The sequence below is a fragment of the Amphritea atlantica genome (assembly GCA_024397875.1).
In the GTDB taxonomy this organism is placed as follows: domain Bacteria; phylum Pseudomonadota; class Gammaproteobacteria; order Pseudomonadales; family Balneatricaceae; genus Amphritea; species Amphritea atlantica_B.
The window spans coordinates 3,308,165-3,423,507 of sequence record CP073344.1 but is presented as its reverse complement, the minus strand read 5'-3'; the positions used below and the strand labels follow the sequence as shown (position 1 = coordinate 3,423,507).

At 49.9% G+C, this 115,343-nt stretch carries 110 protein-coding genes, 1 tRNA gene and 2 pseudogenes (2 of these 113 running past the window's edge); 89 read left to right on the top strand and 24 right to left on the bottom strand.

Annotated elements, in window-relative coordinates:
* The 3 genes from KDX31_15840 to KDX31_15830 form a co-directional block, all read left to right on the top strand.
* Positions 1–98: the 3' portion of a YjiH family protein gene (locus KDX31_15840; protein UTW02800.1), read on the top strand. The gene continues 1,231 nt to the left of window position 1, outside the view; only the last 98 of its 1,329 coding nucleotides appear in the window; its start codon lies beyond the left edge, outside the window; its stop codon occupies positions 96–98.
* 119 nt (positions 99–217) lie between these two features.
* A complete protein-coding gene (locus KDX31_15835) occupies positions 218–655 on the top strand; it encodes a universal stress protein (protein ID UTW02799.1) in 438 nt (145 codons plus the stop codon).
* A gap of 130 nt (positions 656–785) precedes the next feature.
* Positions 786–1,751, top strand: a complete 966-nt coding sequence (locus KDX31_15830) for an IS5 family transposase (protein ID UTW02798.1) — start codon at positions 786–788, stop codon at positions 1,749–1,751.
* A 338-nt stretch (positions 1,752–2,089) separates the two neighbouring features.
* On the opposite strand, the gene KDX31_15825 is transcribed toward KDX31_15830, so the two are convergent.
* From KDX31_15825 to KDX31_15815, 3 genes are read right to left on the bottom strand one after another with little or no spacing between them, the layout of a single operon-like run.
* Positions 2,090–3,616 (bottom strand): IS66 family transposase, encoded by a 1,527-nt coding sequence (locus tag KDX31_15825; GenBank protein ID UTW02797.1) that lies wholly within the window; start codon positions 3,614–3,616, stop codon positions 2,090–2,092.
* Positions 3,617–3,640: 24 nt separating this feature from the next.
* Positions 3,641–3,991, bottom strand: a complete 351-nt coding sequence (tnpB, locus tag KDX31_15820) for an IS66 family insertion sequence element accessory protein TnpB (protein ID UTW02796.1) — start codon at positions 3,989–3,991, stop codon at positions 3,641–3,643.
* Positions 3,991–4,284 (bottom strand): hypothetical protein, encoded by a 294-nt coding sequence (locus KDX31_15815; GenBank protein ID UTW02795.1) that lies wholly within the window; start codon positions 4,282–4,284, stop codon positions 3,991–3,993. The genes tnpB and KDX31_15815 overlap by 1 nt, the downstream gene beginning before the upstream one ends.
* A gap of 88 nt (positions 4,285–4,372) precedes the next feature.
* On the opposite strand from KDX31_15815, the pseudogene KDX31_15810 reads away from it, so the two are divergent.
* Together KDX31_15810 and KDX31_15805 are read left to right on the top strand one after the other, a co-directional pair.
* Positions 4,373–5,098: pseudogene (locus KDX31_15810) on the top strand (IS3 family transposase).
* A gap of 40 nt (positions 5,099–5,138) precedes the next feature.
* Positions 5,139–5,429, top strand: a pseudogene (locus KDX31_15805) (IS3 family transposase).
* A gap of 38 nt (positions 5,430–5,467) precedes the next feature.
* On the opposite strand, the gene KDX31_15800 reads toward KDX31_15805, so the two are convergent.
* From KDX31_15800 to flgA, 4 genes are all read right to left on the bottom strand, one after another.
* A complete protein-coding gene (locus KDX31_15800; GenBank protein ID UTW02794.1) occupies positions 5,468–7,036 on the bottom strand; it encodes a site-specific integrase in 1,569 nt (522 codons plus the stop codon).
* 323 nt (positions 7,037–7,359) lie between these two features.
* The gene (locus KDX31_15795) at positions 7,360–7,845 is read right to left on the bottom strand and encodes a flagellar protein FlgN (GenBank protein UTW02793.1); all 486 of its coding nucleotides are present in this window, start codon (positions 7,843–7,845) and stop codon (positions 7,360–7,362) included.
* Positions 7,845–8,162, bottom strand: coding sequence for a flagellar biosynthesis anti-sigma factor FlgM (gene flgM, locus KDX31_15790; GenBank protein ID UTW02792.1), 318 nt, complete (start codon positions 8,160–8,162; stop codon positions 7,845–7,847). The genes KDX31_15795 and flgM overlap by 1 nt, the downstream gene beginning before the upstream one ends.
* A gap of 118 nt (positions 8,163–8,280) precedes the next feature.
* Positions 8,281–8,982 carry a flagellar basal body P-ring formation protein FlgA gene (gene flgA / locus KDX31_15785; protein UTW02791.1) on the bottom strand — a complete coding sequence of 234 codons (702 nt, stop codon included), beginning with the start codon at positions 8,980–8,982 and terminating at the stop codon, positions 8,281–8,283.
* 69 nt (positions 8,983–9,051) lie between these two features.
* Here flgA and KDX31_15780 point away from each other — a divergent pair, with 69 nt between their 5' ends.
* The 13 genes from KDX31_15780 (at position 9,052) to flgL (ending at position 22,913) form a co-directional block, all read left to right on the top strand.
* Positions 9,052–9,987 carry a chemotaxis protein CheV gene (locus tag KDX31_15780; GenBank protein UTW02790.1) on the top strand — a complete coding sequence of 312 codons (936 nt, stop codon included), beginning with the start codon at positions 9,052–9,054 and terminating at the stop codon, positions 9,985–9,987.
* 43 nt (positions 9,988–10,030) lie between these two features.
* A complete protein-coding gene (locus tag KDX31_15775; protein UTW05417.1) occupies positions 10,031–10,858 on the top strand; it encodes a protein-glutamate O-methyltransferase CheR in 828 nt (275 codons plus the stop codon).
* Between the two features lie 492 nt (positions 10,859–11,350).
* Positions 11,351–11,752 carry a flagellar basal body rod protein FlgB gene (flgB, locus tag KDX31_15770; GenBank protein UTW02789.1) on the top strand — a complete coding sequence of 134 codons (402 nt, stop codon included), beginning with the start codon at positions 11,351–11,353 and terminating at the stop codon, positions 11,750–11,752.
* 2 nt (positions 11,753–11,754) lie between these two features.
* Complete coding sequence (gene flgC / locus KDX31_15765; protein UTW02788.1) at positions 11,755–12,189, top strand: flagellar basal body rod protein FlgC; 435 nt, start codon at positions 11,755–11,757, stop codon at positions 12,187–12,189.
* A 55-nt stretch (positions 12,190–12,244) separates the two neighbouring features.
* Positions 12,245–12,919, top strand: coding sequence for a flagellar biosynthesis protein FlgD (locus KDX31_15760; GenBank protein UTW02787.1), 675 nt, complete (start codon positions 12,245–12,247; stop codon positions 12,917–12,919).
* A 14-nt stretch (positions 12,920–12,933) separates the two neighbouring features.
* Entirely contained in the window at positions 12,934–14,892 is a 1,959-nt protein-coding gene (locus KDX31_15755) for a flagellar hook-basal body complex protein (protein UTW02786.1), read from the top strand.
* 164 nt (positions 14,893–15,056) lie between these two features.
* Positions 15,057–15,800, top strand: coding sequence for a flagellar basal-body rod protein FlgF (gene flgF, locus KDX31_15750; protein UTW02785.1), 744 nt, complete (start codon positions 15,057–15,059; stop codon positions 15,798–15,800).
* Between the two features lie 36 nt (positions 15,801–15,836).
* Positions 15,837–16,622 (top strand): flagellar basal-body rod protein FlgG, encoded by a 786-nt coding sequence (gene flgG, locus KDX31_15745; GenBank protein ID UTW02784.1) that lies wholly within the window; start codon positions 15,837–15,839, stop codon positions 16,620–16,622.
* A gap of 22 nt (positions 16,623–16,644) precedes the next feature.
* Positions 16,645–17,319 carry a flagellar basal body L-ring protein FlgH gene (flgH, locus tag KDX31_15740; GenBank protein UTW02783.1) on the top strand — a complete coding sequence of 225 codons (675 nt, stop codon included), beginning with the start codon at positions 16,645–16,647 and terminating at the stop codon, positions 17,317–17,319.
* Positions 17,320–17,340: 21 nt separating this feature from the next.
* Complete coding sequence (locus KDX31_15735; GenBank protein ID UTW05416.1) at positions 17,341–18,432, top strand: flagellar basal body P-ring protein FlgI; 1,092 nt, start codon at positions 17,341–17,343, stop codon at positions 18,430–18,432.
* An 8-nt stretch (positions 18,433–18,440) separates the two neighbouring features.
* Positions 18,441–19,550, top strand: a complete 1,110-nt coding sequence (gene flgJ / locus KDX31_15730; GenBank protein UTW02782.1) for a flagellar assembly peptidoglycan hydrolase FlgJ — start codon at positions 18,441–18,443, stop codon at positions 19,548–19,550.
* Positions 19,551–19,634: 84 nt separating this feature from the next.
* Entirely contained in the window at positions 19,635–21,662 is a 2,028-nt protein-coding gene (gene flgK, locus KDX31_15725) for a flagellar hook-associated protein FlgK (GenBank protein ID UTW02781.1), read from the top strand.
* 21 nt (positions 21,663–21,683) lie between these two features.
* On the top strand, positions 21,684–22,913 hold the full coding sequence (flgL, locus tag KDX31_15720; GenBank protein UTW02780.1) for a flagellar hook-associated protein FlgL: 1,230 nt from the start codon (positions 21,684–21,686) through the stop codon (positions 22,911–22,913).
* Between the two features lie 109 nt (positions 22,914–23,022).
* Here flgL and KDX31_15715 read toward each other — a convergent pair whose 3' ends face one another.
* The 5 genes from KDX31_15715 to KDX31_15695 form a co-directional block, all read right to left on the bottom strand.
* Positions 23,023–23,379 (bottom strand): hypothetical protein, encoded by a 357-nt coding sequence (locus tag KDX31_15715; protein ID UTW02779.1) that lies wholly within the window; start codon positions 23,377–23,379, stop codon positions 23,023–23,025.
* A gap of 2 nt (positions 23,380–23,381) precedes the next feature.
* The gene (gene fliS, locus KDX31_15710) at positions 23,382–23,795 is read right to left on the bottom strand and encodes a flagellar export chaperone FliS (GenBank protein UTW02778.1); all 414 of its coding nucleotides are present in this window, start codon (positions 23,793–23,795) and stop codon (positions 23,382–23,384) included.
* Positions 23,796–23,850: 55 nt separating this feature from the next.
* Positions 23,851–25,254, bottom strand: coding sequence for a flagellar filament capping protein FliD (gene fliD, locus KDX31_15705; GenBank protein ID UTW02777.1), 1,404 nt, complete (start codon positions 25,252–25,254; stop codon positions 23,851–23,853).
* A gap of 47 nt (positions 25,255–25,301) precedes the next feature.
* Positions 25,302–25,673 carry a flagellar protein FlaG gene (locus tag KDX31_15700; protein UTW02776.1) on the bottom strand — a complete coding sequence of 124 codons (372 nt, stop codon included), beginning with the start codon at positions 25,671–25,673 and terminating at the stop codon, positions 25,302–25,304.
* 90 nt (positions 25,674–25,763) lie between these two features.
* Positions 25,764–26,930, bottom strand: coding sequence for a flagellin (locus KDX31_15695; protein ID UTW02775.1), 1,167 nt, complete (start codon positions 26,928–26,930; stop codon positions 25,764–25,766).
* 433 nt (positions 26,931–27,363) lie between these two features.
* On the opposite strand from KDX31_15695, the gene KDX31_15690 reads away from it, so the two are divergent.
* The 5 genes from KDX31_15690 (at position 27,364) to KDX31_15670 (ending at position 34,445) form a co-directional block, all read left to right on the top strand.
* A complete protein-coding gene (locus tag KDX31_15690; protein ID UTW02774.1) occupies positions 27,364–28,809 on the top strand; it encodes a sigma-54-dependent Fis family transcriptional regulator in 1,446 nt (481 codons plus the stop codon).
* A 3-nt stretch (positions 28,810–28,812) separates the two neighbouring features.
* Positions 28,813–29,952 (top strand): PAS domain-containing protein, encoded by a 1,140-nt coding sequence (locus KDX31_15685; GenBank protein ID UTW05415.1) that lies wholly within the window; start codon positions 28,813–28,815, stop codon positions 29,950–29,952.
* Positions 29,953–29,955: 3 nt separating this feature from the next.
* On the top strand, positions 29,956–31,329 hold the full coding sequence (locus tag KDX31_15680) for a sigma-54-dependent Fis family transcriptional regulator (protein ID UTW02773.1): 1,374 nt from the start codon (positions 29,956–29,958) through the stop codon (positions 31,327–31,329).
* A 312-nt stretch (positions 31,330–31,641) separates the two neighbouring features.
* Positions 31,642–33,591, top strand: coding sequence for an acetate--CoA ligase (acs, locus tag KDX31_15675; GenBank protein UTW02772.1), 1,950 nt, complete (start codon positions 31,642–31,644; stop codon positions 33,589–33,591).
* A 188-nt stretch (positions 33,592–33,779) separates the two neighbouring features.
* The gene (locus KDX31_15670) at positions 33,780–34,445 is read left to right on the top strand and encodes a response regulator transcription factor (protein ID UTW02771.1); all 666 of its coding nucleotides are present in this window, start codon (positions 33,780–33,782) and stop codon (positions 34,443–34,445) included.
* A gap of 153 nt (positions 34,446–34,598) precedes the next feature.
* On the opposite strand, the gene KDX31_15665 is transcribed toward KDX31_15670, so the two are convergent.
* Together KDX31_15665 and KDX31_15660 are read right to left on the bottom strand one after the other, a co-directional pair.
* The gene (locus KDX31_15665) at positions 34,599–35,393 is read right to left on the bottom strand and encodes a trypsin-like serine protease (protein UTW02770.1); all 795 of its coding nucleotides are present in this window, start codon (positions 35,391–35,393) and stop codon (positions 34,599–34,601) included.
* A gap of 13 nt (positions 35,394–35,406) precedes the next feature.
* Positions 35,407–39,348, bottom strand: a complete 3,942-nt coding sequence (locus tag KDX31_15660) for a PAS-domain containing protein (protein ID UTW02769.1) — start codon at positions 39,346–39,348, stop codon at positions 35,407–35,409.
* 281 nt (positions 39,349–39,629) lie between these two features.
* On the opposite strand from KDX31_15660, the gene KDX31_15655 reads away from it, so the two are divergent.
* From KDX31_15655 to KDX31_15500, 32 genes are all read left to right on the top strand, one after another.
* Positions 39,630–39,893, top strand: a complete 264-nt coding sequence (locus tag KDX31_15655; GenBank protein ID UTW02768.1) for a DUF4212 domain-containing protein — start codon at positions 39,630–39,632, stop codon at positions 39,891–39,893.
* Positions 39,894–39,924: 31 nt separating this feature from the next.
* The gene (locus KDX31_15650; GenBank protein ID UTW02767.1) at positions 39,925–41,733 is read left to right on the top strand and encodes a cation acetate symporter; all 1,809 of its coding nucleotides are present in this window, start codon (positions 39,925–39,927) and stop codon (positions 41,731–41,733) included.
* A gap of 154 nt (positions 41,734–41,887) precedes the next feature.
* Complete coding sequence (locus tag KDX31_15645) at positions 41,888–43,714, top strand: cyclic nucleotide-binding/CBS domain-containing protein (GenBank protein ID UTW02766.1); 1,827 nt, start codon at positions 41,888–41,890, stop codon at positions 43,712–43,714.
* Between the two features lie 7 nt (positions 43,715–43,721).
* On the top strand, positions 43,722–44,348 hold the full coding sequence (locus KDX31_15640; protein ID UTW02765.1) for a 3'-5' exonuclease: 627 nt from the start codon (positions 43,722–43,724) through the stop codon (positions 44,346–44,348).
* A 177-nt stretch (positions 44,349–44,525) separates the two neighbouring features.
* The gene (gene fliE / locus KDX31_15635; GenBank protein UTW02764.1) at positions 44,526–44,879 is read left to right on the top strand and encodes a flagellar hook-basal body complex protein FliE; all 354 of its coding nucleotides are present in this window, start codon (positions 44,526–44,528) and stop codon (positions 44,877–44,879) included.
* 53 nt (positions 44,880–44,932) lie between these two features.
* Complete coding sequence (fliF, locus tag KDX31_15630; protein UTW02763.1) at positions 44,933–46,633, top strand: flagellar M-ring protein FliF; 1,701 nt, start codon at positions 44,933–44,935, stop codon at positions 46,631–46,633.
* On the top strand, positions 46,626–47,642 hold the full coding sequence (fliG, locus tag KDX31_15625) for a flagellar motor switch protein FliG (GenBank protein ID UTW02762.1): 1,017 nt from the start codon (positions 46,626–46,628) through the stop codon (positions 47,640–47,642). The genes fliF and fliG overlap by 8 nt, the downstream gene beginning before the upstream one ends.
* Positions 47,642–48,421: a hypothetical protein gene (locus KDX31_15620; GenBank protein UTW02761.1), complete on the top strand. Its 780-nt coding sequence runs from the start codon at positions 47,642–47,644 to the stop codon at positions 48,419–48,421. The genes fliG and KDX31_15620 overlap by 1 nt, the downstream gene beginning before the upstream one ends.
* Complete coding sequence (fliI, locus tag KDX31_15615; protein ID UTW02760.1) at positions 48,414–49,808, top strand: flagellar protein export ATPase FliI; 1,395 nt, start codon at positions 48,414–48,416, stop codon at positions 49,806–49,808. Before KDX31_15620 ends, fliI begins: the two co-directional genes overlap by 8 nt.
* Positions 49,808–50,248 (top strand): flagellar export protein FliJ, encoded by a 441-nt coding sequence (gene fliJ / locus KDX31_15610; GenBank protein UTW02759.1) that lies wholly within the window; start codon positions 49,808–49,810, stop codon positions 50,246–50,248. The genes fliI and fliJ overlap by 1 nt, the downstream gene beginning before the upstream one ends.
* Positions 50,249–50,307: 59 nt before the next feature.
* Entirely contained in the window at positions 50,308–52,209 is a 1,902-nt protein-coding gene (locus KDX31_15605) for a flagellar hook-length control protein FliK (GenBank protein ID UTW02758.1), read from the top strand.
* Between the two features lie 125 nt (positions 52,210–52,334).
* The gene (locus KDX31_15600) at positions 52,335–52,859 is read left to right on the top strand and encodes a flagellar basal body-associated FliL family protein (GenBank protein ID UTW02757.1); all 525 of its coding nucleotides are present in this window, start codon (positions 52,335–52,337) and stop codon (positions 52,857–52,859) included.
* 13 nt (positions 52,860–52,872) lie between these two features.
* Positions 52,873–53,847 (top strand): flagellar motor switch protein FliM, encoded by a 975-nt coding sequence (gene fliM, locus KDX31_15595; protein ID UTW02756.1) that lies wholly within the window; start codon positions 52,873–52,875, stop codon positions 53,845–53,847.
* 24 nt (positions 53,848–53,871) lie between these two features.
* Positions 53,872–54,279: a flagellar motor switch protein FliN gene (gene fliN / locus KDX31_15590; protein UTW02755.1), complete on the top strand. Its 408-nt coding sequence runs from the start codon at positions 53,872–53,874 to the stop codon at positions 54,277–54,279.
* Positions 54,280–54,284: 5 nt separating this feature from the next.
* Positions 54,285–54,755, top strand: coding sequence for a flagellar biosynthetic protein FliO (fliO, locus tag KDX31_15585; protein ID UTW02754.1), 471 nt, complete (start codon positions 54,285–54,287; stop codon positions 54,753–54,755).
* A 32-nt stretch (positions 54,756–54,787) separates the two neighbouring features.
* Positions 54,788–55,495, top strand: a complete 708-nt coding sequence (gene fliP, locus KDX31_15580; GenBank protein ID UTW05414.1) for a flagellar type III secretion system pore protein FliP — start codon at positions 54,788–54,790, stop codon at positions 55,493–55,495.
* A 70-nt stretch (positions 55,496–55,565) separates the two neighbouring features.
* Entirely contained in the window at positions 55,566–55,835 is a 270-nt protein-coding gene (fliQ, locus tag KDX31_15575) for a flagellar biosynthesis protein FliQ (protein ID UTW02753.1), read from the top strand.
* Positions 55,836–55,838: 3 nt separating this feature from the next.
* Complete coding sequence (gene fliR / locus KDX31_15570; GenBank protein UTW02752.1) at positions 55,839–56,624, top strand: flagellar biosynthetic protein FliR; 786 nt, start codon at positions 55,839–55,841, stop codon at positions 56,622–56,624.
* A gap of 2 nt (positions 56,625–56,626) precedes the next feature.
* The gene (gene flhB, locus KDX31_15565; GenBank protein UTW02751.1) at positions 56,627–57,763 is read left to right on the top strand and encodes a flagellar type III secretion system protein FlhB; all 1,137 of its coding nucleotides are present in this window, start codon (positions 56,627–56,629) and stop codon (positions 57,761–57,763) included.
* A gap of 173 nt (positions 57,764–57,936) precedes the next feature.
* Positions 57,937–60,051, top strand: a complete 2,115-nt coding sequence (gene flhA / locus KDX31_15560) for a flagellar biosynthesis protein FlhA (GenBank protein UTW02750.1) — start codon at positions 57,937–57,939, stop codon at positions 60,049–60,051.
* A gap of 23 nt (positions 60,052–60,074) precedes the next feature.
* Positions 60,075–61,589 carry a flagellar biosynthesis protein FlhF gene (flhF, locus tag KDX31_15555; protein UTW02749.1) on the top strand — a complete coding sequence of 505 codons (1,515 nt, stop codon included), beginning with the start codon at positions 60,075–60,077 and terminating at the stop codon, positions 61,587–61,589.
* A 26-nt stretch (positions 61,590–61,615) separates the two neighbouring features.
* Entirely contained in the window at positions 61,616–62,431 is an 816-nt protein-coding gene (locus tag KDX31_15550) for a MinD/ParA family protein (protein ID UTW02748.1), read from the top strand.
* Between the two features lie 29 nt (positions 62,432–62,460).
* Positions 62,461–63,171, top strand: coding sequence for an RNA polymerase sigma factor FliA (locus KDX31_15545; GenBank protein UTW02747.1), 711 nt, complete (start codon positions 62,461–62,463; stop codon positions 63,169–63,171).
* Positions 63,172–63,225: 54 nt separating this feature from the next.
* Positions 63,226–63,612: a chemotaxis response regulator CheY gene (cheY, locus tag KDX31_15540; GenBank protein ID UTW02746.1), complete on the top strand. Its 387-nt coding sequence runs from the start codon at positions 63,226–63,228 to the stop codon at positions 63,610–63,612.
* A 9-nt stretch (positions 63,613–63,621) separates the two neighbouring features.
* On the top strand, positions 63,622–64,440 hold the full coding sequence (locus KDX31_15535; protein UTW02745.1) for a protein phosphatase CheZ: 819 nt from the start codon (positions 63,622–63,624) through the stop codon (positions 64,438–64,440).
* A 12-nt stretch (positions 64,441–64,452) separates the two neighbouring features.
* Positions 64,453–66,591, top strand: coding sequence for a chemotaxis protein CheA (locus KDX31_15530; protein ID UTW02744.1), 2,139 nt, complete (start codon positions 64,453–64,455; stop codon positions 66,589–66,591).
* Positions 66,592–66,630: 39 nt separating this feature from the next.
* Positions 66,631–67,773, top strand: coding sequence for a chemotaxis response regulator protein-glutamate methylesterase (locus KDX31_15525; protein ID UTW02743.1), 1,143 nt, complete (start codon positions 66,631–66,633; stop codon positions 67,771–67,773).
* Positions 67,773–68,522: a flagellar motor protein gene (locus KDX31_15520; protein ID UTW02742.1), complete on the top strand. Its 750-nt coding sequence runs from the start codon at positions 67,773–67,775 to the stop codon at positions 68,520–68,522. Before KDX31_15525 ends, KDX31_15520 begins: the two co-directional genes overlap by 1 nt.
* A 1-nt stretch (position 68,523) precedes the next feature.
* Positions 68,524–69,504 (top strand): flagellar motor protein MotD, encoded by a 981-nt coding sequence (gene motD, locus KDX31_15515; GenBank protein UTW02741.1) that lies wholly within the window; start codon positions 68,524–68,526, stop codon positions 69,502–69,504.
* Entirely contained in the window at positions 69,504–70,280 is a 777-nt protein-coding gene (locus KDX31_15510) for a ParA family protein (GenBank protein ID UTW02740.1), read from the top strand. The genes motD and KDX31_15510 overlap by 1 nt, the downstream gene beginning before the upstream one ends.
* Positions 70,277–71,449: a chemotaxis protein CheW gene (locus KDX31_15505; protein UTW02739.1), complete on the top strand. Its 1,173-nt coding sequence runs from the start codon at positions 70,277–70,279 to the stop codon at positions 71,447–71,449. Before KDX31_15510 ends, KDX31_15505 begins: the two co-directional genes overlap by 4 nt.
* A gap of 12 nt (positions 71,450–71,461) precedes the next feature.
* A complete protein-coding gene (locus KDX31_15500) occupies positions 71,462–71,854 on the top strand; it encodes a DUF2802 domain-containing protein (protein UTW02738.1) in 393 nt (130 codons plus the stop codon).
* A gap of 55 nt (positions 71,855–71,909) precedes the next feature.
* Here the strand turns inward: KDX31_15500 and KDX31_15495 are convergent, their stop codons facing one another.
* Both KDX31_15495 and KDX31_15490 read right to left on the bottom strand, forming a co-directional pair.
* Positions 71,910–72,173: an EscU/YscU/HrcU family type III secretion system export apparatus switch protein gene (locus tag KDX31_15495; GenBank protein ID UTW02737.1), complete on the bottom strand. Its 264-nt coding sequence runs from the start codon at positions 72,171–72,173 to the stop codon at positions 71,910–71,912.
* Positions 72,174–72,185: 12 nt separating this feature from the next.
* Entirely contained in the window at positions 72,186–73,745 is a 1,560-nt protein-coding gene (locus KDX31_15490) for a flagellar hook-length control protein FliK (GenBank protein ID UTW02736.1), read from the bottom strand.
* A gap of 153 nt (positions 73,746–73,898) precedes the next feature.
* Between KDX31_15490 and ccmA the strand changes: the two genes are divergently transcribed.
* The 14 genes from ccmA (at position 73,899) to KDX31_15420 (ending at position 86,439) form a co-directional block, all read left to right on the top strand.
* Positions 73,899–74,537, top strand: coding sequence for a cytochrome c biogenesis heme-transporting ATPase CcmA (gene ccmA, locus KDX31_15485; GenBank protein ID UTW02735.1), 639 nt, complete (start codon positions 73,899–73,901; stop codon positions 74,535–74,537).
* A gap of 35 nt (positions 74,538–74,572) precedes the next feature.
* Entirely contained in the window at positions 74,573–75,262 is a 690-nt protein-coding gene (gene ccmB / locus KDX31_15480) for a heme exporter protein CcmB (protein ID UTW05413.1), read from the top strand.
* A 20-nt stretch (positions 75,263–75,282) separates the two neighbouring features.
* A complete protein-coding gene (locus KDX31_15475) occupies positions 75,283–76,035 on the top strand; it encodes a heme ABC transporter permease (GenBank protein ID UTW02734.1) in 753 nt (250 codons plus the stop codon).
* A 10-nt stretch (positions 76,036–76,045) separates the two neighbouring features.
* Positions 76,046–76,222 (top strand): heme exporter protein CcmD, encoded by a 177-nt coding sequence (ccmD, locus tag KDX31_15470; GenBank protein UTW02733.1) that lies wholly within the window; start codon positions 76,046–76,048, stop codon positions 76,220–76,222.
* Positions 76,222–76,683 (top strand): cytochrome c maturation protein CcmE, encoded by a 462-nt coding sequence (gene ccmE / locus KDX31_15465; GenBank protein ID UTW02732.1) that lies wholly within the window; start codon positions 76,222–76,224, stop codon positions 76,681–76,683. Before ccmD ends, ccmE begins: the two co-directional genes overlap by 1 nt.
* 2 nt (positions 76,684–76,685) lie before the next feature.
* On the top strand, positions 76,686–78,647 hold the full coding sequence (locus tag KDX31_15460; protein ID UTW02731.1) for a heme lyase CcmF/NrfE family subunit: 1,962 nt from the start codon (positions 76,686–76,688) through the stop codon (positions 78,645–78,647).
* Positions 78,648–78,671: 24 nt separating this feature from the next.
* Positions 78,672–79,202 (top strand): DsbE family thiol:disulfide interchange protein, encoded by a 531-nt coding sequence (locus KDX31_15455; protein UTW02730.1) that lies wholly within the window; start codon positions 78,672–78,674, stop codon positions 79,200–79,202.
* Positions 79,202–79,675: a cytochrome c-type biogenesis protein CcmH gene (locus tag KDX31_15450; GenBank protein ID UTW02729.1), complete on the top strand. Its 474-nt coding sequence runs from the start codon at positions 79,202–79,204 to the stop codon at positions 79,673–79,675. The genes KDX31_15455 and KDX31_15450 overlap by 1 nt, the downstream gene beginning before the upstream one ends.
* Positions 79,672–80,925, top strand: coding sequence for a c-type cytochrome biogenesis protein CcmI (ccmI, locus tag KDX31_15445; protein UTW02728.1), 1,254 nt, complete (start codon positions 79,672–79,674; stop codon positions 80,923–80,925). The genes KDX31_15450 and ccmI overlap by 4 nt, the downstream gene beginning before the upstream one ends.
* Before the next feature lie 68 nt (positions 80,926–80,993).
* The gene (gene zipA / locus KDX31_15440; protein UTW02727.1) at positions 80,994–82,880 is read left to right on the top strand and encodes a cell division protein ZipA; all 1,887 of its coding nucleotides are present in this window, start codon (positions 80,994–80,996) and stop codon (positions 82,878–82,880) included.
* Positions 82,881–82,899: 19 nt separating this feature from the next.
* Positions 82,900–84,930: an NAD-dependent DNA ligase LigA gene (gene ligA, locus KDX31_15435; GenBank protein UTW02726.1), complete on the top strand. Its 2,031-nt coding sequence runs from the start codon at positions 82,900–82,902 to the stop codon at positions 84,928–84,930.
* 13 nt (positions 84,931–84,943) lie between these two features.
* A complete protein-coding gene (locus KDX31_15430; GenBank protein UTW02725.1) occupies positions 84,944–85,531 on the top strand; it encodes a hypothetical protein in 588 nt (195 codons plus the stop codon).
* Between the two features lie 3 nt (positions 85,532–85,534).
* On the top strand, positions 85,535–85,747 hold the full coding sequence (locus KDX31_15425; protein ID UTW02724.1) for a YheU family protein: 213 nt from the start codon (positions 85,535–85,537) through the stop codon (positions 85,745–85,747).
* Between the two features lie 17 nt (positions 85,748–85,764).
* Positions 85,765–86,439 carry a DUF4126 domain-containing protein gene (locus tag KDX31_15420; protein ID UTW02723.1) on the top strand — a complete coding sequence of 225 codons (675 nt, stop codon included), beginning with the start codon at positions 85,765–85,767 and terminating at the stop codon, positions 86,437–86,439.
* A gap of 7 nt (positions 86,440–86,446) precedes the next feature.
* Here the strand turns inward: KDX31_15420 and KDX31_15415 are convergent, their stop codons facing one another.
* Together KDX31_15415 and mnmC are read right to left on the bottom strand one after the other, a co-directional pair.
* Positions 86,447–87,112 carry a CBS domain-containing protein gene (locus tag KDX31_15415; GenBank protein ID UTW02722.1) on the bottom strand — a complete coding sequence of 222 codons (666 nt, stop codon included), beginning with the start codon at positions 87,110–87,112 and terminating at the stop codon, positions 86,447–86,449.
* 34 nt (positions 87,113–87,146) lie between these two features.
* Positions 87,147–89,183, bottom strand: a complete 2,037-nt coding sequence (gene mnmC / locus KDX31_15410) for a bifunctional tRNA (5-methylaminomethyl-2-thiouridine)(34)-methyltransferase MnmD/FAD-dependent 5-carboxymethylaminomethyl-2-thiouridine(34) oxidoreductase MnmC (GenBank protein ID UTW02721.1) — start codon at positions 89,181–89,183, stop codon at positions 87,147–87,149.
* Positions 89,184–89,322: 139 nt separating this feature from the next.
* Between mnmC and rfbB the strand changes: the two genes are divergently transcribed.
* From rfbB to KDX31_15340, 14 genes are all read left to right on the top strand, one after another.
* Positions 89,323–90,414 carry a dTDP-glucose 4,6-dehydratase gene (gene rfbB / locus KDX31_15405; GenBank protein UTW02720.1) on the top strand — a complete coding sequence of 364 codons (1,092 nt, stop codon included), beginning with the start codon at positions 89,323–89,325 and terminating at the stop codon, positions 90,412–90,414.
* Complete coding sequence (rfbA, locus tag KDX31_15400; GenBank protein ID UTW02719.1) at positions 90,411–91,283, top strand: glucose-1-phosphate thymidylyltransferase RfbA; 873 nt, start codon at positions 90,411–90,413, stop codon at positions 91,281–91,283. The genes rfbB and rfbA overlap by 4 nt, the downstream gene beginning before the upstream one ends.
* On the top strand, positions 91,280–92,380 hold the full coding sequence (locus tag KDX31_15395) for a DegT/DnrJ/EryC1/StrS family aminotransferase (GenBank protein ID UTW02718.1): 1,101 nt from the start codon (positions 91,280–91,282) through the stop codon (positions 92,378–92,380). The genes rfbA and KDX31_15395 overlap by 4 nt, the downstream gene beginning before the upstream one ends.
* Entirely contained in the window at positions 92,377–93,066 is a 690-nt protein-coding gene (locus KDX31_15390; GenBank protein ID UTW02717.1) for a WbqC family protein, read from the top strand. The genes KDX31_15395 and KDX31_15390 overlap by 4 nt, the downstream gene beginning before the upstream one ends.
* A 42-nt stretch (positions 93,067–93,108) precedes the next feature.
* Positions 93,109–94,089, top strand: a complete 981-nt coding sequence (locus tag KDX31_15385) for a hypothetical protein (protein UTW02716.1) — start codon at positions 93,109–93,111, stop codon at positions 94,087–94,089.
* A 13-nt stretch (positions 94,090–94,102) separates the two neighbouring features.
* Positions 94,103–95,116, top strand: coding sequence for a sulfotransferase (locus KDX31_15380; protein UTW02715.1), 1,014 nt, complete (start codon positions 94,103–94,105; stop codon positions 95,114–95,116).
* A gap of 333 nt (positions 95,117–95,449) precedes the next feature.
* Positions 95,450–96,898, top strand: a complete 1,449-nt coding sequence (locus KDX31_15375) for a lipopolysaccharide biosynthesis protein (GenBank protein ID UTW02714.1) — start codon at positions 95,450–95,452, stop codon at positions 96,896–96,898.
* A gap of 141 nt (positions 96,899–97,039) precedes the next feature.
* Positions 97,040–97,936 (top strand): hypothetical protein, encoded by an 897-nt coding sequence (locus KDX31_15370; protein ID UTW02713.1) that lies wholly within the window; start codon positions 97,040–97,042, stop codon positions 97,934–97,936.
* On the top strand, positions 97,933–98,901 hold the full coding sequence (locus tag KDX31_15365) for a sulfotransferase (protein UTW02712.1): 969 nt from the start codon (positions 97,933–97,935) through the stop codon (positions 98,899–98,901). The genes KDX31_15370 and KDX31_15365 overlap by 4 nt, the downstream gene beginning before the upstream one ends.
* 1,212 nt (positions 98,902–100,113) lie before the next feature.
* The gene (locus tag KDX31_15360; protein ID UTW02711.1) at positions 100,114–101,064 is read left to right on the top strand and encodes a glycosyltransferase; all 951 of its coding nucleotides are present in this window, start codon (positions 100,114–100,116) and stop codon (positions 101,062–101,064) included.
* An 18-nt stretch (positions 101,065–101,082) separates the two neighbouring features.
* Positions 101,083–101,838 carry a glycosyltransferase gene (locus tag KDX31_15355; protein ID UTW02710.1) on the top strand — a complete coding sequence of 252 codons (756 nt, stop codon included), beginning with the start codon at positions 101,083–101,085 and terminating at the stop codon, positions 101,836–101,838.
* A gap of 37 nt (positions 101,839–101,875) precedes the next feature.
* Complete coding sequence (locus KDX31_15350; protein UTW02709.1) at positions 101,876–102,814, top strand: SDR family oxidoreductase; 939 nt, start codon at positions 101,876–101,878, stop codon at positions 102,812–102,814.
* Positions 102,811–103,362 carry a sugar transferase gene (locus tag KDX31_15345; protein UTW02708.1) on the top strand — a complete coding sequence of 184 codons (552 nt, stop codon included), beginning with the start codon at positions 102,811–102,813 and terminating at the stop codon, positions 103,360–103,362. The genes KDX31_15350 and KDX31_15345 overlap by 4 nt, the downstream gene beginning before the upstream one ends.
* Before the next feature lie 29 nt (positions 103,363–103,391).
* On the top strand, positions 103,392–105,311 hold the full coding sequence (locus KDX31_15340) for a polysaccharide biosynthesis protein (protein ID UTW02707.1): 1,920 nt from the start codon (positions 103,392–103,394) through the stop codon (positions 105,309–105,311).
* 307 nt (positions 105,312–105,618) lie between these two features.
* Here the strand turns inward: KDX31_15340 and KDX31_15335 are convergent.
* The 5 genes from KDX31_15335 to rpsU all read right to left on the bottom strand — a co-directional run bounded on the left by KDX31_15335 (position 105,619) and on the right by rpsU (position 110,513).
* Positions 105,619–105,695, bottom strand: a tRNA-Ile gene (locus KDX31_15335).
* Between the two features lie 112 nt (positions 105,696–105,807).
* Positions 105,808–107,616 carry an RNA polymerase sigma factor RpoD gene (gene rpoD, locus KDX31_15330; GenBank protein ID UTW02706.1) on the bottom strand — a complete coding sequence of 603 codons (1,809 nt, stop codon included), beginning with the start codon at positions 107,614–107,616 and terminating at the stop codon, positions 105,808–105,810.
* A gap of 216 nt (positions 107,617–107,832) precedes the next feature.
* Entirely contained in the window at positions 107,833–109,755 is a 1,923-nt protein-coding gene (gene dnaG / locus KDX31_15325; protein ID UTW02705.1) for a DNA primase, read from the bottom strand.
* A 45-nt stretch (positions 109,756–109,800) separates the two neighbouring features.
* The gene (locus KDX31_15320; GenBank protein ID UTW02704.1) at positions 109,801–110,250 is read right to left on the bottom strand and encodes a GatB/YqeY domain-containing protein; all 450 of its coding nucleotides are present in this window, start codon (positions 110,248–110,250) and stop codon (positions 109,801–109,803) included.
* A 47-nt stretch (positions 110,251–110,297) separates the two neighbouring features.
* Positions 110,298–110,513, bottom strand: coding sequence for a 30S ribosomal protein S21 (gene rpsU, locus KDX31_15315; GenBank protein UTW02703.1), 216 nt, complete (start codon positions 110,511–110,513; stop codon positions 110,298–110,300).
* Between the two features lie 220 nt (positions 110,514–110,733).
* On the opposite strand from rpsU, the gene tsaD reads away from it, so the two are divergent.
* Positions 110,734–111,765, top strand: coding sequence for a tRNA (adenosine(37)-N6)-threonylcarbamoyltransferase complex transferase subunit TsaD (gene tsaD / locus KDX31_15310; GenBank protein UTW02702.1), 1,032 nt, complete (start codon positions 110,734–110,736; stop codon positions 111,763–111,765).
* A 72-nt stretch (positions 111,766–111,837) separates the two neighbouring features.
* On the opposite strand, the gene plsY is transcribed toward tsaD, so the two are convergent.
* A complete protein-coding gene (plsY, locus tag KDX31_15305) occupies positions 111,838–112,428 on the bottom strand; it encodes a glycerol-3-phosphate 1-O-acyltransferase PlsY (GenBank protein ID UTW02701.1) in 591 nt (196 codons plus the stop codon).
* 98 nt (positions 112,429–112,526) lie between these two features.
* Between plsY and KDX31_15300 the strand changes: the two genes are divergently transcribed.
* The 5 genes in view from KDX31_15300 to KDX31_15280 are tightly spaced (at most 50 nt apart) and all read left to right on the top strand, a layout consistent with a single transcriptional unit that may run on beyond the window.
* Entirely contained in the window at positions 112,527–112,841 is a 315-nt protein-coding gene (locus tag KDX31_15300; protein UTW02700.1) for a hypothetical protein, read from the top strand.
* Positions 112,842–112,891: 50 nt separating this feature from the next.
* Positions 112,892–113,248 (top strand): dihydroneopterin aldolase, encoded by a 357-nt coding sequence (folB, locus tag KDX31_15295; GenBank protein UTW02699.1) that lies wholly within the window; start codon positions 112,892–112,894, stop codon positions 113,246–113,248.
* Positions 113,248–113,757: a 2-amino-4-hydroxy-6-hydroxymethyldihydropteridine diphosphokinase gene (gene folK / locus KDX31_15290; GenBank protein ID UTW02698.1), complete on the top strand. Its 510-nt coding sequence runs from the start codon at positions 113,248–113,250 to the stop codon at positions 113,755–113,757. Before folB ends, folK begins: the two co-directional genes overlap by 1 nt.
* 38 nt (positions 113,758–113,795) lie before the next feature.
* On the top strand, positions 113,796–114,392 hold the full coding sequence (locus KDX31_15285; protein ID UTW02697.1) for a LemA family protein: 597 nt from the start codon (positions 113,796–113,798) through the stop codon (positions 114,390–114,392).
* Between the two features lie 37 nt (positions 114,393–114,429).
* A protein-coding gene (locus KDX31_15280; protein ID UTW02696.1) for a M48 family metalloprotease crosses the window boundary here: on the top strand, positions 114,430–115,343 show its start. Its footprint extends 991 nt past the window's final position; 914 of the gene's 1,905 nt are visible here — the first part of the coding sequence; it begins with the start codon at positions 114,430–114,432; its stop codon lies off the right edge, out of view.

Here is a 115,343-nt window from a genome sequence, read left to right as displayed (position 1 = left end):
GACAGATGTTGATGGTCTGGTATCAGCGTGTAGCTCTGACGATCCTTCTGTCTGCCCCTGTCGCCTTTTATGCGGAGAGCCTGCTAAGCAAGGTATGACTGACTCGTTGATAGCGCACTCAAAAAACTGGAATTGCGTGCGCAAATGCTGCTGTAAAGAAGCAGTTAACTCCCGGAATAAATGAACAGGCAGTCTCACAGCCTCAAGAGGATAACTTATGATCACGCGTATTCTGATACCCATGGACATGCGAGAAACGAACTTTGCCGCAAAAGCCCTTGCCATTGCCATCAATGAGGCAGAAAACAAACAAGCTGAGTTGCATGTAATGACGATCGTGGCTGGGTTTCACAACCCTATTGTTTCATCCTATTTCCCGGCTCTTGCGCTTCAAGAAGCTGCCGATGAAATGACGAAGCATCTGAACGAGTACGTCAAAGAAAAAATTCCGCAAGGTATATCGGTCTCGACTTCTGTTCATGAAGGAAAGCCAGCGGAATGCATCGTTTCCCAAGCTAAAACGTTGGGTGCAGACATGATTGTCATGCCTGCCCATAGCCGTAATAAAATAGATCGGGTCCTACTAGGATCGACTACCGCAAAAGTAGTTGAGCGTGCACCTTGTTCTGTTCTGGTCATACGTGAGAGCAGCTGAAGATCCTCTGACTAAGTCAAACGCTTCGCGCAACCCATGGATGGGTTGCCATTATCAACTACTAGGGAACATGCGAATAAGTCCCTCCGTATGAGACAATACCCGCCATAGTGTCAGCCAGGATCAGCACATGGAAAATCAGCTCAGCTTTGCCGATTGCGAGTATCGACAGAAGCGCTACCAAACCCGGAAGGAAAAGTTCCTGGCACGGATGGAAACGCTGGTTCCTTGGCAACGGATCGAAGCCGTCATTGAACCCTATTATCCCAAACCGGGTAACGGTCGACGGCCTTACCCACTGATGACGATGCTGCGCATTCACTGTCTACAACAGTGGTACAGCCTGAGTGATCCGGCAATGGAAGATGCTCTTTATGAAATCGCATCGATGCGGCTATTTACGAGTCTCTCGCTCGATAAACCAATCCCTGATCACACGACGATTATGAACTTCAGGCACCTACTGGAACGCAATGGACTTGGCCGGCAGATCTTCGAGGAAGTAAACAACTGGCTGACTGAGGCTGGTGTGCTGGTCAAGGAAGGCACTCTAATGGACGCCACCATTATTGAGGCTCCCAGCTCAACGAAGAACAAGGCGGGTGAGCGTGATCCGGAGATGCACCAGACGAAGAAGGGTAATCTCTGGCATTTCGGCATGAAAGCTCACATTGGCGTCGATGCCAGAACAGGTCTGACGCACAGCCTTGAAACCACTGCTGCCAATGAACATGATTTGAACCAAGCAGACCGATTACTGCATGGTGATGAGCAGTTCGTATTCGCTGATGCGGGCTACCGAGGCATCGATAAGCGGGACAACCTAAAAGACAAAGCCGTTGACTGGCATATTGCGGAGCGGCCAGGAAAAGTCAGGGCTCTTAAGAAACACCCGAGAATCAACAAAGTTCCGATAAACATCGAATATATGAAGGCCAGTATTAGAGCCAAGGTCGAGCATCCATTCAGAATCATAAAATGTCAGTTCGGGTTTACCAAGGCGCGATACCGTGGGCTGATGAAAAACGACAGCAAGCTGGCGACGCTTTTTGCTCTAGCCAATATCGTCAGAGTGGGTCAGATGCTACGTGCGTAGGACAAATCTGCCTGAATACCGTGAAATGGGTATTCAGGCAGAAGTAAATGGTCAGAAACCATGGTTTTTCTGGCTGATATAGCCAGATGGGACTGCCTGACTGGAAAGAAGCGACTTGATCGTACCTTCCCTAGCTTTCGCCTGAACTTTCGATTTAGCTTTAATGGCTGTGTTATGAGTAGGTTCTTCAAAGCTATTATGATGATAAAACTGTTGTAGCTCTTGTGCTGTTTTCTTATCTAATGCTTCTACTGTAAACCCTTTTTCTAATGCAAGACCGTAGCCTTGCTGCTCTGGTTGATTGGTTTGTGGTTTTAATAAAGTAATTAAGTAAGCGGTCAGTTAACAGCGTCTTGCAAAGTCACATTCCAGGGTAGCAGTACCTCGATTTGATCGATGCGCTTCGCTTTAGGCAGCTGCTCAAAGATATAGCGGAGGTATTGGTAAGGCTCCAGCTGATTGGCTTTCGCCGTTTCGATCAGACTGTAGAGGTTGGCGCTGGATTTAGCCCCCGGCACCGTGGCGCTGAAGAGCCAGTTTTTACGGCCAACCACGAAGGGGCGGATCGCATTTTCCGCCGGATTATTATCAATGGCCAGACGGCCGTCTTCCGTGTAAACGGTGAGCTTATCCCAGTTTTTATCCAGATATGACAGCGCTTTGCCGAGTAACCCCTTGGGTAACGTGCTGTGCAAGGTATTATCCAGCCAGGTCCGGATCTTCTGAAGCTGCGGCACAGCCTCCTGTTGGCGGACTTGATACCGGACCTCCGTACTTTCGGCTTTGATCTTTTTCTCGATGGCGTACAGTTTGCCAATCAAGCTGACGGCCATATCGGCCTTGCCCGCTTTTTTATTTTTGCCGGCAGTCGCTTTCTGCGCTTCGATAAACTTACGACGGGCGTGCGCCCAGCACCCTAATTGCGTGATGACTCCGTTCGCGCCCACGGCATTGTAGCCGGCGTAGTCGTCGGTTTGCAGGTAGCCTTCATACCCCGCCAGTAATTGACTGGCGACCTCACCCCTACGGCTGTCCGCATAATGAAAGAGCCGTACCGGTTGCGTGGGTGGCCCGCCGACCCGCACCCACATATAGGATTTGCTGGCGGCGTCTTTATCGGGCTCCTTCAGGACCTGCACGCTGGTTTCATCGCAATGCAGTACCGGATAAGCCAGCATGCTGTCTTCCAACAAGTTAAGTAGCGGCTGGGTCAGTTCACCCGCCTTGATCATCCAGCTGGCCAGAGTGTTGCGGGGTATCTCGATACCGGAACGGTTCAGTATCGCCTCTTGGCGATACAGCGGCAGTGCATCCTGGTATTTGGCGGTCACAATGTGAGCTAATAATCCAGGGCTGGCGTTGCTTTTGGGAATGGGTTGCGGCGGCAGTAGCGCCGTTTGGACGCCGTCTTCACAGGTAGGACAGGCGTACTTTTTACGTACGTTGACCAGCACCCGGATCTGCGCCGGGATAATGTCCAGTTGCTCGCTTGTGGTTTCTCCGATCTCGGTGCGCTCATGACCGCAGGGGCACTGTTTTTCAAGCTCGGATAGATCATGTTCGATGCGTACGCGTGGTAGGCCTGCTGGCAGCGGTTTGCGGCCAGGTTTAGCCTTCGGTGTTTTGAGTTCAGTTTGTGCTTGCTCCGCCTCACTTTCGGTAAGGTATTCCTCAACCACCATAGACAGTTCAGCTTCATTGAACATCTCCTGCTGGTCGGGAGACTTTTCGCTGCTGGCACCAAACTTCTTGAGTTTTTGCAGGCGCAGGGATTCTTCAAGCGCGGCGATACGATTCGCCTGCTGCTCAATGATCCGTTTGAGGGCCTCCGGGTCGTTTGGAAGCTGTTTGTTTGCCGCGCTCATAGCGCGGATTTTAACACTGAACGGTCAGCTGACCGAGTCAAAATACAGGGATTGATGGGGACGATTGTTAAAAATATCGAAGCCATCCAATAACCAGTTCAGCTCCTGACCGGTAAGGCTGAGCGTGTCATCAGACTTGGGCCAGCGGAAACGCTGTTTCTCCAGTCGCTTGTACCAGACAATAAAGCCGTTGCGCTCCCAGCACAGCAGCTTGATTTTATCGCGACCGCGATTGCAGAACACAAACAGGGCTTCCATGCTGGGAGACAGCGTCATTTCCTGCTCAACCAGTACGGATAAGCCATCGATGGATTTACGCATATCCACGGGCTCAGCGTACAGGTAGACCTGTATGCTGTCAGAGGGGCGAAGCATCAGAGGTCCTCCCGTGCTACTCGATTCAGCAACGGCAGCACATCAGCCAGGGCATGAATAGGTACTTCCAGGCGGACGCCGTTGGGCAATGACACCCTGGCCTGGACGTTTGGCCCCAGATCGACCGGGATGAATTTATTGCTCCGCTTGGGTTTGCTCAGGCGGGTGCGCCAGTAGCCGAAATTGGCGAGTTTCAGATCATGTTGTTTGCAGTACTCTGGCTGAGAAAGTCCGCTCTGCTGCCAGCCATCGATGTGCTTTTGCCAAAAGGTGCGTTTTTGTTCAGTCGTCATGGAATTGCCCTCTATTATTGTGAGAGTGCAGGTTAGCGGGCAAATCGCAAAGTTTTTAGATGGGGTTTATCGACCGCTTACGTTGGGCATCAGCGAAACCTGTTATCGATATCAGCCCAAGTTAGCCTCTGAGAATAGTGAAATCGCAGACTGGCTCGTTCAGTTGACTGAGAAAGATACTGACTGGGGGTTTGGGATGTGCTTTGACTACCTTCGCAACGTTAAAGGCTTTCGTTGGAACCACAAGCGGATTTACCGCATCTACTGTGAGCTGGCGTTGAATCTGAGGATACGGCCTCGCAGACGGCTTAAAAGACACAAACCTGAGTCGTTAAAGCAACCACTGCGAGCCAATCAAGTATGGTCAATCGACTTTATGCACGACCAGTTGTCTGACGGTAGGAAATACCGTTTATTTAATGTGATAGATGATTTCAGGCGTGAAGGCTTAGCTATTGACGCAGGTTTTTCACTACCTTCGATACGGGTAATACGATCGCTTAATCAGTTAATCGAATGGAGGGGTAAGCCCTTGGTCATTCGCTGCGATAATGGCCCAGAGTTTATCAGTCATGAATTTACCAATTGGGCACTGAAGAACGGAATATGAGTTGAGTACATTCAACCAGGCAACCCTCAACAGAATGCTTATATTGAACGTCACAACTGCACAATAAGGTACAGCTGGGTGAGCAAACACCTCTTTGAAACATTGGATGAAGTACAGGACTATGCAACAAGCTGGTTATGGTTTTACAATCATGAGCGACCACATAAAGCCAATGGTGGCAAACCACCGTTGATGGTCGCTTAACTTCTACTTTTAGCACCTACTAAAAAGGGGAGGATTACCCGATCAGGGGACCCAGTTTACGGGCTATGAGTGGCAGGACTTCCTGAAAGTTCACCGCTTAAAGCCCAGTATGAGTCGACGCGGGAACTGCCATGATAATGCCGTAGCCGAAAGCTTTTTCCAGCTCCTTAAACGAGAACGGATAAAAAGCCGAATCTATTTAACACGAGCAGAAGCGCGACAAGATGTTTTCGATTACATCGAAATGTTTTATAACTCAGTTAGGAAACATGGCTATACGAATAACCTGTCTCCAATCGAATTTGAAAAACAGCAGATCAACAAGCAGTAAAGCGTCTACGATAGGCTGGTCGATTCATCCGGTTGTTGTCATGTTACGGCATCAAGCCAGTCTTCCGTGTCTTCGCCCATCCTGCCGCGCTCGACCCGCTTTTTAACTTTGCTGATGAATGACATCCAGTCGTCTTTATACAGCTGATTATCACCAGGCAGCTCCTTTCCACTGCGGAACATTTCGAAAAACTCAGCAACTTCCTCAGGAAGCTTTCCGATGCTGATTACTGATCGTGTAGTCGCAGTAGATGTTGGCGCGTTATTAGTCTGTTTACGTTTTTTTGTGTGAATAGCTTCAACGACCCTTTCTGCATCTTCTTCTTTGTTCTTGTAATAATATTTATACGTAGTTGCAATCGAATTGCCTATGAGTCCAGCTGTAACCTCCACATTGGATTCGCGGGCGGATTCTGTTGCGAATGTGTGTCTACTGTCGTATAGAACTCCGTGTGTGATCTTATATGCATGCTTTATTTGCTGCCAAATTTGTTTATACATATTCTCTGTTGAGTGGCCGGTGTTCGACTTATTGCTCGGAAACATAAAATCATTTGGGTTCTCTTGCCAGTTATTACGCTTGTATTTCTTTAGCTCTATCCAGTAGCGTTCGACTCTGATTGCTATTCGTCGCTGTCCGCTGTTTTTGCTTATTGCTCCGGGTATGAAAACATTGCGCTTTTTTTCGTTGAAGTTTGAAGCTTTATTTCGGTAGACTTCAGCCGGTCGGGCACCTGTGAGAATGATTGTTGAGATCATTAACTTACCAGCTTGGCTTCCAGAGCATTCATCGAAAATAAAGTCTATGATCTCTTCGTAGCCGAAATCGTCTTCATAAGTTCTAATTTCTTGCTTTTCGTTGCGCTTGAAAAGGTATGTTTTGTTGTCGATCGGATTGTGTCGCAGATACCCCATTTTTACGCAAATGTGAAACATTGCATTTATCATCGAGTAATATTTGCGCTGTGTCTCAGAAGATATACCAGTTTTTCGTTCTTGGGTTCGTGGAACAACACATTCTTTAGAGTTCCAGTAATTTGCAAACTGCTCTGGCCAGTCATTGTGAGCATCAATCAATCTTTTGTTGATCCATAATGGGAATCCCTGTTTGATTTCTCTGATTGTGCTTTCTGTTACATGGTGTATGTTTCCGTCTTTTGTGGGTTTGACGAGGCGGTCTTGGATGTATTGATTGTCTAGATACTGTTCAATGGTCCATTTCTGCTTTTCTGCGGCTTCAGCGGTTAATGCTTTCAGCTCTTCAATGCGTTTATAAAACTCTTTTCTCGCTTGTGCGAGACTTACGAATCCACGAGGATAATGGTTGCTATTAGGTTTGGGTATCCATACACCGATCTTGCCCTTCATTCCAGACCGATTTCTGATATGAAAGGTCTTTCGCGTCTTCTGTAAGCGAAGTACCAGCTTCCACTCTCCGCGTTCCAAGCTGGAGTCATATAGATCGATAGTCCTGTCATCTGCCATTAATGGTAGCTTGGCTATTTCCGCTTCTTTAAATGCAAAAGACGTCATGCGCGTGATCTTGTGATCCGCTATGTAGTTGCTGAGCTTGAAATCAGCTTTTTTTACACGTTTCGTTGTTGCCACCCAAAATCCTCTTTCAAGCCGTTCGTAGTGTATTTGGTAGTATTATAGCGTGAAAAATAGTATTGCAAAGGAATGTTGATGACGTGTCTGAGTTGTATGGGAATTGGGCTTATATATGTCGAATAAAATAAAAGCTATTGATTCTAAAGGTAAAATATTTGTTTTTTCATATAACTAAAGGTGCTTTATTAGTGCTTTTATATAATTATATGTAAAGATGAGGGGTTAGGAGGGCCCTATTCTATCCGGTTGAACTACGGGGAGGCAGTGGCAGGAATTCTACTTGTTATGAGGGCTGAGGTCACGGGTAAATCTGAAAAAAATCAGGCTTTACCCAGACTGTTTTGTGCTGAGTAATTCCCTTTGCCGCCGCTCTGATTGTAGAGGGTGTTTTTCTGGTTCTGTCCTCTGATGATGCTCATCAGCTGTTCGAGATTACGGCTGTTGCGGGTAATGATAATTTCATTGCGCTTGTTTTTTTCATTTACCTGCCGCAGAACCTGTTCCAGTTCACTCCAGAGTGAGGTGAACGACGCTGCTTCTGTTTCATTCAACCGGGCTTTATAGTCTTGCAAACCAGGCTTATCCGGCGTTATACCGGCGGAGATAAAGAGTTGGTTGCGTGCCTGATTATTTTCTTCCAGTTGCTGCAGAGTATCTGTCTTTTGCCCGACCAGTTCCTGTAGGTGTTCGATGCTGCGCTGCTGTAGCGCCTTATATTCGGCATCAAGCAACTCACTCAGTGTCGTCAGAAAAGTAATGCCCTGAGTCGTCAGGGCATTAATTTGATCGAGAGGGGGGGGCGTCATCAGTCAAACATACTTTCGAGCTGAAACAGAGCGCGAGCGGTGCCTTCGTAGTTAATCTGATAGCTGCCATCGTCGATCGCAGCTTTCAGCTCAGCGATCTTCTGCTCATTAACTGAGATACCTTCTTCAACGGCCTGACCGGCACTTCTCTGTACTGCCTGAGCTGCATCGCTGAGGCTGACGCCAGTCGAAACCGCAGACCCTGTGTCTGCAGATTTTTGCTGCGTTTTACTCTCGGTCGCAGGCTGTTCACTTACCTTGGCACGAGAGTTAGCCGCCTGTGAAGAAGACGTTAAACCCGTGATATCAATAACCATTTTCTGGTCCTCATGCTGTTCTGAATACAGCTATCGGCGCGGCGTTGGAAAACTTTAACGCTATTTACAATTTTATGGCTGCAGTATAGCAGCTCAAATATCGGCCTGCGAGGGGGTGCTAATGGCCATTTACCGTGATGACTCCCTGGCTTTTTACATATCCGTGAACCTGTTTGCCTGAGCGACTGTTGATCACGCTGATCTGTTCTCCCAGCGAACCATCCTGCTGGGCCGTTCCGGTCATCCGCACGGTCATAGCGCCTTTATTGGCTTGTATATAAACAAGGTCACCTTTACGGATCAGTAGCTTTTTTTCAACCAGTGTTGGAGAGATTATCTGATTTGAGGTTACGGCCCGTTTTATCTCGCGGCCGATCAGTTCTCCGGGGTTGGTAAAGTAGGGTGACGTCAGGCTTTTGATATCAAACTCTTTCAGATAGATATCAGAGTCCCCCAAAATGGTACCTTTGCTCAGCGCCCTGCTGGTGACCGCAATCGGCTGCCATTGCTCAATGGTGGCGGATATGAAAATAGTCCAGGCCGGCTGGTTGCAGACGGCCTTGGTGGTTGTGCGGGTTGCCCTGCCGGGTGCATGAATAAAGGCTATGGGGCTATTGCATCGGCGGATATCAAGCTCAGTTGCAAGGGGGGACACCCTGACGACAGTGCGCGCCATAGGATTGATTTTCTGGTACTGTTCCACCAGATAGTGGTGTGCTTTTTGGGTGAGTGAGTGTGTCTCGGCAGCCTGTGTGCCCTTTACTGGCACTGCTAACATAGTTATAAGTGTGATTATTGTAGAGAATATATTTGTTTTCACGCTTAATCCGGAAGTTCGCATTGCAATTGAATTGGCAATGGTCAGGTAACGCTTAGTACAGAGAGCATCATGTCAGGTATAAACAGTACTGTAAACCAACGCACCAATATGGCGGGACAGAACCGTCTGGAACTGCTTTTGTTTGGACTTAATGACGACCAGGAATATGGTATCAATGTCTTTAAAGTCCGGGAAGTCCTGACCTGTCCTGAGCTGACTGGTATTCCAAAGCAGACAACAGCCCTGAAGGGTTTGGCCCATATTCGCGGCGAAACGATTCCGGTCATTGATCTTTCTCAGGCCATTGGTGGTGAGCCTGTTGCCGCTGCAGATCGGTTGAATTGTTTTCTGATCGTATCGGAGTATAACCGCCGGGTTCTGGCGTTTCTGGTGCGGAATGTGGACCGAATACTACCGGCAAAATGGGATCAGGTCAGTCCACCCCCGATAGAAACCAATGAGAAAAATTACCTCACTGCGGTTGTTCAGCATGATGGAGGACTGATTGAGATTCTTGATGTTGAGCAGGTGTTGGCTGATCTCATTCCTGTCAGTACTGAAGTCAAATCCACCGTCGTAACCGATAACTTTAAAAAGAATGCCGCTCAATATCATATACTGGTTGTGGATGATTCAAGCGTTGCCCGGACTCAGGTTAAGAAAGCACTGGAAAATCTGAATATCAAGGTGACAACGGCCAATGATGGTAAAGCTGCACTGGATATGCTGACTCAGATGGCGGAAAAAGATCAAAAAATGACTGATATGTTTCTGATGGTCATCTCTGATATCGAAATGCCACAGATGGATGGCTATACTCTGGTTAAGAAAATTCGTGAAGACATTCGACTGAAGCCTTTATATGTCATGTTGCACAGTTCGCTGAGTGGTCGTTTCAATCTGGCTATGGTTAAGCGCGTCGGTGCCGACTCCTTTATCGGCAAGTTTAATCCAGATGAGTTAGCTGAGGCGGTGATTCAGCGAATTGAGTCAGTAGAGGGGTGATTAATCCTATACGTAAGAGGATAGTGCTCTGAACCGCCATAAAATCACGATTACTCAGCAGGAGTTTGATCAATTTTGTCAGTTTCTTGAGCGGGCGTGTGGCATCTTGCTGGCAAAACACAAACAGTACCTGGTGGAGAGTCGCTTAAGCAAAATTCTTATAGAAGGGCGGTATGATTCATTAGGGCAGCTGGTGGTTACACTGGAACGCCCTGGCAACAGCCATCTTAAAGAACAGGTCATTAATGCAATGACCACCAATGAAACCCTCTGGTTTCGTGATATTCATCCCTATGAAATATTAAAAGACAGGTTGCTGCCAGAGCTGGCTGAGAAACAGGCGTCGCAGCGACTGAAAGTGTGGTCAGCCGCGTGTTCAACCGGTCAGGAACCTTACTCTATCAGTATGATTATTGATGAGTTCAAGGAACAAAATCCAGCAGCATTCAGGCTGGGCGAAGAGATTATTGCGACCGATATCAGTACCCGGGTTCTGGAGCAGGCGCGTCTGGCTGAGTATGAGATGCTGGCGCTTGGCCGGGGATTGTCTCAGGACAGACTGAAAAAGTTTTTCGAGCCTGGAAAGCATGAGGCCTGGTGTCTGCTGCCGAAAATTAAGAAGCGGGTGGCTTTCAGAGAGCTGAATCTACTGGGGGCCTATGCCGGTATTGGTTCGTGCGATATCGTTTTTTGCCGTAATGTGCTGATCTATTTTTCTTCTGAACGTAAACGGGAGATTCTGATGAAGATCCACAAGACACTGAAACCCGGCGGTTATCTTTTGCTAGGGGCTTCTGAGTCGATTGGTGAGCTGAACAACCTGTTTGAGATGGTTCATTGTCGTCCCGGAATTATTTATAGAGCAAAATAACAAGCGCGCTTCAGGCGCGCTTTTTTATGGGTAGCGGGTCGGGGTGCCGGTGCGTCGTTCATCGCTGCAGGATGCAGCTCCACACAAGCGGTTTAAAACCGCAGTGAGTGCTCTTGCTTATTCTAACGACTAGCAAGCGACGCAGGAGCGTCTAACAAGTCGCGAAGCGATGTCTAGCTACGGCTCTTTAATCGCTGCAGGATGCAGCTCCAACAATTAACTCACTCCCAGTATTACAATGTCACAGTGGATCGGGCACGAGCCGATCATCCCGAGCAATGAATTCAGATTAATTTCCCTTTTTTTCCTTCAATTGCCACCGATCTATTCAGTTGCCGCCCTTCATTATTCATTGCCGCTTTGCCGCTGTTAACCGGATAACGGTTGCCGCTTTAAAATTTATTTATTATTAACTGTTTGTTTTTTAAAGATTATATTGTATTGGTATTGCTCTTGCATTAAGCGGGTAAGATGAAATTTTGAGGCAGACCGATGGCAATCAGTTTTGACAGTGCACTGGGAATTCATGAAAAGGCTGTGGGCCTTAGAATCCAGCGTGCTGAAATTCTGGCAAACAATATTGCTAACAGTGATACGCCGAATTACAAAGCCAGGGATATTGATTTCAAAGCGGTATTGCAGGATGCCGAGGTGGGTCAGCAATCATTGCAGATGACCCGGACCAGCGAAGGGCATAGCAGCGGTTTGGTCAGTGCTGATTTTGCGGCAGAGATGATGTACCGGATTCCAAATCAACCGAGTATTGATGGCAATACTGTCGATGTTCAGGAAGAGATGGCGCGATACACCGAAAATGCGGTCGATTATCAGGCTTCATTTCAGTTTCTGAATAAAAAATTTAAAGGTCTTAGCAACGCGATTAGGGGTGAATAAGCATGTCTCTGGGTAATGTTTTTGATATTGCGGGTTCTGCGATGAGCGCACAAACGGTGCGGCTGAATACCACTGCCAGCAATATGGCAAATTCCGAGAGCGTCAGCAGTAGTGCCGGTGAAACCTATCGCGCCCGTAAACCGGTGTTCGAATTGAAGCAGGCAGATACCCTGCAGCCCGGTGGTTTACCGCTGGGGGTGCAGGCGGGACAGGGGGTTGCGATTTCAGGGATCGTCGAAAGTGATGCCCCACTGCGCCAGGAATATAACCCGGATCACCCGATGGCGGATGAGAATGGTTATGTCTACTACCCTAATGTCAATGTTGTAGAAGAGATGGCGGATATGATCTCGGCGTCACGCTCTTTTCAGATAAATGCTGAGATCATGAATACGGCAAAACAGATGATGCAGAAGGCGCTGACTCTGGGCCAGTAAGCCCCGAGGTTTAGATTGTGAGGTCTGATGTGAGGCCTGATGTGAGGTATATGTTATGAGTGTTAACGACGTTTCGGGAACGCAATCGATCTACGATAAGATCAATGCGCAGAATCAGAGTAGTTCTACTTCTACACAAAGTAGCGGCAACGCTGACAGTGAGATGTTTATGAAACTGATGATTGCGCAGCTACAAAACCAGGACCCGACCAGTCCCGCTGAAACCAGCGAGTTTATGCAGCAGATCGCCAGTATGAGTACGGTGGAAAATATCGCCAAGCTGAATACGACCATGGAAAGCATGTCGGCTTCTTTGCTTTCCAGTCAGGCGGCTCTGCAGGCTTCATCGATGATTGGCCAGGATGTGTATGCCAAGACTGATATGGCTCAGGTCGGCGAATCCGGTGAGATCAGAGGCGTGGTAGAACTGCCGGTGAGTACAGAAAATCTGCGTGTTTCGATCTATGACAGCGCCAATAACCTTATTGATGAAGTTGAGATGGGTAGCCAGGGAACCGGAGATCACTATTTTGTGTGGAGTGCCGGGGATCGTCCCCCTGGGGCCTATCGGGTTGTCGCTGAAGCGCAGGTTGATGGGAATTATAAAACGGCTAGCAGCTTTATTGCTTATAACGTCAATAGTGTCACGCTGGGACAAAACGGTATCGGTATGAAGGTGAACACCGATGCAGGCTCGGTCGACTTCAGTGATGTCAAACGAATTGGGTAAATCGGAGAAGAATCATGGCGGGTTTTAATACTGCGATAACAGGTCTTAAAGCGGCATCTACCAATCTGGATGTGACCGGTAATAACATCGCTAACTCGAGTACAATTGGTTTCAAAGCCTCACGTACCGAGTTCGGTGATATTTACGCCACTGCGGTGGTGGGCGCAGGCTCAAGTAATGTCGCAGGCTCCGGTGTTACCGTAACGGATATTGCGCAGAACTTTCAGGCAGGGACCACAGAGTTTACCAATAATAACCTGGATCTGGCGATCAACGGTTCCGGTTTCTTTCAGCTGGACGATGGTCAGGGCGGGGTGACGTATACCCGTGCCGGCGCGTTTGAACTGAATAAAGATGGTTTCGTGGTGTCCAAGTCGGGTAAGTATCTGCAGGGGTACGGTTTAGACTCTCAGGGTAATCGCCTGCCCATCGGTAATCTTGCGGTCGATCAGAAAGAGAGCCCGCCACAGGCGACGGGTAATATCGGTCTGTCATTTAATATCAATGATGCTGCAGACGCTACGCTGTTAAGTACGCCTTATGATAAGGATGTACCAGCGTCCTTTACCTACAGTACCACGGTGCGAACATTTGATAGTCTGGGTAATGAGCACACCATTAAATATAATATGGTTGAGCAGCGCCCTGTTCGTGATGTGTACACCGTCGACGCCTCATTCCCGGATACCATAACCATCAGTGGTGTCGATGTTGCTTTTGATGCGGCAGGTACGCCCAATGCGGCCGATCTGGAGCTATTGAAAGATACCGATAAGCGTATCGACACATCCACTTTGTTATTTACTCAGGATCCTGCGGCTGCAGCAGGCGTGGGTAGCATCAGTTTCGAAACGTATGCGAAGTACAGCGACTATGGCGATATGCTGATTAATGATGCAGCGGGTATCGATATTACGCCGGAACCGACAGAGCGTGATGCCAACGAGAACTACGCATATACTCTGGCTGTTCCTACAGCTGATACAGAGCTCAATATTGGCGGAGTGCCGGTTGAAATCTCGGTCAGCCCAACGATTCCTACATTAAGAGAGGTTGCTGATCTTATTCTCGCAAGAGAGACGGAGATTAAAGATCGTAATCCTAATGTGGAGTCAGTATCCGTAGTTGAAGAAGCGGGTGAGTTCAGGCTTGATATTCGTTTTAAAGCTGATTATGGCAATATTGGATCAGAGTTCATCGTGACTGAGACTGACGTGGCAACAGGTCTTCCCAGTACTGAGGTGTTAACTGTCAATGACGCGCGGACCTATGAGGGTGATAGCAGTTTTCGTGGTCAGTATCAGATGTTCGCTTATCTGAATGGAACAGAGTTGCTTGATGTTGGTAAAAGTGTCGATCCTGGTGAGACCGGGTTTTCCGTAAAAGCCACTGATACCCTGAGTGAAGTGGGATCTGTGATGCTCGGTTTTGATCCCACCAGCGGCTTTCTGAATAGTGTCAATGGAACAAGCTTTTCTGAAGGCTCGATTGCACCAGCATTAACGATCGCAGGTGCAGATCCGGCGAATACAGAGACCGAAATAACCCTTGATCTGACCGGCAGTACTCAGTTTGCCTCGGCTTCGATTGTTAAAGCGTCATCTCAGGATGGTTATACCAAAGGAGATCTTATCGGGGTGAGTTTCGCTGAAACCGGTGAGATGGTGGCTGCATTCTCTAATGGTCAGAAACAGAATTTGGGTGTGGTTGCCTTTGCAACCTTTGAAAACCAGTCGGGCCTGCAGCCATCCGGTGATACGGAATGGACGGCAACACTGACCTCGGGTAACGCGGTGTTAAACCCGCCGGGGACTGGTCTGAACGGAAGTCTGCGTTCTGCTGCGCTGGAGCAATCCAATGTGGATCTGTCAACTGAGCTGGTGAGGCTGATCGAAGCGCAGCGAAACTTCCAGGCGAACTCTAAAACACTGGAAACGCTTAATACAGTGACGCAGGCAATCCTGCAGATCTGATTCTGTATGCAACAGTGTTTAATGATAAGGCGACTTCGGTCGCCTTTTTTTGTGCCTTTTGGAAAGGTTGGCACAGCCATTGCATTTTACTGGTTAGTGAATTTTTACCTCCAAAGCGGCAATGTCTGACCGTTTCAGAGGAGAAACGGCAAACGGGGACTTCAATGGATAAAGTGCTGTATCTGGCTATGAGCGGAGCGCGGGAAAATATGCGTTCTCAGCAGGCCCATGCGAACAACCTTGCGAATGCGACCACCACCGGTTTTAAAGCTGATTTTGCTCAGGCCAGGGCGATGCAGGTAGAAGGCGATGGCCTGGCCTCCCGGGTGTATGCCATGGCTGAAAGTCCGGGGACCAATATGTCCAGCGGTACTCTGATGCAGACCGGGCGCTCTATGGATGTGGCGATTGACGGCGATGGCTGGATGGCGGTCATCGATGCCGATGGCAATGAGGCCTATACCCGTCAGGGTGAGTTGCAGGTTAATCAGTTTAATCAGTTGGTTACCCGTGCAGGTGACCGTGTCATGGGTAATGGGGGGATCCCGATTACCCTGCCGCCGTTTGAGAAAATGGATATTGGTGGTGATGGCACCATCACCATAAAACCTGCGGGTGAAGCCGCGACAGAGCTGGCAATTCTGGATCGGATCAAGCTGGTCAATCCTGAGCCGGGTCAGTTGTTTAAAGGGCTCGATGGCATGATGCACAGCGGCAATAATCAGCCGCTGTTGCCGGCCAATGAGGTGAAAATTCGTGCCGGTTTCCTTGAGTCGAGCAACGTTAACTCTATATCCGAGCTGACATCGGTGATCGATCTGGCGCGTCAGTTTGAAATGCATGTGAAGATGATGAAGACCGCCGAAGAGAACTCCTCTGCGGCAACACGAATATTGTCACTTCAGTAACAGAATAATGATCAATAACACAGGTGGAGAATAAATATGCATGGCGCCCTATTTGTCGCTAAAACGGGTCTGAGCGCGCAGGACACCTCCCTGAAGGTTATTTCTAACAACCTGGCAAACGTCAGTACGGTTGGATTTAAGAAGGATCGTGCCGTTTTTGAAGATCTGATGTATCAGATTCAGCGTCAGCCTGGTGCGCAGACCGCTGAAGAGTCGCAACTGCCTTCAGGCTTGCAGCTTGGCTCGGGTGTGCGGGTTGCCGGCACTCAGAAACTGTTTCAGGAAGGCGAGCTGCAGACCACCGGTGAGTCTTTTGATATCTCTATTCAGGGGCGGGGCTTTTGGCAGGTTACCTTGCCGAACGGTGATACCGGTTATACCCGTCACGGTCAGTTTCAGCTGAACGCAGATAGTGAAATTGTTAATTCAGAAGGTTATCTGTTGGACCCGGGACTGACGTTGCCCACCGGGGTACAGTCCATGACGGTGAGCAATGATGGCATTGTCAGCGTGGTTGTTCAGGGCGATGTAAACCCGCAACAAATTGGTCAGTTGCAGTTGGCAGATTTCGCTAATCCGCAGGGGCTGCAATCCTATGGCCAGAATCTCTATCTTGAAACCGCTGCCAGCGGTAATGCGGTACTGTCTAATCCGGGGGAGGGCGGCACCGGTCAGTTAAGGCAGGGGATGCTGGAAGGGTCAAATGTGAATGCAGTGGAAGAGCTGGTGAATATGATTACCACCCAGCGCGCCTATGAAATGAATTCGAAAGTGATCTCAACCGCAGATCAGATGTTGTCCTACGTGACACAGAATCTGTAACTCTGAGTTGAGGAGGTAAGCGATGAAACAGCTGCTAGTGGTCTTTGCTGCAACCCTGATGTTGGGAGGATGTGTCAGCACGTCACCGAAACCGGACAGTCCCCATTTTGCGCCGGTGCGCCCGCAAGCGATGCAGGCGCCCCGGGAGGTTACCGGTTCAATATTCAATGCCGCCACCAGTAACAGTCTTTATGGCGATGGGCGGGCGCACCGGGTCGGCGATATTATTACCGTTGTGCTGCAGGAAAGTACCTCCTCTTCAAAAAGCAATAAGACGTCTGTGGATAAATCGAATTCACAGACGCTGGCTTCACCCACGATTTTTGGTATCCAGCCGAGGGTGTTTGGTAAGCCGCTGAGTTTCAGTACCGGTGACTCCGAGACCGAGTTTGATGGCGAGGGTAAATCCGACATGAGTAACAGCCTGGATGGCAATATTACCGTCACCGTGCATGAGGTCATGCCGAATGGACTGATGATAGTCAAGGGTGAGAAATGGCTGACCCTGAATCAGGGGGATGAATATATCCGTGTCAGCGGTATGATCCGGCCACAGGATATCTCTACCAGCAATACCGTTTACTCAACTCAACTGGCGGATGCACGGATCACCTATAGTGGCTCCGGTGCACTGAATGACTCCAACTCCATGGGCTGGTTGTCAAAGTTCTTTATCGGTCCATTGTGGCCCTTCTGAGCAGGTGAAGCGGAGAATATGATGAAACGTTTCTGGCTGATCGCTTTTACAGCAGTGCTGTTCAGTAGCGCTGTGAATGCCGAAAGAATAAAAGACCTGACGTCGGTTGCCGGTGTGCGCAGTAACCAACTGGTGGGGTATGGTCTGGTGGTGGGACTGGACGGAACCGGTGATAAAACCTCTTTCACCTCAGCCACCTTCCGCAACATGTTGAATAACTTTGGTGTGGCGATTCCGCCCAATATCGATCCTAAGTCGAAGAATATTGCTGCGGTTGCAGTGCATGCCGATCTGCCGCCCTTTGCCAAGCCGGGACAGGTGATCGATGTGACGGTTTCGACCATCGGTGATGCGAAAAGCCTGCGGGGCGGCAGTCTGATTATGGCTCCTCTGAAAGGTGCCGACGGACAGATTTATGCCATCGCTCAGGGAAATCTGGTGGTGTCAGGGTTTGGTGTACAGGGATCGGATGGTTCCCGGTTATCGCTGAATGTCCCCAGTGTCGGACGTATTCCGGGTGGAGCATCAGTGGAACGAACCGTACCCAATGCATTTGCACAGGGGGACAGCCTGGTGCTCAACCTGAACTTTGCGGACTTTACTACCGCCCGGCGGGTGGCTGAACAAATTAACAGTTTGCTTGGTCCGGGCATGGCGAAGGCGATGGATGCGACCTCTATCCGGGTATCGGCTCCGCGCGATCCGGATCAGCGGGTTTCATTTCTCTCTGTATTAGAGAATCTTGAGGTCCAGCCGGCGCAGGAGGTGGCGAAAGTGATTATTAACTCACGTACCGGCACTATAATCATCGGTCAGAATGTCAGGGTTTCGCCAGTGGCGATAACCCACGGGGGCATGACCGTGGCGATTACCGAGGATCTCAATGTGAGTCAGCCGAATGCTCTGGCGGAAGGTGACACCGTTGTGACTCCCCGGACGGGTATCGAGGTCGATGCGGGCAGCGGTCACATGTTTGAGTTTTCACCGGGTGCCTCCTTGCAGGATATTGTCGAAGCGGTTAACCAGGTGGGGGCCGCCCCCGGAGACCTTATGGCTATTCTGGAAGCACTGCGACAGGCCGGTGCCCTGAAAGCTGAACTGATTGTAATCTGAGGCCGATGATGAAAACAGATCCGACTCAACATGCTCAGCTGTACACCGAACTGGGTGAGATGAATAAGCTACGCCAGCAGGCACAGAATAAAGACCCTGCTGCTTTGCAGGCGGTGGCGGAACAGTTTGAGCAGCTGTTTCTGAATATGCTGGTCAAGAGTATGCGCGAAGCCAATGCCAGCTTTGCCGATGACAGCTACTTCAACAGCTCTCAGGTCGAGTTTTATCAACAGATGGGCGATACCCAGCTGACCAAGGAGATAGCCGAAAACAAAGGCTTTGGTCTGGCGGAGATACTGGTGCGGCAACTGGGCGGCAATATCGATCCGCGGATGGGCGATGACAACGAGAAAGAGGACAAGCGTCTCAAGCCTCTGTCTGAGTCCGAGCGGATATTAAATCGCACCGTTGATAGCGCCGCCAGTATGGCCGCATCGGCGATTCTGGGGCAGGCACAGGCGAATAACCGTGCTCTGGAAAAAGCTCAGGAGCGGGTTCAGCAGGCTACTGGGGCATTTTCAGGAAAAGAGATACCCTCAGTGAATGGTCAAGCTGCGGAATCTGCTGCCCAGACTCCCAGAGCAGCCACTGAAAGTCCTCAGCCACAGCGGTTCGAAACGCCGCAGCAGTTTGTTGCAACACTGTTGCCGCTGGCAGAGAGTGTGGCTGCCGAGCTTGGAGTGGATCCTAAAGTGCTGTTAGCGCAGTCGGCGCTTGAGACCGGTTGGGGCCGTCATCTGATTCAGCGTCCAGAGGGTGGCAGTAGTCACAACCTGTTCAATATCAAGGCCGATAGCCGCTGGTCCGGTGATAAAGCGTTTGTCGGTACCGTTGAGTTTCGTGATGGTGTCGCACAGCAGGAGCGTTCGGCTTTCCGGGTGTATGAGTCATACGAACAGAGTTTCCGTGATTATGCAGAGTTTCTTAAAGGAAGTTCCCGTTACCAGCAGGCGCTGGAGCAGGCGGGTGATCCATACCGGTATCTGAGTGGCTTACAGCAGGCCGGTTATGCCACCGATCCTGAGTATGCAGAAAAGATCGGCAGGATTTTTGATGGGGATGTTCTGGCCGGTCTCAACTCAGATTTGAGTGCCGGTTCAGGGACTAAAGAAAGTTAGTTTTTGGCCGCTATAGAGAGCAGTATTTAGGTGAAACCTGTCTGCTCCCTGCTTTGCCGATAGAGTGTTCCCGGGAGTTTTTATATGTCCAGTTCCAGTTTATTAAATATAGGTATTCAGGCGACACAGGCCAATCAGACGGCACTGAGCACTATTGGCCAGAATATCAGTAATGTGAACACAGAAGGCTATAGTCGTCAGCGTGTTGATCTGGTGACTCGTCCCGATCTGTCAGGGGTGTTTGTACAGGATATTGAGCGGATTACCGACAGGTTCCTGACCCAGCAAGTATGGACTGATACTTCTTCGTATAACCAGGCATCAGCCTATGCGGATTTGTCGAGCCGGCTGGATAATTTGCTGGCGGCAGATACGCATAGCGTATCGACTGCACTGGATGACTATTTCGGTGCGTTGCAGAGCGTTGTGGATGATCCGACTTCAACTGCCAACCGCGAGCTTGTTATTGCTCAGTCTGACGCATTGGTGAAGCGCTTTAATAATCTCGACGCTAATCTTAAGAGCCAGGCCGAAACCATCAATGCGCAAATGGATGGCTATGCCAGCCAGATCACCAGTCTGGCTGCTAATATTGCCGATCTGAACGCCAAGATAAGTGCTGCGGCGGCGACCAATCGCTCCACTAATGATATGCGTGATCAGCGGGATCTGCTGACCAACCGTCTTTCTGAGATTGTCGGGGTGACCGTTGTTGATCAGAGTTCAGATCAATACAGTATTTTTATCGGTAATGGTCAGCCGCTGGTGATCGGATCGACAGGAGAAACGGTCGTCTCTGTTCTGGGAGTGGATAGCGCTCAAAAGGAGCTGGCGCTTGTCAATCGCGATGAAATTGTCAATATCAATGATGAGATCGTTGGTGGCAGGGTTGGTGGTCTGATCAAGTACCGGGACGAGGCTCTGAATGATGCGCGTAATCAACTGGGCATGATCGCTATCGGTTTTGCTGAGAGCATGAATGAGCAGCACCACCTCGGGATCAACCTGAATAATGAATTTGGTGCTGATCTGTTCACCGATATGAACGATGATTTTTTACAGCAAAAACGAATCTCAGCCAATGGTAATAACCAGTCGGTGCTGAATATAGCACGGGTAGAGATTCAGCAAACGGACCTGCTGCAGGCGAGTGAGTATGAGTTGGTCGTTGGTGATGGCAACAAGCTTACGCTGTATAGAAGCAGTGACGGGAAACAGGTGCGCATTGATCAACTGACCGCGGCTGCGGATATTGCAGCGGTGGATCAGGATCAGTTCTATCGTGACCCTGATGGCAAGTTTTTATCATTTGCGATTGATGGGATTAAAGTAACGATTAATACTGGCACTGATCTGATTAAGGGAGATCGCTTTCTTATACAACCGGTCACCAGTGGCGCAGAGGATCTGTCTTTGTCGCTGCATGATGGCAGGCTTCTGGCGTTAGCATCGCCCGTAAAAGTCAGTAATGATATCGATAATCAGGGTACGGGTGCCGCTTCGGTTGCGGTGACAGATTCGAAAGCCGGTGCGTTTGCAACTGCGGGTGAACTGTCGCCCCCCATTGAGATTGTCTTCAATGATCCGGCTTCATCCCCTTCCGGAGAAATGACCTATACCGTGTACGATATGACCGATCCGAATAACCCTGTTGTATTGGAGCTGGATCCTTTAGTCGGGCCGTTATCGGATCAGGCGTTCACTTCAGGTGGCGGGATTCAACTGGATGGTTTTACGGTGACCATAGATAATCAGCCGCGTCCGGGCGATCGTTTCAGTTTTGATTTCAATCTGGATGGTGTGTCCGACAACCGTAATGCTTTTGCCTTATCAGATCTGCAGCAGGAAAAGCTGTTTGATCATGGCTCGTATCAGGATCTCTATGGCAGCCTGGTAGAAAAGGTCGGCACCCATACGGCAACCTCTGTGATTTCTGAGCAGGCCAGTAAGGCTGTTCTGGACACCACCACCAGTGCTCAGGCGAGTGTATCGGGGGTCAACCTCGATGAAGAGGCAGCTAAACTGGTGCAGTTTCAACAGGCCTATCAGGCATCAGCCCAGTTAATCCGCGTATCGCAGACTATTTTTGATAGTCTGCTGCAAAGTATTTAAGTAGCAGTGGAGGAGTAAATTATGCGCATTTCAACTGCTCAGATATTCAGTCGTAGTGCAGAAAGTATTAGTAATGCTAATAGTAGTCTGGTTAAAACGCAGCAGCAATTATCGACCGGCCAGCGTATCCTTCAGCCCTCTGATGACCCGGTGGCAACGGCGCAGCTGATTAAGCTGGATCAGGAGGTGTCAAAGACAGAGAAATACCAGGATAATATTTTGGTCTCCCGTCGTCGCCTCAGCCTCGAAGAAACGACGCTGGATGCCGTTAATACGGCGACCCTGAGAATTAAAGAACTGGCTATTCAAGCCAATAGTGGTGCAGTCAATGACAATGATCGTACTCTGATTGCCAGCGAATTGCAGGAGATCGAGTCACAACTGTTTGGTCTTCTCAACACTCAGGATGTTCAGGGCGAATATCTGTTTTCGGGCTTTAAGGGCTTTGATGCTGCGTATCGCTATGATGGTGCAACCGATCGTTATGTGTTTAATGGTGATCAGGGCAGTCGTTCAATCCAGGTGGGTCCGAATGCCAATATAACGTCGACCGATTCAGGGTTTAATATCTTTGAAAATGTAGACAGGCAGTTGGGGCTGGCTCCGGTCAGCGGGAGCAACTTTTCAGAACGTATCATCACTGATTTTGGTACATTCGAAGCGTTCACTAACAGTCATGGCCCTGCGACCATTACCTTTGATACGGCAGCAGGTACGTACAGCGTTACTGATACTAATGGTGCCCCGGTTTTCAGTGGCAATCCTGCGACGGAACTAACCAGTATCAGTTATCAACAGGGGGATGTGATAGCGTTTGAAGGGGTTAGTCTGGTGATTGATAGCCCCGCCGACGGTGCTGTGGTACTCGAGACTGAAACCCCCCGTACGAATGTTCTGAATATGGTTCACCAGTTAAGTGCAGCACTAAGTGGTATCGACACAGTGGGGGATCCGCAGGGATCTGAGAAGCTGAATGAAGCGGTTAATCGGGCTTTACTGCAGATTGATAGTATCGAAAATAAGAATATTGAAGTTCGGGGTAGCATTGGTGCCAGAATGAATGCTCTGGATTCGCAGGAGGCGGTTAATGAGGAGTATATACTCTATACCAATGAAGCTCAGTCATCTCTCAGGGACCTGGATTATAATGAAGCGATCAGTCAGTTTACCCTGCAACAAAATACTCTGAATGCGGCTTATGCCAGTTTTGCCAAGATACAGAATCTGAGTCTGTTCAATTATATCAACTGATCAGATTATTCCGTCTATCTGTATAATGTTTAATAGCCCGGATAAACGGGCTTTTAAATACGTATTCATTTGAGTTAAAGGTCAAGCACCGGGCTAAAGGCTTTGTAACTTAAAGATCCTGCGCTTTCTGGTACGCTTTGATGCTACGTCCGGCTTTTTTACTTTGGCTGGACTGATCAAGCAATGTCTGCCTTCGGTTGCTAATCGCTGTAATCAGCGTTTGATGATTCTGTTGCAGCAATGCGATCTTATCTTTCAGTTGTTCTACGTCATCGGCATTGAGCTGGCTAAATGGCAGCTGGCGAATCAGGCTGTCCTGCTGTTTAATTAGGTCAGAAAGAGGTAGCTCATCATCGCCCTCTTCATTGAGTGTTGTTCTCAACGCGGCAAATATCGCTTGCTGCAATCGTTCTATTTCGGAAAATTCCTGCCGCCATTTAAGGGCTGCCGGACTGAGTTGAGGCATCTTTACTTGTCTGCCGGGCTCTGGGTATTGTGATGCTCTGCGGGAATTTTTTCCCAGGCAGATTTGATATCCAGCATTAGCTGAGTGACTTCGTCCAGCTTGTCCATTGATGATTCGATATTGGCTTTCATCAGTGTCTCTGCCATGTAAGCATAAAGATTATCAAGGTTCTGGGCGATCTCGTTTTCATCAGTATCTGATAGAGATGCCTGCAGACCGCCAATTATTGAGATAGCCTTACTCAGGTTTGTTCCTTTTAGAGCGGTATCATTGCGTTCAATAGCGCCTTTAGCGGTCGCGATACTCCCCAGAGCGCCATTCATTAACATTAGTACCTGCTGATGGGGTGTTGCATTCGCCAGGGCGGAGTTAAGGCCTACTTTCAGGTACTGTTGAGAAGCATGGTTACGATTCATTTTGGATCCTTAAACATTGTGACTGCAAAAAATATGCGACAAAAGCTTTGCTATACTATTTTTTCTCAAAAACTACTCCGGGCAGGCTATCCAATGCAGATGCCAGCCACTGGCCGGTAGAGTTTAGCTGAGCTACAAGGAGGTCCATTGCGTTGTATTGTGCATAAAGGCGGGTTTCTAGCTTTTTGCTACGTAAATCAAGTGCTTCCCTATCTTCTGTAAGACCTGCAAGCTTGTCGTTGATTGATTCGGTTCGGCTATCTAGTGTGCCGCTGGTTTGAAGGTAATTTTCCAGAATTATGTTAACCTTTAGGGCTATACCTTCTGGATCACTTGAAAATAATGTGCTTACGCCTGCATAGTCAGTCTCTAGTGCCGTGTCGAGTTTTTCATTATTAAGTTCTAAGGTACCGTCACTATTTGTAGTAATCCCTATGGATGTGAGCGACGTATAATCGCTGTCAGGGTTTGATATTTGACTAGTGAGTGTGCGCCTGATCTGCTGCTCAATGCTATTGATAAGAGAGTCGCCAATAAGTGTGCCGGCCACTTCGGTATCAGCATTATAACTGGTTTGCTTGTTAATCAGTGAAACCAGCTCATTATATCCCTCAATCATTCCTGCGATCTGGTTTCTGACTTCACTGGTATCGGTGCTGACTGAAAGAGTGATTGGATTGCCTGGATTAGCCTCTTTGAGGGTGATTGTTGTATCGGGTATAACGTCGGTAATGACATTGGAGGCGCTGGTCATCGATTGGCCATCAACACTGAATACCGCATCGGTTGCCGCTGTGACCTGATCGTAGTAACTGGCTACATCACCATTAACATCTGGGATCGCTGTGCCTGAATTATAATCATAGATGTCAAGATCACCGCTGGTGCTGGTGCCAGAAATTGTCAGTTCATTTTCAGCGCCAGTGTCATTTGCAGTAAACACCAGACGCTTACTGCCATTGACCACCAGGATTGTAGCGGTTACACCGATATTATCTTCGGCGTTGTTGATTTCATCACGTAGGCTTTCAATCGTTGAGTTATTGGAACTATCAAGTGGGACTGAAAAACTGCCACCGGCATCGGTAAATTCGAGGGTGCCTTCACTGACCACATAATCCTGCATAGTGACCAATTTCTGAGCGGTTGCCAGGCTGGTAATTTCAAGGGAGTAGCTGCCAGCTGCAACATCATTACTTGCGGTGAAACTGGCTATGCTCGTATCAGAGGCAGACGCAGAGCGATTGCTAAACGTGGTAGTATCTTTCAATCCATCTAGCTTGCTCTGGAATTCTGAAAGTGCGCTTTTGAGAAGACCCACGGCTGAAAGTTCTGCTTGAAGGCTAGCTTCTTTTTGAGCCAGGCGACTAAGTGTTGGCTGGCGTTCGGCTGCAACCAGGCTGGGAACTATACTTTGGATATCGATACCAGAACCGATACCTGGTGATGAAATGGACATAACTACCTCGTCTTACCTATTCTCTTTAAGAGAAGCAAAGAAGGCGGTCAGGCCTTCTCGCTGAACAGCAGGTTGTTCATCTGCTCAATATGTTTACTGATCGCAATAAAGTCTTCAGAGGGGATCTGACGGATCAGCTCATCGTTCGATTTATCGATAACTTTAATTATCGTTTGTCCGCCTTCCTGGTCAACTGAAAAATTCAGTGTTCGCTGAAACTGAGACATAAAATCATTGATGGCAGCAACGGTTTCATGAAGTGCTTCCACACTCTGCTGAGAAAAATCTGCCGGGCCAGGCCCTGCCGGCTTCTGAGCAGTTGTTTGCTGGGCTGGTTGTGCTTGCGTGGCAGTTGCCGACGGGTCCACAGTGGGCTTTGCAGTGGCCTGAGTAGAAGAGACCTGCATTTCGCTGGACATGATGTTCCTCCTGGCTCAGATTGCTCTTAAATTAAAACGATTTAACCAAAAAAGGGCGGGCAAAGCCCGCCCTTTTTTAGCGCGTTATGCTTACTGTAGCAGAGACAGTACGCCCTGTGGCAAAGTATTTGCCTGAGCCAGCATAGCAGTTCCTGCCTGTTGCAGAATCTGGTTTTTAGTCAGGTTTGCTGTTTCAGCCGCAAAGTCAGCATCCATGATGCGGGAACGTGCAGCGGATACGTTTTCTGCAACATTGGTCAGGTTGCTGATAGTGCTGTCCATGCGGTTCTGGAAGGCACCCAGATCTGCTCGCTTGGCGTCGATCTCTTTGATTGCTGCGTCAATTGAGCTAATAGCGTCTTGGGCACCGTTGGCGGTTGAGATGTTGACTGAGTTTATTGCGGAGCCTGTTACCGAGCTGTCAGCTGCGCCTACTGCTTGTGCTGAACCCGCAGTTGCAAATGTACCAGCATCGGCAGCTATATCGGATGTGATTGTCACAGCGGTGACTTCGTTATTTGCCGATAAAGTAAATCCGCCAGCGCCATCGTCCGTTGCGAGAATGCCATATGATCCGACGTTATCATTGATGGCGTTAATTAGGTCGGTGTTGCCTGCACCGAGTTCGAGGTCAACGTCTATACTGTACGTTCCATTAGCGTCGGTAACGTCGAAAGTTAGAGTTTCAGCGGCGACACCAAGATTGTCAGCATTGTAACCAGCCTTGTCCAGTGTTTTGCCTGATACTACTCCAAGTTGGTCAGCGCCGATATCTTCTATCGTTAGATCGACAGTTTCGTTAGCTTCTGAACCAATCTGGAAGCTTCTTGTACCAAAGGTGCCATCAAACAGTTTCTGACCGTTAAATGATGTTGTGTCAGAGATTCTGGTTAATTCTGCTTGGAGTTGGGTTACTTCCGCCTGCAACGCTGCTCGGTCATCTGCACCGTTAGAACCGTTGGCAGATTGTAGTGATAGTTCTCGCATACGTTGCAGAATGTTGGTTGATTCCTGCATAGCGCCTTCAGCGGTTTGCGCCAGAGAGATACCATCGTTGGCGTTACGGACGGCTACATTCAAACCGTTAATCTGAGAGGTCATCCGGTTTGAGATTGCCAGACCGGCCGCATCGTCCTTGGCGCTGTTAATACGCAGTCCAGAGGATAAGCGCTGCAGGGAAGTTTGCAGATTGCTGGAAGACTTGTTCAGGTTGTTCTGAGCATTCAGGGAAGCGATGTTGGTATTGATTACTGCCATTTTTTTATCTCCTTAACCTGACCAGATAGTGTTCCCTGGACGGCTTTTTGAGCTTTCGAGGTAGCGGTGCTACCTCACTTATAATTTCATTTCGTGAAAGGGTTAGCGGCGCACTGTTTTGAAACTTTAGAGGCATCTGATTGAAAAAGTCGCAATAAATCGACATTTTTACTAAAGCCCTCGTAGTGCGGGGGCTGTCGGCCAGATAGAGCGTTACCCATTTTGTGTAATGTTGTGTTAAAGGAGGGTGGAACGGCATAAAGCAAAGAACGTATTGCGACCTGTTTTGAGTCTGTTTGCTAAGAGTGTATAGGCTGCGTCAAAAAAACATCAGTGTCTTTATTGTGTTTTAGTCCTGTATGTCATAAATTTGACGTATTGATGTTAAGGTTTAAACATTACGTTCGCTGATGACTGATAATCTGGTAACCCTATGAGCAGCCCGCTACAAATTATTTTTATCGATGATGATGCTGAGAGCCGGACTCATCTGTCAGAGCGGCTCGGTTTTGCTGAAATCAGGCATATAACCACCGACTATGTCTCCTGGCTGCAGGGCGATATCACAGCGCCGGGTGAGCGCGCGGTGGTCTGGCTGGGTCATTGTTCATTACCGATCTCTCTGGAAAAACTGATGCAGCAGTTTGACCAACTGGATGACAAGCTGCCGGTGATCGCCATCTCTCCCTGGCCGGAACTGGAACGGCTGCCGGAAAAGCTGCAGGAAAAAATTATCGGTCGGCTGAACCCGGATGCCACCCTTGAGGAACTGACGGTCATGCTGCACCGGGCGCTGATTTACCGTCAGTTGCAGTTACAGTATGCCGGTCAGCCGGATCTGTTTTCGCCGAAATCGGTTGCCAGTCAGTTTGAGGGAATGGTAGGGCACAGTGAGGCGATGGCGCTGGTGCGGAAAATGATCAGTCAGGTTGCCGGGCGCGATGTCAATGTGCTGATTACCGGCGAAAGCGGTACCGGCAAAGAGATTGTTGCGAATAATCTGCACCGGGCATCAAAAAGGGCCAGTGGCCCCTTTGTGCCGGTGAACTGTGGTGCTATTCCGGCGGATCTTCTGGAGAGTGAACTGTTTGGTCATGAGAAGGGCGCATTTACCGGTGCCATCAATTCCCGGGCGGGGCGCTTTGAGTTAGCCAATGGCGGTACTCTGTTCCTCGATGAGATTGGCGATATGCCGCTGACGATGCAGGTTAAACTGCTGCGGGTACTGCAGGAACGCTGCTTCGAGCGGGTTGGCGGTAGCATTACCATTAATTGTGATGTCAGAATCATTGCCGCCACCCATAAAAATCTTGAGCAGATGATCGTGGAAGGCAGTTTCCGTGAAGACCTCTACTACCGTCTGAATGTTTTTCCCATCGATATGCCCTCCCTGCGTGCCCGTATAGAGGATATTCCGCCGCTGGTGGATGAGTTTGCCCGTCGTCTGGCAAAAGAGGGGTTCGGCCGTATTCGCTTCCATCCTGCGGCGATTCGTTCGCTGCAGCAGCATGACTGGGCGGGCAATATACGCGAGCTGGCCAACCTGGTTGAGCGACTGGCCATTCTTTATCCCGATGCCGTGGTGGGGGTTAGTGAGCTGCCGCCCAAGTTTCGTCATGTCGAAGAGCCTGATCCCGATCTCTATCGCCGCACTGTTGAGCCTATTGAGGCTACCGGCGCGGCGGAGCCCCGGAATCTGGTTGAGTTACCCGAGCAGGGGCTGGATTTGAAGCTTCATATCGAAGCGATAGAGCAGGCGCTGATCACGCAGGCGCTGGATCAGACCGCTGGAGTGGTTGCCAGGGCAGCCGATCGGTTACAGATCCGCAGGACCACACTGGTGGAGAAAATGCGTAAATATGGAATTCAGCGAAAATAGATGATGACAGACCCGAATAACAGAATCGCTCAGCTGGAAGCGCAAAATAGCCAGCTTCAGGCGCAGCTGGATCAGATCCGCCAGTCCAGCGTTGAAAAGCAGGTTGAACATGAGCGTCTCTCCGGTCGTCTGGAGGACTTGCTGGATCTGCTGCCCGCCGGCGTCGTGGTGATTGATAGCCGGGGGCGGGTGGTGGAGTGTAACAGTGCGGCTGAACAGTTACTGGGAACGCCACTAAAAAATGAGACCTGGATCTCGGTGATTCAGCGCAGTTTTGCGCCGCGCAGTGATGATGGCCATGAAGTATCCCTGCAAAGTGGCCGACGGGTCAGTCTGTCTACCAGTACCCTGGCAAATGAGTCGGGCCAGTTGCTGATGCTGACCGATCAGACCGATACCCGCTTGCTGCAGGGACGTCTGGCCCATTATCAGCGTCTTTCCGAGATGGGCCGGATGATGGCCTCGCTGGCACATCAGGTGCGCACACCGCTGTCAGCGGCGCTGCTGTATGCCGGTCATCTGATGAAGCCGGAGCTCAGGCCGGAACAGCGGGTTAAGTTTGCCGGCAAAGTGAAGTCCCGTCTGGAAAACCTCGAGTTGCAGGTGCGCGATATGCTGATCTTTGCCCGGGGAGAAACCCGGCTGGAAGATCAGATTAGCATCGGTCAGCTGTTTCGCGAGCTGGAAGATGCCCTGGATATGCCGTTGCATAGCTGGGATGCCGATTGTGACTGTATCAACCGGGTGCCTGAACTGCAGCTGCAGTGCAATAAAGATTCCCTGCTGGGGGCGATTATGAATCTGGTGAACAATGCGCTGCAGGCGGGCGGTAAAGGCACCGAGCTGGTCATTGAAGCTCAACTGGTGGGGGATAAGCTGGGCATAGAAGTGCGCGATAATGGTCCGGGCATGGATGCCGAGCTGTGCGAAAAAGTGCTGGAGCCTTTTTACTCCACCAAATCCCATGGCACCGGACTGGGCCTTGCGGTGGCGCAGGTCGTTGCGAAGGCGCACCATGGCGAGTTTCTGTTGCGATCCGAGTCAGGGGTCGGTACTCAGGCGGCCTTTCTTATTCCCTATCAGATGAGCAGTCAGACGAGCAGTCAGAACGGGGAAGATAATAATGAAGCCAGGATCGGATAGTTTATGAGCATGCAGATATTAGTGGTTGAAGACGATGCGGATCTGCGTGAAGCGCTGGTCGATACTCTCGAGCTGGCGGGGTTTGATTATCTGGAAGCGGACTCGGGGGAGCGGGCGCTGGAGGTGATCGCTGAACATCCGGTGGATATGGTGGTCAGTGACGTCAATATGGGCGGCATGGATGGCCATCAATTGCTGGAAAAAATACAGCAGACACAACCCTGTTTGCCGGTCATGCTGATTACGGCCTATGGCCAGGTGAATAAAGCTGTGGATGCGATTCGCAGCGGGGCGGTGGATTATCTGATGAAGCCCTTTGCTCCGGATGCGTTGATCGAAGTGGTTAAACGCTATACCGGGACACAGTTAAATGAGCAGGACAGTGTTCAGCCGATCGCGGAAGAGACCAGCAGTAAGCAGTTGCTGCAGGTGGCCCGGCGTGTCGCTGAGACCGACTCAACGGTGCTGATAACCGGCGAGAGTGGCACCGGTAAAGAGGTGCTGGCGCAGTATATCCATATGCATTCTCCCCGGGCGGATAAGCCGTTTGTGGCGATCAATTGCGCGGCGATACCCGAAAATATGCTTGAAGCGACCCTGTTCGGACATGAGAAAGGCGCGTTTACCGGCGCCTATACCAGTAATCCGGGAAAGTTTGAGCAGGCCAACGGCGGCACTATTTTGCTGGATGAGATCTCCGAGATGGATCTTGGGTTGCAGGCCAAGCTGCTGCGAGTGCTGCAGGAGCAACAGGTGGAAAGGGTCGGTGGCCGCAAGGTGATCAACCTGGATGTGCGTATACTGGCGACCACCAACCGCAAGCTGGAAGCGTATGTTGCGGAGCATAAGTTTCGTGAAGACCTTTATTACCGGCTGAATGTGTTCCCGTTACAGTGGTTGCCCCTGCGGGAGCGGGTTGGCGATATCGTGCCGCTGGCGCAGCGTCTGTTGGCAAAATACTCACGTAAAATGAACCGTACCGCTGTTTCTCTCAGCGCGGATGCGCAATGCACCCTGCAGGCTTATCACTGGCCCGGTAATGTGCGGGAGCTTGATAATATCGTGCAGCGGGCGCTTATTCTGCAACAGGGCGCGCTGATTGGTCCTGCTGATCTGCACATTCAGCCCGGTAGTATGCACACCGCGGAGATGGCCGGGCGGATCAGTTCTGTCAGCGTTACACCTGATGACAGCAGTCAGCTGGGCAATGATATGAAACAGCATGAGTTTCAGCTGATTATCGAAACGCTTCGGGAGACCGGTGGCAGTCGTAAAGAGGCGGCTGAAAAGCTGGGTATCAGTCCCCGGACACTGCGCTATAAACTGGCCCGGATTCGCGAGGCGGGAATCGATCTTGATGCCGAATTGAAAAGCTGAGGGGTTAAATTTCTGCTCAATTATTCGACTAAAGTCGTATGAAAGCGGCTTCCTACGACTAATGGCCAGCGCCGGATAGACCAATGTCTAATTCAGGAGTAATCGGTCACTTCGGTATAACATTAACCACAAAAAATAATAGTTACAGAGTCACCGTCTTACTCTGAATATTAACTACCTGAAAATCTCACCGTCAATAACAATAATATCGGTAGAGCAGGGATAGGGGACGTGGTTATCGGGAGTTTGATTCCTTGTGATTGATAACTACAGTTACTGCACAGAATAAATAACAAGCTAAGGGCATCTCACATGAGCGATTCTAAGGTATATCCAGTTAGCGAAGAGCTGGCTGCGACTGCGCATATCAATAATGAAAAATATCTGGCGATGTATGAACAGTCCATCAACGACCCGGATGCTTTCTGGGGCGAAGAAGGTAAGCGCCTGGATTGGTTCAAGCCGTATACCAAAGTCAAAAACACCACTTTTGATCCCCATAATGTTGATATTCGCTGGTTTGAAGATGGGACGCTGAACGCTTCCTATAACTGTCTCGATCGCCATCTGGAAACCCGGGGCGATCAGGTTGCCATTATCTGGGAAGGCGATGACCCGAGTGATTCTGAAAACATCACCTACCGCGATCTGCATCAGCGTGTCTGTAAGTTTGCCAATGCACTGAAAGCCCGTGGCGTTGAAAAGGGTGACGTGGTTACCCTGTATATGCCAATGATCCCTGAGGCGGCTGTTGCGATGCTGGCCTGTACCCGTATCGGTGCGGTGCACTCTATTGTATTTGGTGGCTTCTCGCCTGAGGCGCTGGCGGCCCGTATTGAGGGTGCCGAGTCTAAGGTGGTGGTGACCTCTAACTATTCACTGCGTGCCGGTAAGTCGGTTCCTCTTAAGCAGAATGTTGATAAGGCACTGGAGCATGCAGCGGCGAAGGCGCTGGTTGAAAGTGTTATCGTTGTTAAGCGCGTTGAGCAGGATGTTGCCTGGACTGATGTTGATGTTTGGTATGAGGACTTAGTTGCTGAAGCGTCTGCTGATTGTCCTGCAGAAGAGATGGAAGCTGAAGCGCCGATGTTTATTCTCTACACCTCGGGTTCTACCGGTGCGCCGAAAGGTCTGAAGCACACGACCGGTGGTTACATGGTGTATGCCGCGATGACCCATGAATATGCTTTCGATTATAAAGAAGGTGATATTTACTGGTGTACTGCGGATGTCGGCTGGGTAACCGGTCACAGTTATATCGTTTACGGTCCGCTGGCCAACGGTGGCACGTCCCTGATGTTTGAAGGTGTGCCGAGCTATCCGGATAACAGTCGTTTTGGTCGTGTGATTGAAAAGCATAAAGTTAACCAGTTCTACACCGCTCCTACAGCGATTCGTGCGCTGATGCAGCAGGGTGAAGATGTGCTGGGTGATTCTGATCTCTCCAGTCTGCGTATCCTGGGTTCTGTGGGTGAGCCGATTAACCCTGAAGCGTGGGAGTGGTACTACCGTATTATCGGTCAGAGCCGTTGTCCTATCGTTGATACCTGGTGGCAGACCGAGACTGGCGGCATGATGATTCTGCCACTGCCGGGTGCCACAGCGGCTAAGCCGGGTGCAGCTTCCCGTCCATTCTTTGGTGTTCAGCCTGCGCTGCTGGATGCGGATGGTAACGAGCTGGAAGGTGCCACCGATGGTAACCTGGTCATCAAAGATTCCTGGCCGGGTCAGAGTCGTTCTATCTGGGGCGATCATGAGCGCTTTATTCAGACCTACTTCACCACTTATAAGGGGTATTACACTACCGGTGACGGTGCCCGTCGTGATGAAGATGGCTACTACTGGATTACCGGTCGTGTGGATGATGTAATCAACGTATCCGGGCACCGTATGGGTACCGCAGAGGTCGAGTCTGCGCTGGTGGCACACCCTGCTGTCGCTGAAGCGGCTGTGGTGGGTTATCCGCATGAAGTGAAGGGGCAGGGTATCTATGTTTATGTAACCCTGCAGGCGGGCTTTGAACAGTCTGATGAACTGCTGAAAGAGCTGCGCATGCATGTCCGGTCAGAGATCGGTCCAATCGCTTCTCCCGATCTGATTCAGTTTGCACCGGGCATGCCGAAGACCCGTTCCGGTAAGATCATGCGTCGGATTCTGCGTAAGATCGCCGAAGATGACTTTGATGCGCTGGGTGATACCTCAACTCTGGCTGATCCGTCAGTGGTCGATGATCTGATCGAACATCGTATGAACCGTAAGTAATTGTGTTGCTGAATTAATTTCGGCCTGCAATTCCCTTACTCCCTCCCGGTTTTTTAGGTCGGGGGGGAGTTTTGCTTTAAAAGTGGTGTTAATATAATCGGGTGCAGCCAACGGGTTTTGCACTCTATAAGCAGATACATTTACACGTTGTCACGGACTGAGAGCGGGTAACGAGGGAGATTAGCTGAATGCAACTGGCGCAGAAGATAATCATTGCGGATGACCATCCGTTGTTCCGAGCGGCACTTAAACAGGCCGTTACTCAGGCTGTTCCTGGCGTTGAAATCGTCGAAGCCGATTCCCTGGAAGCCGTTCAGGCTGCCGTAGAAAACCACTCTGATGCCGATCTGGTATTGCTTGATCTGCATATGCCGGGTACCAACGGTTTTACCGGACTGGTCTTCCTGCGAGGAAAAAACCCGGGGATTCCCGTGGTGGTTGTTTCCGGCAGTGAAGAATCGTCTGTTATGAAGCGGGCACTGGACTATGGTGCTTCCGGTTTTATCCCCAAATCCTCACCTCTTGAGGTGATCGCAGAAGCGATTACAACGGTGCTTGAGGGGGAAGAGTGGCTGCCTGAGGAGGTTGCCGAAGGGGTGGTGGATGTCACCGAAGAGGATCAGAAGTTTGCCAACAACCTTGCTTCACTGACACCTCAGCAGTTCCGGGTGCTGACGATGCTGACCGAAGGGTTGCTGAATAAGCAGATCGCGTATGACCTGAACGTGTCTGAAGCGACCATCAAGGCCCATGTTACTGCGATCCTGCGTAAGCTGGGAGTTCACAGTCGTACACAGGCGGTTATTGCCGCGCAGCGCCTCTGCGTTGATCCACCCAAGACTGAAATGGGCTGATCGTGTCTGTACTATAGACGACCGGTTGAACTGCGCTATCAAGTGTTAGCCGTCTGCTTTATATCTGAAAAACGTGCCTGTAGGCGCGTTTTTTGTTTTTCTCTGCTCAGCAAATCTTAACAGGGCGAAATTGTCAGTGCTCTGCAAAGGCCGTTAATCTGAAGAGAGCGAGCTTCTGACGTTGTTGATGCTGACGACGAGGCTTTGGTTTTTATCTGTTCGTCCCCGATGGATGCCTGCCAGTTGCCACTGCTGGTTCTGCTTTATTAACACCGGTCCGCCAGAATCCCCGCTTAATGTTTTGCAGCTGGTACTAAAAACGCTGGAGTCATCGTACAGTCTGGCAATATGACAGTTGCTCTCTACGGTAAGTACATTCGCCCGGTCCGCCCGGTAGCCCGCCTGAAAGATCCGTTGACCCACACTGATCTGTGTTGCCGCCGCCAGCTTGATATAGCCCAGCGTCTTACCTAATGGGTGTTCCAGGGTCAGAACCGCCCAGTCATGTCTGATGGTATCGGGCTGATTTGAAGTGTCGGGGGAGAAGTCTTCGGCGATATGGAATGAGGTGGCGTTGCTGTATGCCTGATACGCCTCCTGCTCTTCTCCGGCAACAAAGGTTATATATTGTGCCGGAAACCACTGGTTACTGCGCTGATTCCATAAGCAGTGAGCGGATGTCAGTACCTGGTGAGTTCCCACGAGTATGCCGCTGCAGTGCCCCCTTCCCGCCAGATTGACCCGGCCAATCGTTCGCCATGGATATTGATTGCTGGCAACCCGTTTACGTTCCAGAGGGTAGCCTGGCGGCGCTACCTGCTGCCAGCTACTGGTTTCTTTGCCAGAACTGTCGGCGTGTGCCAGTGCGGAGAATAATATCCACAGGCTCAGGCCGGTACTGAGCCTGAAATAGCCCTGCAAGGCATTAATAAAAAGCCTATGCTTCATTCAATTGTGTCGTTCATTGTTTTTGCTGGGCAATGAGTTTGCTGATAATGGCGCGTAATGCTGCTGGTTTTATTGGCTTATGCAGTATTTCAGCATCGGTTGCGGCGATCTCATCTTTAACTTCATCCGTCCGGTCTGCTGTAATCACAACGGCCGGAACCGGGTGATGCCAGAGCTGCCCCAGCTCCTTGAGTGCCATAATCCCGGTGCGGGTTTCATCGAGATGGTAGTCGGCGAGGATGATATCCGGCACAAACTCCTGTGCAATGATCTCGGCTTTGGCTTCTGCTGCCGAGACGGCTGTCAGCACCGAGCAGGACCAGCCCTGAAGCAGAGCGCTCATGCCTTCCAGAATTTTTGGCTCATTATCGATCACCAGTATTTTAATGCCTTCAAGTCCTTTGCTGCGAATCCAGCCACGCTTTTCCGGGCGGGGTTTAACTGCCTTGTCCTTATCTCCCATGGGAACCTGAACACTGAATACCGAGCCTTTGCCAGGCCATGAGCGCACATTGATCGGATGATCGAGCATGCGGGCGATACGCTCGGTGATTGCCAGTCCCAGGCCGAGGCCGTTGACCTGTGAGTGTCTTGGATTGTCTATCCTGCGGAACTCTTCAAATACCTCCCCCAGCTTGTCTTTGGGGATCCCGACCCCGGTGTCCCAGACCTCAATGCGCAAGTTCCTTCCGTGGCGGCGACAACCGAGCATGATCTTGCCCTGCTGGGTATAACGAATCGCATTGGAGAGAAAGTTTTGCAGAATCCGGCGTAACAGCTGCTGATCCGAATGGACCACCTGGCAGCACTTCACAAAGTCAAACTGCAGGTGTTTCTCTTCTGCCAGTACCGTGAATTCGGCGCTCAGGTTGTCAAACATCTCATTGATAGAGAAATGACAGAGGTTGGGTTCAAGCGCGCCAGCATCCAGCTTGGAGATATCCAGGATGGTGGTTATAAGGCTTTCAGCGGCTTTTAGCGAGCCATCCAGATTATTAACCAGCTGGTGGGTCTCTTCGGTATGTTTCTGTTGCGCCAGTGCCGAGATAAATAGCCGGGCCGCGTTCAGGGGCTGGAGCAGATCGTGACTGGCAGCGGCAAGAAAGCGGGTTTTGCCCAGATTGGCTGCATCGGCATCAAATTTGGCTTGCCGCAGTTCGTCCTCAATCAGGGCGCGCACGGTATTCTCTTTGCGCAACTCTTTATTGACTACCGACAGGGTGTGGGTTCTTTCCCGAACCCGCTGTTCCAGATTCTCGTTGGTTTCCTGCAGCAGTTGCTCGGCTTTACGCCGCTCAGTGATATCCTGATAGAGAGTGAAATAGCCGAGCAACTCTCCCGCTTCGTTGGTGTGCGGAATATAGGTGACTTCAGCAAATTTGAACTTGCCATCGGTCGATGGCAATTCTGTTTCAAAACGCTGGCGCTCGCCCTGTAGTACTTTATTGACATAGGGGCGGCGCATTTCAAGCTCCTCCCTGGAAAGGACTGTGGCGCTGTTCACGCCCGCAATATGGTGTCGGTCGAGGCCAAAGGTGCGGGCATAGGCTTTATTGACAAAGCGGAAGTTGCGATCGGTATCAAGAAAGGCGATCAGTACCGGAACATTGTCGGTATAGGTGCGGACATTCTGTTCGCTCTCGCGTAACGCTTCCTGTACCCGTTTGTGTTCGGTGATATCCATGTAGGTATTAACAAAACCGCCATTGGGCATCCGGTTGCCCCGAACCTCTAATACGGAGCCATCCATCCGGTGACGTTCATAGGAGTGAGCTTTACCCTCTTTTAATATTTTCAGGCGGCTCTCTACCTGTTCTTCGGGCTCTCCCGAACCGTACTCGCCTTTGCTGGCGTTATAGCGGAAAATTTCTTCAATTGGACGGCCCACGCAGATCAGTCCGTCAGGGTAGTCGAACATCTCAATATAACGGCGGTTCCAGGCAACCAGGCGCATCTGTTGATCGACCACGCTGATCCCCATGGTGATGTGTTCGATGGTGGATTGCAGTAGTGAGCGGTTAAAACGCAGCGCCTGGGATGCCTCGTCGACGATGGTCACGACATCGCCAATCTGCATATCTTTACCGCGTAACGTAGAAGCCAGCACAATTCGCGCAGAGGAGGCGCCGATAACCCCCGCCAGCAGTCGTTCGGTAAACTGGATCAGTTCAGGGCTGGCTTTGTCGCCCGACAGTGGAGGCTCTATACCCGCTTTGAGGGCAAAGCCGGTAAAGGCGTGCTGGGTACGGCTGATGCCGAGAAAACGCTCGGTGAGAATCTGCAGGTCGCCAACTGTGGCATGACTGAAGACCCGGGAGGGTTCGGACAGGTCTTTGCTATAGACATCGACAAAGGCGCTTGCCTGAATCCGGTCGACCAGGCGTTGAGGGCTGTAACGGGAGATCAGGACATACAGGAACGCATTGATGGAGAGGCTCCAGAGCACGCCGTGGGTGAGCGGGTCCATGCCGGTCATGCCAAATAGCTGGGTGGGTCTGAGCAGGTCAGAGCCAAACAGGCCCTCTTGTAAAAAAGAGGCTGGCATCAGTCCGGCGTTGGCCATGGTGGGGAATACCAGTGTGTAGAGCCAGATTATAAAACCGGCGCAGAGGCCGGTCAGAATGCCGTGCCGGGAGCCGGTTTTCCAGTAGACTCCGCCGATCAGTCCCGGTAGAAACTGGGCCGCCGCCACAAACGCCAGCAGGCCGAATGAGGCCAGGGTGCCCTGATCGCCAAGGATACGGTAATAAAAATAGGCCATGATCATCAGGCTGATAATCGTGATCCGCCTGACTCTGAGAAGCATTGCACCAAGATCTTTATTTTTCGACAGCTTGAGCCAGGAAACCCTCAATAGCAGTGGCATGACGATATCGTTGCAGACCATAGTGGACAGGGTGATTGACGCCACGATAACCATGCTGGTGGCCGCAGAGAGGCCGCCGATAAAGGCGAATGTGGCCAGGTCTTTATAGCCTTCATGCAGTGGCAGCATCAGCACGAAGGTATCAGGGTTGATATCCTGGCCCTTGAACAGGGTCATTCCGGCTGTGGCGATTGGCAAAACAAACAGTGCCAGAAGTACCATGTAGAGCGGGAATAGCCAGCGGGCGGTTTTCAGGTTTTCAAGCTGAGTGTTTTCAACAATGGTGACGTGGAACTGGCGGGGCAAGCAGAGAATAGCGGCGCAGGCGAGTAGTATCTCAGTGAGGAAACTGTTGCCCAGAAAGCTGCCCTCCAGTGGACTGCTGAAATTATCGTTGTGATAAAGCTGGTCACGAATGTTGGCAATCAGGTCGGGGACGCCATCAAAGATCTGAAATGTCACCATCAGGCCGACGGAGATAAAGGCTGTCAGCTTGACGATGGATTCGAAGGCTACGGCCAGTACCATCCCTTCATGATGTTCCGTGGCATCGATATGGCGGGTGCCGAACAGCATGGTAAATACGGCCATGACCAGCGCGACAAACAGTGCTGTATCGTTGCCTTTACTGAGCGCTTCGGTGACCCCCGGTGCAATCGCATCATAACTGATCGCCACCGCTTTCAGCTGCATGGCGATATAAGGGATGGTGCCAAACACGGCGATGATGGTCACCAGGACCGCCAGTGCCTGACTTTTACCGTAACGGGAGGAGAGAAAATCGGCAATAGAGGTGGTGTTTTGTTGTTTGCTGACCAGAATAATCTTCTCAATAATCCGCCAGCCAAAAATAAACACGATCGCCGGTCCCAGATAGGTGGCAAGAAACTGCCAGCCACTGACAGAAGCACGCCCGACTGCGCCATAAAAGGTCCAGGATGAACAGTAGATGGCCAGTGACAGCGAATAGATAACCGGGTTGCTGGCGTAGGAGCGTCCCTGAGGGCTGCGATCGCCAAAGTAGGCGATAGCAAAGAGCAGGCCCACATAGGCCAGTGATATCAGAATAATTGAGCCGCCGGATAGCATAGTCAGGTCTGTCCGTTGTTACTGTGTTTGAGCGCTTAGTGTAACCGAACTCTGGGGAATAACCCTACGACTCTTATACCTTTGTCTAATATGTTGAGTTATAAAGGTTTTTTTTAAAGGCCTCAAGGTCGCGCAGCGCTTAGGCTGCGGCTCATTTGTAACGGTTTTGACTTGTTTGATCAGACCAAAGTAGGGGATTTGTTTGCCATAACACTTTGTTAAATTCTATCAGTCCACAACTTTTACTTAACCTTTTAATAACAAAAATAAGGATGGTGCAAATGTCTACTTCTTCACAAGACAATGCTTCGGCCTACTGGTCCGAAAACCTGCGCATTATCATGACTTACCTGTCTGTTTGGTTTGTAGTGTCTTATGTTTGCGGGATCTTGCTAGTTGATTCTCTGGATGCAATTCCGTTTTTCGGTTTTCCTCTGGGTTTCTGGATCGCACAACAGGGCGCAATTTTCATCTATGTAGCTTTGATCTGGATGTATGTATCCAGCATGAACAAGCTTGATGAAAAATACGACGTTCACGAATAAGAACAATAAGAATTGAGCTGAGGAAAATTATATGAGTCTTGATCTACTTACTTACCTCTTTATAGGGGGCTCTTTTGCCCTTTATATCGGTATTGCAATCTGGGCCCGTGCCGGGTCTACAAAAGAATTTTACGTAGCTGGCGGTGGTGTACACCCGGTCGCTAACGGTATGGCGACTGCGGCTGACTGGATGTCTGCAGCATCGTTTATCTCTCTGGCAGGTCTGGTGTCTTTCATCGGTCGTGATGGTGCGGCTTACCTGATGGGCTGGACAGGTGGCTACGTGCTGCTGGCGATGTTGCTGGCGCCTTATCTGCGTAAGTTCGGTAAGTTCACGATCCCTGATTTTGTGGGTGATCGTTATTACTCGAAGACTGCGCGATTGATTGCGATTGTCTGTACTATCGTTATCTCCTTTACCTACGTTGCGGGTCAGATGCGTGGTGTTGGTATCGTATTCTCCCGTTACCTGCACGTTGATATCAACACCGGTGTTGTTATCGGTATGGCGATCGTATTCTTCTACGCTGTATTGGGTGGAATGAAGGGTATTACCTATACTCAGGTAGCTCAGTACTGTGTATTGATTCTGGCATTCATGGTTCCGGCTATCTTCATGTCTATGCAGGTTACCGGTCACTTCCTGCCGCAACTTGGCCTGGGTGCGACTCTGGATTCAGGTGTGTCTGTACTGGCGACACTGGATCAGTTGTCTCTGGATCTTGGCTTTGCTGAATACACCGCCGGTAAGAAATCAACGATTGATATCTTCTGTCTGACAGCTGCTCTGATGGCTGGTACTGCTGGTCTGCCACACGTAATCGTACGTTTCTTTACGGTTCCTCGTGTAAAAGATGCGCGTACTTCTGCGGGCTGGGCGCTGATCTTCATCGCTATTCTGTATACAACTGTACCGGGTGTTGCTGGCTTTGGCCGTGTAAACCTGATTCAGACTATCAACGGTGTTGATAATACGGGTACGTCTTATGAGGCGATGCCTACCTGGTTCAAGAACTGGGAAAATGCGGGTCTGTTGGGATGGCACGATTATAACGGTGACGGCAAGGTTCAGTATGCTGCTGGTGCGGCGTTTGATGGCGCTAAAGGTAAGCCTGCATACGACGGTGACGTCCGTGGTGAGAACGGTGAGCGCGCGGTAACTAACGCATTCCAGAATCCAACGGCTAAGCCAGGTGTTCCGTTTGTCAACGAAGTCTATGTTGACCGTGACATCATGGTACTGGCTAACCCTGAGATCGCGCAGCTGCCAAACTGGGTAATTGCCCTGGTTGCGGCGGGTGCAGTTGCTGCGGCACTGTCTACTGCGGCGGGTCTGTTGTTGGTAATTTCTACTGCGATAGCGCATGACTTGATGAAGACGATTATTAACCCGAATATCTCCGAGAAGCAGGAGCTGTTGTATGCGCGTATGGCAGCAGTGGTGGCTATCTGTATAGCGGGTTACTTCGGTATCAATCCGCCCGGATTCGTGGCGCAGGTAGTCGCACTGGCCTTTGGTCTGGCGTCCTCCTCCGTGTTCCCGGTTATCGTGATGGGTATCTTCAACAAGCGCATGAATAAAGAAGGTGCTATTGCAGGTATGATTGTAGGTCTGGGTTCTACTATGGCTTACATGATCTACTTCACCTTCATGGGTGGTTCGAAAGACGATCTGTTCCTGGGTATCTCTACCGGAGGCTTCGGCTTCGTCGGTATGATCCTGAACTTTATCGTAGCCTACGTTGTATCTAAGATGACTCCGCCGCCTCCTGCTGAAATTCAGGAGATTGTTGAGAATATCCGTGTACCACGTGGTGCTGGTGTTGCTCACGCGCACTAAGATCTGAATAGATCTAAATAAACGCAAGGCGCGCCAGCGAGGGTTGGCGCGCCTTTTTTTATCGGCTCTGGTTTGTATCAGAGCGCCAGCCTAAAGGGTTAAGATGACTCTTTAATCAGGTGCTTTGTGGTTCGTTTGGATTGGGAGAGTTCTTATGCCATCGTCGTTTAAAATTGAGAATATGCCATTCAGTCTGCTCAACGAAAAGGAGCAGGAGTTACTGCGATTAAGTCTGGATATTGGCTATTATCAGTCGGGTGAAACGATTCTCGCTGCGGGGAGTGTGCCTGAGGGGGTGTACGTCATTCTGAAGGGGCGGGTCGCTGAAAGCGATGTGCCTGGTGAGGATGGTGTTCAGCAGCATCTGTATGTTCATTATACCAATGAGGATTATTTTGGTGGCTGGTCAGCGATCAGGGGTAAAGCGATCCACAATTTTATCGCCGTTGAAGAAACGATCTGCCATATTCTGCCGACCCGTGTGCTGCTTGATCTGTGTGCAACGAATAACCGGTTTGCCGATTATTTTCAGCAAAGTCTTTCTGCTAAGACCGAGATCCAGGCTCAGGAGGGCGGGGATCAGGATATGGCGGAGTTTATGCTGGCTCAGATTAAAGATGGTCTGATACGTGAACCGCTGATTGTGCTCGAGGGGACCAGCATTGCTGAGGCTACAACGATGATGCGTGACAAGCATGCAGACTGTGTGCTGGTTAAGCGTGGTAATCGCTATGGTATGGTCACCGGGACGGATATTCTCGATGCGGTGGTTATCAATAAGCTCAGCCTTGATTCGGCCGTTGCGGAGATTGCCAGTTACCGTCTGATCTCCACTACTTCGGATGATTATCTGTTTAATGCCCTGATTACGATGACTCAGCAACGCATTGAACGGGTGGTGGTGATGGATGACGGCCGCCTTACCGGAGTCATAGAGCTGACCGATGTGCTGAGTTATTTTTCCAGTCACTCTCATGTTATCGGATTGCGAATTGAGCGTGCCCAGACGGTTGAAGATCTCTACGAAGCCGCTCATGGACTGAATGATCTGATAAAAGCGCTGGTGTCACACGGGGTGAAGGCGCGCTTTGCGATGGAGTTGATCGCTGCGATGAATGCGCGGATTATCGCAAAACTGTTTGGTCTGGTGATTCCCCGGGACATGCAGCCGCATGTCTGCCTGGTTGTGATGGGCAGTGAAGGGCGGGGTGAACAGATCATGAAGACCGATCAGGATAATGCCCTGATCTATCGTGACGGTCTGATCTGGCCTGATATGCAGGAAACAATGCAGCGCTTCAGTGAAACGCTGATCTCATTTGGTTTTCCGAAATGCCCGGGTGATATTATGGTGTCTAATCCTGCCTGGGTTAAGTCGATCGGTGAGTGGACTCAGCAGTTAAGTGACTGGTCTTACCTTTGTGAGGGGGAGGCGCAGATGAATCTGGCGATTGCTGTGGATGCTCATCCGGTTGCGGGCAATGCTGCGCTGTTTAAAACTTCCCGGAACTGGTTTCTGCGTCATCTGAAAAATAACGATGTGTTTTTTTCTCACTTTGCCCGGGCCGCGATTGAGTTTGATACCCCGCTGACCTTCTTTGGTAATCTGAAAGATAAGGGGGAGCTGGATGTTAAGAAGGCCGGTATTTTCCCGATAGTGCACGGTATCCGCACAATGGCGCTGCAGTTCAGAATACTCGAGACGAATACGTTTAAGCGAATTGAAGCGTTGGTTGAGATGGGGCAGATGAAAGAGGCGCACGGTCGTGAACTGGCTGAAGCGTTGGCGCTGTTTATTCAGACCCGCCTGAAGCAGCAGGTGAGGCGAATCGATGGATCTGAGGACGGCGTAGATCTAACGCCTAATATCCTCGAGTTGTCATCATTGGATAAAATGGAGCGAGATTTGCTGCGAGATGGTATGCATATCGTTAAGGGTTTTAAAAAGCATCTGACACTCAGGTATCACCTGGGAGGCTAAACGGAATATGATTATTCCCAGAACTATAAGAAAAATGAAAGATCGTATGGATCATAAACATGGCCCGTACGCGCACCTGTTTGAACCCTATGAGGGGGATGAGGTGGTCTCTCTGGATTGTGAGACGACCAGTCTGAATGTTAAAGAGGGTGAGATTCTTTCTATCGGGGCGGTTAAAATTAAGGGCCGCAAAGTGATGACCAGTGAACGGCTGGATATAAAGCTTAAACCACCCAAAAGTCTCACCGGTGATTCCATCAAGATTCATAAGATCCGGGCAGCGGATCTGGTGGATGGCGTCTATATGGATGAGGCGCTGGAGAGGTTGCTGGAGTTTGTCGGCAACCGCCCGATTCTTGGTTATTACGTCAATTATGATGTGCGCATGCTGGAGAAATATCTGCGGCCGCGTTATGGCTTTGGCTTTCCCGGTAAGGCGATAGAATTGTCACATGTTTACCATGATATTATTAAGTGGCGCTATGTGGGCGGCGATATCGATCTGCGTTTTGATACCATCTCCAGGCGCCTCGATATTCCTATGCTGGAACGACATACTGCGTTGGGTGATGCGATCACTGTTGCGCTGATGTATGTGCGTTTAAAGTATGGTGAGCCTCCGTCTGCCAAATAGAAATCAATATACGTCAAAAAACAAACGGGCCTATGGCTCGTTTTTTGCTATGTACTAAGGTGAGATTAAAAATTGACACTATTTTGTGTCATATTTTTGGCGAATAAGTGGTTTTGTTGCTTGCTAAGTGGCTTTTCAAACTTATAATGTCAATATACTGCCATTGTGGAGGTGCCTATGATTGAGCGGGCAGAGATAAGCGCCGTTTTACAGCAGATGCGTGAAGTGAAGATGCAGGTCCAGCAGGGTATTTCGCCTGAAATGCCCCGGCCAAATGCTATTCGGCCTGTTGCCGGCGAGCAGAGTGGCGAGAGTTTTGCGGATCTGTTTAAAGGGGCTATCGATGGTGTCAACAACTCTCAGGCGCAGGCTAAAAGTCTTGCGACGGCTTATGAGAAGGGTGTTCCCGGTGTCGATCTGCATCAGGTGATGATCAGTATGGAAAAAGCATCAGTCTCTTTTCAGGCGCTGACTCAGGTGCGCAATAAAATGGTTGGCGCTTATGAAGACGTTATGAAAATGCCAATCTGATTGGTTTGATAAACACAATAATATGCAGTAATAGCATCAGGGTGCCGGGTTAGATGGAGAGCGCAACAGTGCAGTCAGGATCAGGTGGGTCGGTAGCCTTTGGCTTTAACCGCTTGGGGCTGGTGCGTCAGTTAGGTCTGATGGTAGGGCTTGCGGCCACCATTGCCATCGGCTTTGCGGTTGTTCTCTGGTCTCAGGAGCCGGATTACCGGGTGCTCTACAATAATGTCTCCTACGCAGATGCGAATCAGATAGTTGAGCAGCTGCAGCTGAACGGTATCCCTTATAAGTTTGATTCAACCGGGCACAATATCCTGGTGGCGGATGAGTATCTGCATAAGGCCAGGTTGCGCCTGGCCGCCGAGGGCTTTACCAATGATAAGACGGTCGGTTTTGAACTGCTCGATAAAGAGCAGGGTCTCGGAACCAGTCAGTTCATGGAAAATGCCCGTTATCGGCGTGGTCTGGAAGGGGAGCTGGCCCGTACCGTAACCAGTATGCTGGCAGTACGCAGTGCGCGGGTCCATCTGGCGCTGCCGAAACAATCGGTATTTGTGCGTGATCAGCGCAAGCCCACCGCGTCTGTGTTTCTTGATCTGGTCGCTGGTAAACGGCTGGAGTCGATTCAGGTGGAAGCGATTACCAATCTGGTTGCTTCCAGTATCCCGGAGCTATCCAGTGAAGATGTAACCGTAGTTGATCAGAAAGGCCGGTTACTGAATACCCGGGATATGGATACCGATGTGGTTCTGGCCGCCAAGCAAATAGAATATACCCGCAGAATAGAAGAAACCCTGGTAAATCGGGTAAACAGTATTTTGCAGCCGGTTGTGGGACTGGGACGTTATCGGGCAGAGGTGTCTGCTGATATCGACTTTACCTCGGTTGAGCAGACCGATGAAATTTATAATCCTGACCTTCCTGCACTGCGCAGTGAACAGGTTCTCGATGAAAGCACCACCGGTCAGGCCGCCGCGGGTGGCGTGCCCGGTTCGCTGTCCAATCAGCCCCCGGGTGCGGGTTCTGTGCCGGAAGTCGGTGCTAACGGCTTATCGCTGCAAAATGAGGGGGGGGGCGCACGCCCGGCGGGACCGAAAAATGCCCGCTCACAAGCGACCCGAAACTATGAGCTGGATCGCTCGATTAGTTATACGAAACATCAGATGGGGCAGGTCAGCCGGTTGTCAGTGGCAGTGGTTGTTGATGATATACCCACGGCCGGTCCGAATGGTGGTGCGAAAGTCCGTAGTGCCTGGAGTCAGAATGAGCTGGATCGATTGACTATACTGGTTAAGGATGCGGTGGGTTACTCCGCTGTGCGGGGTGATAGTGTGAGTGTGATCAATTCACCTTTTGCTGTGCCTGAGGTGTATCAGGAAGAGGAGATCCCCGTCTGGAAGCAGGAATGGGTCATCGATCTTGCTAAGCAGGTGCTGGGTGGGCTCTTTATCTTGCTGCTGGTGTTTGGTGTGTTGCGGCCTATTATGAAAAACCTGGCCGTCAGTGCCGCCCATAAAGTGGCCGCAGATGGCGCTGCGGTAAAGACTGAGGCTGATATGGCTTCAGAGCTTGAATCGCTGGATATGAGTGGCATATCTGCAGATCAGGTTACCTTTAGTGGTATTGATAATGCCCTTGCGCCTACGCCGAATGAAACCTATGAGTATCAGATGAATGCGATCCGTAGCATGATTGCTGAAGATCCGGCTAAAGTGGCGCAGGCGATCCGTCAGTGGGTGATTGAAAATGAATGATAAGGTAACGGAATCCGGTGTTGAGCTGACTAACGTTCAGAAAGCGGCAGTATTACTGATCTCTCTGGGTGAAGCTGATGCCGCTGAGGTGTTGCGCTATCTGGGGCAAAAGGAGGTGCAGCAGCTGGGCCTGGCTATGAGTAACCTGGATAATATACCTCAGTCCTCGGTCGAGTCTGTGATGGCTGACTTTATGGAAGCGATCAGTGATCAGACCAGTATCGGTATTAATAACGACCACTATATTAAAGAGATGCTGAGTCAGGCGCTGGGGAGCGACCGGGCTCAGACGCTGGTGGACCGAATTCTGATGACGACCAATACCTCGGGCCTGGAAAGTCTTAAATGGATGGATTCCCGTCAGGTTGCCGAGATTATTCGTTATGAGCATCCGCAAATTCAGGCGGTGGTCATTGCCTATCTTGATCCTGATCAGGCGGCGCATGTGCTGCAGCGATTTGATGAGAATGTGCGTCTGGAGATCATGATGAGAATCACCTCTCTTGATGAGATTCAGCCTTCGGCGCTGCAGGAGCTGAATGATATTTTGGAATCGCAGTTCTCGGGAGCAACCAGTCAGAGTGCAAGCCTGGGTGGCCTGAAAACTACTGCCAATATTATGAACTACTTTGATAGTAATACTGAGCAGGAGTTGATGGAGAAAATTCGTGAGGTGGATGAGGCTCTGGGTGATCAGATCTCTGAGATGATGTTTGTATTTGATAACCTGATAGATGTTGAAGACCGCGGTATTCAGGTTATTCTGCGCGAGATTAATACTGATACCCTGGTGGTTGCGTTGAAAGGTGCCGAAACGGGCTTGCAGGACAAGGTTTTCAAAAACATGTCGAAGCGTGCTGCTGAGTTGTTGCGTGATGACCTCGAAGCTAAAGGTCCGGTGCGTGTGAGTGAAGTTGAAGATGCTCAGAAAGAGATTCTTAGCGTGGCTCGTCGTCTCGCCGATGAGGGCGAGATTGTGTTGGGTGGTGGCGGCGAAGAGATGATGTAATGCAGATCAAGTCTATCGACAAATCGGTCATCAGAATTCGTGCGGAAGACGCCCGGGCTGCTGCTCTGTGGACGCTGCCTGTGATGCAAAGCAGTCATGTGGTGGGGTTGCAGCGAAAGCCTGAGCCAGTCGAAGAGGAGTCGGTTGAAGAGGTTGTGGATGGCCGTCTGAAGCTGTCAGAGCTGGAGAAAATACGCGAAGATGCTTATCAGGAAGGGTTGCAGCAGGGGCGAGATGAGGGGCTGCAGCAGGGGCTTGAAGAGGGCCGCGCCCGTGGTCGTCAGGAAGGCCTGGTTGCGGCGCGCGCTGAGATTGACACTCAGTTGCTGTTGTTGAATACCCTGCAACAGCAGTTAGATAAGCCGTTGCAGCAGGTGAGTGCGCAGATCGAACAGCTAGTGGCAGAACTGATTACTGAGTTTAGTCGGGCGGTTATCGGTGCGCAGATTGCACAGGATACCGGAACAATTATTAAGGCTGTGGAAGACGCTGTTGCCCAACTGCCGCAGAGCGGTGCTGAGGTTAAAATAATCCTTAATCCGGACGATGTAGCGGTACTGGAACCTTTGCTGGTTCTGAATGAAAACTGGACCCTGGTTGAGGAGTCATCTGTTACCCGTGGCGGTTGCAAGGTGATGAGTGGTTATGGCTTGCTTGATAATACCCTTGAGCGTCGCTTTGATGCTGCTGCATCCCGCTTGCAAAACGCTTTGAATCAGATGGGGGGAGAGACTGAACCTTCCTCTGGATCCGCTCAGCCACCGGATCTCCATGAGTGATCAGCTTTTAAAACGTCTGTCCCGTCTTAAGGGGCTGGACTATCAGATTCCTGCGCCAGTGGCTCACGGACAAATAACACGTCTGATCGGTTTAACCCTCGAAGCTGTTGGTATAAAAGCATCTATGGGTGAGTACTGTCTGATCTATCCGGAGCATGGGGATCCCGTCGAGGCGGAGGTCGTCGGTTTCTCCGGTGATCGGATCTATCTGATGCCTGTCGATCTGCTGGAAGGGTTGGCGCCGGGATCCCGGGTCAGTCCGATGCAGGGCGGTGGCGATGTTGAAGTGGGTTTTGAGTTGCTTGGGCGGGTTGTCAATGGTGTTGGCAAACCGCTGGATAGTCTCGGACCGCTGGGTTGTAAAACGACAGTGTCACTTCAGGGGCGGAATATTAACCCTCTCAGTCGGCAGCCTATTAAACAGACCCTTGATGTGGGTATTCGCGCAATCAATTCACTGCTCAGTGTTGGCCGGGGACAGCGTCTGGGGCTGTTTGCGGGTAGTGGTGTGGGTAAGAGTGTGTTGTTGGGTATGATGACCCGGTTTACTGAAGCGGATATTGTCGTTGTGGGGCTGATCGGTGAGCGTGGCCGGGAGGTGAAAGAGTTTATCGATCACAGCCTGGGTGAAGAGGGAATGCGTCGAGCAGTGGTAGTCGCATCTCCGGCCGACGAGTCACCGTTAATGCGGCTCAGGGCCGCTCAGCTGGCAACCCGGTTGGCGGAGTATTTCAGAGAACAGGGTAAAAATGTGCTTTTACTGATGGATTCTCTGACCCGCTATGCTCAGGCTCAGCGGGAGATCGCGCTTGCGGTTGGTGAGCCTCCGGCAACCAAGGGATATCCGCCTTCGGTTTTTGCTAAGCTTCCCAGGCTGGTGGAGCGGGCCGGTAATGGTGATAAGGATGGAGGTTCAATCACGGCATTTTATACGGTGCTGACCGAGGGTGATGATCAGCAGGACCCGATTGCGGACTCTGCCCGGGCGATTCTGGATGGGCATATTGTACTGTCCCGTACGCTGGCCGAGCGGGGCCACTACCCGGCGATCGATATAGAGCAATCGATTAGTCGTGCTATGCCGCAGGTCGTTAGTTCCGATCATCTGCAGGCGGCTATGGGGTTCAAGCAACTTTATTCCAAATTCCAGCAAAACAGCGACCTTATCTCAATAGGTGCTTATGTGCGGGGCAGTGATGCGGAGACCGATTTTGCCATTGAGCGAATGCCGTTGATGAGCGCCTTCCTGCAGCAGGGTCTTGGTGAGTCTTACGCTTTTCAGAAAAGCCTCACGGATCTGGCGATGGTGTTAACGCCTAATCCTGGTAATGCTAATCCTGCGCCGCAGGGACGACAGAATATCGCTATGGGTAATCAGGCTCAGTGATGAAGCGCTCAAAGCGGTTGCAGGTGGTGCTTGATCTTGCCGAGCGAAAACGTAAGCAGGCAGATCAGTGGCTGGGTCAGTCGCAGTCCAGGGTGCAGCAGGGTGAAGCGACGCTGGATCAGCTCAGAAACTATTATTCAGACTATGCTAATAGTTTTTATCAGGTGGGCGCTTCCGGTATCTCGCCCGGACAGATAGAAACTCATCAGGCTTTCATGCAGAAGTTAAGGGTTGCTGTTCAGCAGCAGGAAAATGCCCTGCAGATGGATCGTGCTCAGCTGGAGAAAGTGAAAGAGTATTGGCAAAGTGCCTATCAACACTTTAAAGCAGTTGAAATGCTGGTCGATAAGATCAGGCTGCAAGAGTCGCAACAGGCTGAAAAACAGCTGCAGAAAGAGCTTGATGAGCGCTCACAGTTAATCCGCCCTCCCTTTATCTGACTTTTCTGGCACTGATTGTGCAGTGAATGAGCAGATAACGGTCTGCCGGAGAATGCAGTATGAATCAAACGCTTTCCGCTCCTAACGGAGTCGGGTCACTCTTGAATGTCGGCTCAGCGCCTGTCCGCGGCGCAATGTCGGGTGTTTCACCGGGTACTGGCGCAGCGGTGGGCGGGACTCCCTCGTTTGGCGAATCGCTGCTGCAGGCGCAACCGTTGTCCGGGAGTGGCGAGCAATCGGATGGAGAGCCGGGCCGCAGCGGACAAACATTGCCGGATAGTGGCCAGTTATTGCCTGCCGGAATGGAGAATGGTCCCGGTGCAGTCGATGTGGCAGAGCGCCCCGGTGTGCAGGTTGTAGTCGATGTTGTCACTAAGGCGGGTGCTGAAACAGCAGACAGGATAGCGCAGCGAGGGCAAGAGCAGGCGCTGGAACAGCAGTCACAGCAATCATTTAAGCCACCCCCACCAGGCCTGTCAGATAGTAATATTGATGCTCTTCATACTAGTGGTAAGTCGGGTGCTGACACGCTTAATCAGATCGACCGGTATCGTCGTGCCGATCTGGCTGTGGCGGTGGATTCCGCATTGAAACAATTGGGCTCCTTCAGCACCCGTGGTGGTAGCGAAAAGGGGGGCGGTAGCGCTTGGGATCGTTCGCTATCAGAGGGTGTCACGTCGGCTGATTCGGTTGCTGCTGTCGCGACTGAGCCTCAAGGAGTGTCTTTCACTCAGGCTGTCCAGGCTGGTGCACAGGCTCCGTCGGCGGTCGTTTCTGAATTAGCAGCGCGTGAGACGCTCACAAGTCAATTAACTCCCAGTGGTGTTGCGCCCCACCATACAGGGGCTGGTGAAGCGATGCGCGCTGAGGTCGGGCCCGCTGACGTAAGGCCGCTGCCGGGCAAAGGAACAGAAATCTCCCGGATTGCTGCTGATGTTCTGGGGCAGGGGGGTGAGAGCGAGGTATCCGTCAGGGATGTAAATGAGCTTTCAGCACCGGATAGCCAAAGTGCCGGGAGTGCTGCTCTGGCGGATGACCGGGATGCAGCGTTAATTAAACCTGTGCCAGCGGGTGTGGTACAAGCGGGTGGTCTGCAGGCGGTTCCGGCAGCAATGGTCGGGGAGTTTGCGGCTGAGTCTGCTCCGATGGTTCAGGCTTCAGGGCAGCGTATTGACCGGAGCGGGAATTCTGCTCTGTCGAGTCGGGAAGATAAGGGGGTAATCAGTCCGGCTGACGGGCCGTTGCCTCGACCTCTGTCACAGGACCAAAACAGTCAGCAGTCCGGGCGGCAGCATAATGAGCTCCTTGCTCCTCAGTCTCCTGCGCAGGCTCAGGCGGTTTCTATGTCTGGTGGGCAGCCGGGTGCAGATAGCATCAGGGATAAGTTAAAAACTGTCGGGGCCGAAGTAGATAAGTTGCCCGGTAGTGTTGATTCCGGGGGGCGTTCAGAGGGGCGTCAGGAGAGTCAGTTGACCAGCTTTGCTGATTCGCTGGCGGCTGCATCCCGAGGTGCCCGTCCGGCTCAGGAGTTGGTGCAGCAGGTAATGCCTCATGGTGTGCGTCCCGGTGAGGCGGCATGGAGTCAGGCGGTCAATGACCGGGTAATGGTCATGGCGTCAAAAAATGGGCAGTTTGCTGATATCCAACTTGATCCGCCAGAGCTGGGTTCATTGCAGGTCAGGCTGCAGGTTAAAAACGAACAGGTCACTGTGGTGTTTAATACCCCTCATGGCAGTGTGCGGGACGCTTTGGAACAGAATATGCCGAGGCTGAGAGAGATGTTCGCTGATCAGGGGTTGAATCTGTCAGAATCTTCGGTGGAAGACCATAGTCGTGGTAATCAGAGAGAGGAATCCGGTTCGGGGACCTCTTTTATGGGTTACCAGAGTGATAGCGTGGATGAAGGGGCGCTGGAGGACGTTGTCGCAGAGAGTCTGTCTCTGGTCGATTATTACGCCTGATCAGTTAACTTGCCAGGAATGTGAGGTCGTCTGCTTCCGCCGCCGAATCAGTATGTTATATTACGCGCTGGAGTGTGATTTTATGCATCGGCCGGTTTTTCGGCTGGTTGACGGTGGGGCAGGTAATGGCTGAAGAAACGACTGATACAGTTGATGAAGAAGGCGTAAAGAGGTCCGGGAAATTAAAGCTGATCCTCATTATTGTTGCCGGGATTATTCTGGCTGCGATTATAGGGGGCGGTGTTGCGATGTTTTTGATGAGCGGCTCTGATGCAGAGCAGGTCGTTGAGGATGCGAAGCCTGCAAAACCTGCGCGGGCTATCTATACCAAGATTCGAACTCTCGAAGGTAATCCCTACTTTACGGTTGTTGTTCCCAGTAAGGATGACCGAACACACTATATGCAACTCTATGTCGAGGCCAAAAGCCGCGATGATGAAGTGGCTGTTGCACTGACTAAGCATATGCCGAAAATTGTTTCTGTGCTTAATCAGCTGTTTTCCCGGCAGTCTTTTGACACGCTGCGAACCTCTGAGGGGAAAGTGATGCTTCAACAAGCCGCCCTGGTCGGAATTCAGGGGGTTATGCAGGAGAAAATCGGTAAACCCGGAGTCGAAAAAATACTCTTCACCGGATTTATAATGCAGTGATGGAAGCGCATATATGACAGTCAAAGACCTGCTCTCTCAGGATGAAATCGATGCGCTGTTGCATGGCGTGGATGATGGAGATATTGAGACCGAAGAGGGCGTTGTCGAGGATGAGGGCGCGGTCAAAACTTATGATCTGGCCAGCCATGAACGAATAGTTCGTGGCCGAATGCCGACGCTTGAGATGATTAACGAGCGTTTTGCCCGTCATACCCGGATATCTCTGTTTAACCTGTTGCGCAATAACGCCGATGTTTCGGTTGGCGGCGTACAGATCATGAAGTACTCCGATTATATTCATACCCTTTATGTGCCGACCAGTATCAATCTTCTGCGTGTGACTCCTCTGCGCGGTACCGCGTTGCTGGTGATGGATGCCAAGCTGGTGTTTAAGCTTGTTGATGGCTTTTTTGGCGGGGATGGCCGGCACGCAAAAATAGAGGGTCGCGAGTTTACTCCGACCGAGATTCGTCTGATTAATAAGGTGATTGGTCAGTTTTTTATAGACCTGGAAGGCTCCTGGGAGCCGGTCATGCCGCTTAAGTTCGAAGTGCTCGGACACGAAGTAAACCCGGCGATGGCAAATGTGATCAATCCGTCAGAAGTGGTAGTCGTAAGCAGCTTTCAAGTTGATATGGAAGGGGGGACCGGCGAGTTTCACGTGACGATGCCCTACTCAATGCTGGAGCCTATCCGGGATATTCTGATCTCTGGTTATAAGCCGGTAGAGGAGGAGCTGGATGAGCAATGGCTGACGTCCCTGAAGCGTGACATGCTGGGTGCACCGATTAATCTGGACCTGATTGTTGCCGAACGTAAAATGAAGTTGAGAGATGTTATGCAGCTGGAGGCCGGGGATATTATCCCTATCGATATTTCTGATACTCTGCAGTTGAAGGCGGCCAGAGTGCCGGTTTTTAAGTGTAAGCTGGGTACATCCCGTGGGAATCTGGCGGTACAAATTATTAGCCGGGTTAAAAATGATTAAACCGTTGGACAGAGCATATTGCCCATGAGTAATGACGATATTGAAAACCAGGACCAGGATGATGGTCTGGATGACTGGGGCGCAGCGATGGCTGAACAGGCTCAGTCAGAGGCTTCACAGGGACAGGCGATTGATCTTGATGAGCTGAAGGACGAGGGTGCGGCCCTCAATAATCCCAGCCTGGATGTAATTCTCGATATTCCGGTTAAGTTATCGATGGAGGTTGGTCGGTCTGATATTTCAATCCGTAACCTGTTGCAGCTTAATCAGGGTTCAGTGGTAGAGCTGGATCGGGTGGCCGGTGAGCCGCTGGATGTGCTGGTTAACGGTACTCTGGTTGCCCATGGCGAAGTGGTGGTAGTGAATGATCGCTACGGTATCCGGCTGACTGATGTGATCAGTCCGCAGGAACGTATAGATAAACTAAGGTGATCCGGTTGCGTGTCCGTTCACTGGCGAATGTTGTTCTGCGGCGGCTTAGTCGTGTACTTGTGATGGCGTTTCTGACTGTCTTCAGTGGTCTGACGTTCGCAGTGGAATCTGATGGCGTGCCTGCAGTAGTCACGCGTCAGGTTACAGGTCCGGTCAATGCCGGTTCAGTGATGCAGTTGCTGGCGGGGCTGATCCTTGTTATTGCGCTGATTTTTCTGCTTGGCTGGCTGGTGAAGCGTTATTCAGGCTTGCCGGGGCAAAACCGGGCTTTGCGTGTGGTTGCTTCTCTGCCACTCACTGCCCGGGAACGACTGGTGCTGGTTCAGGCAGGAGATCAGCAGTTGCTGTTAGGTGTGGCACCGGGTCGGGTGAGTCTGTTAAAAAGTTATGATGAGTCGTTGATTGAACCGGGTGTTGCGATGGGCGAGTTTGCCTCCAGACTTCAGCAAGTGATGAGCCGTAAGGAGGCAGAGTGAAAAGAGGCTTAGCTCTGTTTCTGCCGCTTTTGCTGTTGCCCGGGACGGTGCTGGCGGCTGACCCCGGTATTCCTGCGGTTACCTTTACAGCCAATCCTGATGGCAGTGCCGATTACAGTGTGACGCTCCAGATTCTGGGGCTGATGACGCTGCTGACGTTCCTGCCGGCGATCATGATGATGATGACCTCGTTTGCCAGGATAATCATCGTATTTGCGATTTTGCGCCAGGCACTGGGGTTGCAGCAAACCCCGTCAAATCAGATTCTGGTGGGGTTGGCGCTGTTTTTGACGCTGTTTATTATGTCTCCGGTACTGGATAAGGTGAATGAACAGTCGGTTCAGCCCTATCTGAATGAAGAGATAACCTCTATTGAAGCTCTGCAAGCCGCCAGTATGCCTTTTCGCGGCTTTATGCTGGCGCAGACGCGGGAAACCGATCTTAATCTTTTTATGGAGATCTCCCGGACTCCGGCGGTTGAAAAACCGGAGGATATTCCATTTACGGTTCTGGTTCCCTCATTTGTTACCAGTGAACTGAAGACAGCGTTTCAGATTGGCTTTATGCTGTTTATTCCGTTTCTGGTTATCGACCTGGTGGTGGCCAGTGTGTTGATGGCAATGGGTATGATGATGCTGTCACCGGTGATTATCTCACTGCCGTTCAAGATAATGTTATTTGTGCTGGTGGATGGCTGGGCTATGGTGATCGGGACGCTGGCGGGTAGTTTTGTGGTTTAAGGGGTTGTAAAAAAAATTACCTGCCTGTTGGTTTATACATTGTTTTGCAGGCGCTTTTGGAGGGCATATTATGACGCCGGGAATGGCTCTGGATCTGTTTGGGGAGGCGCTGTTTCTGGTGGTTCTTCTGGTTGCGGTAATTGTCGTGCCTTCACTGTTGGTAGGTCTGCTGGTGTCTACCTTTCAGGCGGCGACCCAGATCAACGAGCAGACCCTGAGTTTTTTGCCTCGTTTAATTGTTACCCTGCTGATGATTATGTGGGCAGGGCCCTGGATTCTCGGGCAGTTGATGGATCATTTCAATAATATCTTTGCCAATATTCCGTTGTTTCTGGGGTAGGTTGTGCTGCAGCTAACCTCGCTTCAACTGGAACAGTGGCTCGCTCAGTTTCTGCTGCCTTTCTTTCGTATAGCATCATTCTTTATGGTTGTGCCGATGATCGGTACTCAGCTGGTCGCTGCGCGTATCCGCCTTGGTCTGGCGCTGGCGATGACGGTTGTGTTGTTACCCACGCTGCCTGAGATGCCGCTGTTAAGTGGGATGTCGCTGCAAACCTATATTCTGGTTGCTCAGCAGATCATTATTGGTACTGCAATGGCATTTGTTATTCAGCTGTTATTTCAGGTGTTTTCACTGGGCGGACAGTTGATCTCCTCACAAATGGGTCTTGGATTTGCTTCGGTCAGTGACCCGGCAAATGGCGTTTCAGTGGTGGTGCTTTCGCAGATGTATCTGATGATGGTGATGTTGCTGTTTTTGGCTTTTAATGGACACCTGGTGATGTTTGAGGCGCTGGCACGGAGTTTTTTTGTGTTACCGGTTTCGCAGGGAGGACTACCGGTTTCCGGGTATATGGCACTGGCGAAATCGGGTAGCTGGATGCTGGCCAGTGCCCTGTTGATGGCTTTGCCTGCAGTAACCGCGCTGCTGGTCATTAATTTTGCTTTTGGGGTGATGGCGAAGGCGGCCCCCCAACTGAATATATTTGCTATCGGTTTTCCTTTTACCATGATGGTCGGGCTGGTGATCACCTGGGTCAGTCTGGAAGGATTTCTGGGGCAGTACCAGCGTTTTGTTTCTGTTGCATTTAACTATCTGGATCAGGTTGTCGGTGTGGGGGTGCTTTAGCGATGGCTGAAGATAGCGGTCAGGAAAAAACCGAACAGCCCACCTCGAAGCGATTACAGGACGCCAAAGAAAAGGGGGATGTCGCCCGTTCTAAGGAGCTGACGACCACTGTTCTGCTGCTGTCCGCCGCCGCCGCCGCAATGATGTTTGGCGGCGTGGTGGCTGACAAGATGGCCGGGATGATGAAGTTTAACTTCAGTCTCGATCGGGAAGCGGTGATGGATCCCGCCCTGATGTTTATCCATCTGGGTTATTCTCTGTCCGAAGCTTTACAGGCGCTTTTCGGTTTCTTCCTGGTTTTGCTGACGGCTGCTATCGTTGGGCCGCTAGCGCTGGGAGGCTGGAATCTGAGTATGAAAGCGATGGCGCCTAAACTCAGCAGAATCGACCCTTTGGCGGGAATTAAAAGGATGTTTTCGCTGAAAGCGCTGCTTGAGCTATTTAAGGCGCTGGCGAAGTTTCTGGTGGTCGGGTCGCTCTCCTTTCTGGTGTTGTATTTCTCCAGGCAAGCGCTGTTTTCACTTGGCACCCAGGATGTGTTTCCGGCGATGTCCCATGCGACTGAGCTGGTGATCTGGGCATTTCTGGTGATGAGTTCGACGATGATTATTATCTCGCTGGTCGATGTGCCGTTTCAGATATACGACCATACTGAGAAGCTTAAAATGACCCTTCAAGAGGTCAAGGATGAGATGAAAAACAGCGAGGGTAAACCTGAGGTTAAAGGACGGATCAGACAATTGCAGCGGGAAATATCGCAGCGGAAAATGATGTCGGCTGTGCCTGAGGCGGATGTGGTTATTACTAACCCTACGCACTATGCTGTGGCGCTGAAATATGATCAGTCCGGCGGTGGGGCTCCCTATCTGGTTGCTAAAGGGGGGGATTTTGTTGCCCTGAAAATACGCGAGATTGCCGATAAGCACGATATCCCAATTCTTTCTGCCCCCCCTCTGGCGCGAGCTATCTATCACTCAACCGAAGTCGATGAAGAGATCCCTTCGGGGTTGTTTAAAGCGGTCGCGGAAGTGCTGGCCTATGTGTTTCAGTTGCAGCGTTATAAGAAGCAGCAAGGTCCTGCGCCGAAGGAAGTATCCCGAGATCTGGATATTCCGGACGAGCTGCGTCAGGATGAGTGATTTTTCGTTATCTGGCTGGATTCTTGCATTTCTCATGCTGTGGTGAGCAAAGCGTCAAAAAATTGATGCTTTTAGCCTCTCTTTAATGTTATTTTTCAATCTTAAAATAATTATTTTTATTGTGATGTTTTTTTGACGCTTTTTCGGGCGGCTAAATCTCATTTGGGGCGTAAGTGGACAGAGCGGCGATCTACAGTAATGTTCGTGGAGTGGGTAAAGGGAATCTGGGTATCCCTTTTCTACTGCTGCTGGTGCTTGGCATGGTTACGCTGCCGATGCCGCCGTTTCTGCTGGATACGCTGTTTACCTTTAATATTGCCCTCTCCATCGTTGTTTTGCTGGTCTGTGTCTATTCGATGCGCCCCCTGGACTTTGCTGTTTTTCCCACCATTCTTCTGATTGCCACGCTTATGCGTCTGGCGCTCAATGTGGCTTCCACCCGTATAGTCTTGCTCTATGGTCACGAAGGGGGAGATGCCGCCGGTAAGGTTATTGAAGCCTTTGGTGAAGTAGTGATCGGGGGGAACTATGTCGTCGGTCTGGTGGTATTCATGATTCTGGTGATTATCAACTTTGTGGTGGTTACCAAAGGTGCGGGGCGTATATCCGAAGTAAGTGCCCGCTTCACTCTGGATGCGATGCCGGGTAAGCAGATGGCGATCGATGCTGATCTGAATGCCGGACTGATTAGTCAGGAAGATGCTAAAGATCGTCGCCAGGAGGTGACTCAGGAAGCCGATTTTTACGGTTCTATGGATGGCGCCAGTAAGTTTGTCCGTGGTGATGCGGTCGCCGGTATACTGATTCTGGTGATCAATATTCTCGGTGGTCTGGGAATCGGCATGCTGCAGCATGATCTGTCATTCGAGTTGGCGGCCCGGTACTACTCATTACTGACCATCGGTGACGGCCTGGTGGCACAGATACCCTCGTTGCTGTTGTCAACAGCCGCGGCGATCATGGTGACCCGGGTTAACTCTTCCCAGGATATGGGTAAGCAGGTGATTAGCCAGCTGTTCGGTTCGCCAAAAGCGCTGGCGGTGGCGGCTGGCATTCTGTTTATTATGGGATCTATTCCGGGGATGCCGCATGTGGCATTTTTATCGCTGGCAATTGCTGCGGGCATTGGCGCCTACTTTATTCAACAGCGTAACCTTGCTGAAGCGGCTAGTTTAGAAGAGGAGAGTGTTGCGCAGGTTAAACAGCCCGAGCCGGATCAGGATATTAAAGACCTGGATTGGGATGATGTGATGCCAGTCGATATGATCGGCCTGGAAGTCGGCTACCGCCTGATCCCGATGGTGGATAAGTTGCAGGGCGGTCAGCTTTTGAGTCGGATTAAAGGCGTGCGTAAAAAACTCTCTCAGGATCTGGGTTTTCTCGTTCCGTCCGTGCATATCCGGGATAACCTCGATCTGATGCCCGGGGCGTACCGAATTACCCTTATGGGGGTCTCTGTCGGTGAGTCAGAGGTTTATCCTGACCGGGAGCTGGCCATCAATCCAGGTCAGGTGTTTGGCTCGCTGAAAGGGATCGATGTAAAAGATCCAGCGTTTGGACTGGATGCTGTATGGATTGAACAGAGTCAGAAAGAGCAAGCGCAAACCCTCGGATATACCGTGGTGGATGCCGGAACGGTAGTGGCAACTCACCTGAATCAGATCCTTCAGGCACACTCTCATGAGTTGTTGGGGCATGATGAGGTGCAGAAACTATTGGACCTTCTGGCAAAAACGTCCCCAAAACTGGTAGAAGAGTTAGTACCTGGCAAGCTGTCTGTGAGTACACTGCTAAAAGTATTGCAGAACCTGCTGATGGAGCAGGTTCCGGTCAAGGATTTCAGGACGATAACGGAGGCGCTGGCCGAAGCGGTAGCGCGGACTCAGGATCCTCAGGGTTTAACAGCAGCGGTACGGATTTCGTTGTCACGGATGATTGTGCAGAATATTGTTGGTAATGAAACCGAATTGCCGGTGATTACGCTGGATCCGCAGCTGGAGCAGTTGCTGTTGGGATCGGTGCAGCGGGGCGAGAGTGGTGATGGACTGGTGATTGAGCCGATGATGGCTGAACGGCTGCAAAACTCTCTGGCTGAAGTGGCGCAGCAGCAGGAGATTGCAGGCAGGGCATCAATACTGTTGGTAGCGGCACCTATCAGACCTTTGCTGGCGAAATTTGTGCGTTATGGTGAGCATCAGATTAGTGTGCTTTCTTATCAGGAAATTCCTGAAAATAAACGGGTTACGATTATTGCAACGGTCGGTGGTCAGAGCCAATCAGGTGCCTGATTAGATAATGAATAGAGACGGTTATGAAAGTTAAACGCTTTTTTGCTCCGGATATGAGGCAGGCTATGCAGAGAGTCAGGGACGAGATCGGCCCTGATGCTGTTATCGTCTCAAATCATCGTGTAGCAGGTGGCGTTGAAGTTGTTGCCGCGCATGAGCATGAGTACGAGGCTGCGCAGAAGGAGTTTAAGCGTAAACGCGCTGTTGAGAATGCCCGTAGTGAAACGCCTCAGAAATCGCACAGGATGCAAAGTAATCTGGCCGAGGAGCTGCGCAAAGCGCAGGCCCGGATCGCAACCGCTCAGGATGGTATTCCCGAGCCACGGCAAAAAAACCGGCAGTTGGACGGCGATGATGAAGAGCTGAGTGAGATTTTAGATACCCTGAAACGTCGTCAGCGTGGGCGGGCAAATCAGCCGCCAAATGTTCAGCATAGTCCCGAAAGAATGGCTCAGCCGAGACTTGATCCAACCCGCCAGCAGCATGAGTTCAAGCCAGAAATCGATCAGATTCATCAGAACGATGAACGTGAAACGATGGATTCGCTCCGGCAGGAGATCGAATCGCTGAAGAGTATTCTCAGCCGGCCTCATGAGCCTGAAGCGGATGATCCGCTGACCTACTCTCCCCCGCCTCAACCTGTTCAGCCTGAACCTCTCCCGCATCGGCAGCAGCGTCCACGGCATGAGCATGCGGATTCTGCGGTTATTAAGGTGGAACGTCGCTTAGCTAGGATCGGGCTGGGCGCGCAGGTTAGCCAGCAGTTGTCAGCTTCGGTGGCGGATGATGATGAACTTGATGATGCCTGGCGTTCAGCGCTGACCCGTTTCAGTGACAGGATACCGGTGATGGGCGAGGATTTTGTCGAACGGGGTGGGATGATCGCCTTTGTGGGACCGACAGGCGTGGGTAAAACCACAACGATCGGTAAGCTGGCTGCCCGCTATGTGCTGAAGCACGGTAGCTCAAGCGTAGCGTTGGTGACCACCGATTCATACCGGATTGCTGCCCATGAGCAGTTGCTGACGTTTGGCCGCATACTGGATGTGCCGGTGCGGGTTGTGGATGAGAAAAATAGCCTGGACGAGGTTCTTCTGTCGCTTCGCAGTAAACGCCTGGTTTTAATCGATACCGCCGGTATGAATGCCCATGAGCCACATACCCAGGCGCAGCTTAATATGCTGGAAGGGGTCTCTGTACGGTTGAAAAAACTGTTGGTGCTATCCTGTTCGAGTCAGCGGCATGTGATTGAGAGCGCTTATGAAACCTATGCACCGCTTGGGTTGAGTGGCTGCGTCCTGAGCAAGCTGGATGAGTCCGGAAATCTGGGTGAAGCGCTGGATCTGGTCATGGAAAATGGATTATCAGTAAGTTATGTAACGGATGGGCAGCGGGTGCCGGATGATATTGATGTGGCTCACAAGAAGGATCTGGTCAGTCGAGCGGTAATAACCGCGCAGAAAGCGACCCGCAGTCGCAGGGTATTCCACGAACACCAGCAGGAACGGGTGACCAAAGATGAGCATTGGGAGAGCTGATTTGTTAGCAGATGCGGGAAGTCGCAATGAGTAGTCTCCGGCCGGTTAAGGTGATCGCTGTTACCGGGGGTAAAGGTGGCGTAGGCAAAACCAATGTCTCGGTCAATATGAGTCTGGCCCTGGGGGAGATGGGGCATCGGGTGGTATTGATGGATGCGGATCTCGGGCTTGCGAATGTCGATGTATTGCTGGGGGTTAAGGCGAAACGTAATATCGCCGATGTGTTGTCTGGTGAGTGTGGTCTGAAAGATCTGCTGATCGATGTGGATACGAATGTGCGTATAGTGCCTGCTGCATCAGGTACTCAGGCGATGACGTCACTCAGTGTACACGAACATTCTGAGCTGATACACGCCTTTAGTGAGATTGCTGATGATCTGGATATTCTGGTAATAGATACTGCTGCGGGAATTTCGGAGGCGGTGGTTAGTTTTGTTAAGGCGGCTCAGGATGTCGTGGTGGTGGTGTGTGATGAGCCCACGTCAATAACCGATGCCTATGCGTTGATGAAGCTGTTAAACCGGGACTATAAAATGACCCGCTTCAGGGTGTTGGCGAACATGGTCCGTTCAGAGCAGGAAGGGCGGAATATGTATAATAAGCTGCTGACCGTTACGGACCGGTTTCTCGATATAACCCTTCAATACCTCGGGTCAATCCCTTATGATGAAGCGGTCAGAAAGGGCGTGAAGCAGCAACGTGCTGTTTTAAAAGCGTTTCCACAGAGTAAAGCTGCATTAGCCTATAAGCAGCTGGCAACTAAAGTCGATGCCTGGCCGGTGTCCTCCAGTCCTCGTGGGCATCTTGAGTTTTTTGTTGAGCGCCTGATTACCGGCGCATGAATGAATTAGCAGAGTAGCGAATAGTCTCTATGTATAACCAGCTTCAGTTTCAGTCGAGTCAGGAGATTATTGAGCAGCACAGTACGCTGGTTAAGCGTATTGCTCATCACTTGCTGGCCAGGCTGCCGAGTAATGTTGTGCTGGAAGACCTGATTCAGGCGGGTATGGTTGGTCTGCTTGAGGCGGCAAAGAAATATGATGCAAGTAAAGGGGCCAGCTTTGAAACGTATGCGGGCATTCGTATTCGTGGCTCGATTATTGATGAGGTTCGGCGCGGTGACTGGACGCCCCGTTCGGTTCACCGGAATGGTCGCCGGGTATCGGATGCCATTCAGATAATTGAATCGCGTACCGGTAGAGATGCCCAAGATGGGGAGGTTGCTGCTGAACTTAATATCAGTGTGACTGAATATCATGCATTATTGAAAGATTCGGCGGAGAGTCGTCTGTTCAGCTTTGATAAGCTCACAGGCCCTCAGGATGAGGGGCCGGGAGAGGGAGTCGCCAGTAATGAGCCAGATCCTTCTGAAGAGTACGAGCAAAAAGATTTTATCAAGGCGATAGCCCGTGAAATACAGGGGCTTCCCGAACGTGAAAAACTTGTGTTGTCGCTGTATTACGACCAGGAACTGAACCTTAAAGAGATTGGTAAAGTGCTTGGTGTCAGTGAATCGCGGGTGAGTCAGATACATAGTCAGGCGGCATTACGATTACGTGGCCGTTTAAAAGAGTGGCGATGAGTGAGTACCTGAAGTTATTTTTCATCGTCAGAGAGAGTGTTAGGAGGGATTGTCTTGAATAAAGACATGAAAATTCTGGTAGTAGATGATTTCTCAACAATGCGCCGGATTATTAAGAATCTGCTGCGGGATCTGGGTTTTAGCAATATTGTTGAAGCCGATGATGGTGCAACGGCGCTACCTATTCTGAAAGGCGGGAGTATCGACTTTCTGGTTACCGACTGGAATATGCCAAAGATGTCCGGTATCGATCTTTTGAAAACAGTTCGGGCTGATCCTGAACTGCGTCATATCCCAATTCTGATGGTTACGGCTGAGGCAAAACGCGAGCAGATAATTGAGGCTGCCCAGGCGGGTGTAAATGGCTACGTCATTAAGCCTTTTACTGCTGGAGTACTGAAAGAGAAAATCGATAAGATATTTGAACGCCTTCAAGGCTAGGAGGCGTCAATGTCTGACTTTGATTTATACCGGGATCAGCCCAGTTTTGAGGCCGAACTTCAGGCGCGCGCTGAGCAGCTTGTTGAGCTGCTCAGCCGGGGCGAACTTCCTCATGCGATGGAGTTGGTTCAGCAACTGAATGAGATGCGACATCAGGCACTCTATCATGAGGTGGGTACGCTTACGCGGGCGGTTCATAATGCGATTGTCGGTTTTACTGAGGATGTCAGTTCGACAGAGTTGTTGCAGGACTCGAAACAACATATCGCCTCGATAGCTGATGCAAGTGAACGCTTATCCTATGTTATTGAGCTGACGGAGAGTAACGCCCATAAAACGATTGATGAGGTCGATGAGGCGTTGCAACAGGTTGGCCTCATTGAAAAAGAGTTCCTGCGTCGTCAGGAGCTGATCGAAGATCTGTCGGCACTTAAATCCGACCACCCACAATTAGAAGCCTTGTATAACAAAGCTTGTCGTTATGACGATGGCCATTCCGCAATGCTGGCCGCATTAAAAGAGCGACTGACGGGTATCTTGCTAGGTCAGGAGTATCAGGATATTACCGGACAGCTGATCAAGCGGGTTATTCAGTTAGTTGCAGATATTGAAGATAAATTGGTTGGGTTGATGGAAGTGGCTGCCAGGGTCAATAACCTTGGCGCACTCCCGGCGATGCAAAATGATCTGTCAGATCCTGAAGCTGAGCAAGCTGAAGGGGTGTCAGTGGTAAAAGCAGAAGGCCCTCAAATGAGGGGCCGCAATCAGGGGGAGGTCGCATCCAGCCAGGATGACGTTGACGATCTTCTTTCCAGCCTCGGCTTTTGAAAGGTAAAGCAAATGTCCTTGAATGTTGATCAGGAAATACTGGAAGACTTTTTAGTTGAAGCCGGGGAGATTTTGGAACTGCTGTCTGAACAGTTGGTTGATCTTGAGCAGCACCCTGAAGACAGGGAGCTGTTAAATGCTATTTTTCGTGGTTTTCATACCGTTAAAGGGGGAGCCGGCTTTCTTCAGCTCGACCCGATGGTTGATTGCTGTCATAGCGCTGAAAATCTGTTTGACCAGCTGCGAAATGATGCACTTAAGGTTTCATCGGAGTTGATGGATCTGGTGTTGCAGGCGCTGGATTCAATAAATTCAATGTTTCAGTGTGTGCAGCAGGGGGAGTTTCCCGATCCGGTTGATCCGCAGTTGCTGGCGGGGTTAAATGCCATGGCTGCTGGTCAGGCTACTCCTGTGGCAGCGGTAAGTTCTTCTGCTACAGTGCATAGCGATGCGGCGGTCAGTGCTGAGTTTGATAAATTAATATCGGGTCTTGATGTTGCAGACAGCTCTAAAGTTGGAAATGCAGCCGCCGGATCTGACCTGATTACCGAAGATGAGTTTGATGATCTGCTGGACCAGCTGCATGGGCCCAATGGCGCGCCAGGGGGTACGGTTGTTCCAGCTGCAGCGCCGGTTTCCGACCTGATTACCGAAGATGAGTTTGATGATCTGCTGGACCAGCTGCATGGGCCCAATGGCGCACCAGGCCTCAGTCAGGTTGGCACAGTAGATAATAGTGCCGATGCTGAGTTTGATCAGTTGCTGGGAGGTCCTGTTCGCGCGGCCCCTGCTGCGGATTCGCTAAAACCGGTAGCGACGGCCCCATCGGTGGGCGGTGATCTGATCACTGACGATGAATTTGAACATCTTCTGGATGATCTGCAGTCCAAAGGGGAAGGGGCCTTTGCTGCGGCAAATACTACGGTTGCAGTCGCGCAGGCGCCGGCTGACCCCGCTGCGGCAGCTAAGCCCCAAAACAAGCCAGTTGCGGAAAGTAATGTCCGGGTTGATACCCGTCTGCTGGATCAGATCATGAATATGGTGGGTGAACTGGTGCTGGTGCGTAACCGGCTGGTTCGTCTGGGAGCCGAGCTGGATGACGGGGAGATGACGAAGGCGCTGGGGTCCCTCGATATGGTGACCGCTGACCTGCAGATGTCGGTGATGAAAACCCGTATGCAGCCGGTTAAAAAAGTGTTTGGTCGCTTCCCGCGCCTGGTGCGTGATCTCTCTCGTCAGCTACATAAAGAGGTTAACCTTGAGCTGCGGGGAGAGGATACCGATCTGGATAAAAACCTGGTTGAAGCGCTGGCAGATCCACTGATTCACCTGGTCAGAAACGCGATCGATCATGGTATTGAAGAGCCTGATGTTCGCGAAAGGAATGATAAACCGAGAGAGGGTCATGTGCTGCTCTCCGCAGAGCAGGAAGGCGATCACATTCTTCTGATTATCGAAGATGATGGTGCCGGTATGGATCCGGATAAGCTCCGGGCGCTCGCCGTTAAGCGGGGAATGCTGGATCAGGAAGCCGCCGCCCGGCTGAGTGATCATGAGTGTTATAACCTGATTTTTGCTGCGGGCTTCTCCACCAAAGAGCAGATCTCTGACGTCTCGGGTCGAGGTGTCGGAATGGATGTGGTGAAAACCAAAATATCTCAGCTCAATGGTAAGCTGGATGTTGATTCTACTCTGGGGATGGGATCCAGAATTGAAATTCAGGTGCCGCTGACTCTGGCGATCATGCCGACTCTGATGGTGTTGCTGGAAAGTCAGGCGTTCGCCTTGCCACTGGTTAATGTTAATGAGATTTTCAATCTTGATCTGACCCAGATTAATATGGTCGATGGTCAGCAGGTCATTATTGTTCGCGATAAAGCGATGCCGCTATTTCATCTGAAACGCTGGCTGATGAAGGGCTTTGAAAAAGATCCTCTGCCACAAAATGGCCATGTAGTGATTACCAATGTTGGTACTATGCAGGTTGCTTTTGTGGTCGACCAGTTAGTTGGACAGGAGGAGGTTGTTATCAAGCCTCTGGGATCTGTTTTGCATGGCACGCCGGGTCTTTCCGGAGCGACTATTACGGGTGATGGCCGGATCGCTCTGATAGTTGATATTCCGAGTCTGCTGAAGGCCTATGCCAGTTGAGCATAGCGTCCGGACGGCAGACCTATACTGGATAACTGTATGGCAGTTCGAGTTTTAGTCGTTGATGATTCGGTTTTTTTCCGCAACCGTATTAAGCAGATACTGGCCCACCATCCTGATATAGAGGTTGTTGATACTGCAAAGAACGGTGCAGAAGCCGTTGCTAAAGTAAAGCTGTTGCACCCGGATGTGGTCACTATGGATGTGGAGATGCCCGAGATGGACGGCATCACCGCGCTGAAACAGATCATGGCAGAGAACCCCTGTCAGGTCGTTATGCTGTCTACCCTGACCCGACGCAGTGCTGCGGTCACCCTTGAAGCATTATCTTTGGGGGCTGCCGACTACATGGAAAAAGATGCCCGGGAATGGGTTGCGGGTAGCGGTCAGTCAGATGCGGGGGCTGTGGAAAAGATTCTGGCGGAAAAAATTCTGGCGCTCGGTGGACGCAAGCCGCGTCCGGGGCTGCACAGCCGGCCCGAGCCTGTTGCGAAACCGGGTGCTGCTCTGCGGGCGCCTGTATCGACCGCGGCGCTGACAAGACCGTCCACGCAGCTCACAGAACCGAAGAGTAGCAGTCAGTTTGTTAAGCGGGATGGCAAGGTCAGAATTCCGGACTGCGGCATTGTCTCTATTGGTTCTTCGACTGGCGGGCCGGCGGCCTTACAGTTTATTCTGACGCAGATTCCAGCTGATTTTCCTGTGCCGGTGCTGATTACACAGCATATGCCGAAGGCGTTTACCTCGGTCTTTGCAAAGCGCCTTGATGATCTTTGCGCGGTAACGGTCAAGGAAGCTGAGAATGGCGATAAGTTGATCGCCGGACATGTCTACCTGGCACCCGGCGGACAGCAGATGATTCTCGATCCATCTAATGCGGGAAAACTGATTATCCGCGAAAGTGATGAGCGGATGACTTACAAGCCCAGCGTCGATCTGACTTTTGCTTCTGTGGCAAAAGGTTATGGCCGTCGGGCTGTTGCTTTGGTTCTGACCGGTATGGGCGCAGATGGTTGTGATGGTGCGCGACTGCTGAAAACAGTTGGCGCGACGGTCTGGGCGCAGGACAAAGAGAGTTGTACTATCTTTGGTATGCCCAAGGCGGTTATTGACGCGGAACTGGCCGATGCCGTACTCAATCTGGACAGTATCCGGCAGTTATTTAAACACTGGGGACATTGATGAATCTGGTAAGTATTAGTGGAATACTACTGGCAATCATAGCGATAGTTGGGGGCAACTATCTCGCAGGAGGCGGTTTCGGTGAACTGCTGAATCTACCGGCTTTACTGATTGTTGTGGGGGGCACCTTTGCGGCAGTCTTTGTCCAGTCGTCACAGGCTGAGCTCTCCCGTGCGATCAGGCTCTCGGGCCGGGTCTTTGGTAATAATGAGCTGAATTATCATGATGGCATAAATCGCATCGTCAACTGGTGTGTGATTGCCCGTCGTAAGGGTTTGTTGGCGCTGGAGGATGAGGTCGGTGAACAGCACGACAGCTTTATCCGCAAGGGTTTGCAGATGCTGGTTGATGGTCGGACGCCGGATGTCATTCGTTCCACTCTTGAAACCGAGTTGATCAGCCGTGAAAATCGTGATCTTCAGGCGGCAAAAGTTTTGGAAAGCATGGGGGGGTATGCGCCAACGATGGGGATTATCGGCGCCGTTTTAGGGCTTATCCATGTGATGTCAAATCTGGCGGATCCGGAAAATCTGGGAGCGGGTATTGCCACGGCATTTGTGGCGACTATCTACGGTGTTGCTATTGCTAATCTGCTATTTCTGCCAATGGCAAATAAAATTCGAGCCATGGTCCTTCAGCGGTTTTACTTTCAGGAGATGATGCTGGAGGGATTGCTCTCAATTGCAGAGGGACAAAATCCCCGGGTCATTCAGCTAAGGTTGCAGGGATACCTGGAACAGGAGGGATAACATGTCCAGGCGCAGAGTTGAAGAGCAGGATCTGCATTCACAGCGCTGGGTGATATCCTATGCAGACTTTATTACCCTGTTATTTGCTTTCTTTGTCGTAATGTATGCTATTTCCTCGGTGAATGAAGAGAAATACCGGCAGGTGACCGAATCATTTGCGGGTGTGTTTTCCGGCCAGGATGGGGCCTTGCGTCCGCCTATTGGCGGCAAATCGGACAGTGATCCGGCCGGGATCGGTATATTTCAGGGCGGGGAGTCCCTTAAGGAAAACCCTACAGTAAGCATTGTCCCGCCCAACCCGGAAAACAGCGCTGCTTTGAAAGCGATCGGCGAGCAGATGGAAATGCAGTTTAAAAAACTGATCAGTAACGGCAGTGTGGCTGTTCAGAGTAATAACCTCTGGGTTGCTCTGGAACTGGGAGCAAACCTTGTATACCCTGAGGGCGGTGCATTACCAGCGATAACCACGGATCCTGTATTTGAACGGGTCGCTAAAATACTTGAGCCGTACGATAACCCGATCCATGTAGAGGGGTACACCGACAGTCAGTTTATCTCTTCAGATCAGTATCCTTCAAACTGGGAGTTATCAGCGGCGCGTGCGGCGGGTGTTGTGCGTATTCTGGAGATGAATGGAGTGAAGGCGCAGCGGATGGCTGCGGTCGGTTTTGGCGAGTATCAGCCTCATGCCGATAACGATACGGAGAGTGGTCGGCAGATTAACCGGAGAATAATGATTGTGGTTACCCGGGATCGCAAAACTCAGCGCGTAGTGTCGGCTTTCGGCAGTGAGCAGGTGAGTGAAGATGCTGTCAGTGGTATTTTGACTGACAGCGGTTTGCCAGAGTCGTCGATTAAGCCGGTTAAAGATGACCAGGGGCGGATAATATTTCGTCGTAAGGACGCTTCTCAGCCGCTGGATACAGAAACATTAATGTCACCGGAGAATCGTTCTCCGCAGACTCAGGAGTCACCGCAGTAATGCAGGTATGGGCGGTAGCTAATCAGAAAGGCGGGGTGGGAAAAACCACAACCGCAGTTACTTTAGCGGGTTTGCTGGCTGATGCGGGCCAGCGCGTGTTGCTGGTGGATCTCGATCCTCATGGTTCGATGACCAGCTATTTTAAATATGATCCGGATGAACTTGAGAATAGCGTCTATGACCTGTTTCAGCCGGGTAGTGAAGTCACTATGAGACTGCTTGAGCCGTTGCTGATGCCGACATCAAACAGCGGTATCGATCTGATTCCGGCGACGACTGCGCTGGCGACACTGGAGCGAAAATCGGTTGGCCAGGAGGGCATGGGGCTGCAGGTTGCGAAAGCGTTACGGCTGGTAAAAGACCGCTATGACTATGTCGTCATTGACAGTCCTCCGGTGCTGGGTGTGCTGATGATCAATGCACTGGCTGCCTGCGGGCATCTGTTGGTACCGGTACAGACTGAGTTTCTGGCGTTGAAAGGGCTGGAGCGAATGTTGCGAACCATTACGATGATCAACCGGGCGAGAAAACGGCAGTTAACCTATACCCTGATTCCGACGTTCTATGATCGTACTATTCCCGCTTCGGTAAGCTGCTTACGCGAGTTGCATCAGCGCTTTGCTGAGAATATTGCTGCGTCTGTGGTGCCGGTGGACAGTAAATTTATTACCGCCAGTGCTAAAGGAATTACTCCGTCTGAGCTGGATCTGACGATGTCTGGTGTGCAAGCATATATCCGTATTTTACGCGGCCTGGCGGAGCGGGGCAGAGGATGAGTGAAGAGCAGTTAAACCGGCAGCAGCAGTTGGTGAAAGAATACCTGGATGCGTTGCTGACAGATGATCAAAGCCCTTACAGTATTGAGGCTGAACTGGAACTTTCAGAAGGGGCGTCCGACGATATGATGGAGGCACCTCTGGTCGCTTCGGAACTGCCGAAAGCCGGGCCGGATATGGACGAGATCGAGCTGGATGATCTGGAAATAACGCTGGATATGCAGATAAGTTATTCCGAGTCTGTCGATCCCGATCCCGATCCCGATCCCGATTCCCTGTCACAGTCTGCGATTGAATTAGCCCCGCAAGCGGTGTACCCCTCTGCGCCTGAAACCAGTCACGAGTCTGTAGTAGAAAAACAGCCTGAACCTGTTTCCGAAGCTGCAGTGGAACTCGTGCCAGAGGTGGTTTATCCAGCATCAATTGTTACTCAGGAACCGGTCTTAGAATCTTCATCTGAAGCCGTCGATGAGCTGGTATCAGAATATCCCCCTGAACCGGCTACGGATACGTCTGCTGAGTCGTTAGTGCAAGAGGCTATCGAACCTCAGGATGCCGCTTTACCGGGAATAGCGCCAGAGACCACACTTATTGAAGAGCCAGAGCCAGAGCCAGAGCCAGAGCCAGAGCCAGAGCCAGAGCCAGAGCCAGAGCCAGAGCCAGAGCCAGAGCCAGAGCCAGAGCCAGAGCCAGAGCCAGAGCCCGCAATGACACCGGAAGCTCCGCTGGAGGTTGATTCCGAGCCGCTGCAATGTCTGTTGGTGAAGATGTATGGTGTAAAACTGGCTCTGCCGGTTAAATACCTGCAGGGAGCTCATGATCTGAGCTCGATGAACCTCGAGTTAAGTGCAGAAGCTGACTGGATTCTGGGGAGTTATGTCGAATCGGGAAAACTGGTTCGGGTCGTCGATACCGGAATGTGGGTGATACCTGAACGGTATGAACCGGATAAAGCGGCCTATACCGAGCTGGTTAAGTTCAGGGACGCTGGCTGGGCCGTGACCATCGATTCCATGATTGGCGCCCAGGAGATTGAGGAAGACCTGATTACCTGGAATAACAATCCGCAAAGCAGACCCTGGCTACTGGGTACCTGTATGAAACATCAGTGTGCCGTGGTGAATGTACCGGCGTTGCTGCATGGACTGAATACGACATTGAGCCAGTAGTAAGGAGATAAGATGATCTGGTTAGCTCTGGCGGTGGTCGCCATCGTTTCATGCGTATCGATTGGATATTCAATCAACGCCCGCCGACAGTTGCACCAGCACCAGCGCCAGTATGAAGCGCTCATCAATGTGCTGCGTAATGAGATTCAGGCGCTGACCAGCAGCTCTATCGGCATGGGACACCGGTTGATGGATGTGGAAAATAAGCTCAATATTACCGCTGAAAAACAGCAAGAGCTGGCGAATCGTGATCCGGGGGTTTTGGCGTATAATCAGGCGGCCCGGTTGATGGAGATGGGGGCCGATGTTGATGATCTGGTTAAGAATTGTGGTATCGGGCGGCCTGAAGCTGAGCTAATGGCGCTGCTGCATAAAGAGATTGCAGCCCCGGATAATCGCAACTGAGCACTGTCTTTATCTCTTTCTGTTGAGTCTTTTTGCGCGCCGCCTGCTTGTGAGCTTATTCGTTATTAAGGTTATAGGTGAAGGCGATAATTTCGGCAATGGCACGATACAGGCTCTCCGGTATCTCATCGCCCAGTTCCAGACGCAGTAACACTTCTACCAGTTCGGGGCTTTCGTGAATATGTACATCATGCTCCCGGGCCAGCCGGATAATTTGCTCTGCAATGATGCCCTGACCTTTGGCCGTCACTTTTGGCGCGCCCTGATGATCGTAATTCAGGGCGATCGCTTTCTGATACTCTTCCGTTTTTTTGTTCACATTATCTCCGTTTCAGGTGATCACATCGATGAGCTGTTCGACCTGATTGGTCGGTTTGGGGGCTGCGCCTTGACTGCAGTGAACCGAATTAATGCTGTAGCCCTGAAGGTGTAACTGGCGATTAAAGTCGGGTAACTTTCCGTTCAGTTCCTCTGCAGTCGTCGCGAGGCTGCACCAGAAATGCGCGGTTATCTGATGCTCCTGTTCCAGCAACAGTTCCGCATCGATGGTGCCCTGCTCCAGAAGGTCGAAGTGAAGCCGGACCCGCCAGAGCCGTTGCCACTCATCTTCGGCCAGCTGTTTGCGGTGCTCTGATATTTTCAGCTCAACATTATCCAGCCGCTCCCCGTTCCTGACCGGCAGGTCCAGGGCAAAAAAACGCTCCAGGCCGCCATCACTGTTAATCCGGGTATTCTGAATGCTTTCCAACTGATTGCCGGTGACCCGGTTCAGTAAACCTTTCACCAGCTCATGCAGCTGCTGTCGTGCCTGTTCCGGTAACTTGTCGGCCTGCTGTAATAGCTGGTTCAGTTGATGTTTCATCTCTCCGGCGGGGATCTGACTGCGGGGATCGGCCAGATTACGCTCGGTGAACAGACCGCCATTTAAAAGGTTTTGCTGAACGCCGGGTTGTCCCGCGGTGGCAGACTCTGTTTTTACCCCGAACAGGTTAATCAGTGAACTGATAATGCTGTTTATCGGGCTTTTTTCGCCGCCGGCACGGCTGTTCAGTTGTTGCAGCTTTATCAGACTGTTGGCTACCGGCTGTTGTGCCGGTAATACATAGCGTAACGCGTCGCTGATGCTGTGATTGAGATTTTGATTCTGTGCCGGTGATGTCAGGGCATGTATCTGAACCTGATCGCTGGCGGTCCTGATCAGCAATACTTTACCGTCAAAGGGCAGCGGCGGTGGCGTTGTCAGGGGGAGCGTGCGACCGTTGATAGTGGCAATAAGGTTTCCCTCACCCGCACGGGCTTTTATCGCCAGCGAGAGCGTCGCCAGTACCGGTTGATTGATCGGTAATAACCGGTTTAGTCCGGTCAGGGAGCGAGGGGGAATCGTCGCCGTTGCGGTTGGTGGGGATTGCGATGACTGAGTCCCCGGTCGTTGCTGGCTGGGCTGTTCCTGTTGGCTCGGTTGATCGCGTCCTTTGATTTGTACGATGGGAGGCTGATCAGGGGCGATGGTCCGGTGATTGCCTGGCGGGGATATGGCTCCGCTTTGCTGTATCGGCTGTGACTGGGTCGTGGCGGGCTGGGTAAATGTCTGGGCTTGCAGTCCGGTTGCAGGCTGAGGGGCTGCGCTGCTCAGGAGCAGCTGTCCCGCAGGGGTACGGGTTAATGTGGCAGTGCTGCCGGGAGGCAGTGACTGGTTACTTTTCAATTGATATAACTGACTGCCGAGCTGTACCTGCAACTTAAATTGATTGGGGCGTACCGCATCAGGAGTGACCTGTTGGATGGTTATCCGGGTCGGGGAGTTCAGTGGCAGGGTGCGAACAAGCTCAGCGGCCGAAAGTGTTTTCCCGGCACTGGTTTGCAGGTTTTGTATGCTCAGTGGGTTAAGCACAATCAGTTTTCCTGTGCGGTTTGATAGTAGATATAGTTCTTTTGGCCCGGGTATGCACTACGGCTGTTTATTTTGTATATAATGCCTTGCTTTCGGCGGGTATTGCTAATTATAAAGGCGAGTTTGCCTGTTTTGTTTTTTGAGGGTGTTCTGTTGTCCACACCAAGACTGAAAATTGACAATCTGTTCTGCGAGCGGGATGAGCGGGTGTTGTTTGAAGGGCTCAGCTTTGAGGTCAATGCAGGTGAAGTGATCCAGATAGAGGGGCAGAACGGCAGTGGTAAAACCACGTTGTTGCGTATCCTCAGTGGTTTATCGCGTCATTTTGAAGGCGATATTTACTGGCAGGGAGAGCATCTGGATAACTGTGCAGAGAGTTATCGTGAATCATTGCTCTATTTTGGACATCAGCCCGGCGTGAAAGCGGTACTCACTCCGAGGGAAAATCTGCAGTGGTATGCGTCTTTGCACCCGGAGATGGACCTGAGTAAGCTGGATAATGCGCTGATTAAAGTTGGCTTGAAGGGGTATGAGGATGTTCCTTGTCATACTCTCTCTGCCGGTCAGAACCGCCGTGTAAGTCTGGCGCGACTCTATCTCAGCAGTGCTCCGTTATGGATTCTGGACGAACCCTTTACCGCCATTGATAAGCGCGGGGTGGCAGAGAAAGAGGCACTGATTACCGCCCATGCAGAACAGGGCGGTACCGTTATTCTGACGACCCATCACGAACTGGTGATGGGGGACAAGATTCGCAAGCTTAATCTTGATCAATTAGCGGGAACTTTATGAACGATAGTATGCCTAATCAGTCGGCAGACAAGTCGATGGCCCATGTATACAAAGTTGATGGTCCTTTCTGGGGTGCATTGAAGCGGGATCTGTTACTTTCATACCGGCGGAAAAGTGATCTGGTGAACCCGCTGATTTTCTTTTTGATGGTCGCAACTCTGTTCCCATTGGGCGTCAGCCCTGATCCAACCTTCCTCGCTGATGTGGCGCCGGGTGTGGTCTGGGTTGCTGCGTTACTGGCAACGCTGCTGTCGATGGACAGTCTGTTCCGTTCTGATTTTGAGGATGGAACACTGGAACAGATTTTACTCAGTCCCCAGCCACTCTATCTGGTTGTGCTGGCAAAAGTACTGGCGCACTGGATGCTGACCGGTTTACCGTTGACACTCCTGGCGCCGGTGTTAGGGGTTATGTTGTTTTTGCCAGGAGATGGCATGTGGGGGTTGGTACTGAGTTTGTTGCTTGGCACGCCAACCCTGAGTCTGATCGGTGCCATTGGTGCCGCGCTGACCGTTGGTTTGCGAAAGGGCGGCGTGTTAATTTCACTGCTGGTGTTGCCGCTCTATATCCCGGTACTGATATTTGGCAGTGCGGCGGTGCAGGGCGCAGTGACGGGGTTGCCCCTGGACGGGTATCTTGCCATTCTGGGCGCGATGCTGTCGCTCGGATTGGTGATGGCACCGCTGGCAATTGGTGCCGCATTAAGAATTAGTGTAAGTGGGTAAGACCCCGATAAGGTTGAAATATGGCTGATAAGAAGTGGATGCCACGTTGGTTTTATCAACTGGCTTCTCCCCGCTGGTGTTATGAAATTACCGGTAAATTACTACCTTTCTTTGCCGTGGCTGCAGTACTGCTGTTAGTGACAGGTACTGTCTGGGCGCTTGTTTTTGCCCCTGCTGATTACCAGCAGGGCAATAGTTTCCGGATTATCTATATTCATGTGCCGTCCTCTATCCTGGCACAGTCATGTTATATGCTGATGGCGGTTGCAGGTGCGATCGGTCTGATCTGGAAGATGAAAGTTGCCGATATGGTAGCGAAATGCTGTGCTCCGATCGGTGCATCTATCGCTGTATTATCACTGGCGACCGGAGCTATTTGGGGCAAACCTACCTGGGGGGCATGGTGGGTATGGGATGCCCGTCTGACCTCTATGCTGATTCTGTTTTTTCTCTACCTGGGGATTATTGCGCTGAACTCTGCTATCGAGAGTGAGCGGACTGCCGCTCAGTCTACCGCGGTGCTTGCACTGGTTGGCCTGGTGAATATCCCGATTATCAAATATTCGGTGGATTGGTGGAATACACTGCATCAGCCCGCCACCTTTACACTGACCGAACGCCCGGCGATGCCTGTAGAGATGTGGGTGCCTTTACTGGTGATGGCGATCGGTTTTTACTGTTTCTTTGCTGTGGTAATGATGCTGCGGTTGCGTAATGAAATTATCCAGCGTGAGCGTCGCAGCAGCTGGGTGCGCGATCTGATTACTGGTTGAGGGTATTAACTTGAGTTTTGAATCGTTTGCAGACTTTATCGATATGGGTGGTCATGGCCTCTATGTATGGCTGAGTTATGCCATCGCACTGATTGTGATTGTTATGAATATTGTTAACCCCCTGATGCAAAAGCGTCAGATCTTTAGTGAACAGGCCCGCCGCCTTCGCAGGGAGAAACAGCGCTAATGAATCCGAAACGTAAACAGCGACTGATTATCGTACTTTTTATCATTTTTGGTGCCTCCGTTGCAGTAGGGCTGGCCATGTATGCGCTGAACCAGAATATTAATCTGTTTTACTCGCCGACCGATATCGTTGAGCATAAAGCGCCGGAAGGCACCCGTATCAGAGCCGGTGGTATGGTGGTTGAAGGCAGCGTAAAGCGTGACCCTCAGAGTCTGCAGGTGACGTTTGATATGACCGATTATGCCAATCAGGTGACAGTGACTTTTACCGGTATTCTGCCTGACCTGTTTCGTGAGGGGCAGGGAATTGTTGCACAGGGTGAGATGAACAGTGAAGGGGTGTTTGAGGCGGTTGAAGTGCTGGCCAAACATGATGAAAACTATATGCCTCCGGAAGTTGCTGAAGCGCTTAAAAAGGCGGGGAAGATGCCTGAACAGATGCGCGCGACGGGAGCCGAGTAATTATGATTCCTGAACTGGGTCAATATGCGCTGATTCTGGCGCTCTGTATGTCTTTGTTGCTTGCTGTAGTGCCGATGGTAGGGGCGTCTGTTGGCAATACATTGCTAATGAACTATGCCCGGCCGCTGGCGGTGGGGACGTTCTTCTTTCTGGCGATCAGTATCACCTGTCTGGGCTACGCCTTTGTTGTGGACGACTTTTCTGTCGCCTATGTTGCTACCAACTCGAATACGTTATTACCCTGGTATTACAAGATAAGTGCGATCTGGGGGGGGCATGAAGGATCATTGCTGCTGTGGGTTGTGATTCTGAGTGGCTGGACAGTAGCTGTTGCGTTTAAAAGCCAGAATCTGCCAGTGGAAATTGTCTCCCGTGTGTTAGCGGTAATGGGTATTGTTGGGGTGGGCTTCACCCTCTTTACCCTGATGACATCGAGTCCGTTTGATCGTCACCTGCCTCAGTTTCCAGCGGAGGGCGGCGATCTTAATCCGCTACTGCAGGATATCGGCCTGATTATCCATCCGCCGATGCTGTATATGGGCTATGTAGGCTTCTCGGTTGCCTTTGCATTTGCGATTGCGGCGCTGCTGACCGGACGTCTTGACTCCGCCTGGGCGCGCTGGTCCCGTCCGTGGACCAATATTGCCTGGGCCTTTCTGACACTGGGAATCTTATTGGGCAGCTGGTGGGCGTATTACGAGCTTGGCTGGGGCGGCTGGTGGTTCTGGGATCCGGTTGAAAACGCATCATTTATGCCATGGTTGGTGGGTACCGCGCTGGTGCACTCACTGGCGGTGACTGAAAAACGCGGCGTGTTTAAAAGCTGGACCGTATTGCTGGCTATCTTTGCCTTCTCCCTCAGCCTGCTGGGAACCTTCCTGGTACGATCCGGGGTGCTGACATCGGTGCATGCGTTCGCGTCTGATCCGGATCGGGGGTATTTTATCCTGGCGTTACTGGTGATCACGATTGGTGGCTCTCTGATCCTATATGCGGTTAAAGCGGGCAATGTGAAGAGCGAATCCAGTTTTGCTCTGTTGTCACGGGAATCTTTACTGCTGTTGAATAATATTCTGCTGGTGGTTTCCGCCATGATGGTACTGCTGGGAACCATCTATCCGCTGATCGTTGATGCGATGGGCTGGGGTAAAATCTCAGTAGGTCCTCCTTATTTTAATTCACTCTTTATTCCATTGATGTTGTTGATTCTGGGAGCCCTGGGTATTGGCGTGGCTGCACGCTGGCGGGAAACCTCAGTGGTTTTCCTGTTGAAGCAGCTGTGGTTGCCAGCACTGCTCAGTGTGATTGCCGGTCTGCTGGTTCAGTCTTTTTACGCGGAGGTGTTTAATCTGACCGTAGCCGGGGTGATGTCACTGGTGTTCTGGGTGGTATTCAGCAGTATCAGAGATTTCTGGAAAAAAGTCGCTGGCCGGAGCAACCTTAAAGCGGCTGTATCGGGTATGTCCCGAAGCTACTTTGGCATGATTCTGGCGCATACGGGTATTGCGGTGACTGTCGTTGGGGCGCTGATGGTCAGCACTTATAATGAAGAACGTGATCTGCGGATGGCGCCCGGTGATGTGCTTAGTTTCAGTGAATACCAGTTTGAGTTTCTCGGCGCGCAGAAGAAGCAGGGGCCGAACTACAGCTCGGATATGGGTATCATTCGTGTCAGTTATAAGGGCGAGCTGTATGGCGAACTGCGTCCGGAAAAGCGTTTCTACCCGGCCCGGGGTAATGTCATGACCGAAGCCGATATCGATCCGGGGCTATTCCGTGATCTGTATGTTGCGTTGGGTGAGCCGCTGGAGAACGGCGCCTGGGCTGTGCGGATACAGCATAAACCCTTTGTTCGCTGGCTCTGGCTGGGCGGCTTACTGATGACCGCTGGTGGGTTACTGGCGGCTACCGACCCCCGCTACCGTAAACAGGCCCGGCGGGATGCTGCCCGGGCAGTCGCCTGATTAAGTGTTTCGATAGGTATGATGATGCGTCGAATAATTGTTATTTTGCCTCTGGTTCTGTTTGTTGCTCTGGGGTTATTTCTCTGGAATGGTATCGGAAAAGACACCGAGAGCATTCCTTCCCCGCTGCTCAATAAGCCGGTACCGGAGTTCAGTCTGTCAGCGCTTCTTGATGAGCAGCAAACGGTCACTGCGGCTGACCTGAAAGGTCGTCCGGCGTTGCTTAACGTATGGGCGACCTGGTGTCCGACCTGTAAACAGGAGCATGCGCAACTGAATCGCATGGCCCGGGATGAAGGAATCGTCATCTACGGAGTGAATTATAAGGATGACCGCGACAAGGCCAGAATCTGGCTGGATAAATATCTGAACCCTTACGCCCTGAATATTTATGATCCGGAAGGCAAGCTGGGCCTGAACCTGGGCGTGTATGGCGCACCGGAAACTTTCCTGCTGGATGCACAGGGAATCATTCGTTACAAGCATGTCGGAGCGATCGATGAGCGGGTCTGGAGTGAGTTGCGCCAGAAAATGCACCAGATGGAGGTGAACTGATGATCCGTCATATTTGCCTGGTGGTTCTGCTCAGCTTCAGCAGTTTAGTCAGTGCGGCGATTGATACCTACCAGTTTAAAGACGATGAGACCCGGGAGCGTTTTCAGGCACTGTCCACTGAGCTGCGTTGTCCAAAATGCCAGAACCAGAATATTGCTGACTCTAATTCGCCTATCGCCAAGGATCTGCGTAATGAGCTGCACCGGATGCTGGAAGAGGGAGCCGATGATGAGCAGGTGATCGATTTTATGGTGACCCGTTACGGTGAGTTTGTGTTGTATCGTCCCAGGATGTCAGAACATACTTATCTGCTTTGGTTTGGACCGGCCGCGTTACTGTTGATCGGTGTTGTCGTGGTGTTGTTGGTGAGTGGTAAGCGAAAGAAAGCTGAACCGGGTAAACCAGACAGTCGTTTAAGTGATGCAGAGAAACAACGGCTCGATCAGTTATTGAAACAGGAACAGAATAAATGACGGCGTTATGGTTAGGAATTGCACTGCTATCACTTCTTGCGGTGGCATTTGTTTTAGTTCCGGTTTATCAGGGGCGCCAGATTGAAAACGATATTCAGCCTGATGTTGATCGACGTGAGCTGAATATCTCTATCTATCAGGAACGTCTTGCTGAACTCGACGCTGAGCAGGCTGCAGGCAACCTTGATCAGGACAACTATGATTCTCTGAAGCTTGAGCTGGAGCGTAACCTGCTTCAGGATGTGGATGACACAGTTGCCTCTTCGGGTAAGCCTTTGCACGTTACCCGGCAGGCGATCATTACGGCATTTCTGCTGGCGGCGCTGATCCCCGCAATGGGACTGGCGATCTATAGTGAATATGGCCGTTCCGGAGATCTGGCCGTGGCGATGAACCGGCCCGCGGACCCGTTTGATGGGCGCCAACCGACCGTTGAAGAAGCTGTGACTGCATTGCAGGAACGTCTCAACGAGGAACCGGAAAATCCGGAAGGTTGGTACTTACTGGCTAACACCTTTATGAGCATGCAGAACTATACTGCGGCTGCAGATAGTTACGCTCAGGCGTTGAAATACCTGCCTGAGGATGCTCCTCAGTATGCCGGTGTGAATGGACAGTATGCACAGGCACTGTTCTTTGCAAATAGCGGTAAAATGAACCTGCAGATTCGCAGTGAGGTTGATAAAACCCTGTCGATTGATCCCTTTGACGTGACTGCACTGGGTCTGCTGGGGATCGAGTCTTACGAGTCGGAGGACTATCGGGCGGCGATGGAATTCTGGCGTAAAGCGTTGACCAATGCCAGTGTCGAGCAGGCTGATTCGCTGAAATCCGGCATCACCTCTGCCCGGGATAAACTGATTGCAGCAGGAGAAAGTGTTCCCGACCTGCCTGAGCTTGCTGAGGTGAAACTGGAACTGTCGGTCAGCCTGAGCGCTGAACTGCAGAGTCGTGTAACACCGGATATGGCCGTGTTTATCTTTGCCCGCCCGGTGGGTGGACGAATGCCTCTGGCGGCAAAACGGGTTACCGTAGCGGACCTGCCCATCAAAGTCGTTCTGGATGATAGTTTGTCTATGAGTCCGCAAGCGAAGCTTTCTGCTGCTGAAACGGTTGAGATTGTTGCGCGTATATCCGCTTCGGGACAACCTACACCGGAACCCGGAGACCTGAGCGGAACCATTTCTCCTGTTGCTGTTCATGGCCAAGTTGATATATTAGAGCTGTCTATTGATCATATAGTTGAATGATTGATCAAATTCAGGACAATAGAGAGTCTGTCACCGACAATAAATTCAAATAAGGGTAATATCTGGCAATGGAATTAGGATTACGCGAATGGCTGATTATCGGTGGCGCGATAGTTGTTCTCCTGATTGTGTTGGATGGCTGGCGCCGGATGCGGGGTAGCGGTAACCGGCTGAAGATGAAAATTGATAAGTCGTTCAGCGATATTCCGGATGTGCCCGAAGAATCATTCAACCCTGAACTGCCCGGTGGTGGAGCAAGGGTTGTTGGCCGGGCGGCTGGGACGACTGATAGTGCTACTGATGCCCGTCGTGAGCCTGTGTTTGGTAATGATGAACTGGATCTTTCATTGCCCAGAACGGCTAACCTGGTTGCCGAAGAGCCTGGCCTGGACAAACCGCTTTCTAAATATCAGACTGCTCAAGAGCCGGTCACGTCCGGTTCCGGTACCGTTCCGCAAGTGCCTGGGTCTTCCCGGAGTTTTACAAAACCTTCCTGGAAGAAAAAGTCGGTTGAGCAGAAATCAGAGCATATAAGCCCGACTTTTTCAGAGGATGAGCATGATCCTCTTTTCGCGTCATCTGACAGTTTTCCTCCACACCATGATGGTCCTTCGTTTGATGAGATGGATGAAGGGGTCTCTGCTGTGCGTGTGGTTCGGGTGGCCGACCCGGCCCCTCTCTCTGAACAAGAGGAACCGCAACCCCCGGTTGTCATTCCGGAAGAGGCGTCTGTTGATGAGGCGATGATTCCTGTTGTGAAGCATATTGCTGATCAGCCTGAGATCGCTGCAGAAGAGGACGAAGCGTCAGTCGAATACCGTTCCGGCGCTGAGCCTGAAAGCTCTGAATCTGAGAGTGATGAACCTGATATACATGAATTTGACAGCACTGACGCTGACACCATTGAAACTGAAGACGCGGAACCTGAAGACTCCGAACCTGAAACGGTAGAGCTGTTTCCCGTCGATGAGGATGAGTCAGACTCTGCACCTGAATATGCAACAGCTCAGCCAGAGGCGGCATACTCTGCTGAAGATGATGACCTGATCGACTCACTGCCTGAGGGGTTTCGAACCGACAGCGTGTCTGAAAGTGATGACGATGAAGATGATCATGGGTTTGACTATACCCGCCCGGTGAGTGAACTGATGCGCCCGGTACGCGAAGATAACAATCAGCTGCAACAGGCCGCGATGGATCTGCCGGAACATCAGGAATCTATTTTTTCACTGATTGATGAGCCTGCAACTGCATCGCAATCCCCTTCTGAACGATCCGGGCTTGAACAGTCCGAGCTTAAACAAGCCCGGGCTGAGCAGAAACCGGAGCCAGAAATCGAGCCAGAACATTTTTCTGCCACCCGGGATGAACCGGGCGACCTTGCTGATGGTTTCTTTGTTGATGAGCCGGCAAGCCCGTCATCAGAAAAAGCTGCAGAAAAACCTGTAGAAAAAGCGGAAACATCTGACAGCGCTATCGGCATTAAGGGACAGTCACTGCAGAAGATTCCTGAAGCCGATAAAGTATTGGTCATCTCAGTGGTGGCAGCAGAGGGGGGAGAAAGCTTTTCCGGTCGTAGTCTGCTGCAAATTCTGCTGGCGTGCGGTATGCGCTATGGCGATATGAAAATCTTCCATCGCTATGAAGATGGTATCGATCAGGGCGCAATCCAGTTCAGTATGACCAACGCGCTTGAACCGGGCTATTTTGATATCGATACCATGGATAATATGGAAACCCGGGGGGTCACCTTCTTTATGTCAATGGAAGAGCCCCGCGATGTGATGAATGCTTACGAGTGCATGCTGGCAACCGCTGTTGCCGTGGCCAAAAACCTGCACGGCGTATTATTGGATGAGAACCGTTCTACCATGCGGGATCAGACCAAAGAGCACTACCGCGAGCGCATCCGCACGTTTGAAATGCGTAAACTGAAAAAAACCACAACCGCCTGACAGTTCCAGATAAAAGCCAATGAAATCTGATATTTCCATTACGCAGCTGCTTGAGCAGTTGCGCGATCAACTGCGTCACTACAACTATCAATACTATGTTCTTGATGATCCTGAGGTGCCGGATGCAGAATATGATCGTTTGTTTCATCAGCTTAAAAAACTGGAAGAGGAAAACCCGGAACTTATAACAGCAGACTCGCCAACACAGCGAGTCGGTGCCGAGCCTCTGGCCGCCTTTACTCAGGTGCGTCATGAGATGCCGATGTTATCGCTGGATAACGCATTTTCAGCCGACGATATGCGCAGCTTTGAAAAACGGCTGCGTGACCGGCTCAAGCTTGGTGATGAAGTCACCATTGAGTTTGCCTGTGAACCGAAACTGGACGGTATCGCCATCAGTCTGTTGTATGAAAATGGTGTCTTAGTCAGAGGGGCAACCCGGGGCGATGGCAGCACTGGAGAAGATATTACGCTGAATGTGCGTACCATAAACTCCATCCCGCTGCGTCTGATGGGGGCGGATTATCCCGAAAGGCTTGAAGTGCGCGGTGAGATCTATATGCCGCGTAAAAGCTTTGAACGACTGAATGAACAGGCGCTTAAACGGGGTGATAAGCCTTTTGTTAACCCCCGCAATGCGGCTGCCGGAAGCCTGCGACAGCTGGACCCTAAGATTACTGCGCAGCGGTCACTGGAGATGTGCTGCTATTCTGTGGGTGTTGTCAGTGGTGGTGAACTGCCGGATAGCCATGCCGCTATTTTACACCGGCTGGCAACCTGGGGACTGAAAATCAATGCGGAGATGGCGGTTGTCGAGGGCGCAGAAGGTTGCCTTGAATATTTTGATAAGCTCTCAGCGAAGCGTGATCAGCTTGCTTATGAGATCGATGGCATCGTATTTAAGGTTAACGATATCGAACTGCAACGGCAGTTAGGATTTGTCTCAAGGGCGCCACGCTGGGCGATTGCCCATAAGTTTCCGGCGCAGGAAGAGATTACGCTGGTCAAGGCTATTGAGTTTCAGGTGGGGCGAACCGGAGCGATCACGCCGGTTGCCCGGTTGGAACCGGTATTTGTCGGCGGCGTTACCGTGAGTAATGCAACCCTGCATAATATGGATGAGGTTAAGCGACTGGATGTCAGGGCGGGGGATAGCGTTATTATCCGCCGGGCCGGTGATGTGATTCCTCAGGTAGTTTCAGTGGTGACTGAACGGCGTCCCGAAGATACTCAGCCTGTCAGCCTGCCAGAGTGCTGCCCGGTATGTGACTCCGAAATTATTCGCGTTGAGAGCGAAGCGGTTGCCCGTTGCTCAGGCGGTCTGAGCTGCGCAGCTCAGCGCAAAGAAGCGCTGAAACACTATGTATCCCGAAAGGCGATGGATATTGACGGGCTGGGTGAGAAACTGATCGACGGGCTGGTAGAGAAAGAGCTGGTGCATAGTCCGGCAGACCTCTATCGGTTACACCATCTACAGCTGGCCAGTATGGAGCGGATGGGAGACAAGTCAGCGACTAAATTGTTGCAGAGCATTGAAAAAAGCAAAGCAACAGAGCTGGCGCATTTTATCTATGCGCTGGGAATCCGGGAGGTCGGTGAAGCGACTGCGAGAACCCTGGCTGTTTATTTTGGCTCGCTCGAAGCGGTTATGGAGGCCAGCGAAGAAACACTGCAGACGGCTCCGGATATCGGCCCGGTCGTGGCACAATATATCGTCAGCTTTTTTCATCAGGTGCATAACCGTGAAGTGATACAGGCACTTCGTGATGCCGGTGTTCACTGGCAGGATGTTGAAGTCGATCAGGATGCTCAACCACTGACCGGTCAGACCTGGGTATTGACCGGGTCACTGGAGCAGATGCCCCGGACCGAAGCGAAAAAACAGCTGTTGGCACTGGGTGCAAAGGTCGCAGGCAGTGTTTCTAAGAAAACTGATTGTGTAGTGGCAGGCCCGGGTGCCGGGTCTAAACTAGAGAAAGCTGAAGAACTGAATATTCCGGTTATGGATGAACCTCAGTTACTGGCTTTATTGGCGAAATATAACGGCTAAGAGTATCAGACAGATGCGCAGATCGACATTTTACAGATCAATACCGGTATGTTTGTTAAGTGCTATGGTGCTGCAGGGGTGTAGTGATATTGCTCAGGTCGTGCCAGAGCGATTTGTAAAACCAGATAACCAGTTTTGTCTTGGACTGTACGAGAATAATGACTGGCTCGATGCGGCTGTTGCCACTGAAAGTCGCTGGGGTTTGCCGTTGCATATCGCACTGGCGGAGCTGAATATGCCGGTCGGTACTGAGGCAAGCGCGTACATCGTGCCGGTTAATTCGGACTGGGAAGAGTATCGCGTGGCGAGTGAAAACTGGGCCGGCGCCGTTTCCGATATCACCACTGCCGTGGATTTTCTCGGCTGGCACGCACAGATGGCCAGCCAGCGCAACGATCTGAATATGAATCAGGCAGGCAAACTGTATATCGCTTCGAGAATTGGTCATGGCGGACTGCATCGCCTGGAGTATCGCCCCGACCCGCAATTGATTCGTCAGGCTGACGCGGTGGATCAGCGCGCGCAGCAGTACCGACAAGACCTGAAAAACTGCCCCCGTATCCGGGAAAGGGCAGATAGCTTCTTTCGCTGGCCCTGGTGAGCGATGATTATCCCCTGGGAACAACTGCAGCCCGACACGCTCACAAGCCTGATAAAGGAGTTTGTCACCCGTGACGGTACTGACTATGGCTTTAATGAAACAACCACTGATACGCGAATAGAGCAGGTTAGAGCTAAACTGAGACAGGGGGAAGCAGTGGTACTGTTCAGCCAGAGTACAGGACAGTGCAATATAGTTGCCCGTAACAGTTTATAGTTGTCAGAGGTCTCATTATGGATCAGTTGGAACAGATTACAGCGCTGATTGCGCTGACTATGGGGGTTGGCTGGGCCAGCGGCATCAACCTCTATGCAACGGTCCTGATGCTGGGTCTGATGGCCAATATGGGGAATCTGCAACTGCCGGCCGGATTGGAAGTAGTTGCCGATCCGATGGTGCTGATGGCTGCCGGGTTTATGTACTGCGTAGAGTTTTTTGCCGATAAAATTCCCGGCGTTGATACCGGCTGGGATACCCTGCATACCTTTATCCGGATTCCCGCTGGCGCCGCACTGGCTGCCGGTGCGGTGGGTGATATGAATGAAGCGGTTATTGTCGCTGCCGCCCTGGTCGGTGGGTCGTTATCCGCTACCAGCCACGCCCTTAAAGCGGGCGGGCGGGTGATGATTAATACCTCCCCGGAACCGGTGACCAACTGGACCGCCTCAGTAACAGAAGACCTGGCCGTATTTGGTGGCTTATGGGCCGCACTGAACTATCCTGTGGCTTTTCTGATAGCGCTGGTGCTTTTTATCGCGCTGGTGATCTGGTTGCTGCCAAAGATCTGGCGTGGTGTAAAAAAGGTATTTGCGTTTCTGGCCAGACTGTTCGGCGGTCGGGATGACAGTATTCAGATCAATGAAAACAACAATGCTCTGCCTCATCGAAATGGCAGGTTTAAAAACTGAAGCAGACTTATCGACTGTCCAGCCATTCGTTATTGATCAGTGACTGCAGCAGATCCGTTCGGGTAATAATCCCCAACAGGCTGCCGTTATCCTGAACGATAGGAATACAGCTCAGGTGATGTTCGACGCAGCTGACCGCCAGTTGGCGAATATTAGTATCCGGCGTGGCGGTAATCACCTGCTTTGAATAGCATTGTTCGATGGTGTCTTCAATACTGTGTGGCTGGGCTCCGTGAGAGCTCAGGTACTGCAGCAAGAGTTTTTCTGTAACAATTCCCATCAGCCTTCCGGCGCCAGAGAGTACCAGAAGGTGGCTGATACCAAACTGCTTCATCTTGTACAAAGCCGATTGTATTTTGCTGCCCTGTAATACCGACTGAACCGGATGCGACATAATCAGCGATGCAGGAATATAGGAGCGTGGTTGCTCCTGAGCGGTACTGCTGCCGCCGGTCTGACTGTAGATAGATGCGGCTTTGCGGGCGTTTCCCTTTACCTGAGGCCCGGATTCATGGTGCAGAATCTGATCTGCATGATTCTTTTCATGGTCCTTTTCGCCACCTACTTCTGCTGTACGGGCAGTCGCACTCAGCTGCTCTACTCCGCGGGGGGGGAATATTGACTTTACCGGTGTCTGGATACGATAACCCTGATCGTAAATTACCAATGCCATAACTGTTTATTACTACCCTGAAAAACGATAGATACTATATCGCCCGTCTGATCAGATTCTTGATGATGAATCGTGCAGGACTCAGCTTATCAACCAGCTCTTTTTCCAGTGGTAAAGGCTCGTTATCAAGCATCGAAGCGATAATCTCTCCACTTATTGGACCACTGATAAGGCCTTTTGATCCATGTGCAAGATTTGCGAATAAACCGGGGAAATGATGCGGTGGAGTGTCAATGACAGTCTTGGCATCATGGCGTAACCGCGCATAGTCATTGAGAAAAGACTCATACACAGGCACCGGACCAATGATTGGCAGTTTGTCCGGTGATGCGCAGCGGAATCCAACCCGGCCATCAAGCCCTTTTTCAGTGTGGTACTGGGACAGCGAGTCACCAAGTTCCGGTGCCATATCAGACACTTTAGCAAGATTATGCTGGTGGCCCGAATCACGAATATCCGTTGCGTCATCTCTAAGGTCAAAGGTCGCACCAAAACAGAGACGTCCCTCTTTGGCAGGAGAGATATAACCTTCGCTACAGAGAACCGTTTTCAGTTGTGGCGCATCGTTCACAGCATTGGTGAGAGAGACCTGGCCACGAATAGTCTGTACAGGCAGATGGTTAAGCTGTTCAAACAATCTGCTGTCAGCTGCCGATGCGATGACGGCAACCGATGCGGTCAGTATTTGATTGTTTCGGGTGTAGCCCTTCCAGTGGTTGTCGTCACGTTCGAGTCGGGTTATCTCAGTATCAGTGACCACGGTGATATTTGGCTGGTCAGCTAACCACTGACACAGTAAAGGGGGCGTAACCCAACCGGCATCGGGAAAGAACAGACCGCTATTACTGAGCGGCGTTCCTGCAATCGCTGAAGCTTTACACTGGTCTGCAAACCGAACCACCGAGTCGGGGTAGTTGCCGGACTTTACCAGTTTTTGTTGTTTAGCCAGTTCTTTATCACTGGCCGCCAGCTGTAACAAGCCGCAGGGTGACCAGATATCTGCGTGATCTGCCAGATTCTGTGTAAGAAAGTTGCTGCTGTAGAGAAAGCCGGAAAGGTGAAAGCGACTGGCGGGTATCGGTTCCACTGGGAGTTTGGCATACAGCGCCCCCTGACGATTCCCCGACCCTTCGGCGGCAATCCTGGTGTTTTTATCCACAAGGGTTACTTTCCAGCCTCGCTTAGCCAAAGAGTATGCAGTGGAACATCCGGCTATTCCGGCACCGATAATCAGCGCCGATCTGTCACCGGTATGCTTGTGGGGTAGCTGGAACCAGGCGGGCGACAATGTTGGTGCCGTCTCTTCCATGGGTGCTGTTTCTTCCATAGGCTTCGTTTCTTCCATGAGTGCGGTATCTTTCGTTGACGCTTCTGCGGTAAAACAACCGGTTAACATATCCCATTTTGGGCCAAAACCATCCGTTCTCTTGACCTGAAACCCCACTGCTCTCAGCCCGCGCTTTACAATGCCCGCAGAGGTAAAGGTCGCGAATGTTGTGCCTGGCTTGCTGAGTCTGGCGACCTGTTTAAATAAAGCCGGACTCCACATGTCAGGATTTTTAGCGGGGGAAAAGCCATCCAGAAACCAGGCGTCGACTTGTGCATCCAGCTGGCGATAGCATTCAACCGCATCACCGAGCATTAGCGTCAGGGTCACCCGGCCGTTATCGAAACATAGACGGTGAAAACCCGGAACGTTACTTGGATATTGAGCAATCAGTTGTTCAGACAGCTCGTTGAGTTCAGGCCATAACGCGAGTGCTTTGGTCAGATCATCAGGTGCAATCGGATACTTTTCGACACTGATGAAGTGTAGCTTTGCTGAAGCTGGTGCCTGTTCATTAAACAACGCCCAGGCCGTCAGGAAATTAAGCCCGGTACCGAAGCCGGTTTCGGCGATAGTGAGTGACTCTGTTGTCTTGAAACGGTCGCTTAGCGCATTGCTGTCGAGAAATACGTGGGTGGTTTCAGCGAGACCGTTTTCGATGGAGAAGTAGATGTCATTGAACTTTGTTGATAAAGGGGCTTCAGAAGACCAGTCAAGGTTGGCAGATTTATTTGGTTTTTTCATAGCACTTTGAGTAATAACCCTGGGCAGTAATACCATACTTACGCAGAGCAATTGTATAGAATGTATTTAATCTGTGCTTGGGTTTATGCACAGTCTGTTCAGGTAATGCAGCTTGTGCAAATACGAAAGGAATGAGTGAATGAAACTATTGGTTACAGGGGGTGCCGGATTTATCGGCTCCGCAGTGATTCGCCATCTTATTCAACATACTTCGGACAGTGTCGTGAATGTTGATAAGCTGACGTATGCTGGAAATCTTGAGTCTCTGGAATCAGTCGTAACAAGTACTCGCTACCGGTTTGAACAGGTCGATATCTGTAACCGGGAAGAACTCAGAAGGGTGTTTGTTGAGCATCAGCCGGATGCCATAATGCATCTGGCAGCCGAATCTCATGTAGATCGTTCTATCGATGGGCCCGGGGCATTTATCGAAACCAATATTGTCGGAACTTATACTCTTTTGGAGATTTGCCGATCGTACTGGGCTGACCTTCCATCGGAACGAAAAAACGCGTTCCGCTTCCACCATATATCAACCGATGAAGTCTTTGGGGACCTGCCGCATCCGGCAGACTTTGACAATGCGCCTGAGCAGCTGTTCACTGAACAAACACCTTATGCACCCAGCAGTCCCTATTCCGCGAGTAAAGCCAGCTCTGACCATCTGGTGCGCTCCTGGATGCGTACTTACGGCCTACCTGTGTTGATAACTAATTGTTCCAATAATTATGGTCCTTATCATTTTCCGGAAAAGCTGATCCCCTTGGTGATTCTCAATGCGCTGGAAGGCAAACCGCTACCCGTTTATGGGAAAGGTGATCAGATCAGGGACTGGCTGTATGTCGAAGACCACGCCAGGGCTTTGTATAAAGTTGTCACCGAAGGCAAAGTGGGAGAAACCTATAATATCGGTGGGCATAATGAGAAGCAGAACATCGAAGTTATACATACACTGTGCGATATCTTACAGGATCTGGCGCCAGGGCATATCCAATATCGAGACCTGATAACTGAGGTAAAAGATCGGCCAGGGCATGACAGACGTTATGCTATTGATGCAGGAAAGATCGGTCGTGAGCTTGGTTGGCAGCCAGCGGAAACCTTCGAATCCGGTATTCGAAAAACCGTACAATGGTATCTGGATAATCTTCAATGGTGCCGGCGGGTACAGGACGGCAGTTATCAGCGTGAGCGCCTAGGCGTTTCTGATTACAGTAAGGATAAATTATGAAAGGTATTATTCTTGCCGGGGGCTCCGGAACCCGGTTATACCCCATCACTAAAGGCGTGTCGAAACAGTTACTGCCCATCTATGATAAGCCGATGGTGTATTATCCGCTATCAGTACTCATGTTGGCGGGCATCCGTGAAATCCTGATCATCTCCACCCCGGAAGACCTGCCCAGCTTTGAAAAGCTGCTAGGCGATGGCAGTAACTTTGGCATTCAGCTCAGTTACGCGGAGCAGTCAAGTCCAGACGGATTGGCACAAGCCTTTATCATTGGTGAAAAGTTTATTGGTGATGACAACGTGTGTCTCGTATTAGGTGACAATATCTTCTATGGACAAGGTTTTTCACCCAAGCTCAAGCAGGCTGCTGCCCGAAAATCGGGTGCTACAGTGTTCGGATATCAGGTGAAAGATCCTGAGCGTTTTGGTGTGGTTGCGTTTGATGTAAACAAGAAAGCAGTTTCTATTGAAGAGAAACCAGAACAACCAAAGTCTAACTATGCCGTAACCGGCCTCTATTTCTATGACAATGACGTGATAGAAATTGCTAAGCAGGTGAAACCATCACATAGGGGAGAGCTGGAAATTACCAGTATTAACCAGGCCTATTTAAAACGGGGAGATCTGAGAGTTGAGCTGCTGGGCCGCGGTTTTGCCTGGCTAGATACGGGTACTCACGAAAGCTTGTTGGAAGCGTCTCAGTTTGTTGAAACGATTGAGAGGCGCCAGGGTTATAAGATCGCCTGTCTGGAAGAGATCGGTTTTAATCAAGGCTGGCTCGACAAGGAACAATTACTTCAGCAAGTGGTGGGTTATAAGAATAATGGCTACGGCCAATACCTAATGGACATATTGGAATCAGTTGAATGATCCCTGTTACCAAGCCGTACCTTCCCAACCGGGAGAAACTCAATAAATATATAGATGGTATCTACGAGCGAAACTGGCTGACTAATAACGGCCTGTTGGTGCAGGAGTTGACTTGCCGTTTGCAGGAATATTTGGGGGTGGAACATCTCCTGCTTGTAGCTAATGGCACATTGGCTTTACAAATTGCCTATAGAGCTTTGGGCATCAGTAATTGTCAGCCAGGGGAACGCCCGGAAGCTATCACGACGCCTTTCACTTTTATAGCCACGTCCAGCTCCCTGAAGTGGGACGGTGTGGAACCGGTGTTTGTGGATATTGATCCAAATACCTGGTGCATGGATCCCGCTAATATCGAAGCAGCCATTACACCTGAGACGCGAGCGATTGTGCCGGTGCATGTATTTGGCAACGCCTGTGATGTTGAAGCGATCGGAGATATTGCCCGTAAGCACGATCTTAAATTGATATACGACGCTTCTCATGCTTTTGGTGTGAAATATAAAGGTGAAAGCCTGCTCAGATACGGCGATGCGGTTACCCTCAGCTTCCATGCCACTAAACTGTTCCATACGGGTGAGGGTGGGGCGATAGTATTCAAGCGTAAGGAAGATCTGGAACGGGCCAGAAAGATGATTAATTTTGGTATTACGGGTCCTGAATGCATTGAGGAGCTGGGTATTAATGCCAAAATGAATGAGCTTCAAGCCGCGATGGGGTTGTGTGTACTGGATGAAATGGATGAAAACCTTAAAGTAAGAGCGGATGTTTGGCTGCGGTATGAACAAGTGCTGGGTAAAACCTTACAGCTGCAACTCAAACATCAATCGCTTGGCTATAACTATGCTTATTTTCCGGTAGTTTTTAACAGCGAGGAAGAGGCTATGCGTGTTGCTGCTGCACTCAAAGAACATGGCGTGCAGGCAAGGCGATATTTTTATCCATCACTGGAATCAGTATCCTGCCTTGGTGCTCAGGCAGACCCGCCGACTTCAAAGGATGTAGCGAGTCGGATATTGTGCCTGCCTGTTTTTGATCAGTTGGCTCAAGCAGATCAAAGAACCATCATCGCGTTGATCGAGGCGGAGCTAACGCTATGAAACTCGCGGTCATGCAGCCCTACCTATTCCCTTATATCGGCTATTTTCAGCTCATATACGCAGCGGATTTGTTCTTGCTTTATGATGATGTCTCGTACATTAAGCAGGGCTATATAAATCGGAACAGAGTGCTCTCTCCGAATGGAGAGGTGAGATTTATAGTGCCAGTACCGGGAGCATCCTCAAATAAGCTGATATCCGGTTTATACTTCTCTACTGACGTGGTAAAGGTTTTAAAAACCTTTGAGCAAAGCTACTCCAGGGCACCTTATTTTGAGGCTGTTTATCCATTAATTCGACAGGTTATAGAACATGAAGACCGCAGCATCACTTCAGTGTGCCTGAAGAGCTTCGAGGCAATCTTTTCGTACCTGGGGCTAGATAAACAGTTCAAGAAGACAAGTGAACTCGACTATGAGCGAACCGAATCGGCACGAAATCGATTGATAACATTGTGTCATAAGTTTGAGGCTGACTGTTACATCAATGCACCCGGAGGCCGGTCACTCTATAGTAAGTCAGATTTTGCTGCGCATGGAGTAGAACTGAAGTTCATCCATTCATTGCCTGTAAAGTACCAGCAAGGTAGAGGTGAATTTGTGCCCAACCTGTCTATTATTGACGTGCTTATGCATTGTTCACAGGAGAAAGTAGTTAGTCTAATGAAACAGTATGAACTTAATTAAGTGGCTGGCTAACCATTAAAAGTGCAGAGGGGATGTTTGTTGATGAAGCATAAACTCGATAAATCGATTGGCGGGTACCAAGGCCTTGACCTTCCATTTATTGACGCACAGCTAGACCAAGTTACGGCGAGAACAAACTCGGCAAGATCAGCTATCAAAGTAATCTTGAAATCGATCGACGCCAAAAAAGTTTGGTTGCCCGCGTATATCTGTGATGCTGTTGTTGATGCGGTGAAAGATCTGGATATTGCTTTTGCGTATTACAACCTTAGCCCGACTTTCGATGTAGATACTCTGGTTCAGCTAGGAAAAGGAGAATACATACTTATAGTTGATTATTTTGGAACGTTTGGTGATTCAGTAAAACGAAGTCTAAATAGATTCGGTCATGCCAATACGATTGTTGATTGCTCTCAGGCTTACTTTTCTGAGCATGTAGGCGCCTTAGCCACGGTCTGGTCACCAAGAAAATTTTTTGGCCTCCCAGATGGTGGATTATTATATTCTGATGATCCTCGCATCAAACAACCACAAAATCGAGATAATACCTCAGAGACCCGTATGGGCCACCTGATAGGCAGACTAACCAATAGTCCTGAAACAGCCTACCAGAAGTTTGTGGAAGCCGAGCAGGCAGTAGCGGGTTTACCCGTACAAGGCATGTCTGAGTTGACTGAACGTCTGTTGTTCTCTACGGATCATAAAACCATCAAGATTGCACGAGCTCGAAATGCCCGCCACCTTCATGAGCATTTGAGTAAGTACAATAAGTTAGATCTTAATTTTGACAACAGTACAGCACCGTTGTGCTACCCGTTCCTTCCGAATGTAAAGGTAACCAGTAGGTTGGAACTGATAAAAAATAGGGTGTTCGTTCCCTGCTACTGGCCTGAAGTATTGGCCCGAGTGGAAGAAGGAAGCTTTGAATGGGATTTGGTGACTTATGGCCTTTTTTTACCATGCGATCAGCGGTACAGCGATCATGAGATGGACAGACTTATAAGTCTGTTGGCAATTGAATAAAAGGTTTTAATACATGACAGTATCAGAAAGTCGAACAGAAAAGTACGCGCGTGTTTCAGAGCTTGAGGCGTTGTTGAAAGATCTCAATGGTAATTTGGCAAGTACGAATGAAAACTACCTTGGCGAATCAGTTGAGCGGTTTTCTAAAATATTCCTTATAGGGCCTCACCGATCAGGTAGCACTTTGTTTATGCAATGGCTAGCAAACAGTGGTTTGGTAGCCTACCCAACTAATCTGTTGTCGCGTTTTTATGGCGCACCTTTAGTTGGCGCTAAAATCCAACAGTTATTAACTGATCCTCGTTTTAATTTCCGTAACGAAATTCTGGATTTCAACTCAGAGATCAACTTCAGTTCTGATAATGGTAAGACTAAAGGCGCGCTGGCGCCGAACGAATTCTGGTACTTCTGGCGGCGTTTTCTGCCCTTCGATCAACTGGACTATCTGCCCAGCTCGGAGTTAAAAGAAAAGGGTAATCTTGCAGGATTTAGAGATGAACTGAATGCTCTGGCGAATATATTCGAAAAGCCCTTCGCCATGAAAGCCATGATTATGAATCAACATATCGCTGAGCTGGCTGAGCAGTTCGACAAACCCCTGTTTGTCTGGATTCGTCGCGACCCGATTTTTAACATCCAGTCTGCTCTGGAAGCCCGTAAGCGACAATACGGTGATATTAACACCTGGTATTCTTTCAAGATCAAAGAATACCCACACCTTAAAGACCTGGATCCGCTGGAATCAGTAGCAGGTCAGATAGCTGCTATTAATCGCTCAGTAGACCTGGGTATCGCCGAAATACAGGATCATATGAAATTGGTAGTTCAGTATGAAGATTTCTGTCAGCGGCCAGAGCATTACTTTGACGAGATCACAAGCCGACTGATTGAGCAGGGCGGTATTGATGAAGGAGGGATCCCTGCATATTGTGGTGAGGCTTGTTTCTCAAATACGAATGATTGGCGATTGAAGGAGTATAGTCAGGACGATGCAGTTCGGGTTTATAAAACAATGTCAGGCCGCTAGGAATAAATAAGACGGTGTTAGCTAAAATTAAAAGGAGGTATAGCTGGCTCGCAACCAGTACCATGCACCAGCGTAAGGCCGCCGGCAAGGTTAAGGATTTCTGTTTTGGCAGAAATAAAATCGACACTATCTCCCTTAAACACGCTTTTGAAGATCTAGGCTGTTCTGTGGTAATTCATATATAGCAGATTCATGTATAACGTTGTTCGGGGGTACTAAAACCGTTGATAATGTTCCGCACGATAGGGAAACTATAATTGCGCAGTACTGAAAAGTTGATGCTTCTTATTGTCTCCAGTGGGGGGAGACGGACATGAATTCAAGTCTCAATCAATGAAGGAAATAAACCGGAAAATCGGAGCAGGGGTGTTGTGGAATCTGGCAGGCCTGTTCATGACAAGGGGAGCCAATACGCTATTTATGCTGTTGTTGGCCCGGCTACTAGCACCGGAAGCCTTTGGTCTTATTGCCATGGCTTCGTTGGTGTTTGAGCTAGCTAGCGCCTTTATTAATTCTGGTCTTGGCTCCGCATTAATCCAAAGTAAAAAGGTTACAGATACGGATCTTAATACTGTGTTTTATACCAATCTTCTGCTGAGTGGAGTGGCCTATACGGGCCTGTTCGTAGGAGCCCCTTTTATTGCAAGCTTCTATAGTCAGCCAGAGCTGAGTTCCCTAATTCAGGTGATGGGTTTGATAATTTTTATCAATGCAGCCTGTATAGTGCAAGTTGCTGTGCTTAGCCGCAAGATGGATTTCAAGTCTCAGATGAAGGCCAAGACGATAAGCGTTATGGTATCTGGCTCGCTGGCCATTACAGCCGCCTGGTATAATTGGGGGGTCTGGAGTTTGGTGGTGCAAATGCTTAGTGCAGCATTGGTTACTGCGTTAATACTTTGGTTAGTCAGTCCGTGGCGTCCGGGGCTAGATATCAGTGGCGAGTCGTTTAACAGACTTTTTCGCTTTGGTAGGAATCTATTGGCAGAGGGAATGTTGCAGGTTCTTTTTGAAAACTCTTACGTGCTGGTGATTGGTCGTCTTTTCAATGCTGAGGCAACAGGTTTGTACTTTCTGGCCAAAAAAATCAATAATCTGGTTTCGCAACAATTAACAGCTGCAGTGCAGCAGGCTACTTTCCCCGCATTGTCCACACTTCAGGACGACAACAATACCCTCAAACACAAATTGCGACAGATTATGCAGTTGATGATGTTTCTGATTACTCCGATTATGGCGTTGTTGGCGGGCCTGGCGCCATCATTGTTTGCGTTGCTGTTTAATGAGCGGTGGGTATTAGCTGTGCCATTCCTTCAGTTACTATGTGTCGTTGGGGCTTTATATCCGTTGCACGCATTGAATATGAACCTCCTTAATGTAAAAGGTCGATCTGACCTCGTGCTGAAGGTCGGTTTGGTAAAGAAAGCTGTCAACCTGACATTACTCTTTTTGGCTATACCTTATGGTGTTTTTGGCATAGTTGCCAGTCAGGTGATTGGGTCGTTTTTGGCGTTGATTCCTAATACCTATTTTTCTGCAAAATTGGTTGACTATTCACTATTTGAACAGATCCAGGATGTTGTTAAGCCTTTTTTTGCTGCGATTTGTGCTGGAGTAGGTGCTTGGCTTTTGATGAATCAGATAGAGGGGGGGGGGATTGAATTGATCAGTGCTGGTTTTTTTGGCGTGATAATATATCTTACAGTGTCGTTTTTTATTCGAGCAGAAGGTATGAACTTAATTCTTTTCAAATTAATGAGAAAAGATTCGTGTATTGTGGAATGAATGTTAAAGGTGTCAGGGTAAGATAAGTGTTTTTTAATAAATCATGTTTTGGGTTGATGTCTGGGTGATATGTTCCGTATGATTTTTAATGTTTAATATTAAGTGTGATTGGTTGATAGGATATGGAGGTTGACGGTTTATATGAAAAATATTGCCCCTGTTTGTATATCTACATATGCTCGGATTGAACATCTAAAGAAAACAGTTAAAGCTCTTTCGGAAAATAAATATGCTTCCGATACGGATCTGTTTGTGTTTTCAGATGGGGCTAGGCCGGGGGATGAAAATAAAGTTGGTCTGGTAAGGGGTTATCTATCCAAGGTAACTGGTTTTAGATCTGTAAATATTATTGAAAGAGAGTCCAATAATCGGGTTTATAATAATAGAAATGGTCTGAGTGAAATTCTAAATAAGTATGGCCGGTGTATTTTTCTTGAGGATGATATTGTTACTGCGCCTGGGTTTATTGAGTATATGAATTCTGCCTTGGATAAATATGAAAATAATCCTAGTGTAATGAGTATTACGGGATATTGTCCACCCATATCCATTCCTAGTGAATACTCGCATGACGTTTTTGCGCTGAATAGGTTCTGTTCGTGGGGCTTCGCGATATGGAAAGATCGTTATGATATGATCAGATATTTGGATGGAGGTGACTTTAATAGTATTAATATAAAAAAAATATCTGAATTTGGTGAAGATATTTATGGTATGGTGCGTAGTGATTTCTTGGGGGATATTGATGCTTTAGATGTTAAAGCAATGTTTTTTCAGTATAAAGAGAGTAAGGCTACGATATATCCAAGGCATAGTTTGGTTCAAAATATTGGTCATGACGGTTCTGGAATTCATTGTGGAATTACTGATAGGTTTAAGCATGAATTTCTATGGGATAAGATAGATGATTTTGTGTTTCCTGATGATGTTATGATTGATAAGGGAATTATTGATAGTAATTTTAATTTTAGAAGGATTTCACTCAAAGAGAAGTTCTATAATTTTTATAAAGGTATATTTGATTTTAGGTTTTTATGAAAACGCCAATTTTTATATTTTCGCTTCCTAGGGCTGGTTCTACTCTTTTACAGAGAATGTTAATGGCCCATCCTGAGATATGCAGTCATGCAGAACCATGGATTTTATTGCCGTTGTGCAGATTGAATAAAAGTGAGGGGGCTGTTGCAGACTACGGGTATTCAATTGGTGCAAGTGCTATATCCGAGTTTACTGAGAGTCTTCCAAATGGGAGTGACGATTTCTATAAAGAGTTAAGAAAATTTTCAGATTCTTTATATGCGAAGCATTGCAAGAATGATGAGCGTTTTTTCTTGGATAAAACGCCGCGATATTATTACATTATTAATGAAATAAAAAGGATTTATCCAGATGCGAAGTTTATATTTTTATTCAGGAATCCTGTGCATGTGATGAGCTCTATGATAAATACTTGGTCAAATGGTAATTTGAAAGGGTTGTATGCATATCAAAATGACTTGTGTTTTGGGCCAGTTGCTCTATCTGAAGGCTTTAATCTTCTTAAATCCAATTCAATAGCTGTCAATTATGAGGATTTAGTATCTGATCCAAATCTTGTTGTAAATTCTATATGCCATTATTTAGATATAAAATACTATGATAGTATGTGCTTGGATTTCAGTAAACAGGTATTTAATGGTCGAATGGGTGATCCAACCGGAGTGAGTGACTATAAATCTGTTTCCATAAAAACACTCGATAAGTGGAAGTTGACATTTAATACACATGTAAGGAAGAAGCTTATTAAGAAATATATAAGTTCAATGGATGAAAAGGTACTTGAAGTACAGGGGTATGATAAAAGTAAAGTATTGCAAGATATTGATTTATTAAATAGTAGTTTTAGAGGCTGTTTTACAGATATATTTCATTTGCTATACTGTACAGTTGTTTGGCTTACAAAAGCGAATATTTTTTTTGGTGAAACTGTTAAACGTTGGGCTTCGAAGAAGTATCTTTCGTAAGTGCTAATATTTTTGTTGGGGGGATATTAATTGTTGCAGTAGTATGAAACCACTCTTTCAAGTGCTTTTACGGAAGTCCGTTATCTCAATCTAATTAGGATTCTGAGTGGGTAGTTATGCTGGTAGAGGATATTTCTCATATTAACGCACAATTTTTTGATCCTTGTATAATATGTGTTTTTTCGAAGGCTACCATTGCGACAAAAGCTGCGAACCTTTCAGGTAGTTGTGTGGGAACTGTAAAGTGCTGAAGCTTAGGTAACCAGAAAATTTTAGCCGCCGTATTTATCAGGATAAACAGAAGAATAGTATACCCTAATGAGTCTCAGTCTTTGAATTGGTGAGAAAGTGACACGAGTTTACCTTTTTAGCTAATCAGATTGCCGACCAGCATAACCCATTGATGCTCAGGCCTTCTCACTCTTTGAAAAATTTATAGTAAGAAAGCAGATGAGCTTATCTCAGTAAAACCCCGATTCTCTTGGAAACCTGTATGATGACGTGACTCTGCGAATACATTATAGTGCGGTAGCTGTCGTGTTGGTGCCAAGCCTGCAAATGTTCTAATGGAATTCCTAGAGTGTGGTACTGCCGTACACCGACTGTGACGGCAATGCAGATATGTGGATTTCCCGCAAAGTGGATTTCTGACCGAGCACTAGATGTTAAAGATCTAGGCACAAAGATTGACTGTGTATTACAGCATCTGGTCCCTAACGAACTGGAAGGTGCGGCACGGGAAAAAGTCTTAGACCATTTTGAATAGTCATTGGTTTCCGGACGTTAAATCGATTTATACAGAAAAATTCTGGTCTCATGATGATAAATATCGTGACTAATGGTGCAGGTTGTGTCGGTATTCTTGCCCAATACTTATGTCGATGACGGAGACTAAGTTTTTGATGCTCGATAATCTTTCAAGGAGCTATTCAGAGGCGTATCATCTGATCTGGACCTGAATGGTTTTTGCCTTTGTAGAGGCTCAATATCTTTCAATGAGAGTCATTGATTGGTTCGCCTTGATTTCAGGGTTGAACTCGTGGCGTACCTGTTGCTATCTTTGTAAAACAGGGTTGAACTACTTGTTAGTAAACAAATGACTCTGCAAAAATTAGGCGAAGCTTTCTAAGATATAGTCGGAATATTAAGGTTGCTATCCATTAGATCGTCTTAGCTTAAATTATTTTCATAAATTCTATTGAGTAGCCATTGATGAAAAAACCTGATTTTTACCCCGCTATGAGTCGGAATAGCGAAAAAAATGTCGATGGCTTGAAAACGTCGGATTTAACGTTGAACCTTGTCGAAGGAGGTCTGCGTTTACAGGGGGCAGGGAAAGAAAGTTTACCTAAGATGCCTTTGATTTCAGTAATTACTGTTGTTTATAATGGTGTGGGCTATATCGACGAAACTATTTTAAGTGTTATTAACCAGTCTTACAAAAATATTGAATATATTATCATTGATGGTGGTTCTGATGACGGCACTGTTGAGCGGATACGAAAGTATAATGATTATATTGATTATTGGATAAGTGAATCGGATAGTGGGATGTATGATGCGCTTGTTAAAGGGTTTACACTAGTTAATGGTGAAATTGTTTGTTATCTGAATGCCGGAGACTACTATCATCATAATGCATTAGCTGTTGTAGCTGAAATATTCGATTCATACGATGTCGAATGGTTGGCTGGAATGCGTGTTAATTATAACGAAAATTCACAAGTCATTCATGCCGATTTACCCAGTGTATATAGAAAAGAGTTAGTCAGAGCTGGTGTTTATGGTAAGTTTCTACCATATATTCAACAGGAGTCTGTTTTTTGGCGTAAGTCATTATTAGATCTTGTTGACTATGCTTATCTGAAAAAAATGAAGCTGGCTGGAGATTATTATTTGTGGTACTGCTTCGCTAAAAGCACAGATTTAAATATTGTTAATAGTTATTTGGGGGGCTTTAAATACCATGCTAATCAGCTATCAAGTTCTATTGAAAAATATAATGATGAAAAATTGTTGTTTGTTGAAGGTCCCCGGCTGTATTATTTTCCTTTGATTATGTTTGAGGCTGTTTTTTGGTTTTTTCCCGTGAGGTTAAAGGTTTTATTCTCGAAAAAATATTTTATCTATTCGAGAGAAAGGAAAATGTGGATCAGAGGATGATTGTTTGAGTTGCTCCTTATGAAATTATCTATTGTTACTATTAGTTTTAATAGTGTTAATACAATAAAGAATACTATTGACTCGGTACTAAACCAGTCTTATAACAATATAGAGTATATTGTTGTAGATGCTATGTCTTGTGATGGAACTTTAGATATTATACAAGAGTATTCTGATCGAATTTCATGTTTTGTAAGTGAACCGGATAAGGGGATTTACGATGCTATGAATAAGGGTCTGCGACGTGCAACGGGTGAGATTATCGGAATCCTTAACTCGGATGATTTTTATCTACATGAAAATGTTCTGAGTGAAGTGCATGCTCTTTTTTCTGCTGATCCTGAGCTTGAAGTGGTATTGGGTGATGTAGACTTTGTACATGAATGGGATTTGAACCGCCCAATGCGTACCTACCGTGCGTGGTACTTCAAACCATGGATGTTCCGGTTTGGCTTGATGCCACCGCACCCGGCGGTTTTTGTCCGTAAGTCTGCTTATGACCGGGTTGGGTTTTATAAGCTGGGTTACAAGATCGCAGCAGATTTTGATTTTCTTACCCGTTTGCTATTGGTTGATCGAGCCAAGTACGAATTAGCACATAAAACCTGGGTAAGAATGCGTATAGGTGGTGTGAGCACGTCCGGTATTAAAAGTAACTTAATTTCGACAGGAGAGATGAGGCGTTCATTAAGTGAGAATGGTTTGTTTGCTAACTCACTCATGCTGCTGTGTAGGTTACCCTTTAAGTTTATGACTCAGGTTCTAGGTAAATGAATCATCTGTTTTTCTCTAAACAGGCCAATTTTATCTTATGAATATTCTGCTAACTGGTGCAACTGGTTTTCTTGGTCGTCATCTTGTTAAAGGCTTAGCGGTTAAGGGGGTAAATGTGACCGCTTCAATACGACAAGAAGTCCATCTGCCGGTCGCACGGACTTGTATTATAAATAGTTTGGACATTGATACAGATTGGTCTTGCGCCTTAGCTGAGCAGAAGGTCGTTATTCACTCAGCTGCGCGTGCTCACATCATGGAGGATGAAGTATATGATCCATTGGCTGAATACCGTCAAGTTAATGTAGAGGGCACACTTAATCTTGCACGGCAGGCTGCAGAAGCAGGCGTACAGCGCTTCATTTTTATAAGTTCTATCGGTGTGAATGGTAATATCAACACTTGTCCATTTACCGAGAATGATGAGCCAACCCCTGCTGAGTTTTATGCTCAATCTAAATGGGAGGCTGAGCAAGGGCTATGGAATATTCACAATGAAACAGGTATCGAAGTTGTGATTATTCGTCCGCCTTTGGTGTATGGTCCGGGGGCACCTGGTAATTTTGCCAGACTCGTTCGATTAGTTGAAAAAGGATGGCCTTTGCCTTTTGGTGCAGTTCATAATAAACGTTCATTTGTAGCAGTCGACAATCTGGTTGATCTGATTGTTACTTGTATAGATCATCCTGCGGCCGCTAACCAGGTTTTTCTTGCTGGTGATGGTGAGGATCTGTCTACCTCTGATTTGCTAAGGGGGATAGCCGCAGCAATGGAAAAACCTAGCCGGCTTGTCGCGGTACCCGAAAACTATTTGCGCTTAGCGGCTAAATTTTTGGGGAAAGAAAAGCTGGCTGATCGTTTGTTGGGCTCTTTACAGGTGGATATATCCAAGGCTCGTGATTCCCTTGGCTGGGAACCGCCTTTTTCGGTTGAAGAAGGCTTGAAACGGTGCTTTAAATCGGAGAATGACATTTGATTCGTTTACTTGATGTGTGCTTTTCATTAACAGGTTTGGTATTGGTTTTCCCGTTGCTGCTTGTACTTACAATCGTTGGTTTTTTTGATACAGGCTCTCCAATTTTTTTTCAGAAGAGGGTGGGTAGGCATAAAAAATCTTTTACGTTGATAAAGTTCCGAACTATGTCCGTTGATACCGCTTCAGTGGCGACACATCTGGCAAGTCATAGCTCTATTACCCGGTTCGGATATTTTTTAAGGAAGTCGAAGCTTGATGAGCTGCCTCAGCTGTGGAATGTTCTCAAAGGCGAAATGAGTCTGGTGGGGCCCCGACCCGGGTTGTACAATCAGGAGGAGTTAACCGCGGCTAGGGAAGCGCGGGGGGTATATAGTGTTCGGCCAGGTATTACCGGGCTTGCTCAGGTGAGTGAAATAGATATGTCGACTCCAGAGCTGCTTGCTGAAACAGATGAGAAGATGATTGAGACAATGTCGTTAAAATCGTATTTTCGCTATATAGTTGTTACGGTTCTTGGAAAGGGAGTCGGAGATCGAATTCAACGCTAATTTTTGTTACAGCTTTTCAGGGATTATTTTTGTTTAAATCGATTCTCAATTCATCCAGACAATCCAAAAAAGCAATTTTTGTTGCTTTCGATCTCGTGGCGCTGCCAATCTGTTGCTGGTTGAGCTTTGCCCTGCGTTACGGCGACTGGACCGCTCATAATTTCGCTCACTGGCCGGCGTATCTGTTGGCTCCGGTGATTGCGATTCCTATCTTTATCCGGCTTGGCTTGTATCGCGCGGTTATTCGCTATATTGGTTATCAGGCGCAATGGACCGTGATTAAAGCGGTTACGTTGGCTCTGCTCTTCTGGTCATTGGCGACTTATCTGCTAGCACTTGAACAATATACACCCCGCTCAGTTTTTTTTATTTTTTGGCTGGTTTCTGTGCTTGTTATTGGCGGGAGCAGAATGGCGGCCCGATGGATCATTCTTCATGATTTTCCGGGCGGGGATCATAAAGCGCAAGATCAGTCTGACCGGGTTGTTATTTATGGTGCCGGTTCAGCAGGCAGACAGCTGGCTACAGCGTTAGCGGGTTCCAGCGAGTTTGTTGCACTCGCCTTTGTTGATGATGACAAAACCCTTCAGGGAATGGATATCAATGGTGTCAGGGTGTATGCCCCGGCTGATATCGCTGCGCTTGTGGAACGCTTTGACATCGACTCTGTCTTGCTGGCTATCCCGTCTATTTCCCGGATGAAGCGTAAAGCAATTGTTGACTCGCTGAGTCGATTCAATCTCCGGGTGCTTACGTTGCCCTCTCTGTCTGCTATTGCGGGTGGCAAAGTGACGATTAATGATATACGTGAAGTTGATATTGCTGATCTTCTTGGACGTGAAGAGGTGCTGCCGGATAAAGCTTTGCTGGATGCCTGTATTTTAGATCAGACTGTTTTGGTAACGGGGGCCGGTGGGTCGATCGGCTCAGAGCTTTGTCGTCAGATTCTGAAACAGAATCCTCGCTGTGTTGTCCTTTTTGAGCAATCAGAGTTTGCGCTTTACAGCATCGATCGGGAATTGAGTAAGTTAGCTGGTGGCAAGGTAGAGGTTATCCCGGTTCTGGGTTCTGTTCTTGATTCAGCACATTTAACGAAGGTTATGACGCAGTATTCGGTTGATACCGTTTACCATGCGGCGGCGTATAAACACGTCCCGCTGGTTGAAAGTAATATGATCACCGGCGTTCGTAACAATCTGCTCGGTACCTGGAATGCCGCTGAAACGGCTATTAAGTGCGGGGTTAAGAATTTCGTGCTGATCTCGACTGATAAAGCTGTGCGTCCTACCAATGTGATGGGCGCCAGCAAGCGCTTCGCTGAACTTGTACTCCAGGCGTTGAGTAAAAGAGAACAGGCAAATGGTATTCGATTTGCGATGGTGCGTTTTGGTAATGTACTAGGGTCTTCCGGATCGGTTATTCCTCTGTTTCGGCAGCAGATAGCTGAGGGAGGACCTGTGACGGTGACTGACCCCGAGATAACCCGGTACTTTATGACTATACCTGAAGCCTCCTCTCTGGTCATACAGGCCGGATCAATGGGATGCTCCGGTGATGTATTTGTTCTGGATATGGGGAAACCTGTTAAAATCAAGAATCTGGCAAGGCAGATGATCAACTTAACAGGCTTGTCTGTTAAGGATGAGAGTCAGCCCGATGGTGACATTGAAATTATTTACACCGGTTTACGTGATGGCGAAAAACTTTATGAAGAGCTTTTGATCGGCGATAACGTACAGAAAACCGATCATCCGATGATTATGCGAGCAGAGGAGGTAATGCTTGAGTGGTCGGAGCTAAAGCCAATTATTGATCGAATGGAAATCGCTTTAGACAGTTTTGATTATACAGAGGTCAGGCGGTTGCTGCTTAAGACGGTGAGCGGCTATAGCCCTCAGCACGATATCAGAGATCCAATGCATTATCAGGCATCCACTGTCGTTCTCTAACCGAAAAATATCCCCGGCTCGTTTTAATCAGTCTTAAACCTGATAAGGCGAATTTAAATTATCGAGAAAGTGTTATTTGAATTACGAGCGCCACTCCTTAATGACGTTGATGGATAGCGGTCTCAGGGTGTGGGCCTTGCAGGACTTGAACCTGCGACCGATCCGTCTCTATTGAAGAGTGAGTCGAGCTTATTCTGTAGATTTTGATGTGAAGGGGGTGGTGGGCTTTGCAGGACTTTAACCTGTGACCGATCCGTCTCTATTGAAGAGTGAGTCGAGCTTTTCTGTATCGTTTGATTTAAAGGGGTGGTGGGCCTTGCAGGACTTGAACCTGCGACCGATCGATTATGAGTCGAGCGCTCTAACCAACTGAGCTAAAGGCCCCCATGTGAAAACTTAATTCCCCGGTTGAGGCAGGAATAAAAGCGGCTCTCAGGGAGAGGACGCCCATAATACCACAGGATATTATGGGCGCAACGGTCTGATTTAAAAGATTTTAATGTTCGTCAAGGAAGCTGCGCAGATGGTCTGAGCGGCTTGGGTGACGAAGCTTGCGCAGTGCTTTTGCTTCGATCTGACGGATACGCTCACGGGTAACATCGAACTGCTTACCCACCTCTTCCAGAGTGTGGTCGGTGTTCATGTTGATACCGAAACGCATGCGCAGTACTTTTGCTTCACGGGCTGTCAGGCCGGCCAGTACCTCTTTGGTCGCTTCACGCAGGCCTTCGCCAGTGGCAGAGTCTACCGGGGAGTCGATGGTGATATCCTCGATAAAATCACCCAGGCTGGAATCTTCATCATCACCGATCGGTGTTTCCATGGAGATCGGTTCTTTAGCGATCTTAAGGACCTTACGGATTTTATCTTCCGGCATATCCATACGTTCAGCCAGCTCTTCCGGTGACGGTTCGCGTCCCATCTCCTGTAGCATCTGACGGGAGATTCGGTTCAGCTTATTGATCGTTTCGATCATGTGCACCGGGATACGGATAGTACGCGCCTGGTCCGCAATAGAGCGGGTGATCGCCTGACGAATCCACCAGGTTGCATAGGTAGAGAATTTATAACCTCGGCGGTATTCAAACTTATCCACGGCTTTCATCAGGCCGATGTTACCTTCCTGAATCAGGTCGAGAAACTGCAGGCCGCGGTTGGTGTACTTTTTAGCGATAGAGATAACCAGACGCAGGTTGGCTTCAACCATCTCTTTCTTGGCACGACGGGCGCGGGCTTCACCGATCGACATGCGACGGTTTACCTCTTTTATCTCGTTCAGCGTCAGCTGCATCGCTTGCTCAGCCTGAACGAGTTTTTTCTGTGCTCTGCGCAGTTCAATCTCGTGGCGCTTGAGAGCGCGGGTATAGTCCGCATCAGAGCTAAGCAGCTTGTCCAGCCATTCGCTGTTTGTCTCGTTGCCTGGAAACTCTTTGATAAACTGACGGCGCGGCATTTTTGCACGCTGGGTGCAAATCTGCATAATTGTCCTTTCCTGCTTACGGATCCGGTCAATCGAGCTGCGCACATTATCGACCAGCATATCGTAAAAGCGTGGTGACAGTTTTATCGGAGAAAAGGCATCTGCAAGTTCTACAAACGCTTTCGCTGCTGTCTTGCTGCTGCGGCCCTCTTTCGCTACCGCTTTCTGGTAGGTTTGATAGGTGCTGCGTAACAGATCAAAACGTCGCTTGGCTTCTTCAGGGTCAGGGCCGCGTTCTTTCTCTTCGTCATCATCATCAGAGTCTTCGGCGGCTTCAGCCTGCTGAGCGGCAGAGGGAATCTCAACGCCATCATCAGGATCGATATAACCGCTGAAAATATCGCTCAGGCGACCCTCTTCTTCCAGCGTTGTTTCGTAAGCTGTGAGTATGGCATCAACTGATCCAGGAAATGCGGCCAGGCCGGCCATGACTTCACGCAGACCTTCTTCAATCCGCTTGGCTATCTCTATCTCACCCTGTCGGGTCAAAAGCTCAACCGTGCCCATTTCCCGCATATACATACGTACAGGATCGGTGGTGCGTCCGGCATCGGATTCAACGGCGGCAAGTGCTGCGACTGCTTCTTCATCCGCTTCCTCGGCGGAGTCGCCTTCTGTCATGAGCAGGGTTTCGGCATCCGGAGCTTCTTCGGTGACCGATATACCCATATCGTTGATCATACGGATTATATCTTCTACCTGGTCCGGATCAGCAATATCTTCTGGCAGATGATCATTAACTTCAGCATAAGTAAGGTAGCCTTGCTCCTTACCCCGTGCGATCAATTCCTTGAGGCGTGACTGCTGCTTAGATGTATCTGACATAATTGCCCTTCAGTGATGACAAAAGTGAAAAAAATTAGCCCGACATTATAGCGATTACGGGGTATGAATTCTACAGACCGCGGAGGCTAATAAGGGTATTTCATCTATTAAAATAGACTATTTTCAATGTGCTGTGCATAAAAATGAGAACCGGAGCTTAGTTTGCTCCGTAGCTCAGTAGATGGGGGTGGTTTGATGAATTTCAATAGGGATTGGTTATTTTTCAGGCGTTTTGCGTAACCGGCTTCCCGCTTGCTTCATTATGAGTGTGTTAAGACGCTGCTTATCCTCGGTGCTGAGGTGGGGCTGGGATTTTAGTTGCAGAATTTCCTTGTCCAGATGGCGTTCCTGCAGGCGGTTGAGGCAGTCGTTTAAAACCTGCTGTGCATTGTTAGCGTCGATGATGGGTGTCTGATGCGCTATCTCATTCAGTTGTTGAATCAGTGGTTTCAGGTGATCGTGTTCCTGCCAGTCAACTGCCAGGATGCCTGGGGTGACGCCGGGGTTTTCCTGCAGATATCGGTTTAACTGATAGAGAAGCTTCTCGGTATCATCTTCGGTGTTGGCGAGTATCTCCAGATTGCCGCACTGGCTTGCCAGCGCGGGCAAGTGGAGCAGTATTGATATTGCGGTGCTGCCTGGATTGAAGTGTACGGCTGAACCTCCCGGGGGAGCCGGGCGGGCTTTCTTGCCGCCTTTGACAAACTCTTTGTTAGATTTTCTTTCCGGCTGGAAACTATTGTGTTCCGGCTGGTAATCAAAGTATCCATCATCGGAATAATCTGACTCGCCGTGATAGTAATCCGGTTCCGGTGCGGAATGGGTGCCGGTGGTTTCCTGCAGGTTATTGACGCTAATTAGCTGTTCAAGACTGAGGCCGGTCAGTTCGGAAATCTTCTCCTGCATCATCTGCTTAAGAATGCCAGGCTGCATCTGATCGATCAGCGGGAGCGCCTGGTTGCTGAACCGGGCACGTCCATCCAATGAGCTCATATCGGCGCCTTCTTCCAGTGTCTTGAAGAAAAAGTCGGAGAGTGGGAGAGACTCGTTTAGTCGCTGCTCAAATGCTTCGCAGCCCTCTTGTCGTACCAGACTGTCAGGGTCCTCTCCTTCAGGCAGGAAGAGAAAGCGTGCCTGTTTGCCGTCTGTGATGACAGGCATGGTGGTGTCCAGTGCGCGCTTAGCTGCTTTGCGACCCGCTTCATCGCCATCGAAGCAGAATATGACTTCGGGGACCATCTTCAGGAGTCGTTCAAGGTGCTGGGCTGTGGTTGCGGTGCCCAGCGTAGCAACGGCATAGCCGATACCGTATTGAGCCAGACCGACAACATCCATATAGCCCTCAACGATAATCAGGCGCTCAAGTTTCTGGTTGTACTTGCGGGCTTCATACAGGCCGTACAGTTCGCGGCTTTTATGGAAAGTATCGGTTTCGGGGGAGTTGAGGTATTTGGGTTTTTCGTCTCCCAGTACCCGTCCGCCAAATGCAATTACCCGGCCGCGCATGTCCCGGATAGGAAACATGATCCGTTCACGAAAACGGTCATAGTAACGATCAGAATCTTCTTTATTGATCAGCATTCCGGCCTGTTCAAGGCGGAGCTTGGTTGCCTCATCCCGGGCCAGCTTTTTCAGCAGGTTGTCCCATCCAGGAGGCGCATAACCGATACCGAAACGGGCGGCAAACTGGCCTGTCAGACCTCGATTCTTAAGATAGTTAACCGCGATCTCTTTATCGGGGTGTTTACGAAGCTGCTGTTGGTAGTACTCAGAGGCTTCTTCAAGCAGAGAGTAGATATCTTTGATGCGCTGCTCGCGCTGATGATCAACAGGTCCTTCCGTCTTTGGCATTTCAACGCCAGCGAGCTTGGCGAGTTCTTCCACCGCTTCGGGGAAGCTCAGGCGGTCATGCTCCATAAGAAAACTGAGGGAGTTACCACCGGCACCGCAGCCAAAACAATAATAGAACTGTTTTTCATTATTGACGGTAAATGAAGGGGATTTCTCTTTATGAAACGGGCAAAGGCCGGAGTAGTTCTTCCCGGTGCGCTTGAGTTTGACTCTGGCTTCAACAATATCGAGTACGTTTACCCGAGCCAGGAGATCATCGATAAAGCTCTGTGGTATGCGTCCGGCCATAGTGTCAGACTACCTGCTGATGAGGGGAGAGGATCAGCAGTTATTTTAACTATTGAGGGCGGTTTTAACCAGTTTGCTGATGGCGCCCATGTCTGCGCGTCCCTGAACCTGAGGTTTTACCAGGGCCATCACTTTACCCATATCCTGCATGTTCTGCGCACCGGAATCTGTCACAGCCTGTGCGACAATAGCTTCCAGTTCTGCTTCAGTCAGTGGCTGAGGCAGGAACTCCCTGATGACAAGAAGTTCCTGTTGCTCGATATCGGCCAGATCATCACGACCGGCAGTGTTAAACTGCTCGATCGAATCGCGACGCTGTTTTTGCATCTTATCCAGAATCGCGAGGACACGTGCATCATCCAGCTCAATACGCTCATCGACTTCGATGCGTTTGAGCTCAGCCAGAATCATACGGATAGTACCAAGGCGCTCTTTTGCTTTCGCGCGCATGGCAGCTTTCATCTCGTCACTGATACGTTTTTTCAGTTCGGACATACCGCTCTCCTGGCTATGTAAAGGCTGTTTAATGCGTGGTGAAGATCTTAGTACAGACGAACGCGACGCTGGTTTTCGCGCTGAACTTTCTTCAGGTGACGCTTAACAGCAGCAGCAGCCTTACGCTTACGGATAGAAGTAGGCTTCTCGTAGAATTCACGACGACGCACTTCAGCCAGTACACCGGCTTTTTCGCAAGAACGTTTGAAACGACGCAGAGCTACGTCAAATGGCTCGTTTTCTTTAACTTTAACTGCTGGCATATAAATACCTTACCTTTCCTGTAGAAATTTAATGTCTGTTCCGCTGAGTTTAAGACACAGCTGGCCAATAAGGGCCGGTATTTTATTCTTATGATCCAGCAGTGTAAAGCCTAAATACGATGAAATGATTGTTAAAATGGATGATAATGGCGTCACATTAGCAGTCCTGCGGCTTTGCGCGCAGCTATTTATTTGTGATTTTGAGTGAGAACCGTGAACAATGCGTGTGTTAGGAATCGAAACCTCCTGTGATGAAACCGGTGTTGCTATCTATGATAGTGAGGCAGGCTTATTGGGCGATGCTCTCTATAGTCAGGTTGCGATGCATGCCGAGTATGGTGGTGTTGTGCCTGAGCTGGCTTCCCGCGATCATGTCCGTAAGTTGCTTCCGCTGGTCAAAGAGGTTCTATCCCAGGCAGATACCCGACCGGAAGAGCTGGATGCTGTCGCTTATACTGCAGGCCCCGGTTTGATTGGTGCGCTGATGGTTGGCGCCTCTACCGGCCGGGCGATGGCGCTGGCCTGGGGGATTCCCGCCATCGGAGTGCATCATATGGAGGGCCATTTGCTGGCGCCGATGCTGGAGCAACAGCCTCCGGCGTTTCCGTTTGTCGCACTGCTGGTGTCCGGCGGACATACTCAGCTGGTCCAGGTCGAAGCAATTGGTGAGTATGTATTGCTGGGCGAATCACTCGATGATGCCGCCGGCGAGGCGTTTGACAAGGCGGCCAAGATGCTTGGCCTGAACTATCCTGGCGGGCCGGAAGTGGCGCGTTTGGCTGAGCAGGGTGATCGCACGCGGTTTCGCTTTCCGCGGCCAATGACCGACCGGCCGGGTCTTGATTTAAGTTTCAGTGGGCTGAAAACCTTTACCCTGAATACATCGAATGACCTCCGGGTGGATGGAGCACTGTCAGAGAAAGACCGCCGGGATATTGCCGCTGCTTTTGAGGAGGCGGTGGTCGACACGCTGGCGATTAAGTGTCGCCGGGCACTTCAGCAAACCGGCTTTAAGCAACTGGTGATCGCCGGAGGTGTCAGTGCCAATCAGCGTCTGCGCGACCGACTTGAAGTGATGGTTAAAAAAGAGCGGGCCGAATTGTTTTATGCCCGTCCGCAGTTCTGTACCGATAATGGTGCGATGATCGCCTATGCCGGTTGTCAGCGTCTTATGGCCGGGCAGCAGAGTGATCTGTCGATTCAGTGTGTACCTCGCTGGCCGCTGGACACCCTTGAGCCAATTAAAACTTGAGCCAATTAAAAAGAGTGACCTAATATCCCTGAGTTCGTCTGATATTGTTTGCTGCTTTAGCTAGATGGCGTGTTATAGCCGGCTTTCCCGGCCATTCAGTAGGTTGCGTATATTCTGATGATGGGTTGCCAGAATTAGACTGCTCATAATAATCACCGGCAGTAACAGCTGAGGGGCCAGGATCCAGCTCAGCACAGGGCTTAGCAGGGACATGCTGACCGCCGCCAGTGACGATATGCGACGAATGGCCAGCACCAAAAGCCAGATGGCGCCCTGGGACAGCGCCAGGCGATAATCGAGAAACAGGCAACCACCTAACATGGTGGCGACTCCCTTGCCGCCTCTGAAATGCAAAAAAACTGACCATACATGGCCAATCAGGGCAGATATTCCCACTAAAGCCTGGTCGAACAGGTCAAGGTCAGCCCATTGTGCGATAGAAACCGCCAGCATCCCTTTACTGAAATCACCGGTCAGTGTTAACAGTGCCGCGGGACGGTTTCCGGTACGTAAGACATTTGTTGCGCCAGGATTTCTCGAGCCCAGTTGACGAGGGTCGCCGATCCCCATAAAGTGACAAATCAGCACGGCAAACGGAATAGAACCCAGCAGGTAACCGACGAGCATAATGGTCAGCGTTGTGGCAGCATCTGCTTCGATCATATTCCGGTTCCGCTGTTGCGTGTTAGGGTAAGCTATTTTTTATAGCGCACTTCAGCTCAGGATGAAAGCTGTAACCGGTGCGACTGAGGGATTCAGGGATGAAGAAGCGGGTAGTGTTAATACTGTTGTTGCTGGCAAGCCATTGTTCAGCGGGTCTAAGGATGGAGGATGGCAGTCTGATCAAGGCGGGTGATAATATTGATACCCTCTATGCATACTGGGGTAAAGAGCAGCAGCGCCTGGTCAGTCAGCGAACCTGCAACCATATTATTCAGCTAAAACGGCAATATTGTTCTACCCGGCGTTATATCTGGCAACGTAATGGGCGCTATATGCTGGTGCAGGTATCTGGACGTATGATTATTAAGACAGGTTGGACGCGATCTAAGAGAGCGCTAACAGAGTCCTTCTGAGCGTTTTTAGGGCAGTCTGATGTTGATAACACGAGTGTAAGGGTTTTGTCTTGGATATTGTGTATATTGAGGGGTTAAAGGTAGAGACCGTAATTGGAATCTATGACTGGGAGCGTGAGATCCGTCAGACGGTATGTCTGGATATTAAGATGGCTACCGATATTCAACAGGCCGCGGCCTCTGAAGATATTGATAGCACCCTTAATTATAAAACGGTCTCAGATCGCTTAATCAGCTTTATTGAAACCAGTGAATTTCTTCTGGTGGAGACGATGGCGGAAGAGATTGCGCAGATTATTTTGGATGAATTTGGTGTCCGCTGGCTGAAGCTGAAGCTGGGGAAACCCGGTGCAGTGCCAATGGCCCGGGATGTCGGTGTAATTATTGAACGTGGAGAGCGCTTCTGATGGCTCAGGTGTTTGTTAGTATCGGTAGTAATACTGAACGTGAAGTCTATATTAATCGTTGTCTTGATGCCCTGGACGCACAATTTGAAAAGTTGGCCTTGTCGCCGGTTTTTGAAAGTGAGCCTGTTGGATTTGATGGTGATAACTTCTACAACCTGGTGGCGTCGTTTAACACTGAGTTGCCGGTGGGCGAACTGAGTAAAAAGTTAAAGATGATCGAGGATGATAATGGCCGTTGCCGGACGTCACCGAAATTCAGTGGCCGGACGCTGGATATCGATATTCTCACATATGATGCACTTATCGGCGTGATTGATGGCGTCACCCTGCCGCGTGGCGAGATCACTGAAAATGCATTTGTGCTATGGCCATTAGCAGAACTGGCGCCTAAGTCCCGGCATCCGGTTTTGGCTGAAACCTATCAGCAGCTGTGGCTGGACTACGATAAGGATAAGCAACCCCTGCATCCGGTGTCATTTATCTGGCGGGAGAAGGATCTTTCTGCCTGATCAACAGGACCGTTTTTAAATTATAAAGGAGTTATACGATGGGAATGGGATCACTTATATTTTTGGTTATCATTGTTGCGCTGGTGTTCTATGTTGTAGCGATCTACAACCGGCTGGTGACGCTGAAAAACCGCTACCAGAACAGCTTTTCACAAATTGATGTTCAGCTAAAACGCCGTTATGACCTGATACCCAATCTGGTAGAAACGGCGAAGGCCTATCTGGAGCATGAGCGGGGGACGCTGGAGGCGGTGATTGCGGCGCGTAATGAGGCGATGGCGGGGCTGAAAGCGGCGGCGGCTGATCCGGGCAGTGCTCAGGCGTTATCTCAGCTGGCCCGGGCCGAAGGCGGATTGCAGGGCGCGCTGGGCAAACTCAGCATCGTGGTAGAGGCGTATCCCGACCTGAAAGCGGATACTAATATGCGCCAACTGAGTGAAGAGCTAACCTCTACGGAAAACCGCGTAGCGTTCTCCCGTCAGGCATTTAACGATGCGGTGACCGAGTACAACAGTTATAAGCAAACCTTTCCGCCGGTATTGCTGGCCGGAACCTTTGGCCATGTGCAGGATGCAACTTTACTGGAGTTTGCCGACCGGGAGCAGCTGCAGGTTGCACCTAAAGTCAGCTTCTGATTTTACCTGTAAACAGTATCTGAGATAGGGACTGTCAATGAACTTCTATGCGGCTCAGGATCAGGCCCGTAAGAGCAGCCGCATTCTGATGCTGCTCTTCGTGCTGCTTAATATCGCTCTGGTCGTGCTGATAAACCTGCTGTTTGCCTGGTATCTCTGGGTGAACGATGACCCTCTGGCGTTACCCGATCGTGTGTTTCTTGACTATCTGAGCTGGCAGCGAATCTTTGTGGTCGCGCTGGCTATCGGGTTGCTGTTGCTGTTCGCCGCGTGGCTGAAATGGCTGGATGTAAAACAAGGCGGCGGTGCGGTTGCGGAGATGTTTGGCGGGCGGCAGGTGCAGCCGTTAACAAATGATACCGCTGAGCGGCGGCTAATCAATGTCGTCGAAGAGATGGCACTGGCTGCCGGCATTCCCGTGCCTCCTGTCTATGTAATGCATAATGAGATGGGTATCAATGCGTTTGCCGCTGGACTTGGACTCACTGATGCCGCGATCTGTGTAACCCGGGGGACACTGGATAGCCTCAGTCGGGATCAGTTGCAGGGGGTTATTGCGCACGAATTCAGTCATATTCTTAACGGCGATATGCGCATTAATATGCGTTTACTGGTGATGCTTCATGGCATGGTTTTTTTTGCTGAATTAGGACGGGTATTTGCCAGTAGCAGAACCAGTTGGTGGGCTGATTCGACCCGTTCCAAAAGCTCCAGTCGGGGGTATCTGGTATTGCTGGGACTGGGGCTGATGGTGGTCGGCTGGTGTGGGGTGATGGTGGGCAACATGCTCAAGGCTGCCATCAGCCGTCAACGTGAGTTTCTGGCGGATGCCTCCGCAGTGCAGTTTACCCGCAACCCCGAGGGTATTGGGGGGGCGTTGAAAGTGATTGGGGGCAGTCATTTTCAGGGACACCTGAGCCATCCCGAGTGTCAGGAAGCGGGGCATCTGTT

Coding starts and splice junctions, on each gene's coding strand:
- KDX31_15835 (UTW02799.1), top strand. CDS start 218: ATGATCACGCGTATTCTGATACCCATGGACATGCGAGAAACGAACTTT.
- KDX31_15830 (UTW02798.1), top strand. CDS start 786: ATGGAAAATCAGCTCAGCTTTGCCGATTGCGAGTATCGACAGAAGCGC.
- KDX31_15825 (UTW02797.1), bottom strand. CDS start 3,616: ATGAGCGCGGCAAACAAACAGCTTCCAAACGACCCGGAGGCCCTCAAA.
- tnpB (UTW02796.1), bottom strand. CDS start 3,991: ATGCTTCGCCCCTCTGACAGCATACAGGTCTACCTGTACGCTGAGCCC.
- KDX31_15815 (UTW02795.1), bottom strand. CDS start 4,284: ATGACGACTGAACAAAAACGCACCTTTTGGCAAAAGCACATCGATGGC.
- KDX31_15795 (UTW02793.1), bottom strand. CDS start 7,845: ATGACGCCCCCCCCTCTCGATCAAATTAATGCCCTGACGACTCAGGGC.
- flgM (UTW02792.1), bottom strand. CDS start 8,162: ATGGTTATTGATATCACGGGTTTAACGTCTTCTTCACAGGCGGCTAAC.
- KDX31_15780 (UTW02790.1), top strand. CDS start 9,052: ATGTCAGGTATAAACAGTACTGTAAACCAACGCACCAATATGGCGGGA.
- flgB (UTW02789.1), top strand. CDS start 11,351: ATGGCAATCAGTTTTGACAGTGCACTGGGAATTCATGAAAAGGCTGTG.
- flgC (UTW02788.1), top strand. CDS start 11,755: ATGTCTCTGGGTAATGTTTTTGATATTGCGGGTTCTGCGATGAGCGCA.
- KDX31_15760 (UTW02787.1), top strand. CDS start 12,245: ATGAGTGTTAACGACGTTTCGGGAACGCAATCGATCTACGATAAGATC.
- KDX31_15755 (UTW02786.1), top strand. CDS start 12,934: ATGGCGGGTTTTAATACTGCGATAACAGGTCTTAAAGCGGCATCTACC.
- flgF (UTW02785.1), top strand. CDS start 15,057: ATGGATAAAGTGCTGTATCTGGCTATGAGCGGAGCGCGGGAAAATATG.
- flgG (UTW02784.1), top strand. CDS start 15,837: ATGCATGGCGCCCTATTTGTCGCTAAAACGGGTCTGAGCGCGCAGGAC.
- flgH (UTW02783.1), top strand. CDS start 16,645: ATGAAACAGCTGCTAGTGGTCTTTGCTGCAACCCTGATGTTGGGAGGA.
- KDX31_15735 (UTW05416.1), top strand. CDS start 17,341: ATGAAACGTTTCTGGCTGATCGCTTTTACAGCAGTGCTGTTCAGTAGC.
- flgJ (UTW02782.1), top strand. CDS start 18,441: ATGAAAACAGATCCGACTCAACATGCTCAGCTGTACACCGAACTGGGT.
- flgK (UTW02781.1), top strand. CDS start 19,635: ATGTCCAGTTCCAGTTTATTAAATATAGGTATTCAGGCGACACAGGCC.
- flgL (UTW02780.1), top strand. CDS start 21,684: ATGCGCATTTCAACTGCTCAGATATTCAGTCGTAGTGCAGAAAGTATT.
- KDX31_15715 (UTW02779.1), bottom strand. CDS start 23,379: ATGCCTCAACTCAGTCCGGCAGCCCTTAAATGGCGGCAGGAATTTTCC.
- fliS (UTW02778.1), bottom strand. CDS start 23,795: ATGAATCGTAACCATGCTTCTCAACAGTACCTGAAAGTAGGCCTTAAC.
- fliD (UTW02777.1), bottom strand. CDS start 25,254: ATGTCCATTTCATCACCAGGTATCGGTTCTGGTATCGATATCCAAAGT.
- KDX31_15700 (UTW02776.1), bottom strand. CDS start 25,673: ATGTCCAGCGAAATGCAGGTCTCTTCTACTCAGGCCACTGCAAAGCCC.
- KDX31_15695 (UTW02775.1), bottom strand. CDS start 26,930: ATGGCAGTAATCAATACCAACATCGCTTCCCTGAATGCTCAGAACAAC.
- KDX31_15690 (UTW02774.1), top strand. CDS start 27,364: ATGAGCAGCCCGCTACAAATTATTTTTATCGATGATGATGCTGAGAGC.
- KDX31_15685 (UTW05415.1), top strand. CDS start 28,813: ATGACAGACCCGAATAACAGAATCGCTCAGCTGGAAGCGCAAAATAGC.
- KDX31_15680 (UTW02773.1), top strand. CDS start 29,956: ATGAGCATGCAGATATTAGTGGTTGAAGACGATGCGGATCTGCGTGAA.
- acs (UTW02772.1), top strand. CDS start 31,642: ATGAGCGATTCTAAGGTATATCCAGTTAGCGAAGAGCTGGCTGCGACT.
- KDX31_15670 (UTW02771.1), top strand. CDS start 33,780: ATGCAACTGGCGCAGAAGATAATCATTGCGGATGACCATCCGTTGTTC.
- KDX31_15665 (UTW02770.1), bottom strand. CDS start 35,393: ATGAAGCATAGGCTTTTTATTAATGCCTTGCAGGGCTATTTCAGGCTC.
- KDX31_15660 (UTW02769.1), bottom strand. CDS start 39,348: ATGCTATCCGGCGGCTCAATTATTCTGATATCACTGGCCTATGTGGGC.
- KDX31_15655 (UTW02768.1), top strand. CDS start 39,630: ATGTCTACTTCTTCACAAGACAATGCTTCGGCCTACTGGTCCGAAAAC.
- KDX31_15650 (UTW02767.1), top strand. CDS start 39,925: ATGAGTCTTGATCTACTTACTTACCTCTTTATAGGGGGCTCTTTTGCC.
- KDX31_15645 (UTW02766.1), top strand. CDS start 41,888: ATGCCATCGTCGTTTAAAATTGAGAATATGCCATTCAGTCTGCTCAAC.
- KDX31_15640 (UTW02765.1), top strand. CDS start 43,722: ATGATTATTCCCAGAACTATAAGAAAAATGAAAGATCGTATGGATCAT.
- fliE (UTW02764.1), top strand. CDS start 44,526: ATGATTGAGCGGGCAGAGATAAGCGCCGTTTTACAGCAGATGCGTGAA.
- fliF (UTW02763.1), top strand. CDS start 44,933: ATGGAGAGCGCAACAGTGCAGTCAGGATCAGGTGGGTCGGTAGCCTTT.
- fliG (UTW02762.1), top strand. CDS start 46,626: ATGAATGATAAGGTAACGGAATCCGGTGTTGAGCTGACTAACGTTCAG.
- KDX31_15620 (UTW02761.1), top strand. CDS start 47,642: ATGCAGATCAAGTCTATCGACAAATCGGTCATCAGAATTCGTGCGGAA.
- fliI (UTW02760.1), top strand. CDS start 48,414: ATGAGTGATCAGCTTTTAAAACGTCTGTCCCGTCTTAAGGGGCTGGAC.
- fliJ (UTW02759.1), top strand. CDS start 49,808: ATGAAGCGCTCAAAGCGGTTGCAGGTGGTGCTTGATCTTGCCGAGCGA.
- KDX31_15605 (UTW02758.1), top strand. CDS start 50,308: ATGAATCAAACGCTTTCCGCTCCTAACGGAGTCGGGTCACTCTTGAAT.
- KDX31_15600 (UTW02757.1), top strand. CDS start 52,335: ATGGCTGAAGAAACGACTGATACAGTTGATGAAGAAGGCGTAAAGAGG.
- fliM (UTW02756.1), top strand. CDS start 52,873: ATGACAGTCAAAGACCTGCTCTCTCAGGATGAAATCGATGCGCTGTTG.
- fliN (UTW02755.1), top strand. CDS start 53,872: ATGAGTAATGACGATATTGAAAACCAGGACCAGGATGATGGTCTGGAT.
- fliQ (UTW02753.1), top strand. CDS start 55,566: ATGACGCCGGGAATGGCTCTGGATCTGTTTGGGGAGGCGCTGTTTCTG.
- flhB (UTW02751.1), top strand. CDS start 56,627: ATGGCTGAAGATAGCGGTCAGGAAAAAACCGAACAGCCCACCTCGAAG.
- flhF (UTW02749.1), top strand. CDS start 60,075: ATGAAAGTTAAACGCTTTTTTGCTCCGGATATGAGGCAGGCTATGCAG.
- KDX31_15550 (UTW02748.1), top strand. CDS start 61,616: ATGAGTAGTCTCCGGCCGGTTAAGGTGATCGCTGTTACCGGGGGTAAA.
- KDX31_15545 (UTW02747.1), top strand. CDS start 62,461: ATGTATAACCAGCTTCAGTTTCAGTCGAGTCAGGAGATTATTGAGCAG.
- KDX31_15535 (UTW02745.1), top strand. CDS start 63,622: ATGTCTGACTTTGATTTATACCGGGATCAGCCCAGTTTTGAGGCCGAA.
- KDX31_15530 (UTW02744.1), top strand. CDS start 64,453: ATGTCCTTGAATGTTGATCAGGAAATACTGGAAGACTTTTTAGTTGAA.
- KDX31_15525 (UTW02743.1), top strand. CDS start 66,631: ATGGCAGTTCGAGTTTTAGTCGTTGATGATTCGGTTTTTTTCCGCAAC.
- KDX31_15520 (UTW02742.1), top strand. CDS start 67,773: ATGAATCTGGTAAGTATTAGTGGAATACTACTGGCAATCATAGCGATA.
- motD (UTW02741.1), top strand. CDS start 68,524: ATGTCCAGGCGCAGAGTTGAAGAGCAGGATCTGCATTCACAGCGCTGG.
- KDX31_15510 (UTW02740.1), top strand. CDS start 69,504: ATGCAGGTATGGGCGGTAGCTAATCAGAAAGGCGGGGTGGGAAAAACC.
- KDX31_15505 (UTW02739.1), top strand. CDS start 70,277: ATGAGTGAAGAGCAGTTAAACCGGCAGCAGCAGTTGGTGAAAGAATAC.
- KDX31_15500 (UTW02738.1), top strand. CDS start 71,462: ATGATCTGGTTAGCTCTGGCGGTGGTCGCCATCGTTTCATGCGTATCG.
- ccmB (UTW05413.1), top strand. CDS start 74,573: ATGGCCCATGTATACAAAGTTGATGGTCCTTTCTGGGGTGCATTGAAG.
- KDX31_15475 (UTW02734.1), top strand. CDS start 75,283: ATGGCTGATAAGAAGTGGATGCCACGTTGGTTTTATCAACTGGCTTCT.
- ccmE (UTW02732.1), top strand. CDS start 76,222: ATGAATCCGAAACGTAAACAGCGACTGATTATCGTACTTTTTATCATT.
- KDX31_15460 (UTW02731.1), top strand. CDS start 76,686: ATGATTCCTGAACTGGGTCAATATGCGCTGATTCTGGCGCTCTGTATG.
- KDX31_15455 (UTW02730.1), top strand. CDS start 78,672: ATGCGTCGAATAATTGTTATTTTGCCTCTGGTTCTGTTTGTTGCTCTG.
- KDX31_15450 (UTW02729.1), top strand. CDS start 79,202: ATGATCCGTCATATTTGCCTGGTGGTTCTGCTCAGCTTCAGCAGTTTA.
- ccmI (UTW02728.1), top strand. CDS start 79,672: ATGACGGCGTTATGGTTAGGAATTGCACTGCTATCACTTCTTGCGGTG.
- zipA (UTW02727.1), top strand. CDS start 80,994: ATGGAATTAGGATTACGCGAATGGCTGATTATCGGTGGCGCGATAGTT.
- ligA (UTW02726.1), top strand. CDS start 82,900: ATGAAATCTGATATTTCCATTACGCAGCTGCTTGAGCAGTTGCGCGAT.
- KDX31_15430 (UTW02725.1), top strand. CDS start 84,944: ATGCGCAGATCGACATTTTACAGATCAATACCGGTATGTTTGTTAAGT.
- KDX31_15425 (UTW02724.1), top strand. CDS start 85,535: ATGATTATCCCCTGGGAACAACTGCAGCCCGACACGCTCACAAGCCTG.
- KDX31_15420 (UTW02723.1), top strand. CDS start 85,765: ATGGATCAGTTGGAACAGATTACAGCGCTGATTGCGCTGACTATGGGG.
- KDX31_15415 (UTW02722.1), bottom strand. CDS start 87,112: ATGGCATTGGTAATTTACGATCAGGGTTATCGTATCCAGACACCGGTA.
- mnmC (UTW02721.1), bottom strand. CDS start 89,183: ATGAAAAAACCAAATAAATCTGCCAACCTTGACTGGTCTTCTGAAGCC.
- rfbB (UTW02720.1), top strand. CDS start 89,323: ATGAAACTATTGGTTACAGGGGGTGCCGGATTTATCGGCTCCGCAGTG.
- rfbA (UTW02719.1), top strand. CDS start 90,411: ATGAAAGGTATTATTCTTGCCGGGGGCTCCGGAACCCGGTTATACCCC.
- KDX31_15395 (UTW02718.1), top strand. CDS start 91,280: ATGATCCCTGTTACCAAGCCGTACCTTCCCAACCGGGAGAAACTCAAT.
- KDX31_15390 (UTW02717.1), top strand. CDS start 92,377: ATGAAACTCGCGGTCATGCAGCCCTACCTATTCCCTTATATCGGCTAT.
- KDX31_15385 (UTW02716.1), top strand. CDS start 93,109: ATGAAGCATAAACTCGATAAATCGATTGGCGGGTACCAAGGCCTTGAC.
- KDX31_15380 (UTW02715.1), top strand. CDS start 94,103: ATGACAGTATCAGAAAGTCGAACAGAAAAGTACGCGCGTGTTTCAGAG.
- KDX31_15375 (UTW02714.1), top strand. CDS start 95,450: ATGAAGGAAATAAACCGGAAAATCGGAGCAGGGGTGTTGTGGAATCTG.
- KDX31_15370 (UTW02713.1), top strand. CDS start 97,040: ATGAAAAATATTGCCCCTGTTTGTATATCTACATATGCTCGGATTGAA.
- KDX31_15365 (UTW02712.1), top strand. CDS start 97,933: ATGAAAACGCCAATTTTTATATTTTCGCTTCCTAGGGCTGGTTCTACT.
- KDX31_15360 (UTW02711.1), top strand. CDS start 100,114: ATGAAAAAACCTGATTTTTACCCCGCTATGAGTCGGAATAGCGAAAAA.
- KDX31_15355 (UTW02710.1), top strand. CDS start 101,083: ATGAAATTATCTATTGTTACTATTAGTTTTAATAGTGTTAATACAATA.
- KDX31_15350 (UTW02709.1), top strand. CDS start 101,876: ATGAATATTCTGCTAACTGGTGCAACTGGTTTTCTTGGTCGTCATCTT.
- rpoD (UTW02706.1), bottom strand. CDS start 107,616: ATGTCAGATACATCTAAGCAGCAGTCACGCCTCAAGGAATTGATCGCA.
- dnaG (UTW02705.1), bottom strand. CDS start 109,755: ATGGCCGGACGCATACCACAGAGCTTTATCGATGATCTCCTGGCTCGG.
- KDX31_15320 (UTW02704.1), bottom strand. CDS start 110,250: ATGTCCGAACTGAAAAAACGTATCAGTGACGAGATGAAAGCTGCCATG.
- rpsU (UTW02703.1), bottom strand. CDS start 110,513: ATGCCAGCAGTTAAAGTTAAAGAAAACGAGCCATTTGACGTAGCTCTG.
- tsaD (UTW02702.1), top strand. CDS start 110,734: ATGCGTGTGTTAGGAATCGAAACCTCCTGTGATGAAACCGGTGTTGCT.
- plsY (UTW02701.1), bottom strand. CDS start 112,428: ATGATCGAAGCAGATGCTGCCACAACGCTGACCATTATGCTCGTCGGT.
- KDX31_15300 (UTW02700.1), top strand. CDS start 112,527: ATGAAGAAGCGGGTAGTGTTAATACTGTTGTTGCTGGCAAGCCATTGT.
- folK (UTW02698.1), top strand. CDS start 113,248: ATGGCTCAGGTGTTTGTTAGTATCGGTAGTAATACTGAACGTGAAGTC.
- KDX31_15285 (UTW02697.1), top strand. CDS start 113,796: ATGGGAATGGGATCACTTATATTTTTGGTTATCATTGTTGCGCTGGTG.